General features: G+C 38.3%; 107 protein-coding genes, 4 tRNA genes and 1 riboswitch (1 of these 112 running past the window's edge). Of the genes, 66 read left to right on the plus strand and 45 right to left on the minus strand.

All coding sequences use genetic code 11. The features are described 5' to 3' along the window. Positions 1–263: 263 nt before the first annotated feature. Positions 264–1,181, minus strand: coding sequence for a restriction endonuclease (locus PQG54_RS08725; protein WP_271790813.1), 918 nt, complete (start codon positions 1,179–1,181; stop codon positions 264–266). Between the two features lie 371 nt (positions 1,182–1,552). Between PQG54_RS08725 and ilvD the strand changes: the two genes are divergently transcribed. After that, positions 1,553–3,388: a dihydroxy-acid dehydratase gene (ilvD, locus tag PQG54_RS08730; protein WP_271790814.1), complete on the plus strand. Its 1,836-nt coding sequence runs from the start codon at positions 1,553–1,555 to the stop codon at positions 3,386–3,388. An 86-nt stretch (positions 3,389–3,474) separates the two neighbouring features. Then, positions 3,475–4,641, plus strand: coding sequence for a glycosyltransferase family 61 protein (locus PQG54_RS08735; RefSeq protein ID WP_271790815.1), 1,167 nt, complete (start codon positions 3,475–3,477; stop codon positions 4,639–4,641). Positions 4,642–4,846: 205 nt separating this feature from the next. Here the strand turns inward: PQG54_RS08735 and PQG54_RS08740 are convergent. The 7 genes from PQG54_RS08740 to PQG54_RS08770 all read right to left on the minus strand — a co-directional run bounded on the left by PQG54_RS08740 (position 4,847) and on the right by PQG54_RS08770 (position 11,586). Beyond that, positions 4,847–4,922 (minus strand) — tRNA-Glu (locus PQG54_RS08740). A gap of 74 nt (positions 4,923–4,996) precedes the next feature. Further along, a tRNA-Glu gene (locus PQG54_RS08745) sits at positions 4,997–5,072 on the minus strand. Between the two features lie 52 nt (positions 5,073–5,124). After that, complete coding sequence (recJ, locus tag PQG54_RS08750) at positions 5,125–6,858, minus strand: single-stranded-DNA-specific exonuclease RecJ (protein ID WP_370866916.1); 1,734 nt, start codon at positions 6,856–6,858, stop codon at positions 5,125–5,127. A 106-nt stretch (positions 6,859–6,964) separates the two neighbouring features. Further along, positions 6,965–7,963 (minus strand): class II fructose-bisphosphatase, encoded by a 999-nt coding sequence (glpX, locus tag PQG54_RS08755; RefSeq protein ID WP_271790275.1) that lies wholly within the window; start codon positions 7,961–7,963, stop codon positions 6,965–6,967. 27 nt (positions 7,964–7,990) lie between these two features. After that, positions 7,991–9,313: a homoserine dehydrogenase gene (locus tag PQG54_RS08760; protein WP_271790276.1), complete on the minus strand. Its 1,323-nt coding sequence runs from the start codon at positions 9,311–9,313 to the stop codon at positions 7,991–7,993. A gap of 49 nt (positions 9,314–9,362) precedes the next feature. Further along, positions 9,363–10,547: an LL-diaminopimelate aminotransferase gene (locus PQG54_RS08765; protein WP_271790277.1), complete on the minus strand. Its 1,185-nt coding sequence runs from the start codon at positions 10,545–10,547 to the stop codon at positions 9,363–9,365. Between the two features lie 37 nt (positions 10,548–10,584). After that, entirely contained in the window at positions 10,585–11,586 is a 1,002-nt protein-coding gene (locus tag PQG54_RS08770; protein ID WP_271790278.1) for a hypothetical protein, read from the minus strand. Between the two features lie 273 nt (positions 11,587–11,859). On the opposite strand from PQG54_RS08770, the gene PQG54_RS08775 reads away from it, so the two are divergent. Together PQG54_RS08775 and PQG54_RS08780 are read left to right on the plus strand one after the other, a co-directional pair. Further along, the gene (locus tag PQG54_RS08775) at positions 11,860–12,522 is read left to right on the plus strand and encodes an ATP-dependent Clp protease proteolytic subunit (protein ID WP_271790279.1); all 663 of its coding nucleotides are present in this window, start codon (positions 11,860–11,862) and stop codon (positions 12,520–12,522) included. A 24-nt stretch (positions 12,523–12,546) separates the two neighbouring features. Continuing rightward, positions 12,547–13,536 carry a ferritin-like domain-containing protein gene (locus PQG54_RS08780; RefSeq protein WP_271790280.1) on the plus strand — a complete coding sequence of 330 codons (990 nt, stop codon included), beginning with the start codon at positions 12,547–12,549 and terminating at the stop codon, positions 13,534–13,536. A 54-nt stretch (positions 13,537–13,590) separates the two neighbouring features. Here the strand turns inward: PQG54_RS08780 and PQG54_RS08785 are convergent, their stop codons facing one another. After that, positions 13,591–14,637, minus strand: coding sequence for an ABC transporter substrate-binding protein (locus PQG54_RS08785; protein WP_271790281.1), 1,047 nt, complete (start codon positions 14,635–14,637; stop codon positions 13,591–13,593). A 96-nt stretch (positions 14,638–14,733) separates the two neighbouring features. Between PQG54_RS08785 and PQG54_RS08790 the strand changes: the two genes are divergently transcribed. The 4 genes from PQG54_RS08790 (at position 14,734) to PQG54_RS08805 (ending at position 21,525) form a co-directional block, all read left to right on the plus strand. Beyond that, positions 14,734–14,809, plus strand: a tRNA-Asn gene (locus PQG54_RS08790). A 281-nt stretch (positions 14,810–15,090) separates the two neighbouring features. Beyond that, positions 15,091–16,665, plus strand: a complete 1,575-nt coding sequence (locus PQG54_RS08795; RefSeq protein ID WP_271790282.1) for a carbohydrate porin — start codon at positions 15,091–15,093, stop codon at positions 16,663–16,665. Positions 16,666–16,905: 240 nt separating this feature from the next. Next, positions 16,906–19,113 carry a beta-glucosidase gene (locus PQG54_RS08800; RefSeq protein ID WP_271790283.1) on the plus strand — a complete coding sequence of 736 codons (2,208 nt, stop codon included), beginning with the start codon at positions 16,906–16,908 and terminating at the stop codon, positions 19,111–19,113. 162 nt (positions 19,114–19,275) lie between these two features. Continuing rightward, positions 19,276–21,525: a glycoside hydrolase family 3 C-terminal domain-containing protein gene (locus PQG54_RS08805; protein WP_271790284.1), complete on the plus strand. Its 2,250-nt coding sequence runs from the start codon at positions 19,276–19,278 to the stop codon at positions 21,523–21,525. 106 nt (positions 21,526–21,631) lie between these two features. Here PQG54_RS08805 and PQG54_RS08810 read toward each other — a convergent pair whose 3' ends face one another. From PQG54_RS08810 to PQG54_RS08820, 3 genes are all read right to left on the minus strand, one after another. Beyond that, positions 21,632–22,189: a hypothetical protein gene (locus PQG54_RS08810; protein WP_271790285.1), complete on the minus strand. Its 558-nt coding sequence runs from the start codon at positions 22,187–22,189 to the stop codon at positions 21,632–21,634. 407 nt (positions 22,190–22,596) lie between these two features. Next, positions 22,597–23,745: an L-threonine dehydrogenase gene (gene yiaY / locus PQG54_RS08815; protein ID WP_271790286.1), complete on the minus strand. Its 1,149-nt coding sequence runs from the start codon at positions 23,743–23,745 to the stop codon at positions 22,597–22,599. A 112-nt stretch (positions 23,746–23,857) separates the two neighbouring features. Beyond that, positions 23,858–25,303: a catalase gene (locus PQG54_RS08820; protein WP_271790287.1), complete on the minus strand. Its 1,446-nt coding sequence runs from the start codon at positions 25,301–25,303 to the stop codon at positions 23,858–23,860. Positions 25,304–25,824: 521 nt separating this feature from the next. Between PQG54_RS08820 and PQG54_RS08825 the strand changes: the two genes are divergently transcribed. Further along, positions 25,825–26,187, plus strand: a complete 363-nt coding sequence (locus PQG54_RS08825; RefSeq protein WP_271790288.1) for a hypothetical protein — start codon at positions 25,825–25,827, stop codon at positions 26,185–26,187. A 75-nt stretch (positions 26,188–26,262) separates the two neighbouring features. Here the strand turns inward: PQG54_RS08825 and PQG54_RS08830 are convergent, their stop codons facing one another. Together PQG54_RS08830 and PQG54_RS08835 are read right to left on the minus strand one after the other, a co-directional pair. Then, the gene (locus PQG54_RS08830) at positions 26,263–27,720 is read right to left on the minus strand and encodes a carbohydrate porin (RefSeq protein ID WP_271790289.1); all 1,458 of its coding nucleotides are present in this window, start codon (positions 27,718–27,720) and stop codon (positions 26,263–26,265) included. Between the two features lie 284 nt (positions 27,721–28,004). After that, positions 28,005–28,439: a hypothetical protein gene (locus PQG54_RS08835; RefSeq protein WP_271790290.1), complete on the minus strand. Its 435-nt coding sequence runs from the start codon at positions 28,437–28,439 to the stop codon at positions 28,005–28,007. 255 nt (positions 28,440–28,694) lie between these two features. Between PQG54_RS08835 and cobW the strand changes: the two genes are divergently transcribed. The 7 genes from cobW (at position 28,695) to cobJ (ending at position 37,000) form a co-directional block, all read left to right on the plus strand. Continuing rightward, on the plus strand, positions 28,695–29,726 hold the full coding sequence (cobW, locus tag PQG54_RS08840; protein ID WP_271790291.1) for a cobalamin biosynthesis protein CobW: 1,032 nt from the start codon (positions 28,695–28,697) through the stop codon (positions 29,724–29,726). A 68-nt stretch (positions 29,727–29,794) separates the two neighbouring features. Next, positions 29,795–30,292, plus strand: coding sequence for a hypothetical protein (locus PQG54_RS08845; protein ID WP_271790292.1), 498 nt, complete (start codon positions 29,795–29,797; stop codon positions 30,290–30,292). A gap of 33 nt (positions 30,293–30,325) precedes the next feature. Continuing rightward, positions 30,326–33,667: a cobaltochelatase subunit CobN gene (gene cobN / locus PQG54_RS08850; RefSeq protein WP_271790293.1), complete on the plus strand. Its 3,342-nt coding sequence runs from the start codon at positions 30,326–30,328 to the stop codon at positions 33,665–33,667. Between the two features lie 3 nt (positions 33,668–33,670). Next, the gene (gene cobG, locus PQG54_RS08855; protein WP_271790294.1) at positions 33,671–34,876 is read left to right on the plus strand and encodes a precorrin-3B synthase; all 1,206 of its coding nucleotides are present in this window, start codon (positions 33,671–33,673) and stop codon (positions 34,874–34,876) included. Positions 34,877–34,891: 15 nt separating this feature from the next. Beyond that, positions 34,892–35,527: a precorrin-8X methylmutase gene (locus PQG54_RS08860; RefSeq protein ID WP_271790295.1), complete on the plus strand. Its 636-nt coding sequence runs from the start codon at positions 34,892–34,894 to the stop codon at positions 35,525–35,527. Positions 35,528–35,531: 4 nt separating this feature from the next. Beyond that, entirely contained in the window at positions 35,532–36,245 is a 714-nt protein-coding gene (locus PQG54_RS08865; RefSeq protein WP_271790296.1) for a precorrin-2 C(20)-methyltransferase, read from the plus strand. Between the two features lie 5 nt (positions 36,246–36,250). After that, the gene (gene cobJ / locus PQG54_RS08870; protein ID WP_271790297.1) at positions 36,251–37,000 is read left to right on the plus strand and encodes a precorrin-3B C(17)-methyltransferase; all 750 of its coding nucleotides are present in this window, start codon (positions 36,251–36,253) and stop codon (positions 36,998–37,000) included. 55 nt (positions 37,001–37,055) lie between these two features. Here the strand turns inward: cobJ and PQG54_RS08875 are convergent, their stop codons facing one another. Next, entirely contained in the window at positions 37,056–38,090 is a 1,035-nt protein-coding gene (locus tag PQG54_RS08875; RefSeq protein ID WP_271790298.1) for a HoxN/HupN/NixA family nickel/cobalt transporter, read from the minus strand. 100 nt (positions 38,091–38,190) lie between these two features. Further along, positions 38,191–38,371, minus strand: a riboswitch (cobalamin riboswitch). A gap of 151 nt (positions 38,372–38,522) precedes the next feature. Between PQG54_RS08875 and PQG54_RS08880 the strand changes: the two genes are divergently transcribed. Both PQG54_RS08880 and PQG54_RS08885 read left to right on the plus strand, forming a co-directional pair. Next, the gene (locus PQG54_RS08880; protein ID WP_271790299.1) at positions 38,523–38,795 is read left to right on the plus strand and encodes a hypothetical protein; all 273 of its coding nucleotides are present in this window, start codon (positions 38,523–38,525) and stop codon (positions 38,793–38,795) included. An 8-nt stretch (positions 38,796–38,803) separates the two neighbouring features. Continuing rightward, a complete protein-coding gene (locus PQG54_RS08885; protein ID WP_271790300.1) occupies positions 38,804–39,139 on the plus strand; it encodes a hypothetical protein in 336 nt (111 codons plus the stop codon). A gap of 470 nt (positions 39,140–39,609) precedes the next feature. Here the strand turns inward: PQG54_RS08885 and PQG54_RS08890 are convergent, their stop codons facing one another. Continuing rightward, positions 39,610–40,542, minus strand: coding sequence for a 2-hydroxyacid dehydrogenase (locus PQG54_RS08890; RefSeq protein ID WP_271790301.1), 933 nt, complete (start codon positions 40,540–40,542; stop codon positions 39,610–39,612). A gap of 115 nt (positions 40,543–40,657) precedes the next feature. On the opposite strand from PQG54_RS08890, the gene cobU reads away from it, so the two are divergent. Genes cobU through PQG54_RS08905 form a run of 3 tightly spaced genes read left to right on the plus strand, consistent with a single transcriptional unit; the run spans position 40,658 to position 43,238 of the window. After that, the gene (gene cobU / locus PQG54_RS08895; RefSeq protein WP_271790378.1) at positions 40,658–41,173 is read left to right on the plus strand and encodes a bifunctional adenosylcobinamide kinase/adenosylcobinamide-phosphate guanylyltransferase; all 516 of its coding nucleotides are present in this window, start codon (positions 40,658–40,660) and stop codon (positions 41,171–41,173) included. Next, positions 41,173–41,781 carry a cob(I)yrinic acid a,c-diamide adenosyltransferase gene (gene cobO / locus PQG54_RS08900; protein ID WP_271790302.1) on the plus strand — a complete coding sequence of 203 codons (609 nt, stop codon included), beginning with the start codon at positions 41,173–41,175 and terminating at the stop codon, positions 41,779–41,781. The genes cobU and cobO overlap by 1 nt, the downstream gene beginning before the upstream one ends. Before the next feature lie 14 nt (positions 41,782–41,795). Next, entirely contained in the window at positions 41,796–43,238 is a 1,443-nt protein-coding gene (locus tag PQG54_RS08905) for a cobyric acid synthase (protein ID WP_271790379.1), read from the plus strand. A gap of 321 nt (positions 43,239–43,559) precedes the next feature. Here the strand turns inward: PQG54_RS08905 and cbiB are convergent, their stop codons facing one another. Continuing rightward, positions 43,560–44,579 carry an adenosylcobinamide-phosphate synthase CbiB gene (cbiB, locus tag PQG54_RS08910; protein ID WP_271790303.1) on the minus strand — a complete coding sequence of 340 codons (1,020 nt, stop codon included), beginning with the start codon at positions 44,577–44,579 and terminating at the stop codon, positions 43,560–43,562. 79 nt (positions 44,580–44,658) lie between these two features. Here cbiB and cobD point away from each other — a divergent pair, with 79 nt between their 5' ends. Continuing rightward, entirely contained in the window at positions 44,659–45,663 is a 1,005-nt protein-coding gene (cobD, locus tag PQG54_RS08915) for a threonine-phosphate decarboxylase CobD (protein ID WP_271790304.1), read from the plus strand. Here the strand turns inward: cobD and PQG54_RS08920 are convergent. After that, the gene (locus PQG54_RS08920; protein WP_271790305.1) at positions 45,645–47,180 is read right to left on the minus strand and encodes a S10 family peptidase; all 1,536 of its coding nucleotides are present in this window, start codon (positions 47,178–47,180) and stop codon (positions 45,645–45,647) included. The two genes, cobD and PQG54_RS08920, sit on opposite strands and share 19 nt — an antisense overlap. A 233-nt stretch (positions 47,181–47,413) precedes the next feature. Between PQG54_RS08920 and PQG54_RS08925 the strand changes: the two genes are divergently transcribed. Continuing rightward, positions 47,414–47,908: a BAR domain-containing protein gene (locus tag PQG54_RS08925; protein ID WP_271790306.1), complete on the plus strand. Its 495-nt coding sequence runs from the start codon at positions 47,414–47,416 to the stop codon at positions 47,906–47,908. 123 nt (positions 47,909–48,031) lie between these two features. Then, positions 48,032–48,493 carry a hypothetical protein gene (locus PQG54_RS08930; RefSeq protein WP_271790307.1) on the plus strand — a complete coding sequence of 154 codons (462 nt, stop codon included), beginning with the start codon at positions 48,032–48,034 and terminating at the stop codon, positions 48,491–48,493. A gap of 430 nt (positions 48,494–48,923) precedes the next feature. Here PQG54_RS08930 and PQG54_RS08935 read toward each other — a convergent pair whose 3' ends face one another. Continuing rightward, complete coding sequence (locus PQG54_RS08935) at positions 48,924–50,846, minus strand: DEAD/DEAH box helicase (RefSeq protein ID WP_271790308.1); 1,923 nt, start codon at positions 50,844–50,846, stop codon at positions 48,924–48,926. Between the two features lie 283 nt (positions 50,847–51,129). Here PQG54_RS08935 and PQG54_RS08940 point away from each other — a divergent pair, with 283 nt between their 5' ends. Then, positions 51,130–51,813 carry a D-lyxose/D-mannose family sugar isomerase gene (locus PQG54_RS08940; RefSeq protein ID WP_271790309.1) on the plus strand — a complete coding sequence of 228 codons (684 nt, stop codon included), beginning with the start codon at positions 51,130–51,132 and terminating at the stop codon, positions 51,811–51,813. Positions 51,814–51,883: 70 nt separating this feature from the next. Then, positions 51,884–52,126: a hypothetical protein gene (locus tag PQG54_RS08945; protein ID WP_271790310.1), complete on the plus strand. Its 243-nt coding sequence runs from the start codon at positions 51,884–51,886 to the stop codon at positions 52,124–52,126. A 59-nt stretch (positions 52,127–52,185) separates the two neighbouring features. On the opposite strand, the gene PQG54_RS08950 is transcribed toward PQG54_RS08945, so the two are convergent. The 5 genes from PQG54_RS08950 to PQG54_RS08970 all read right to left on the minus strand — a co-directional run bounded on the left by PQG54_RS08950 (position 52,186) and on the right by PQG54_RS08970 (position 55,362). Then, entirely contained in the window at positions 52,186–52,623 is a 438-nt protein-coding gene (locus PQG54_RS08950) for an SMI1/KNR4 family protein (protein WP_271790380.1), read from the minus strand. A 152-nt stretch (positions 52,624–52,775) separates the two neighbouring features. Next, the gene (locus PQG54_RS08955; protein WP_271790311.1) at positions 52,776–53,216 is read right to left on the minus strand and encodes a hypothetical protein; all 441 of its coding nucleotides are present in this window, start codon (positions 53,214–53,216) and stop codon (positions 52,776–52,778) included. Positions 53,217–53,228: 12 nt separating this feature from the next. After that, positions 53,229–54,023 (minus strand): DODA-type extradiol aromatic ring-opening family dioxygenase, encoded by a 795-nt coding sequence (locus PQG54_RS08960; protein ID WP_271790312.1) that lies wholly within the window; start codon positions 54,021–54,023, stop codon positions 53,229–53,231. After that, positions 54,020–54,718: a DUF4145 domain-containing protein gene (locus PQG54_RS08965; RefSeq protein WP_271790313.1), complete on the minus strand. Its 699-nt coding sequence runs from the start codon at positions 54,716–54,718 to the stop codon at positions 54,020–54,022. The genes PQG54_RS08960 and PQG54_RS08965 overlap by 4 nt, the downstream gene beginning before the upstream one ends. 11 nt (positions 54,719–54,729) lie before the next feature. Beyond that, positions 54,730–55,362: a class I SAM-dependent methyltransferase gene (locus PQG54_RS08970; RefSeq protein ID WP_271790314.1), complete on the minus strand. Its 633-nt coding sequence runs from the start codon at positions 55,360–55,362 to the stop codon at positions 54,730–54,732. A 75-nt stretch (positions 55,363–55,437) separates the two neighbouring features. Here PQG54_RS08970 and dapF point away from each other — a divergent pair, with 75 nt between their 5' ends. The 3 genes from dapF to ftsY are packed head-to-tail and all read left to right on the plus strand — an operon-like array spanning position 55,438 to position 58,484. Beyond that, entirely contained in the window at positions 55,438–56,262 is an 825-nt protein-coding gene (gene dapF / locus PQG54_RS08975) for a diaminopimelate epimerase (protein WP_271790315.1), read from the plus strand. Next, the gene (mtaB, locus tag PQG54_RS08980; RefSeq protein ID WP_271790316.1) at positions 56,259–57,518 is read left to right on the plus strand and encodes a tRNA (N(6)-L-threonylcarbamoyladenosine(37)-C(2))-methylthiotransferase MtaB; all 1,260 of its coding nucleotides are present in this window, start codon (positions 56,259–56,261) and stop codon (positions 57,516–57,518) included. The genes dapF and mtaB overlap by 4 nt, the downstream gene beginning before the upstream one ends. Beyond that, positions 57,519–58,484, plus strand: a complete 966-nt coding sequence (gene ftsY, locus PQG54_RS08985) for a signal recognition particle-docking protein FtsY (RefSeq protein ID WP_271790317.1) — start codon at positions 57,519–57,521, stop codon at positions 58,482–58,484. Positions 58,485–58,575: 91 nt separating this feature from the next. Here the strand turns inward: ftsY and recA are convergent, their stop codons facing one another. Both recA and PQG54_RS08995 read right to left on the minus strand, forming a co-directional pair. Next, positions 58,576–59,616: a recombinase RecA gene (recA, locus tag PQG54_RS08990; RefSeq protein ID WP_271790318.1), complete on the minus strand. Its 1,041-nt coding sequence runs from the start codon at positions 59,614–59,616 to the stop codon at positions 58,576–58,578. 437 nt (positions 59,617–60,053) lie between these two features. Continuing rightward, on the minus strand, positions 60,054–61,580 hold the full coding sequence (locus PQG54_RS08995) for a gamma-glutamyltransferase (protein WP_271790319.1): 1,527 nt from the start codon (positions 61,578–61,580) through the stop codon (positions 60,054–60,056). 173 nt (positions 61,581–61,753) lie between these two features. On the opposite strand from PQG54_RS08995, the gene PQG54_RS09000 reads away from it, so the two are divergent. Continuing rightward, the gene (locus PQG54_RS09000; RefSeq protein ID WP_271790320.1) at positions 61,754–62,545 is read left to right on the plus strand and encodes a DsbA family protein; all 792 of its coding nucleotides are present in this window, start codon (positions 61,754–61,756) and stop codon (positions 62,543–62,545) included. A 64-nt stretch (positions 62,546–62,609) separates the two neighbouring features. Here PQG54_RS09000 and hemA read toward each other — a convergent pair whose 3' ends face one another. Next, positions 62,610–63,827 carry a 5-aminolevulinate synthase gene (gene hemA, locus PQG54_RS09005; protein WP_271790321.1) on the minus strand — a complete coding sequence of 406 codons (1,218 nt, stop codon included), beginning with the start codon at positions 63,825–63,827 and terminating at the stop codon, positions 62,610–62,612. Between the two features lie 82 nt (positions 63,828–63,909). After that, complete coding sequence (locus PQG54_RS09010; protein WP_271790322.1) at positions 63,910–64,359, minus strand: hypothetical protein; 450 nt, start codon at positions 64,357–64,359, stop codon at positions 63,910–63,912. Between the two features lie 489 nt (positions 64,360–64,848). Here PQG54_RS09010 and gap point away from each other — a divergent pair, with 489 nt between their 5' ends. The 8 genes from gap (at position 64,849) to PQG54_RS09050 (ending at position 73,848) form a co-directional block, all read left to right on the plus strand. Continuing rightward, positions 64,849–65,868 (plus strand): type I glyceraldehyde-3-phosphate dehydrogenase, encoded by a 1,020-nt coding sequence (gap, locus tag PQG54_RS09015; protein ID WP_271790323.1) that lies wholly within the window; start codon positions 64,849–64,851, stop codon positions 65,866–65,868. A 2-nt stretch (positions 65,869–65,870) separates the two neighbouring features. Beyond that, a complete protein-coding gene (locus PQG54_RS09020) occupies positions 65,871–67,100 on the plus strand; it encodes a phosphoglycerate kinase (protein WP_271790324.1) in 1,230 nt (409 codons plus the stop codon). A gap of 170 nt (positions 67,101–67,270) precedes the next feature. Next, on the plus strand, positions 67,271–69,583 hold the full coding sequence (locus tag PQG54_RS09025) for a nitric-oxide reductase large subunit (protein WP_271790325.1): 2,313 nt from the start codon (positions 67,271–67,273) through the stop codon (positions 69,581–69,583). Between the two features lie 128 nt (positions 69,584–69,711). Further along, entirely contained in the window at positions 69,712–70,542 is an 831-nt protein-coding gene (locus tag PQG54_RS09030) for a GIY-YIG nuclease family protein (RefSeq protein WP_271790326.1), read from the plus strand. Positions 70,543–70,605: 63 nt separating this feature from the next. Continuing rightward, positions 70,606–71,052, plus strand: a complete 447-nt coding sequence (locus tag PQG54_RS09035) for a MarR family winged helix-turn-helix transcriptional regulator (RefSeq protein WP_271790327.1) — start codon at positions 70,606–70,608, stop codon at positions 71,050–71,052. Then, positions 71,049–71,519 (plus strand): hypothetical protein, encoded by a 471-nt coding sequence (locus PQG54_RS09040; RefSeq protein WP_271790328.1) that lies wholly within the window; start codon positions 71,049–71,051, stop codon positions 71,517–71,519. The genes PQG54_RS09035 and PQG54_RS09040 overlap by 4 nt, the downstream gene beginning before the upstream one ends. A 141-nt stretch (positions 71,520–71,660) precedes the next feature. Next, positions 71,661–72,482 carry a carbon-nitrogen hydrolase family protein gene (locus PQG54_RS09045; protein WP_271790329.1) on the plus strand — a complete coding sequence of 274 codons (822 nt, stop codon included), beginning with the start codon at positions 71,661–71,663 and terminating at the stop codon, positions 72,480–72,482. Positions 72,483–72,531: 49 nt separating this feature from the next. Next, positions 72,532–73,848, plus strand: a complete 1,317-nt coding sequence (locus tag PQG54_RS09050) for an APC family permease (RefSeq protein ID WP_271790330.1) — start codon at positions 72,532–72,534, stop codon at positions 73,846–73,848. A gap of 76 nt (positions 73,849–73,924) precedes the next feature. On the opposite strand, the gene PQG54_RS09055 is transcribed toward PQG54_RS09050, so the two are convergent. After that, positions 73,925–74,386, minus strand: a complete 462-nt coding sequence (locus PQG54_RS09055) for a RidA family protein (RefSeq protein ID WP_271790331.1) — start codon at positions 74,384–74,386, stop codon at positions 73,925–73,927. Positions 74,387–74,397: 11 nt separating this feature from the next. Further along, complete coding sequence (locus tag PQG54_RS09060) at positions 74,398–75,945, minus strand: TSCPD domain-containing protein (RefSeq protein WP_271790332.1); 1,548 nt, start codon at positions 75,943–75,945, stop codon at positions 74,398–74,400. 394 nt (positions 75,946–76,339) lie between these two features. Between PQG54_RS09060 and PQG54_RS09065 the strand changes: the two genes are divergently transcribed. From PQG54_RS09065 to PQG54_RS09090, 6 genes are all read left to right on the plus strand, one after another. Beyond that, positions 76,340–76,708 (plus strand): NADH-ubiquinone oxidoreductase subunit NDUFA12 family protein, encoded by a 369-nt coding sequence (locus PQG54_RS09065; protein ID WP_271790333.1) that lies wholly within the window; start codon positions 76,340–76,342, stop codon positions 76,706–76,708. 16 nt (positions 76,709–76,724) lie between these two features. After that, positions 76,725–77,249, plus strand: a complete 525-nt coding sequence (mlaD, locus tag PQG54_RS09070; protein ID WP_271790334.1) for an outer membrane lipid asymmetry maintenance protein MlaD — start codon at positions 76,725–76,727, stop codon at positions 77,247–77,249. A gap of 11 nt (positions 77,250–77,260) precedes the next feature. After that, positions 77,261–77,467: a hypothetical protein gene (locus tag PQG54_RS09075; protein ID WP_271790335.1), complete on the plus strand. Its 207-nt coding sequence runs from the start codon at positions 77,261–77,263 to the stop codon at positions 77,465–77,467. Then, the gene (locus tag PQG54_RS09080) at positions 77,464–77,997 is read left to right on the plus strand and encodes a DUF2155 domain-containing protein (protein WP_271790336.1); all 534 of its coding nucleotides are present in this window, start codon (positions 77,464–77,466) and stop codon (positions 77,995–77,997) included. The genes PQG54_RS09075 and PQG54_RS09080 overlap by 4 nt, the downstream gene beginning before the upstream one ends. A 162-nt stretch (positions 77,998–78,159) precedes the next feature. Next, complete coding sequence (locus PQG54_RS09085; protein WP_271790337.1) at positions 78,160–78,681, plus strand: disulfide bond formation protein B; 522 nt, start codon at positions 78,160–78,162, stop codon at positions 78,679–78,681. 57 nt (positions 78,682–78,738) lie between these two features. Continuing rightward, complete coding sequence (locus PQG54_RS09090; protein ID WP_271790338.1) at positions 78,739–80,775, plus strand: NAD(+) synthase; 2,037 nt, start codon at positions 78,739–78,741, stop codon at positions 80,773–80,775. Between the two features lie 64 nt (positions 80,776–80,839). On the opposite strand, the gene PQG54_RS09095 is transcribed toward PQG54_RS09090, so the two are convergent. The 4 genes from PQG54_RS09095 to PQG54_RS09110 form a co-directional block, all read right to left on the minus strand. Continuing rightward, positions 80,840–81,442, minus strand: coding sequence for a tetratricopeptide repeat protein (locus PQG54_RS09095; RefSeq protein WP_271790339.1), 603 nt, complete (start codon positions 81,440–81,442; stop codon positions 80,840–80,842). 314 nt (positions 81,443–81,756) lie between these two features. Beyond that, positions 81,757–82,479 carry a tetratricopeptide repeat protein gene (locus tag PQG54_RS09100; protein ID WP_271790340.1) on the minus strand — a complete coding sequence of 241 codons (723 nt, stop codon included), beginning with the start codon at positions 82,477–82,479 and terminating at the stop codon, positions 81,757–81,759. Positions 82,480–82,602: 123 nt separating this feature from the next. Beyond that, positions 82,603–83,484: a hypothetical protein gene (locus tag PQG54_RS09105; protein ID WP_271790341.1), complete on the minus strand. Its 882-nt coding sequence runs from the start codon at positions 83,482–83,484 to the stop codon at positions 82,603–82,605. 61 nt (positions 83,485–83,545) lie between these two features. Next, positions 83,546–86,647, minus strand: a complete 3,102-nt coding sequence (locus PQG54_RS09110; RefSeq protein WP_271790342.1) for a glycosyltransferase — start codon at positions 86,645–86,647, stop codon at positions 83,546–83,548. Positions 86,648–87,069: 422 nt separating this feature from the next. Here PQG54_RS09110 and PQG54_RS09115 point away from each other — a divergent pair, with 422 nt between their 5' ends. The 4 genes from PQG54_RS09115 to PQG54_RS09130 all read left to right on the plus strand — a co-directional run bounded on the left by PQG54_RS09115 (position 87,070) and on the right by PQG54_RS09130 (position 93,756). Further along, entirely contained in the window at positions 87,070–88,503 is a 1,434-nt protein-coding gene (locus PQG54_RS09115) for a beta strand repeat-containing protein (protein WP_271790343.1), read from the plus strand. A gap of 166 nt (positions 88,504–88,669) precedes the next feature. Beyond that, a complete protein-coding gene (locus tag PQG54_RS09120) occupies positions 88,670–90,169 on the plus strand; it encodes an autotransporter outer membrane beta-barrel domain-containing protein (protein ID WP_271790344.1) in 1,500 nt (499 codons plus the stop codon). 75 nt (positions 90,170–90,244) lie between these two features. Next, a complete protein-coding gene (locus PQG54_RS09125; protein ID WP_271790345.1) occupies positions 90,245–93,019 on the plus strand; it encodes a glycosyltransferase in 2,775 nt (924 codons plus the stop codon). A gap of 59 nt (positions 93,020–93,078) precedes the next feature. Beyond that, positions 93,079–93,756, plus strand: coding sequence for a T6SS effector amidase Tae4 family protein (locus tag PQG54_RS09130; RefSeq protein ID WP_271790346.1), 678 nt, complete (start codon positions 93,079–93,081; stop codon positions 93,754–93,756). A 15-nt stretch (positions 93,757–93,771) separates the two neighbouring features. Here PQG54_RS09130 and PQG54_RS09135 read toward each other — a convergent pair whose 3' ends face one another. From PQG54_RS09135 to PQG54_RS09180, 10 genes are all read right to left on the minus strand, one after another. Beyond that, positions 93,772–94,686 carry a rhamnan synthesis F family protein gene (locus PQG54_RS09135; RefSeq protein WP_271790347.1) on the minus strand — a complete coding sequence of 305 codons (915 nt, stop codon included), beginning with the start codon at positions 94,684–94,686 and terminating at the stop codon, positions 93,772–93,774. Continuing rightward, complete coding sequence (locus PQG54_RS09140) at positions 94,679–96,379, minus strand: SulP family inorganic anion transporter (RefSeq protein WP_271790348.1); 1,701 nt, start codon at positions 96,377–96,379, stop codon at positions 94,679–94,681. The genes PQG54_RS09135 and PQG54_RS09140 overlap by 8 nt, the downstream gene beginning before the upstream one ends. A gap of 31 nt (positions 96,380–96,410) precedes the next feature. Further along, positions 96,411–97,196, minus strand: a complete 786-nt coding sequence (locus PQG54_RS09145) for a M48 family metallopeptidase (protein WP_271790349.1) — start codon at positions 97,194–97,196, stop codon at positions 96,411–96,413. A 60-nt stretch (positions 97,197–97,256) separates the two neighbouring features. Continuing rightward, on the minus strand, positions 97,257–97,754 hold the full coding sequence (locus PQG54_RS09150; protein WP_271790350.1) for a metallophosphoesterase family protein: 498 nt from the start codon (positions 97,752–97,754) through the stop codon (positions 97,257–97,259). 135 nt (positions 97,755–97,889) lie between these two features. Continuing rightward, entirely contained in the window at positions 97,890–98,177 is a 288-nt protein-coding gene (locus PQG54_RS09155; protein ID WP_271790351.1) for a hypothetical protein, read from the minus strand. Positions 98,178–98,481: 304 nt separating this feature from the next. After that, positions 98,482–98,556 (minus strand) — tRNA-Gln (locus PQG54_RS09160). 72 nt (positions 98,557–98,628) lie between these two features. Continuing rightward, a complete protein-coding gene (locus tag PQG54_RS09165; protein WP_271790352.1) occupies positions 98,629–99,264 on the minus strand; it encodes a TetR family transcriptional regulator in 636 nt (211 codons plus the stop codon). A 54-nt stretch (positions 99,265–99,318) separates the two neighbouring features. Further along, positions 99,319–100,116 carry a pyrroline-5-carboxylate reductase gene (gene proC / locus PQG54_RS09170; protein ID WP_271790353.1) on the minus strand — a complete coding sequence of 266 codons (798 nt, stop codon included), beginning with the start codon at positions 100,114–100,116 and terminating at the stop codon, positions 99,319–99,321. 27 nt (positions 100,117–100,143) lie between these two features. Beyond that, positions 100,144–100,476 (minus strand): tRNA-binding protein, encoded by a 333-nt coding sequence (locus tag PQG54_RS09175; protein WP_271790354.1) that lies wholly within the window; start codon positions 100,474–100,476, stop codon positions 100,144–100,146. A gap of 76 nt (positions 100,477–100,552) precedes the next feature. Further along, complete coding sequence (locus PQG54_RS09180) at positions 100,553–100,819, minus strand: accessory factor UbiK family protein (protein ID WP_271790355.1); 267 nt, start codon at positions 100,817–100,819, stop codon at positions 100,553–100,555. Between the two features lie 124 nt (positions 100,820–100,943). Here PQG54_RS09180 and rfaD point away from each other — a divergent pair, with 124 nt between their 5' ends. The 16 genes from rfaD (at position 100,944) to PQG54_RS09260 (ending at position 113,288) form a co-directional block, all read left to right on the plus strand. After that, positions 100,944–101,927, plus strand: coding sequence for an ADP-glyceromanno-heptose 6-epimerase (gene rfaD, locus PQG54_RS09185; protein ID WP_271790381.1), 984 nt, complete (start codon positions 100,944–100,946; stop codon positions 101,925–101,927). Positions 101,928–101,967: 40 nt separating this feature from the next. Next, on the plus strand, positions 101,968–102,795 hold the full coding sequence (gene lgt / locus PQG54_RS09190) for a prolipoprotein diacylglyceryl transferase (RefSeq protein WP_271790356.1): 828 nt from the start codon (positions 101,968–101,970) through the stop codon (positions 102,793–102,795). Then, positions 102,788–103,825, plus strand: a complete 1,038-nt coding sequence (locus tag PQG54_RS09195; RefSeq protein WP_271790357.1) for a class I SAM-dependent methyltransferase — start codon at positions 102,788–102,790, stop codon at positions 103,823–103,825. The genes lgt and PQG54_RS09195 overlap by 8 nt, the downstream gene beginning before the upstream one ends. Continuing rightward, positions 103,826–104,602: a peptidoglycan editing factor PgeF gene (gene pgeF, locus PQG54_RS09200; protein ID WP_271790358.1), complete on the plus strand. Its 777-nt coding sequence runs from the start codon at positions 103,826–103,828 to the stop codon at positions 104,600–104,602. A gap of 3 nt (positions 104,603–104,605) precedes the next feature. Beyond that, complete coding sequence (locus PQG54_RS09205; RefSeq protein WP_271790359.1) at positions 104,606–105,574, plus strand: hypothetical protein; 969 nt, start codon at positions 104,606–104,608, stop codon at positions 105,572–105,574. A gap of 37 nt (positions 105,575–105,611) precedes the next feature. Continuing rightward, positions 105,612–106,547: a ribose-phosphate pyrophosphokinase gene (locus tag PQG54_RS09210; RefSeq protein WP_271790360.1), complete on the plus strand. Its 936-nt coding sequence runs from the start codon at positions 105,612–105,614 to the stop codon at positions 106,545–106,547. Between the two features lie 23 nt (positions 106,548–106,570). Next, positions 106,571–107,182 (plus strand): histidine phosphatase family protein, encoded by a 612-nt coding sequence (locus tag PQG54_RS09215; protein WP_271790361.1) that lies wholly within the window; start codon positions 106,571–106,573, stop codon positions 107,180–107,182. Between the two features lie 99 nt (positions 107,183–107,281). Continuing rightward, on the plus strand, positions 107,282–107,635 hold the full coding sequence (locus PQG54_RS09220; protein WP_271790362.1) for a hypothetical protein: 354 nt from the start codon (positions 107,282–107,284) through the stop codon (positions 107,633–107,635). 113 nt (positions 107,636–107,748) lie between these two features. Further along, positions 107,749–107,952 carry a hypothetical protein gene (locus tag PQG54_RS09225; protein WP_271790363.1) on the plus strand — a complete coding sequence of 68 codons (204 nt, stop codon included), beginning with the start codon at positions 107,749–107,751 and terminating at the stop codon, positions 107,950–107,952. A 122-nt stretch (positions 107,953–108,074) separates the two neighbouring features. Then, positions 108,075–108,722, plus strand: coding sequence for a 50S ribosomal protein L25/general stress protein Ctc (locus PQG54_RS09230; protein WP_271790364.1), 648 nt, complete (start codon positions 108,075–108,077; stop codon positions 108,720–108,722). Positions 108,723–108,751: 29 nt separating this feature from the next. After that, positions 108,752–109,324: an aminoacyl-tRNA hydrolase gene (gene pth, locus PQG54_RS09235; protein WP_271790365.1), complete on the plus strand. Its 573-nt coding sequence runs from the start codon at positions 108,752–108,754 to the stop codon at positions 109,322–109,324. Positions 109,325–109,327: 3 nt separating this feature from the next. Further along, positions 109,328–110,422: a redox-regulated ATPase YchF gene (ychF, locus tag PQG54_RS09240; RefSeq protein ID WP_271790366.1), complete on the plus strand. Its 1,095-nt coding sequence runs from the start codon at positions 109,328–109,330 to the stop codon at positions 110,420–110,422. 61 nt (positions 110,423–110,483) lie between these two features. Continuing rightward, on the plus strand, positions 110,484–111,746 hold the full coding sequence (locus PQG54_RS09245; protein ID WP_271790367.1) for a glutamate-5-semialdehyde dehydrogenase: 1,263 nt from the start codon (positions 110,484–110,486) through the stop codon (positions 111,744–111,746). Continuing rightward, complete coding sequence (locus tag PQG54_RS09250; RefSeq protein WP_271790368.1) at positions 111,747–112,361, plus strand: nicotinate-nucleotide adenylyltransferase; 615 nt, start codon at positions 111,747–111,749, stop codon at positions 112,359–112,361. 28 nt (positions 112,362–112,389) lie between these two features. Next, positions 112,390–112,830 carry a ribosome silencing factor gene (gene rsfS / locus PQG54_RS09255; protein WP_271790369.1) on the plus strand — a complete coding sequence of 147 codons (441 nt, stop codon included), beginning with the start codon at positions 112,390–112,392 and terminating at the stop codon, positions 112,828–112,830. Then, positions 112,830–113,288, plus strand: coding sequence for a 23S rRNA (pseudouridine(1915)-N(3))-methyltransferase RlmH (locus tag PQG54_RS09260; RefSeq protein ID WP_271790370.1), 459 nt, complete (start codon positions 112,830–112,832; stop codon positions 113,286–113,288). The genes rsfS and PQG54_RS09260 overlap by 1 nt, the downstream gene beginning before the upstream one ends. A gap of 12 nt (positions 113,289–113,300) precedes the next feature. On the opposite strand, the gene PQG54_RS09265 is transcribed toward PQG54_RS09260, so the two are convergent. Then, complete coding sequence (locus PQG54_RS09265) at positions 113,301–114,053, minus strand: CHAP domain-containing protein (RefSeq protein ID WP_271790382.1); 753 nt, start codon at positions 114,051–114,053, stop codon at positions 113,301–113,303. A gap of 332 nt (positions 114,054–114,385) precedes the next feature. On the opposite strand from PQG54_RS09265, the gene PQG54_RS09270 reads away from it, so the two are divergent. Continuing rightward, positions 114,386–115,060: an MBL fold metallo-hydrolase gene (locus tag PQG54_RS09270; protein ID WP_271790371.1), complete on the plus strand. Its 675-nt coding sequence runs from the start codon at positions 114,386–114,388 to the stop codon at positions 115,058–115,060. Between the two features lie 55 nt (positions 115,061–115,115). Beyond that, on the plus strand, positions 115,116–115,343 hold the start of the coding sequence (locus PQG54_RS09275; RefSeq protein WP_271790383.1) for a DUF192 domain-containing protein. Its footprint extends 288 nt past the window's final position; 228 of the gene's 516 nt are visible here — the first part of the coding sequence; it begins with the start codon at positions 115,116–115,118; its stop codon lies beyond the right edge, outside the window.

A 115,343-nucleotide genomic window follows, 5' to 3' on the forward strand; every position in this document is an offset into this window, starting at 1 on the left:
TAAAAAATTAATTTTTTTATTCCTCTGCGCACAACAGGCAAGTATCTGTATATAAAAATCATATGCCTCAATAAAGTTAACTCAATATAATATCAAAATAAATAGTTATACTACCTAGGTATCTAATTACCATCATTTAATGTTTGGTCTTGGCTAAATTGTGTATTGTAAATTGGATGTTCACTATTATTAATATTTATTGTAGTAATGATATGTGAAGTTGGTAATGATGCTTTCTTAGGTAAATTTAATCGTCTTTTTTATTAATGATTAAACTCGTTTACTGATAAGTATGCTTGACCTGTTTGTGAAGCGTGACGTCTTATCCTTGATATGATTTCTTTAAAACTCATAACACCAGAGAAAAATAAATATAAGTGGTTTACATCCATGATGAGTATTGTTGTTTTACTTCCAGATGCCTCCGAAATAGCTATTTGAGTATAACCGCTTACTGATATCATGATGCCCATTGTATTATCTGCCATTTTGCTGACTTTTGCTTTTAAGGAATCGATCTCTTGAACTCCAGACAGATTTTTCGTAAATTTTAATTCTAAAAGATAGGTTGTCCCTTCATGAGTTAAAGAACCATCTATTTGTCTACCACTAGTAATATATGGCCGTTTACTTTGTATTTCACAAAAATCAAGTAATTGATAAAACCATTTTTCAAAAGCATATCCTCCTTCTTGTGTTCCTATTTGTGATTGTAATGCCTCAAATCCTTGTTGCAGTTTGTGCTTATCAGTTTGTGATCGTTGAATGCGTTCTTTTTCAATTCGTGCTTGCTTTTGTATTTCTAAACGCTCTTTTTCAGATGTAACTTGTTCATTTAGTTGTTTTAAATACGATTTTAGCTCTTGCACTGCTTTGTGAGCAGCTTGTATTTTTAAAATTGAATCTTCCCAAGGCCCCCTTAGATCAGGAAAAGACGATTGTTCTGATAGGCTATGTGCCATGTGAGAAATAACCGCTTTGCCTTTTGCTGTTTGTTGTAATCCATTAAAAAGTCGATCTAAAAAGATACGTTTGGTCTCATCATCTGACCAAGTTGCAATGAATGTAGAAGAAATATTAGATGACTTAAGAAATTTTTTAAGAGCCTCTTTTCTCCAATAAGATTTGAGAAGGGCTTCATAAGTTAAATCAATTAGACGAGGGGTTATATTTATAGCCATAAAAGCCTCTTTCTGATTTATGTCTTTATATTCTTCAATTTGCTAAGAGCTTATATTGTTAGATTCATACAAATGATTGTAAAGGAACATTGTTGTTTAGCATTTTATAATTACGTAATAAAGTAGAAATGAAATATAAATTATATAGTCGCTTTATGGATTAATAAAAAAACATACAATAAAATGGGTCTTTAATTATGCATATATTACAAATTGCTATTAAAAGATGAAGATTGCGGTGATATGTTGGTGTATGATTGATTGGTCTTTAAGATTTAAATAGATAATGTTTCAAAGGTTATTCTTGAAATTTTTCAAAATAAGAGGGATATATTTTAATATATTCTTAAATTTTTAATAGGATTTGTTAAATGCCCAAATATCGTTCACATACTTCTACTCAAGGTCGTAATATGGCTGGGGCTCGTGCATTATGGCGGGCAACGGGAATGAAAGATGGGGATTTTAACAAGCCTATTATTGCTGTGGTGAATTCTTTTACCCAGTTTGTGCCAGGTCATGTTCATTTAAAGGATCTGGGTGATGTTGTTGCACGGGAAATTGAGGCAGCAGGCGGCGTTGCCAAGGAATTCAACACGATTGCTGTCGATGATGGGATCGCGATGGGGCATGATGGTATGTTATATTCATTGCCTAGCCGCGAAATCATTGCTGATTCTGTTGAATATATGGTGAATGCACATTGTGCCGATGCGATGGTTTGTATTTCAAACTGCGATAAGATTACACCTGGTATGTTGATGGCTGCGATGCGTTTAAATATTCCAGTGATCTTTGTTTCTGGTGGTCCTATGGAGGCTGGAAAAAGTAATGTTTCAGATCGTAAGTTAGATTTGGTCGATGCGATGGTTGTCGCTGGGGATAATAGCGTTTCTGATGCACATGTTGCTGAATATGAACGTTCTGCTTGCCCAACTTGTGGATCATGTTCTGGCATGTTTACAGCGAATTCCATGAATTGTTTGACTGAGGCTTTGGGATTATCTTTTCCTGGTAACGGAACCATGCTAGCAACTCATAAAGACCGTGAGTTATTATTTAAACGTGCAGGAAGTCGTATAGTTGAATTATGTAGACAATATTATGAGCAGGGGGACGATAGCATTTTACCCCGTTCAATTGCACAAATTGCTTCTTTTGAAAATGCTATGACATTGGATATTGCGATGGGTGGATCAACAAATACCATTTTGCATTTATTAGCCATTGCACAAGAAGGTGAAGTTCCATTTACTTTGGAAAATATCGATCGTTTATCTCGTCAAGTTCCACAGCTTTGCAAGGTGGCGCCCAACACTCAAAAATACCATATTGAAGACGTACATCGTGCAGGTGGAATTTTTTCTATCTTGGCTGAGTTGGCCAAAGGTGGTCTGATTGATACAACGGTAAAAACCATTCATTTTGAAGTATTAGGTGAGGCGCTACGCCATTGGGATATTACAAGTAGTAAAGAGGAATCTGTTTTACAGTTTTATAAAGCAGCACCTGGTGGTGTTCCGACACAGCAAGCATTTAGTCAAGATAAGCGTTGGGAGAGCTTAGACACTGATCGTAAAGAGGGTTGTATTCGTAGCGTCGAGCATGCTTATTCTCAAGATGGTGGTCTTGCAGTCTTATACGGTAACATTGCCGAGGCTGGGTGTGTGGTGAAAACTGCAGGTGTGGATAAGTCTATCTTGACTTTTACAGGCAACGCCAAAGTGTTCGAAAGTCAAGATGCCTCTGTTGAAGCAATTTTAAGTGACCAAATCGAACCTGGTGATATTGTCATTATTCGTTATGAGGGGCCAAAAGGTGGGCCAGGTATGCAAGAAATGTTGTATCCCACTAGCTATTTGAAATCTAAAAATCTTGGCAAATTGTGTGCGTTATTAACCGATGGTCGTTTTTCAGGCGGAACCTCTGGGCTTTCGATTGGGCATGTATCCCCAGAAGCGGCATCTGGGGGAGCCATTGGGTTGGTTCGGGATGGAGATAAAATCATTATTGATATTCCTAATCGTTCTATTCAACTTGATATCTCTGACGCAGAGTTACAACAACGCCGTGCAGAGCAAGATCAAAAAGGTTGGAAGCCAGCGAAGCCTCGTGCTAGAAAAGTCAGTCTTGCGTTGAAAGCCTATGCCATGATGGCAACTAGTGCTGATAAAGGTGCGGTAAGAAATAAAGAGCTGTTTACGTAATAAAATAAATAGCATAATTATATAAAATATAATTATGCTATAAAGTTTACGGAATAATTTCTTTTACAAAAGGAGGGTGATGGATAGTGTTAAATGAAAATGCTTCTTTTTTGCCAATTTTAGGTAATTTTAATGGTCCGTTTGCTTCAGATGGTCAATGTTATGATATGAGTCATAGCCCAGAACGCGTGTTACCGATGCCTATTACCGCATACGATGCTCAACGATTTCAAGAGTTTGAATTGGGCTTAAGAGCTTATGATGTGAGAAGGATTATAAGAAATACTGCTGCTGTAGATGGAAAGGAGAGTGGAAAAGCCATCATGCAGGCTCGGACTTTAAAGATTTGCACCATTGAGAATGCTTATCTTGTTATAGCTCCTGAATTATATGGTGTTATTGTTCAAAATGACTATCAGATTATTGGTCCTCCTTCCTGTTTTAGAAATCGTATAATTGATAGAGAGGGTTGTATAAAAAATATTCCATTTAGAGATAAATTGGATGATATTTTTGTAGGTTGCGATGCAGCCTCTACCAATTATTATCATTGGTTATTATATGCAATTTCAAAAACACAGTTTGCAAATTCTATATTGCCATCTGAAACGCAGTTAGTTCTTCCATCAAGAAGTAGTCTGTTTGAAAATAGACAGCCTGCATATAGTTTATCAACTTATGAACAAACACTTGCGCTGAGTGGTTTAAAAGATCGCGTTACTTTATTAGATGTGGGTATTTATCCAGTTAAAAAGTTATCTTATTGTTGGCATATTCCAGATTTTAAGCCTGAGTTGTATTTGCTTTTTTCTGAAGTCTATTCTTTATTTGATAAATTTGATGTGCCTAATATGCCTGAATTACCAAAACGCATTTATATTAGCCGCGAAAAGGGGCACGATAGTAGAGTTAATAATGAAGAAAAAGAAATAATAGAGCGTGTTTTACAAACCAAAGATATCCAAAAAATATGTTTAGAAGATATGGATTTTATTACGCAAGTTGCCCTTTTTAGACAGGCAGAATTTGTAATGGCTCCTCATGGTGCAGGTTTAGCAAATATGGTTTTTGCTCGCCCAGGAACGGCTTTGTTAGAATTTAACCGTCAATTTGAACAGCCCTATTTAAGAAATTGTTTTTATCTAATCACGGCTATGAAACAGCAACCCTATTGTTATTTTAATTTATCAAAAGATCAATTAACAGAGGATTATTTGTTACAAGCAATTGATCGATTAAAGCCAAATTGGTGATTGGGATGATCATCGTTTTCTAACTTAAAAATCTCGTATTGGTATTGATGTCTTACAGGGAATTTAATCCGTGTTATCACCTTGAAAAGGTGGCTGTCCTACGATTTTTGTAGGAAACTAATAAAGAGGTAACGGCATAGCCGTGAACTGTATGTTAAGATTTATAGGATATTTATTAATTATACGCAATCATTATGGTAATGATTGGCGTCCCGTACGGGATTCGAACCCGTGTTGCCGCCGTGAAAGGGCGATGTCCTAGGCCTCTAGACGAACGGGACAGAGGCAATATGTTCTTTTTGAATAGCAGAACGAGCTATGTAGTATAAACACCAACAATCATTATGGTAATGATTGGCGTCCCGTACGGGATTCGAACCCGTGTTGCCGCCGTGAAAGGGCGATGTCCTAGGCCTCTAGACGAACGGGACAGAGGCAATGAGGTTCTACTTACATGGCAATTGGGTTTTGGTCAAGGACAATTTATACAAAAGCTGCATCTTTTATGAAAAAATCTGCATTTTCACGACCATTCCAGCTATTTGTGCGCAACCATCCTGCTAAATGCATAGGGCGACGGTTGTTATAATCCTCTAAATATGGCGTAATCGGATGTTGATCGGCCTTAAACATCAAGGCTTTGATGCTGGCACCATTTTCCCCTTGCAGTGTTAACCGTAATGTATTGCTGTCTTTGCCGATTCTATCAGAGCGCAGAATATGAACATGAGATAACACAATCAAAGGCTCATCATTTCCGTTCCCAAAAGGGGTCAGACGCTCTATTTGTTTAGCCAGTTCAACCGTAGCCCCCGCAACAGTGGTGACGCCTTCGACTTCTAAATCAACGACACTGGGTGCGTCAGCAGCTTTGGATAAATATTCATTCAGGAACTGATGCAAAGCCTCTGTTTGATCTTTGTGATAGCTATATCCAGCAGCCATAGCATGACCACCACCATGCAGTAATAATCCTGCTTGCTTGGCTGCAATAATTGCTGCACCTAAATCTAGCCCAATAATAGAACGTCCAGACCCTTTGATCATCCCATCTGAAAGCTCTGCCCCAATCAAGGTAGGTCTGTTGATTTGTTCTTTAATTCGTCCTGCCACAATACCAACAATGCCAGGATGCCAGTCACTATGATGTAATAGAATAACAGGCGAGCCTTTTTCATGCTGTTCTAACGCTAAGTCGGTTGCTTGTTGTAATACACCTTGTTCAATATTTTGGCGCTGTTTGTTAATTGTGTCTAAGCGTTCTGCTAATTGATGGGCTTCCACAGGATTATGACAAGTCAGCAATTTTAATCCCAAATCAGATTCGGAGATACGACCGCCAGCATTAATTCTGGGGCCTAAGGCAAAACCACAACTGAATGCATCAGGTGCTTTTTGCACGCCCGAGACTTCTAGTAGTGCAGCAAGGCCAATCCGTTCTCTCTTCCCTAAAACTTTCAACCCTTGCGTGACAAGCGCACGATTTAAGCCGGTTAATGGCATGACATCACAAATTGTCGAAAGTGCCACTAAGTCTAATAAGTTGAAAAGATCAGGTTTTGGATGATTTTCAAAATATTGCTGCTGCTGCAAAGCTCTGGTAACGGCGATGCAAGCAATAAAACTGACCCCACCAGCACATAAATACCCTAATCCTGAATCGCAATCTAATTGATTCGGATTGACGCTGGCGAAAATATGAGGTGCTGTCTCGCATTTATGGTGGTCAAGTACAATAATGTCAGTTTTATCTTGAGGGGTTGCATCAAATACTTGATGTGAAGCAGCCCCACAATCGACACATATAATTAATGTCACGCCTTGATCAATGAGGCTTTGCAAGGCGGGGATATTGGGTCCATATCCTTCTTTGATTCGGTCAGGAATATAGACGATAGGGGAGAGGTCAAGATCATTAAAATATTGCGTTAAAATAGCTGAAGAACATCCACCATCAACATCATAATCGCCGAAAATAGCAATTTTTTCCTGTTGAATAACGGCTTTGGCAATGCGATCGGCTGCTTTGTCCATATTTTTCAAACAAGAGGGGTTGGGCAATAAGTTTTTTAACCTTGGATCAAGGAAATGCTCAACTGCTTGGGGTGAGACCCCACGCACGGCAATCATCCTGCCAACGATGTCGTAAAGCGAGGCTTTTTGAGCTATATGTTGAGCATGGCGATCTAACGCGGTTGGATCGCAAGAGGATGGCATACGCCATAACCACCGCCGCCCAGAAAGGCTTTGTTGTATATTCAGGGCAAGCGGTGCTTCAGAAGAAGGTTTTTTTAATAATTCAGACACTGGCTAACAGTTAAATTTATTTAATATCCATTGGTTTTGCTAAGATATTATGGCGTGCATTCACAAAGCGAACCGTTTTTGAGCGAGAACGTGTTACCAAAGAATTGGTCCATACGTAATTTCCTCTCCATTGAACGCCTTTTAGAATATCGCCCGTGGTAACGCCTGTTGCAGAGAATAATACATTGCCACTGGCCATATCTTCTAAGAAGAGTTTTCTTTGAGGATCGCCTTCGCTCATTGTTTTGGCACGATCAATCTGAGATTGATCTTCAAACAGTAAACGCCCTTGCATTTGCCCATCAAAGCATCGAAGTGCAGCTGCTGCTAATACTCCTTCGGGAGCACCACCAGAACCTATGAATATATCGACATTACTGTCAGGGATACAAGTAGCAATAATCCCAGCCACATCCCCATCAGAAAGTAGTTTAACCCGCACGCCGACTTCACGAGCCTTGGCAATCATTTCTTGATGGCGGTCTCTGTCTAATGCGCTTAGTGTAATTTCAGAAACATCTACTTTTTTTGCTTTGGCAAGGTTACGCAAATTGGTTTCAATAGAATTATCAATATCAATCACGCCTTCTGGATAATCAGGGCCAATTGCTATTTTGTCCATATAGATATCTGGAGCATGAAGGAATTTGCCCTCTTCAGCCAAGGCAACCACCGTAATCGCATTAGGAAGGTTTTTAGCAGTCAGATTAGTTCCTTCTAATGGATCAACAGCAATATCCATTTTTGGGCCACCGGAACCGACGTTTTCACCAATATAAAGCATTGGTGCTTCGTCCATTTCACCTTCACCAATTACCACTGTTCCAGAAATGGCAACAGTGTCAAATGCATGCCTCATTCCCTCTACTGCGGCATTGTCAGCCTCGTTCTTTTTCCCTCGGCCAATCCAGCTAAATGATTGAATAGCAGCAGCTTCGGTGACTCTGACAAGTTCTAATGCAAGATTGCGATCAGAAACAGTATAGGTTGAGGTCGTAGGAGAAGAGAGAGGCATAGTAAATGATATCCTTAAAATAACTGCTTATGCTTCTTCAATACGAAGCATAATATGTTTTTCTGTAATAACTGGGAGTTTTTGAATGGCTTGTAAGGCTCGCAGTAACGATTCTTCTTTGGTCTTATGCGTTACTAAAATTATAGGTACAATAGGTGTATCATCAGTATCATTGGTTGCACCATGTTGTAGTAAGCTGCGCAAAGACACATTATGTTCTTTTAAAATGGTTGCAATATCCGCAACAACACCAGGTTTGTCTTGAACCATTAATCGAATGTAATAGGCTTTGACAAATTCATTGCGAGAGACAACGGTCGCTGGCGTTAACTCTTTCCAATCGGTTCCCCACATTGGAATGGTTGAACCTCTGGCAATATCAATAATATCAGCACTGACTGCGGTGGAAGTTGGTCCTTCTCCTGCACCAGCACCTTCTAACATTAATCGGCCAGAAAATTCGCCTTCGGTAAAGACCGCATTGGTCACACCATCTACACGCGCAAGTGGCGTATCACACGGTAACAAAGCAGGATGAACGCGTAATTCGATACGGTTATCTTGGTGTTGTTGTGCAATTCCAATCAATTTGATGGTATATCCCAGCTCTTTGGCATAGTGTAAATCGTCTGGATTGATGCCACGAATACCTTCAACAAAAACATCCTTAAAGTGAATCGTATGTCCAAAACCTAGGCTGGCTAGAATAGCCAATTTATGCGCTGCATCGAACCCATCAATATCGGTTGAAGGATCTGCTTCGGCATAGCCCAGTTCTTGAGTTTCTTTAAGAATATCATTAAATGCGCAACCTGTCTTCGCCATGGCAGTCAAAATATAGTTACAAGTCCCATTTAAGATCCCACCAATCCGTTTTAAACGGTCTGGGGTTAATGCTTCTTTGATGGTTTTAATAACAGGAATTCCGCCTGCAACAGCAGCTTCGAATAAAAGTGGAACATTTTTTTCTTCGGCAAGTTTTGCCAATTCATCGCCATGCAAAGCAATTAATGCTTTGTTGGCAGTAACCACGCCTTTGTGGGCTTTTAATGCTGCACAAACCAAATCATAAGCAATTCCGTTGGCGCCACCAATCAACTCGACAACAACGTCAATCTTAGGATTGGAAACAAGATCCATTGGGTCATCAACCCATTGAATATGGGATAAATCGATCCCTCGATCTTTTGCTTTGCTTTTGGCACTGATCGCCACGATTTCAATAGGACGACCAGCTTTGTGGGTGACAGCATTGGCGTTGGCTTGTAAAAGGCGGACAACGCCACCTCCTACGGTTCCAAGACCAGCAATTCCCAGTTTTAATGGTTTGCTTACAGACGGGTTACTCATAAAATGTTCTCCAGGTTACGATAGATATATAGATATTCGTTTAACTTTATTATTTCGAATGAGAATTCATAAAGTTTTTAATAGAGCGACAAGCTTGTCGTAATCTTTGGGTATTTTCAACCAAACCAATACGAACAAAATCATCGCCATATTCGCCAAAGCCCAAGCCAGGTGCGACAGCAACCTGTGCTTCCTTCAGGAGCAATTTGGAAAATTCGACACTGCCCAAATGTTTGAATTGCTCTGGAATAGGTGCCCAAGCAAACATAGAGGCTGGTGGTGAAGGGACATCCCACCCCGCATTATGGAGGCCTTTAATCAAGGTATCACGGCGATCTTTGTAGAGATCACGCATTTCTTGGATATAATCTTGTGGGCCATTTAATGCAGCAACCGCAGCAATCTGAATAGGGGTAAATGCCCCATAGTCAAGATAAGATTTAATGCGAGTCAAAGCAGCGATTAGTTTAGGATTACCGGCGGCAAAACCAATGCGCCAACCAGCCATGGAATAGGTTTTTGACATAGAAGTAAATTCAACTGCGATGTCTTTCGCGCCAGGCACTTCCAAGATAGAAGGTGGAATTTGGTCACCATAATACAGCTCTGCATAAGCAAGGTCTGACAGAATCCAAATGGATTCTTTTTTAGCAAACGCGACCAGTTCACGATAGAAATCTAAGCTGGCAACATAGGATGTGGGATTGGATGGGAAATTCACGATTAATGCGGTGGGTTTGGGAATCGAATGATGAACCGCTCTATGCAAGGCTTCGAGCATATTTTCGTCTGGTGTTGCAGGAATAGAGCGTACCGCTGCCCCTGCAATGATAAATCCAAATTGATGAATGGGATAAGATGGATTGGGAACTAAAATTGTGTCCCCTGGGCTGGTAATAGCGGATGCTAAATTGGCCAAGCCTTCTTTGGAACCCAATGTCACGATTGCTTCGTTTTCTGGATCCAAAGATACATTGAAACGACGTTGATAATAATTGACTAATGCTTTACGCAGCCCAGGAATTCCACGGCTTACGGAATATCCATGCACACGAGAGGATGAAGTTGCTTCAACTAATTTTTGCACCACATGTTCTGGTGGGCGGCTGTCTGGGTTTCCCATGCCGAGATCGATAATGTCTTCACCGCGCGCACGTGCCGCTTTTTTCGCCGCGTTAACTTCTGCAAAGACATAAGGAGGGAGGCGGCGTATGCGATGAAATTCTTCGGTCATAGGAAACTCTATTCTGTGAAAATGTTAAAATAATAAATTATTCGTCCATTCGAATTCGGACACCATGGCCGATAGCATGTGCACGAATGATAATAGACGATTCTGGTACATTATGAGCAATTAACATTTTTGCAACTGTTTTTGCACGTAATAATGCCAAAGATAATGCTTTTGATTGTGAATCCGGTGAAATTGAATAAGCATCCCCATATCCGTGAACAAAAATGGTGCGTCCATGGCGTTGCCAAGCAATCGAATTGATAAGCCCATCTTGTTTAGGATTGGGTGTATCTGAATCAACAGGAAATGTGATTAAATCTCCCTTTGGAGCCTCCAAAGGTAAAGCTGCGGGTTGAAATACAGGGGGGAGATGCGCATCAGAAGGAATATTAAAACCAGGAAATTTCGAGGGCGCAGGTGGGTTCACAGGAATTTCAGGAATGACAACAGTCTGATTATCAATTTGTGCGCGCAGAGCGGGCATTACCACAGGCACAGGTGCCGGAGGGGGTTCTTTTTTCGATTCTTTGGGTTTTTCTTCTGGTTTTTTGGTTTCTTTAGGTGGTGGACTATCTGGCTGCTTCGGATCAGGAGGTGTTGGATCCTGTCCAACAGCGTCAAAGGATGCGGATGATGTTTGTGAATTTTGATTATTTTCTGTTGTTTTTGATTGGTCTGTACGGGGTGCTTGTTTATTGTCTGCTACTTGTTGAGGTGCAGCTGGAATTTTTGGAATTTCAAGAGGTGTAACCGTATTTTGCCAATCAGATAAGGTTCTATCCCTGGTTAATGAGTTCGTAATTTCATTTCTTAACGCAGGGGACGGCAGCGCAGGGGGTTGGGTTGGTGTTAATCCAACATAAGGATAAGATTGATCGTTTCCAGGGACAGGCAGGCGAGGTTGTGAGACGATCCCGCCTTCAATATTGTGGTACCAGCCCACGGGCGTTTTAATAACAGGACTATTTGCACAGCTTGTTAACCCTAAAAAACCGATGAATAAACTATATCGAAAAACTGGTTGACGGATAAAGGACACTCTTTTGAACCTTAAATTTAAAAACAGCATTAAATAATTTTAATAGTATTATAGGTTTTTTTACGAATACGCTATTTTCCTTTTGCAACACTTGGAAAATAATCATGAAAAATCATGGCCAAAAGAAAATATATTAAAAAAATAGTGGTTTTTATATAAAGAACACTAAATTATTTTCTATTCTGATTGTTGAAGTGTATAAGGATTAGCAACAAATGTATTTATATGCAGTTTATATGTTTTATTGACTTTGTAATATTAAGGGGAAGATAAATGAATTTTATGCAAACGACGTCGCATGATGCGATAATTTTAGATGATAATGATCCAGAAGAACCCGTAAATCCCTCAGAAAAAAATGAAAAGGAAGAAAATTCAGCCCCATCAAGTTCAGTATTGGAAAGCAAACTTTTTAAAGAGCGCAAAATTTTAATATTTGGTGAAGTTCATGACAAATTAGCCAAGGAAGTAACCGCGCGTCTGTTGGCTTTGGCATATGATTCTGATCGTCCAATTGATGTTTATGTGAACTCACCTGGTGGTCATGTTGAAAGTGGCGATACCATTCACGATATGATTCGCTTTGTTGATGCGCATGCGCCTGTGAATATGATTGGTACAGGATGGGTTGCATCTGCTGGCGCGTTGATTTTTGCTGCAGGTCACAAAGAACGTCGTTTCTGTTTGCCTAACACGCGTTTTTTACTCCATCAACCTATGGGTGGGGTCAGAGGTCCAGCGACCGATATTGATATTGAAGCAAGAGAAATTATTAAAATGCGTGAGCGTTTAAACTATATTTTTGCCAAGGAAACTGGTCATTCTTATGAAAAAATTGCAAAAGATACAGACCGCAATTACTGGATGTCCGCAAAAGAGGCAATTGAATATGGATTAGTCAGCAAAATTATTCATACATGGTCTGACTTAAAATAATTTCATCGAGGGAGATTTGGTTAAATGTCTAATTTAGAAGCGATTTACACGCAGTTACCTGAAAATTTGCACGATTTACCTCAGCCTAAATCTGATAAAGAGTTAGAGGAAATGAATTATCGAGTACGCCATTGGATGAGTGCTATTCCTGGTTCGATAAAAATCGGTAGTAAAGAGCACAAGCAGGCAATGTGTCAGATGTTTCGTGAGACATTTAACCCCTATAGACCTACTTTTATGGATTGGCCAAAATTAAGCGAAGGAGAAATTAATCGGTTAAAAAGTCTGCCGATCTGGGATATTGCTGTTCACACAGAAGGTAAAGCACGCCTTAGAATGGCAGCTTTTGTAAATGAATTGCTTGATCCCGAAGTGGCAGATGCCATCGCCAGAAATGCTTGGGAAGAAAACCGCCATAAAGAAGTTCTTGAGGATATGGTCAAATTTTATGGTATTCCCCTAGCTCAAGAGCAGGAATACCAAGCACCCAAAGATGCAGAATGGGCCTATATGGTCACAGGATTTAGCGAATGTTGGGATAGTTTTTTTGCTTTTGGTTTATTTGCTATTGCTGAAAAGTCTGGTTTTTTTACAAAAGAGCTTATTGAAACGTTTGAACCCGTAATGCAAGAAGAGTGTCGTCATATCTTGCTTTTTGCGAATTGGCTTGCTTGGCATCGTAAAAATATGCCTTTATTAAAAAGGGCAAAATTCGAAGTTAAACTATGGGCCGTCCATGCATTTTTAATTTATGAACGTATGGGGTTAATTAGAGATGTCGACGTTGATGGACAGGAATATTACGAAGATAATAACTTTACCATTAATGGTGTTGCTGAGTTGGGAAAAGAAAAGACGACACTTAAAGAATTTTTAAAATTATGTCTTGCTGAAAACGATCGTCGTTTTGCCGGCTATGATCGTCGCTTGGTCAGACCCAAGACAGCACCATTTTTAACAAAATTACTATTACGTATTTTGCCAGAAAAGATAAAAAACAAACAAATTGGTTGATAATCTGAATGATTCATTTTCATCCTCTTTCAAAGTAATCTGAAAGAGGATTTTTTATGTCTTGATGGGCAAACAAAATTGTCTGGCTGTACGACTTGAACTCAGATTGTTTGGAACTTTTCCTAACAGTTTAAACTCATCAATATATTGAGCTATTTGTTCCCATAATTGATTATTGATCGGGGCAATGTTTTGATTTTCATTTTTTAACATTTGTAAAATTTGTTTTGAGTTCATACCCTTCCATTCGTCGGCAAGCAATATGCTGGTTTCTTGTAAATGTTGCGTTTGCCATTTCGAAGATTGTCGGATACTCAATGCCAAAGGCACAGCAATATCGGGGTTCTTTTTTAAAAATTGGTTGTTGATGCCAAGAATCCGATTGGCTCTGGAGCTCCAGCTGCCAGTCTGGCTGCCAGCCAACTCAAAGATTTGTTTGTTGGCATTACTTAAGATTTCCCACATAAAAGGGTCATATCCAATAATAGCTTGTACTTGATTAGACAATAATGCTGGTAATAGTTCTTCTTTTTCCATTTCAACCCATTTGATATTTCGTTCAGGGTTTAGGCCTTTACGCCTTAATAAAATGGAAAAGAAAAGACGTTCTTTTTCTGCATGACGGCGTGTTGCAATTTTTAAGTCTGCTAGATCAACTAATCTGTCGATTCGGCTTTTTTTAGAAACTAGAAGACGGAAATTACCACCACTGATGCCAACCAATAGCCGAGCTTGCATTCCAGTTAAAAGATTAGGTAACCAATCTAAAACAGATAAAACAGTTGCATCGCACATATTATTTTTAAAAGCATCCAATGCTTGTAGGTGGTTTTGAATATTGGGCAGAATTGTTACGTTTAAACCATAATTTTGAAAGAAATCTTCTGTGTGGGCAATTGTTAACAGTGAATCGATTTCACTTTTTGGCCATGCAATACGAATAGATTGAGGTTTATATTCACCAATCAAATTTTTTTTATGAGTAATAAGGTGGTAAGATGTATATCCACCTCCGCCTGCAAGGAAAAAAGTTCCAGCAAGACCAAGGAGTGTTTTTCTGCGTGTTATTAAAGACTTCTGAGATTTGTTCTGAATATTCATAAGATATATTTACTAAAATTTAAAAAAAATTACAAAAAATTAAAAAAAACACTTTACCATTAATATCAAATTAGGCTATAGAGTGTGCATGGCTGATCCCGAATAGCTCAGTTGGTAGAGCTAGCGACTGTTAATCGCTCGGTCGTAGGTTCGAGTCCTACTTCGGGAGCCATATATTCTCTAAAAGAATTATCAACTTATCCCCACCTATATTCAAAGTTATTGCCATTAAATTTATGTAAATATATGGTTGTTTCTATTTTAACACTGTATGTTTTTATTTCGTTTTAATGATCTGAAATTACATTAATTTTACTATGACAGTTGAGCAAACTATATTTATATAATGCTTGGCTCGTTCTAGATAATAAAGCAGCTGTATAAAGAGTGATTGTCTTTATTGCTTTGTTAATTTAGTGATTTTTTAACGTCTAAACACGATAATAGGTAAATATGGCATTATTTTGGAATAAACCCAGCCTTTTACGGAAAAAAGAATTTTCTTTTCTGTCTTGTTTGCTAGTTATGGGGGGAATGGTTTTATTTGATTCTGCTGCAAAAGCAGATGGACAAAAGAATAAACCATCAACAGAAGAGTTCACAGATGATAACTCACCCTTGAATGGATTAACAGATTGGCATTTGGTGCCAGCAGGTGGGGGTGGAGACTGGAAAACAGCAATCGGTCGTGTCCAAAGTAACGCCAAAGATATTGAACGTTTAAAAACAGAGGGTAATCCTTTGCTTCCTCAACCAGAGCATTTGTTTGGTACGTGGGGTGGGATTAATCCTTGGCTTTATAAACGTGGTATTAACTTAAATTTAGATAATCAAAACGAATTTGCAGGCAATATTACTGGAGGAAAGAAAAAGGGCGCGACAAATGCAGGCGCTGTAGATGCCAACCTTGATGTTGACTGGAGTACCCTTGTTGGCAAAAACTGGCTAACGGATGGATTAGTTTCTCATATGACTGTATTAGGTCGTTATGGAAATAATTTGGGTAAAACCATAGGAGAAAATATTACTCAGGTTCAGGAAATTTACGGTGCTGGTGGCAACGTTGTTGCAAAGTTGGTGAATCTTTATAGTGATAAATATTTTATGGATGGTAAGATCGTTACCTCTTTTGGCCGTACAAGTGTGGGTGGGTTTTATGCGACCAGTCCAATTCACTGTTACTTTATGAATAACGGTCTGTGCGGTAACCCCAAACCTTTGACCGGACAAGCAGCTGGGTTTAATGCTTGGCCAGATTCAACATGGGGAATGACAACTTTATTTCGTCCTATAGAGCATTTTTATGTTCGTATTGGAATATTTCAAGTCAGTCGTGCGGCCTATGGTAATGCCTCTGGACATCGTGCTGGTTGGGCTTCATTGGTCAGAACGGGCAGTGACGCTGGTGGTGAATTCCCACTTGAAGTTGGATATGAACCACATTGGGGTAAAAATGATCTGGTTGGTCATTACAAAGCTGGTTTTGCTTATGATACGTCCTCTTATCCTGTTTGGGGGAGTGGATTAAATGGAAAAAAAATTACAGCAATGAATGGTTCCGATCAACGTTGGAAACGTGGTCGTGATGTTGAATGGTTGCTATTGGATCAGATGTTTCACCGTAATGGTCCTGGCGATTTAAATGGTGTTATTGGTTATGTTGGCTTTGTTCACAGTAACCCTTTGACATTTCAACGTCAAAATCAAGTCATTGTTGGGATGATTAATACAGGCTTTTGGAAAGCCAGACCGATGGATGCTTTTGGTCTTTTATTTATACACCAAATTATGAGTGGTAAAATGCGTGATGCACAGCGTTATAATTTGGCGCATGGTTTCCCTATTCAAAATATTGGTGACGCAACGGGAATACAAACCTCTGAAACCAGTTTTGAAGCAACCTATATTATACATGTATATAGAGGTGTTCGTTTTCAACCAGATTTCCAGTATGAAATTCATCCGAATGCGCAAAAAAATATCAAAGATGCTGCATTTTTAGGATTTAAAAGTCGTATAGATTTCTAATTCAAACTGTTTAGACATAAGTAATAAAAGGACAGGTTTTAATAATTATGGTTAAAATAGTTATTAAAGCCTTTTTTATTTATAAATTTTGCGAAAAAGGTTTTAAATTGTTTTGTTGATTTGTTTAGTCGATTATTTAATTTTAAGAGTAGAATATATCAATACGTTATTAATTATTTTATAAAGGCTGCCATCATGAAAATATCCCATATTTTTCTTATGTCCTCTATGCTTGTAAGCATGCCTAGTTTAGCATTATCTGTCGAGCCAGTATGGAAAGATTCTTCATTATCTACAGAAGCGCGTGCAAAAGCATTAGTCAAAGCGATGACACAAGAGGAAAAACTACAATTAGTAGTTAGTCGTTATGGGGTTCATGGTGGGCCAGGAAACGAATCTGTTCCGAAAGAAGCTTTAGGTTCTGCGGGATATGTGCCTGGTATTCCTCGTTTAGGTATTCCAGCGCAACAAATTACCGATGCAAGTTTGGGCATTACAAATCCCCAAAATGTAAGACCTGGTGATGCTGCGACTTCGTTGCCCAGTGGACAAATTTTATCAGGAACTTTTGATCCAGACCTTGCCTACGAAGCGGGTCAGATGATGGGTAAAGAGGCTTATCACAGAGGATTTAATGTCCTTCTTGGTGGTGGGGGAGCTGTATTAGTTCGAGACCCCAGAAATGGTCGCAATTTCGAATATTTAGGTGAAGATTCATTGGTTGCAGGCAACATGGCAGCAGCTCAGATTCAAGGGGTGCAAAGTCAGCATGTAATTGCAACAGCAAAACAATTTGCTTTTGGAGCCATTGAAACCAATCGTATGAAGGTTGATATGCGTATTGGTGAGAAAGAAGCAAGAGAATCAGATTTGTTGGCTTTTGAGATTGCAGTAAAACAAGGGAAACCTGGTGCAATTATGTGTGCTTATAACAAAGTCAATGGGGATTATAGTTGTGAAAATAGTTATTTGCTGCAATTACCGAAAAAAAATTGGGCATATCGAGGATATATCCTAACAGACTGGGGCGCAACGCATAGTACTGAAAAATCTGCCAACGCAGGTTTGGATCAGGAATCTGGTGCTTCATTTGATTCAAAAGTGTTTTTTGGTAAAGATTTAAAACGAGCCATTGCCAAAGGTGAAGTATCACAGGGTCGTTTGGATAATATGGTTTATCGGATTGTATATAGTTTGATGGATGTTGGTGCATACGATCATCCATCTTATAAATCAAATCAACCCGAAGACGTTGCAGCAAATGAAGCTGTTTCACAAAAAGTTGCGGAAAATGGGATTGTTTTGTTAAAGAATTCTCATAATGTTTTACCTTTATCTCCTCAAATTAAAAAGATTGCGATTATTGGTGGTAAGGCCGATCAGGGCGTAATGTCAGGAGGAGGGTCTTCTCAGGTGACGGCTAGAGGGGGTAATATTATTGACCAAACAAGAACACAAATTTGGCCAGGGCCTGTTTCCTATTTTCCATCTTCCCCGATGAAAGCGATTCAAGCACTGGCACCAAATACAAAAGTTGATTTTGCGACAGGAAATAATATTCAAGAAGCTGTTGCATTGGCAAGTCATGCTGATGTGGCGATTGTTTTCGCCACTAAATGGAGTGCAGAGGGATTTGATAGTGCCAATCTAGAATTGTTTGGTAATCAAAACCAACTAATTGAAGCCGTTGCGAAAACAGGCAAACCCGTGATTGTTGTTTTGGAAACGGGTAACCCTGTGGAAATGCCTTGGCTAAATAATGTTGATGCTGTTGTTGAAGCTTGGTATCCGGGAACTTCTGGCGGGCCAGCTATTGCTAATATTTTATTTGGCAAAGTAAACCCATCTGGACGTTTGACAACCACATGGCCAAAAGCGTTAAGTCAAGTTCCTTATCCGTATATCGCTGGTGCGGGGCATATGCCTGCGATACAAAAGTTAAATGTGAAACAATATTCTGCACATAACCAACTGGTTTCTTCGGTTAACTTAAATGAAGATGGTGCGAATGTTGGATATCGTTGGTATGAACAAAAACGTTTAACGCCTCTTTATTCCTTTGGGTATGGCTTATCCTATACAACTTTTAAGTATAAAAAAATTAACGTTGTTAAAGATTTCACATCAGATCAACATTTAATTACGGCTAATGTGACGATAGAAAACACAGGAAAGCGCGACGGTGCTGATGTTATTCAGGTTTATGGAAAGATGCCTGATGGAACACCAAGTCGTTTACTTGGGTTTAAAAAGGTTGATTTGAAAGCAGGTGAAACAAAAACTGTTGCAGTGACCTTGTTTCCGGCCAGTTTGTCTCATTACCTTCCTGAAAAACATGACTGGGAAATTAACCCAGGGTCTTATGAAATTTTTGTCAGACCAAATGCGTTGTCTACTGATGGCTTAAAAACAACGATGCACTTGGATAAGATTGATCTGCCTGATTGATCATATTCTTTATTAAGTAGAATTCTTATGCAGCCACGGTTCTTTTAGCCGTGGCTGTATTCTTATAACAACATAACGTGTACAACCCTCAATCAATATTGACTGTTCGAAATAAATATAAGCTAATAGTAGAATATATTTTGATTATAGAAGGACATTCTTGTGAAATTATCTCAGTTATTTTTACTGTCATCTATTCTTGTCGGTGTTCCATCAATTGGACATGCAGGAGAAGCAAGTTGGAAAGACACATCTCTTTCCGCAGAAGCTCGTGCAAAAGCCTTAGTTAAGGCAATGACGCAAGATGAAAAATTGCAACTAGTTGCTAGTCAGTATGCGGTTGATAATGGGTCTAAACATTTACCTATTCCCAAGGGCGCTCTGGGCAGTGCAGCTTATGTTGCGGGTATCCCTAGATTAGGTATCCCAGCACAACAAATCACTGATGCTGGACTAGGGGTCACTAATCCAAATCATATTCGTCTAAACGATGCTGCTACTTCATTACCAAGTGGTCAAATTTTGTCTGGAACATTTGATCGAAACCTTGCTTATGAAGCGGGGAAGATGACAGGTGCAGAGGCATTTCATCGTGGCTTTAATGTTCTATTAGGCGGTGGTATGGTCTTAACCAGAGATCCAAGAATTGGTCGTAATTTTGAATATCTTGGCGAAGATCCGATCTTGGCAGGAAACATCGGTGCAGAGCAAATAAAAGGTGTTCAAAGTCAACATGTTGTTTCAACGGCTAAACATCTTGCGTTTAATAATATTGAAACCAACCGCAAAAAAATTGATATGAAGGTTGGTGAAAAAGAAGGAAGAGAATCAGACCTACTTGCTTTTGAAATTGCGATTAAAAAAGGTAATCCTGGTTCGATTATGTGCGCCTATAATAAAGTGAATGGGGATTATAGTTGTGAAAATAGCTACCTATTACAACTTCCTAAAAAAGAATGGGGATATCAGGGATATATTATGACCGATTGGGGGGCGGGTCATAGTACAGTTAAAGCTGCCAATGCAGGATTAGATCAAGAATCTGCTGCCGACCAGTTTGATAATAAGATCTATTTTGGTAAAGATTTAAAAGAAGCCATTGCTAAAGGTGAGGTTCCACAAAGCCGTCTTGATGACATGGCATATCGTGTATTATATGGGTTAATTCAAGTTGGAGCTTATGACCATCCAGCCGTAAAGTCGACTCAATCCGAAGATGTCGCTGCGCATGAGGCTATTTCACAGAAAGTCGCAGAAAATGGGATTGTACTCCTTCAAAATAAACAGAATATTTTACCTTTAGCTGCAACAGTGAAGAATATTGCGATTATTGGTGGTAAAGCTGATAAAGGTGTTCTGTCTGGTGGTGGTTCTTCTCAAGTCACAGCAAGAGGAGGGAATATTACTGATCCTACCAGTATGCAAACATGGCCTGGCCCTGCATCTTATTTTCCATCCTCACCCATGAAAGCAATTCAAGCATTGGCTCCAAAGGCTAAGATACAATTTGCTGAAGGAAACAATATTGATGAAGCGGTTAAATTAGCCAGCCAATCAGATGTTGTGATTGTATTTGCAACCAAATGGAGTGCTGAAAGTTTCGATAATGCAGATATGAGCTTGCCTGGCAATCAAAATCAGTTAATTGAAGCGGTTGCTAAAGCAGGAAAACCGGTTGTAGTTGTTTTGGAAACAGGAAATCCTGTTGAAATGCCTTGGTTAAATAATGTCGATGCAGTGGTTGAAGCTTGGTTCCCAGGCACATCAGGTGGGCAAGCGATTGCTAATATTTTATTTGGTAAAGTTAACCCATCTGGGCGTTTAACTATTACCTGGCCTAAATCTTTGGCACAAGTTCCATATCCTAAAATTACCAATGCTGGGCAACGATGGAACGAAGATGATCCTGTAAAAGAAGATAAGCCTGATTTATCAGGCATTAAGACTTTTAGTTTGGATGTCGATAAAGCCAATGTTGGCTATCGTTGGTATCAAGATAAAAAGATTACGCCACTTTATCCATTTGGATATGGATTATCTTATACGACATTTAAATATAATAAGATCACCTTGAATAATAATTTATCTGGTAAAAACCCGACCATGACCGCCGAAGTTACGGTTGAAAATACAGGTAACAAAGATGGTGCGGATGCGGTTCAGGTATATGGCACGATACCAGATGGCACAACCAGTCGTTTGCTTGGATTTGATAAAGTTGCGTTAAAGGCAGGGGAAACAAAAACAGTTTCAATACCATTGGCTTTACAAGCGATTGCGAATTATGAACCCAAAGCCCATCATTGGGAATTACCAGCAGGTACTTATACGATTGCTGTGAAACCTGACGCACTTTCTAATGAAGGCGTGAAAACAACGGTTCATCTTGATAAAATGAATTTGGCTGATTAATTTATTTTTTGTTGAGTTATTTTATGTAGCCACGGTTATCTTAGCCGTGGCTACTTTAATATGACAATGTCTATGAAACGTTAATTTATTTGATAAAATTACCTGTTTAACTTTTAATAATATCAAACTTTAAACGGCTCCAAAATTTAGGGGTATAGCGGCTAATAAATTTACAATATTTTCTGAACCTTTTTCTATAATCATTCATTGAAAAATCAGTAGACCATGGAAAAATAAGCTTTTCGAAAACTTCGATACTGTAAGTATTGTAGTCAAATACAAAAGTAATTTTATTCGGGGGAACAAGGTGAAATTTTTCTAAAGATCCATAACATAATGGGTCGTAAACCCAGCAGAAGCCATGTTCACTCTCAAATTCTGCTTTTTCTTGATCTGATGCAGCGTCTATACTCCAACGTTCAAGAATTTTACCCGATGAGGTAATTAAATAGATATAGCAAGCCTCTATAGGCTCTTCTAAACTTTGTCCGTAAGGTCTTAGAGAAACAAAAAGTAAATAGTAAGAATAAATTTGGACAACTTTTTCTAAGCACTTTCCACGGAGTGTATATCGCGTGCGACGTCCATTCATATAAATTCGACTGGTAAATAATTTAACTTCGAATGGGTCTAACGTAATTCGATTATCTTGAATAAATTTCATGTAATCACACCGCTTTAATATACACTCATATCACAAGTTAACATAAGAATCCATTAGATAAATAGCTAGAAAACTGCTCTTCAATACGCACAAAATGGCTCGATATAACTCCTCTCTAGAAAGCCACCAGCATATAATGTTGGTAGATAAATAAATTGATTTAATTGATAGGTGGAGTAAAAATTGCCATCATTTTATAGCTGATTTCAGAAGTGATGATTCTGTATCACTAGAAGCTGAGAATATATATTATTAAGATATATCAAAGTAAGGTAAGTTGTTCGATAAATATAGAAAATAGCTGTTCAATGAACTTGCTAAAGAAGTTAATATTTTAAATTTCGAATGATAAAAAACGCCATACTCTCTCGAATATGACGCTTTTTACTAACTCAAGCAATTAAAAATTACATCGCAGATTTGAAGATTGCTTCAACTTCAGCTTGGTTACCAACACGAGGGTTCGTAACAGCACAAGCATCTTTTAATGCGTTTGTTGCCAATGTTGGAATATCTTCTGCTTTAACCTTAAGTTCGGTCAAGTTTGCGGGAATATTGACATCTTTTGATAATGCACGAATAGCGGCAATACAAGCTTTTGCCCCTTCTTCGTCATTCATATTATCAACATTCACACCCATTGCTGCTGCGATGTCTTTTAGACGACCAGCACATTTTGGTGCGTTATATTCTTCAACATGAGGAAGAAGAACCGCATTGCACACACCATGAGGAAGACCATAAAAGCCACCTAATTGGTGAGCCATCGCATGAACATAGCCCAATGAAGCATTGTTAAATGCCATACCAGCTAATAATTGTGCATAAGCCATGTTTTCACGTGCAACCATATTTTTGCCGTCTTTAACAGCGGTGCGTAGGTTTTCAGAAATCAAAGTGGCTGCTTTTAATGCACAAGCATCAGTAATTGGGGATGCAGCAATAGAAACATAAGCTTCCACAGCATGGGTTAATGCATCCATACCCGTCGCAGCAGTCAGCCCAGCAGGCATACCAGCCATTAGTGCAGGATCATTCACAGATAAAATAGGGGTGACCTGAGAAGTCACAATTGCCATTTTAATATGGCGCACTTCATCAGTAATAATACAGAAACGAGTAATTTCACTGGCAGTGCCAGCAGTTGTGTTGATCGAGACAAGTGGGAGTTGAGGTTTCTTGGGAACGTCTAGACCTTCATAATCTTTGATTTCCCCACCATTTGTTGCAAGAAGAGCGATTCCTTTTGCACAATCGTGAGGTGATCCACCCCCAAGAGAAATAACAAAATCACAGTTATTTGCTTTAAGGATTTTTAGCCCATCATTCACATTTGTTACGGTTGGGTTTGGGTTGGTTCCATCATAGATGGATGTTTTAATGCCTACTTTTCCAAGCAAGTCAGAAACTTGTTGTGCCGCACCAGATTTATTCATGAAAATATCTGTCACGATTAACCCGTGTTTAAAGCCGTAACCTTGGATATGTGGCACAGCATCGCTTAAAGCATTTTCCCCAATAACGTTGACTGAAGGGATAAAAAATGTGGTACTCATAGATATTTGTCCTTTGTAATTTATCTAAGTTACGTAGTAATCATACAACATTTTTTGATAATTTTATAGAATATACGAAAATTTGATTCGTATATTCTAATATAGACGATAATTATTTAAGTGTTATGTTCAGTTTTTTTGCAATGCCATTGCCATATTCTGGATCAATTTTTACAAAATGTGCCAACACACGTTCCACAGTTTCTTTTTTAACTGATTGCAAAGACTCAGCAATATTATTGATCAGCAGTTCTTTTTGATCTGCATTCATTAATTTAAATAATGCTGCGGGATAACTATAGTAATCGCCATCAGTTCTGTTGTCATAGATACCAGCTGCCCCAGAAAGATCAGCAGGAAATAATGGATTTGGATCATTGGTTTGTTTAGGGGCATTGGGGTCGCTGTTTGGCTCGTAATTCAAGCTTGAACCACCATTGCTATCAAAACGCATTGCACCATCACGTTGATAATTTGCATAAGGGCATTTGGGCGCGTTAATTGGTAATTGTTGGTAATTGGTACCAATACGATAACGTTGAGCATCCGCATAAGCAAATACACGACCTTGAAGCATTTTATCAGGGGAAAGGCCTGTGCCCGGAATTACATTGCTTGGTGCAAAGGCAGCTTGCTCGATCTCGGCAAAATAATTTTCTGGGTTACGGTTTAATTCAAAAAAACCAACCTCATGCAAAGGAAATTCTCTTTGAGACCATACTTTGGTCACGTCAAAAGGATTATCTTTGTGATTTTTTGCTTGTTCTTCTGTCATAATTTGAATATAGACACCCCATTTTGGATAATCACCCTTTTCAATGGCGTTAAACAAGTCTTCAGTCGCGTAATCAGGGTTGCTACCATCTAATTCGGCGGCTTTTTTGGGATCAAGGTTTTTGATGCCTTGTTGTGTTCTAAAATGCCATTTCACCCATGTTCTAACACCGTCTTTGTTAATCAAACTATAGGTATGGCTGCCGTAACCATGCATAAATCTGAACCCATCAGGAATCCCACGATCAGAGAATAGGATCGTGACTTGGTGTAATGCTTCGGGGGAGAGAGAGAAGAAATCCCACATCATATTCGGATCTTTGAGATTTGTTTGAGGCACTCTTTTTTGTGTATGGATGAAGTCTGGAAATTTAATCGCGTCACGAATAAAGAATACAGGCGTGTTGTTTCCAACAATATCCCAGTTGCCTTCTTCGGTATAAAATTTAAGCGAAAATCCACGGGGATCACGGGCAGTATCTGCAGATCCTCTTTCCCCACCAACAGTCGAAAAACGTGAGAGAATAGGGGTTTTCTTACCAATTGTATCAAATAATTTTGCAGAAGTATATTTTGAGATATCTTTGGTCACTGTGAATGTACCATGCGCACCTGCGCCTTTGGCGTGGACACGACGTTCTGGAATATTTTCACGGTTAAAATGTGCTAATTTTTCGATCAAATGAAAATCATCGATAAGGACTGGGCCTCTGGGTCCAGCTGAGCGAGAGTTTTGATTATCTGCGATTGGGGTACCACTGGCACCTGTAAGTTTTTTACTCATTGGTATGCTCCTTAGGTTGTTTTTAATAAAGAAAGCAGTCGGTATTATTTCTTGACATCATTGATGATAAAGTTTTGTTCTATTTAATCAAACGAAAAAATTAAATATGGATTATTGACGATCACGATAAAGATCATTGTATATGTATCTGTAATAAATATATTTTATATATTACCATCATGCAATTATTATAAAATATATCTTTTTACGATTAAATAGTATTCTTGTCTTTGAATCAACCTATGATTGATAAAACGATTTAAAATGAATAAATTTTCCAGTTGTTTTAATGTTTAATTCACACTGAGATTCAAATTTTAAAATAGTTTTTTTGTAAAGTATCACGTTGTGTGGGGATGAAAATATTTTATACAAGATAAAGATGCAACGTTATCTTGTCATTATTAGGAACCAATGTGATTCCATAGTACAGAAAATGGCTTGCGTATTTTAAATTAGCAAGATGTCGAGTGGTTAAGACTAAATCGATTATATTAAATTATATTTATAAAGGAATAATCATGGATTATATAGCAATATATCACAATGCTTCTTTCCCTCAATCATCTGTTATTTCCAAAGCCTCACAAAAACAGTTAAGTTGCCAGCAATTCCTTGGTATACTTGCCGATTTGAAAGTAGCAAATGATTTGTTAGCTACTGGACATTATCAAAAGGCAATTCATTTATTCGATAAAAATATTACAATTGTGGGTCAACATTACTTGTCGCCTACGACGAATATATCTGATGATACGGGAACTAAATTAATACTTGGACAAATTGAGCAAAAAAAAGGTCGCTTGAAAAGAGCTGCTTATTTAAAACGGAATGTTCTAGAAAGTAGAGTCAGTGTATTTCAAGAAAACAATCAATGCCAATAACAAAAATAAAAGTTAAGATAAACAAGATACAATGATATTTTGTTTATCTTAATTGTGTTGAGATCAATCTTTTTATTAAAAGACAACGTTTACGTGAACACCCAGCACGACAGCATCATTATACAAATTTTTGTAAGCTCCAACTTTATGAAAATATTCAAAAACGGGCATAACTTTAATTCCTCTATATACCGCCGCGCCATAGTTGACTTCAAATACCATAGCATTCGTTTGTGCGGCTTCGGCATTATTCAATAGGCTGAACGTGCCATTTTCCATAAAGGTGGTTCCTTGGGACATTTGATAACGTTGTGCGCGTCTTAAAGAGCGTGGAATGGTATAATAGGTCATCATAAATCCAATTTGGTCATAAGGGCGTGCATGCCAAAAACCACGATCTAGCAAACCAATATTATAAAAATCTTTGAAACTGCTTGTAGACGGAGACTGATGGTTCCAATTGGCTAAGACATATAAACCATGATTGTCCATTGGGTCGTTTCTGTAGATCATTTGTCCAAACATGATCCAATATTGTGAAGCATTGTCCCTTTTGCCAGTTTCCGAAACTTGAGATGACCAAGTATCATATTTGGTGGTATCATACCCAGCACCAATATGATAATATCCATTTAATTGTTTCTTGCCAAAATTAGAGATATAGCTGAATTCAACGGGAATAAAGGCGCCTGTCGCATGTTTCGTTCCCCATGATAGTCCTGCTGGGCCACCTTGTCCTGTTTCACCAAAGGGGGTGCTTTCATATGCGCCAACTGCAAAGCTAAATTGTTCAGAAAAATTATATATTATCCTGCCTGACCATACATTGTTTGGCCATGCGGAATATCCTTGTTGTGAACCCATACTGGTCATCTGATTACAGGTCGAAGCAGTAACATATTCACAGGCAAAGGGACTGACGGCAAAATCATCACCTGGATTAAAGCGTCCTACTTTTAAGTTAATTTTATTATTCCATAATGCTTGTTCTGCATATAAATTATATAGGCGTAAAAAACGATCGTTACTGCTGCCATAGATTTCTTGGGCTTGCATGAATGGGTCGCCAACATAATCTGTGCTAGCATTTCGTCCCGCAAGATTCATTAAAATTAAATGGGTTGAAAATCCTTTCCAACCAATCAATTTGTCCCAATCCATATCCAATGCAAATTCAACTTCGTGCGCATAATCAGCCCCTTTTTTCTTACCACCACGAACCACACCGACGGTTTCACCGATGTAGCTCAGCCCAAATTGTACACCATATTGCTCTAGATATTTATTTGCCCCCGTAAAAAATAATTCTTCGTCCGGGTCAAAGGCTGTATCAATATGATAAGGTACGGGTTCTGCGGGTGGGGTAACATTATTTTTGATAATGGATTCTTTATCTTTGGAAGTTTGTGCCCCTGTTATGTTGTCTTTATTCGTTGCAAAATCTGTTTTTGCAAATGCACTCGTAGTAAAATGACAGCTTAATAGAAAAGCAGAATATATATATACAGTTCTCAGACAATATTTAGTAACCATACAGATCAACCCATAATGAAATGTTAATTTATGCAGCAAGTAATAAAGGAATACCCTTGTTATAAAAGTAACATTTGCATATTTGACTTCAAATCACTTTTATTGAAATTTTAAAATATATTTATTTATAGTAATATAATTGCTATAATTACATTCTATTTATGCAATAAATATAATCGTTTCTTGAACAAGAAATTAAATACTTACTGGTTAAAGAATTTTTGAAGTTTTACAATATTGATCCAGTAAGATTATAAATATCAAAGCTTTCTCTGAAAATGTAATCATTGTATATTTGATATTCTTTCTTTAAAAAATCTTGCAGTATATTCAGAACACTCTTCGATTGCATCAAGCAAAGAATGCTCTGTATTGCCAATAATTTTTAATGAGTCATTGAATGCGATCAATGAACCTAACTGAATCGTATTATTAATCTTATTCACTATTTCCATATAAGTTGATCGAGTATCTATTCTGCAATAAATTTCACGGATTTGATGATCTTCATACGAAATAGTAATAGAATTTGAATCATAGTTTCCAAAAAAGAGGATGTCTTTGTTCCAATGTTGTTCAGGGGGAAGATACGTAATTGAATTTAAGAAGTTTTCAGAGCAATATTGGGTAAACCAGTCAATATTATTAAATTGATCTTCAGAGATAGACCGAGGGATAATTCCATCATTATGTTGTATAATTGTTTTGTAAGGAAGCAACCAAAATGAAAATTGTTAGATTGTTATGATTTTATTTATGAAAATGATTTTAAAAAGTAAATATAACTGGGAAAAAATTACCTATCTATAAAATAATGTGAAACAACAATATAAAACCGCAGTTAGCAATTTTTTCCATAGAATAATGAATACATGTTTCTTTAAAAATTACATGGTAATCCTCTCTTTTATTCCCGACATAAAAACAGTAAACTTCACTGATCAATATTTTACTGACAAAGACAGGATCAACAGATGCAATCTACTCGTATTCCCGCCACCATTATTTCTGGTTTTCTAGGTGCAGGAAAAACCACATTGTTGCGTTCTTTAATGGAAAAAACAACGCATAAAAGAATAGCGATTATTGTGAATGAATTTGGCTCCTTGGGCATTGATGGGGATATTTTAAAAAATTGTGGTGTTCCTGGCTGCACCGAAGATAACATCGTGGAATTGGCAAATGGGTGTATTTGTTGCACAGTCGCCGATGAGTTTTTGCCAACGATGGAGGCTTTACTTGACCGTAAAGATCCACCAGAACATATTATCATTGAAACCTCTGGCTTGGCATTGCCAAAACCATTAATCAAAGCCTTTAATTGGCCTAGCATTAAAACCAGAATGACTGTTGATGGGGTTGTGACTTTGGTTGATTCACCAGCGGTATTGTCTGGACAATTTGCAGATGATCCTGATGCCGTGGCACAGCAACGGGCGGCTGATCCTTCTTTGGATCACGATAATCCTTTGCATGAAGTGTTTGAAGATCAACTTTGTTCTGCTGATTTGGTTATTTTAAATAAAATAGACTTAATTACGCCAGAACAAGCCCAACAATTAACGCAAGATATTCAAAAAGAAATCCCTAAAGCGGTTAAGATTATCCAAGCATCGAATGGACAAGTTGATCCAGAAATTATTTTGGGCATTTATGCTGGCGCAGAAGATGATTTACAGTCTCGTCCATCACACCATGATGGGGAGGGCGAAGATCATGAGCATGATGATTTCACAAGCTTTGTCGTGACGATCCCAACTGCGGATAATCCAGAAAGTCTTGTGCAAAAATTAATCCAAGTTGCAAATACGCATGATATTTTACGTATCAAAGGCTATGTGAATATTGCGAATAAACCCATGCGTTTAGAAATCCATGGTGTAGGTCAGCGTTTTAATTACCATTTTGATCGCGCATGGCGTGCGGATGAAAGCCGTGAGAGTAAGTTGATTATCATTGGCGAAACGGGGATCGATCAAGAGGCGATTCAGGCTGCGTTGCAATAAATTAATATCCTAAAAATTATATGATAAAATGTATAACTATAGAGTTATCCATATGGATTTTGAAGAAAATGCTTAATCATTCTTTTCCGTTTTTAGCTTTTTTAACGGTATCAATTGGTTTTTGTTCTCTTGTTGTTGCATATACTCAAATGAAAATAGCTTGTGCAAAAACAAGGCTAGATTTGTATGAAAGACGCTTTGGTATTTATGTGTCAGCATTAAATTGTTATCAAGCATGCTCCAAAGAACAATCTGAGGAAATACTCAGGTGTCAATATGAGTTAATAAAATCATGTCGAGAATCACAATTTCTTTTCAAGAGAAATGATAGTATTCATAAAATTTTATCCGAAATGCTAGATTATACTAATCAAATCGGAAGTTATGTAAGTCGTGTAAAAAAATATGAATCCTTAAATTCAGCCTATCTAGAAATTGAACTGAAAAGATATAAAAAATTAACGGATGATGCAAAGGCTGTGTTTCAGAAAAAACTTTTCGAACTTGAAGATAAAATAAAACCATATATTCAATTTGAGAATATTCAAGGTTGGACATTTTTCTAAACGAATTACTCATTATTTTAAAAGAGACCCCTAATGCATTTACTGGTTCGTGAAATTAAAACTTTGGATGAGCAAGCGCCCGCTGAGGATTTGCAACACGAGCCAGCGGATATTTTGTTTTTATCTTTTTCAGACAGTGATCTGACTATTATGGCGCATTGTTTGAAAAAGCCTCAGTTTCAAAATACTTCCATTCGATTGGTGCCTTTAAAGCGGCTTCGTCATCCAATGTCGGTGGATATTTATGTTGAAGAGACCTTAAAAAAAACAAAATTTGTGATCCTTCGGCTGTTAGGTGGCATTGAATATTGGCGCTATGGCACCGAGGAAGTGGTTGCCACTTGTAAAGCTCATCACATCCCTTTACTGGTTCTTTCCGGTGAAGGATATGATGATCCAAAATTAGATAGGCTTTGCACGCTTCCTCCTTTATTATTAGCGCAATATAAAAGCTTTTTTTATGAAGGTGGTGTTGATAATTTTACGCATATCTTGCAGCTGACAACACATTATATTGTACAAAAATCCTATCAAGCTGATCCTGAAAATTTACCAATGGTTGGTGAATATTCCTTTTTGTTGCCCGAAAAAGAAAATCAGCCAACTGTCATTATTGTATTTTATCGCACGCATTTATTGGCCGATAATATTCAGCCCATTGCTGCATTGGCTGCTCAGCTTGCCGAGAAAAATGTAACTATTAAAGGGGTTTATATTTCTTCTTTAAAAGATCCAATGGTTTCTTGCTGGGTTGCAGATTTTTTTCTTAAAACCAACCCAAAAGTCATCGTTAATGCGACTTATTTCTCTATTCAACAAGATGCAGAATTCTCACTTTTCAAACAAACAAACGTGCCTGTTTTGCAAGTTTTACAACCAGGAAATACAAAAGAATTATGGGAAAGTAGCTTTCGTGGTTTGTCTCAAACGGATCTTGCGATGCAGGTCGTATTGCCAGAGTTGGATGGAAAGTTATTAACGACAGCTATTGGGTTCAAAAAAGAGACAAACGATCAAATCCAGTATGAACCTTATTCTGCAGGAATTGAACTGGCTGCTGATCGTGTGATGGGATGGGTGAACCTTGCCACGAAAGCAAACAAAGATAAAAAAATAGCGTTATTCTTATCCAATTATCCTGGTGTTGGTGGACAAGAAGGACATGCGGTGGGATTGGATAGTTTTGCCAGCTTGTACTATATTTTACAATGGTTAAAAGAGGAAGAATATGAGCTTTCCGAGCCTATTCTTTCGATCACCGAGTTAACCGATAGTTTATGCCAAAAAGCAGCTTCTGTTATTTTAACGATTGATAAGTATAAACAACTTTTTTCTGAACTTCCTATAGCGTTTCAAGACGCCGTTTTAAACGCTTGGCCTCTGATCGAAGATGATGAAAACGTTCAAGATGGGTGCTTTACATTACGTTATTTTACCCTTGGGAATGTTGTCATTGCTATTCAACCTGAACGTGCCACATTAACCGATCATAAAATTTTATATCATGATCCAGATACGCCACCATCACATGGATATATAGCCACTTACTTATGGTTGCGACACAAGCAGCAGATTGATGCAATGATTCATCTTGGCACGCATGGAACGATGGAGTGGTTGCCTGGCAAAGCAACTGCTTTATCGGAGAATTGCGCGCCTGCTGCTTTATTGCGTGGGTTGCCAGTGATTTATCCTTTTATTGTCAATAATCCAGGTGAAGCTGCATGTGCAAAAAGACGACTGGGTGCTGTGACGATTGGTCATTTAACGCCTCCAGTGAATAAAGCGATGTTAAGTGGCGAGGCAGCGGAATTAGAACGGCTAATTGACGATTATGCCGAGGCGGATGGATTGGATCGCAGACGCAGTCAGCTTCTTATTGGTGCAATTTTAGATAAGGCGGAAACTTGCGGGTTACTAAGTGAAACTGGCATTAACCGTCAAGAAACTGGCGATGAAATTGCGCTAAGCCATCTTGATGCCTATTTATGCGATGTGAAAGATTTACAGATCAGAGAAGGCTTGCATATTTTTGGCATGCCTCCAGTCAAAAAAGATCAGCTTTTAGAAAACATCAAAGCCTATGCGCCTGATAAAATTCATGAACTTGAACGAAAACTTGACCAATGTGCAGAGCAAGAAAAATCGGCTCTGTTAAACACGTTATCAGGGCAGTTTATAGCACCAGGCCCTGCGGGCGCGCCAACACGTGGACGGTTGGATGTTTTACCAACAGGGCGTAATTTATACACAGTTGATCCACGATCTATTCCCACTCAAACAGCCTATTTGTTGGCGCAAAAAGCAGCCGAACAATTATTGCTGCGTTATATGCAAGAAAATGGCGATCATTTGCGTTATCTTGTGATTGATTTATGGGGAAGCACGAACCTTAGAACTGGTGGTGAAGACCTTGCTTTGGCTTATATTTTGATGGGTGCCAAACCGTTATGGGATTCAACGTCAGGCAGAGTGCATGCTATAGAGATTATTCCTTTGCCAGAGATGGATCGACCGCGTGTAGATGTAACTTTGCGAATTTCAGGTTTTTTTAGAGATGCATTCGAAGCACAAATTAATAATTTTGATCAAACCGTTGAAGCAATTGCAAAACGAGAAGAACCTGCGGAATGGAACCCCTTGGCGGGTCTTTACCAAACGACACCCGATCAAGATAAACATCATGTATTAACGCGTATCTATGGTACGGCTAAGGGTACTTATGGCACAGGAATTGAGCAACCTTTAACGATTGGCAATTGGCAAGAGAAAAAAGAGCTTGGTGAATCATGGTTAAAGAACTCTGCCTATGCTTATGGTCGAGATAAAGCGGGGGAATATAACCAAGAAGGGCTTTCTGATCGATTAAAAACGACGCAAGCCTTTTTCCATAGTCAAGATCATGCTGAAATTGATTTATTAGATAGTCCTGATTATGCCGCTCACGAAGGGGGATTTGCAGCCGCAGCCGAGCTGTTTAATAATCGGCCAGCTTTATATCACGCTGATACTTCCAAAGCAGAAACCCCTAAAATCCGATTGTTGGTGGAAGAGGTCAATCGTATTACACGAGGGCGCGTTGCTAATCCTGTTTGGATTAACTTTATGATGAAGCATCATTATCGAGGGGCTGCGGAAATAGCACGTTCAGTCGATGCTTTATTTGGTTTTGCAGCAACGTTATCCCACCGTTTTGATCAACAGTTTAATTTGGTTTTTGAAGCAACGTTGGGCAATGAAACGGTTAATTATTTTTTAGACCAAGCCAATACAGAAGCTAAAAAATCCATACAAAATCGTTTTAAAGAAGCACGAGATCGTGGGTTATGGCATCCACGTTCAAACAGTGTGGCAATGATCTTGGATGAAGAATAAGACATGAATCATATTCGTCGAGGATGGTGTCCTTCTTTGTATAGGCCAATGGAAACAGGTGATGGTTTCCTATGTAGGATTAAACCTTTTTTTTCCTCAATTACCAGCGAACAAGCAAAGATTATTGCGGAATTATCTGAACAATACGGGAATGGATATATAAACCTTTCCCAAAAAGGGAATTTACAATTACGTGGCTTTACACGTCAGAATATTGATCTTGCTATCCCTCGGATTATCAAAGCACATTTGGGATCAAATGATGCGATGATGGAGGAAAAGCGCAATATTATGATCTCGCCGTTGTGGGATATTGATCCCTCTCGGAATCCAGAAGCCTATGCCATTGCGGTTGAATTACACACAGCATTGCAAGATCATCCAGATATTCACCCTTTAACAGGAAAATTTAGTTTTCTGATTGATGGTCGGGAGCATTACGGACTACAAAACATTTGCGCAGATGTGAATATTCGATTTTATGAGGAGCATTGGATTATTCAACTTGGGCAGAACAAACAAGTTATACAATGTTCACGCAAAGACTTAGTCAAAATCATCTTAGAAATCATACAATTTTGCAGGGATCATCAGTTAAAACGTTTGTTAAACCCAGACAATGCTCAACTTTATTTACAGCAACTATCCTATCCAACCATTAAGTATATAAATATTCACCAACATATTACTTTACCAATTGGTTCGCCTCAGCTTTCTGCAACATCAATCGTCCATTTAGGGGTTCCTTTTGGATTGTTGAAGGCAAGTCAGTTATTACATCTGGCAGCTATAGCCGATCAATATGGAAATAAAACTCTTCGCTTTACACCATGGCGTAGCATTATTTTACCTCATTGTTCTCCAGAGGCTTTGTCTGCTCTTTCTGATTTCATCATTACCCAAGACGATCCCAGATTGTATATGACAACATGTCCAGGAAAACCATTTTGTATACAAGGACAACAAGAAACGATGGACGCTGTTTCTTCTTTGGTTCCAATTTGGAAAAATCAGAAAAGCATGATTCATATATCTGGCTGCGCCAAAGGCTGTGCTTCACCTCAAATTAATCCTGTTACGCTCTGTGCGACGAAAGAAGGATATAATCTGATCTTTAATGGTAAAGCCGATCAAGAAACGTCTTATCAAAATCTCAAATTGACAGAAATTATCAATTTGCTACAAACAGAATTTCTTTCTTCTCATTAAGAAAAGCAGTTATTGATGTCTTTATATGACTATATCCATGATGGCCAAGCAATTTATAAGCAATCTTTTGCAACGATTCGTCGTGAAGCTAATCTATCCAAATTTACAGAAGATCAAGCGAGGATTGCTGTGCGGATTATTCATGCCTGTGGTCGTATTGAAATCACGGAACAACTTATATTTCATCCAGAGGTTATTACCGCGACAGAGAATGCTTTACAGCAAGGCAAACCGATTTTTTGTGATGCAGAGATGGTGTCGCATGGAATTACGAAACGGCGATTATCTAAAAATAATGAAATTATCTGCACATTAAACCACCCTGATACGCCAATGCTGGCACAAACTTTACAAAATACGCGTTCTGCGGCTGCGATTCATTTATGGGGAGATGCTTTGGAAGGCGCGGTGGTCGTGATCGGAAATGCCCCAACGACCTTATTTCATCTTATTAATCTTTTGGAAGCAAAGAAAATCCCATATCCTGCGGCGATTATTGGTGTTCCTGTTGGCTTTGTGGGGGCAATGGAATCAAAAGAAGCTTTGGCAGAATGGGGAAAAATTCCCTATTTAATCGTTAAAGGCCGTCAAGGGGGCAGCGCGATGGCGGTAGCTGCGATTAATGCATTGGCACAGAAACAGGAAATATAAGGGGATGAGTGGGCATTTATATATTCTGGGCATGGGGCCAGGCGATCCTGAGTTGGTAACACGGAAGTCAGAACGAATTTTACGACAGACCACGCTTTATGCCTATTTTGCTAAAAAAGGTGAGGTGGGTCACGCGAGAAAAATTGCGGATGATATGCTTAGTTCACATCATCAAGAATTGCGTTTTGAATACCCAATCACGACCGAAATTCCTCATCAAAGTGATGAATACAAGCAAACTATTTCATTATTCTACGATCAGTCAGCAAAAACGATCGAGCAATATCTACAAAAAAATCAAGATGTTGTGTTGTTATGTGAAGGCGATCCTTTGCTATATGGCTCAGCTATGTATATTTTAGAACGATTACAGCCCAATTATACGACGCATATTGTCCCAGGTATTACAGCGATGAGTGGATGTTGGAGCGCGGCTCAATTACCGATCGTGAAATATGAACAGACGCTCACTGTTTTGCCTGCGACATTACCTTTGGAAGAGCTTATTGCTAAACTTCGTCTTTGTAATGCGGCTGTGATTATGAAAATGGGACGTAATTTATCCAAAGTAAAACAAGCCTTACAAGAAACAGGTTTAATTGATAAAGCCATTTATATTGAGCGCGGCACTCAAGCTGCAGAGAAAATGATGCCTCTAACACACTACACAGAACTTAAAGCGCCGTATTTCTCTTTAATTTTGATTGCTGGATCTTAACGCTGATGAGTGGACATATTTATATTATTGGTCTAGGTCCTGGGGATCAAAATTTACTAACCATTGAGGTTGCTACTCTGTTGCCAAATTTAACCGATTTAGTTGGATATGGTCCTTATGTGCAACGTGTTCAGGTGCCTGATACTATTCGTAAACATAGCTCTGACAATCGTGAAGAATTAGACCGTGCGCGTCATGCATTATTATTGGCACAGCAAGGGCATCGTGTTGGTGTAGTATCCTCTGGCGATGCAGGCGTTTTTGCGATGGCCAGTGCTGTTTTTGAAGCGATTGACCATGGTGATCCATCGTTTAAAGAAACCGAAGTGACGGTTTTACCTGGCATTTCTGCTATGTTTGCAGCAGCTTCTCGACTTGGTGCGCCATTAGGACATGATTTTTGTGCGATTTCGTTGTCGGATAATCTAAAGCCTTGGGAAGTTATTCTCAAACGTCTCAGATTGGCTGCTCAGGCTGATTTTGTCATTGCGCTTTATAATGCAGTGTCTAAAGCACGTCCTTGGCAGTTAGATACGGCTTTTGAGTTGTTAAGAGAAGAATTGCCCTTGGATATTCCTGTAGCATTTTGTCAGGCTATTTCCAGAGAAAATGAGCATATTGAAATTACCAATTTGAAAGATGCCAAAGCCTCGATGGGGAATATGCAAACTCTTGTATTAATTGGCAGTCGATATAGCCAATTACTGACGACCCAACAAAAAACATGGTTTTATACGCCAAGATCAATAAAATGAGTTTCTATTTTATACAGGATAAAGCGTTTTTCTATCCTGTATAAATGTTGTTTTATTATTCTATGTTTTGTCTTTTATACACAACATAAGAAATAAACCAAGCGATGATAAATAATCCAATAATGGCATAGCCTAAATCATTAAAGTTACTTCCCAGCGCACTGATCCAATCCCAGAAAAACCCTGTTAATTCCAGTTGATCGGCCAGTAATCCCAAGGCTTCGACACCGCCAATAAAAATAGCGACAATAATTGAAACCAATGTAATGGACATATTATAGAATAATTTACGCATGGGTTTCACAAAAGCCCAATCATAGGCTTTGAGCATCATGATGCCATCAGATGTATCCACCAGAGACATTCCTGCGGCAAAAAGGACAGGAAAGACCAAAATCGATTCAATAGGAACGCCTTTGCTAGCTTGGGCTGCGGACACACCAAACATGGCTACTTCGGTTGCGGTATCAAAGCTGAGGCCAAATAATACCCCCAAAGGAAACATATGCCATCCTTTGGTTACCAGTTTAAACATTGGACGAAATAGTCGTGATAAGAAGCCACGATTATTTAATAAAAGATCCATATCTTCATCAATATAATTGCCGCCTGCTTTGACGCGTTTATAAGTTTTATAAATAGAGATAAAAATATAAATATTCATAATCGCAATAATCAGCAAAAAGGTCGATGAAACTAACGTTCCGATGATGGCTGAATATTTTTGAAAACTGCCAAAATTATTTAATGTATTGGCAGCAATCGCAACCAAGGCTGCGGCAATAAAAACGACGGTTGAATGTCCCATGGCAAAAAAGAAACCAACAGAGACAGGCCTTTGGTTCATTTGCATTAATTTTCGGGTGACATTATCAATCGCCGCGATATGATCGGCATCCACGGCATGTCGTAACCCGAGGCAGTAAATGGTTAAGGAGATGCCAAGTAAAGTCGGACTGTCATAAAAAGCGATAAATGCCCATACCCAAGCCCCAAGATTAATAATGGCCAAGATAATATAAATGGTGATGATGCGAGCTTTTAAATTCGGTGAGCTCTCATCAAAAAGTTGTTTAATAGCGGTAAACATGAAATATGCCTTACGGTAATGTTCATGTCATTATGAAAAGAAAAAAGAGGCAATAATGGCATCTTTTTATCCCATCGAGGCACCCCGCCCAATGGTTTCACGTTGACGAATGATGATGGCAGGTCTCCTGACTTCATAGTATACACATTATTTCGCCCTTCCCAGAATATATATTCCAGTGGGATTACAGAAATAACCAACTATTAACAGTTGCGGGGGCAGCTATAGATTTGCACTATATTCCCTATTATTCCAACGGAACCATCAAATGGGGTTATAGTCTTTATTATTTTAAAAGACTATAGGGATATTATGATTTTTTAGGGTTGTGATATGAATGAAATAGTTTGTTTTGAAGTAAGGATAGAATGATGACTTGCCAACCAACAATCAGGATAAGTATTGTAACATTGTTAGAGCTATCTAACTGAAATGGTTAGGAGCAGTAATTTTCCTGTGCATGAAGTGACTAAGAGTAAAATCAATTTATTGATTGATGACGATCAACCTAGCATGATTACAGCACAAGTTATTTATGATGTCACTCCACAATCAGATAATTCGAGTTTCACCTTTATTGGTTGGATTAAATATGATGTGGCAAACCATATCCTATGGAATAACTCAGCAAATTTAGATGAACATCCTGTAAAATTATCATTTAATCCGCAATATGCCGATGGTTTTGACCGATGTCGTAAATAGAAGAGTGGATGATGATAGATTATATATATTATTTAACTAAGCAAAGAGTTTACGCAAAAATTAATTATCAAAAGGAAGGGGATATTGACTATTATTATAGTGCAAATCTTTTAGAATATTGTTTTCCTGAGGAGTTAATGACATTAATTACTGAATATAATGGTATCGTTGAAGATATGGTCTTTTCGTCGCTTGATAGCATCGAAAAGAAAATTTATACTCAGTATGATTTGGTTTTATATAATAGTAAAATCAGAATATTTAACTTGTCTATTCCTCAAGATAATAAAATATATTTTTTCACTAAATATCCAACATCTCGAGGTTTTAGAGATCAATATTAAAATTTGTGATTAATAAATATTATTAAAAAATAATCTCGTCTATCTAAAATATTTTGATTTAAAAACTGGCCTTTCGAAAGCAGCTCGAGTAAGTCGTATGACTATTTCATTAGAAAGTTATTTTAAAGCAAACAATATTGTAAAAAAGATGAGCAGAACATTTACAAAGAAAAATTCTTTAATTTCTGTGATGCGATGCTTTGAAAATAGGATTTACCTGGTCACTATTCAAGGTAAATGAGTTTATCACAAGATGAGTTAAATTTCTTGCTGCGACTAACTAAATAAGAATAAGCAGGTTGATGTGATTTTATACATAATAATAACTAACGTTTGTTACTCTTATTTAAAAAATCGCTATTAACTATATTTACAGGAAACAATAGAAAAAGCCATTCCTAAGTTCGGATGGCTTTTTTGATGTATTAAATTGCTACGCTAGATATAATATCAGGTTGTAACATGTGATCTTATAATTTTACTTCATCAGGCAATGGTTTTCCTGCAAAGAATAATTCCAATGAATTTAATACTTTTTCTGCTATTTTTTTAGATGTTTCATAGGTTGCACCTGCGGAATGTGGAGCCATTACGATATTTGGCAGGTCTTTTAATGCTTGGGGAACATGTGGTTCATTAGCAAATACATCTAGTCCAGCACCCGCTATTTTCTTTTGCTGTAAACATTCGATCAACGCCTCTTCGTCAACGGTTACGCCACGACCAATATTAATTAAAAAGCCTCGTTCACCGATGGCTTCGATAATTTCTTTATTGACGGCTTTTCGAGAGTTATCGCCACCGCTGGCTGCTATAATCAAAATATCGGATTGTTTAGCTAACTCTAATAAAGATGGCACAAAATTCCACTGTACATCCGTGTGCTGATGACGGGCCGTATAGGAGACTTCGTTATCGAACGCAGCAATTCGTTGTGCAATAGCTCTGCCGATGGGTCCCATGCCCATAATGCCGATCTTTTTATTGGAAACAGAATTACCTTGATAAGGACACCGTTCATTTTCCCAACGCCCAGCACGGATAAATTGATCCCGTAACGTTAATTGACGTGCCACATCCAGTAATAAACCAATCGCCATGTCTGCAACGTCTTGTGTGGGGGCATTGGTCGCGATACTCAGTTTAATATTTCTTTGTTTAATGAGCTCTATGTTGACATTATCATACCCAACCCCATGAACTGTAATAAGTTTTAGCTTAGGTAATTGATCTAGCATTTCAGTCGGCGCGCCAATAACCCCATTCGTAATCACTGCTTCGACTTTGCTTAAAATATCAGCAGAAGGCAGGTCGTCGATATGAATATGATTGGTAAATTGTTGATTGATTTGTTCTTGGATAGATTTATTCATCGGAACAAGTTGTAAAATATTTGGTTTCATTATTCATTTGTCCTTAATCTATTAAACGGAATAAAATGTTCATGTTGAATGTTGGTTAATTATAGGCATATTATGAGCCTCTTTGTAAATTTAATTAAAAAGTATGTTAAATGTGATGATTCATTTTATTCTTGGTGGTGCTAAATCAGGAAAAAGCCAATATGCAGAAATACAAATGAAACAATATGTTCAACCCTGGATATATTTAGCAACGGGCAGAGCTTGGGATGATGAAATGAAACAAAAGATACAACATCATCAAGAGCGTAGAGGAACGGGATGGATTACTGTTGAAGAGCCTATTCAAATAGCAGATTATTTAAAGCAACCAAATCATGCGCCTATTTTAATAGATTGTTTAACATTATGGCTAACGAATTTAATGATGGATGAAAGAGATATAGAACAAGAAACCATACAGCTCGTTGACGCCTTGCAATCGTACGGTGGGGATATTTTTATCGTCAGTAACGAAGTTGGGCAAGGAATTGTTCCCGTTGAACCCATGGCAAGGGCTTTTCGGAATTATGCAGGGATATTACATCAAAAAATAGCCTCGATTGCGGAGGATTTTACGTTTATCGTGGCGGGCTATCCAATGAAGATAAAATCACAAGAGAGGGATATATAATGACAGATCATGATGCTGAGTTGCATAAAAAGAAAATGCAAAAGAGAAAAGAGTTACAAACAGAGCTTGTATCTTCTAAAATAGAAACCAAAGGGCTGGTAATGGTGCATACAGGTTCTGGAAAAGGGAAGTCGACAGCTGCTTTTGGATTGGTATTCAGAAATCTAGGCTATGGTCGTAAATGTGCCGTTATTCAGTTCATTAAAGCTCCAGAGTGGCAAACGGGTGAACGTAAAATGGGGGACAGGTTCCCCGATTTATTAGAATGGCATACGTTAGGCGAGGGCTTTACATGGGATACGCAAGATAAGCAAAAAGATATTGCCTCTTGTGCCAAAGCCTGGGATGTTGCGTTGAAATATTTGCAAGATGAAGAAATTGCATTGGTCGTCTTAGATGAGCTGAATATTGCATTACGGTATGATTATATTACAGTAGAAACTGTTCTTGAAGGATTGCGCAATCGTCCAGCAATGCAACATGTTGTGATTACGGGTCGCAATGCGAAACAAGCATTGATTGATGCAGCGGATTTAGTCACAGAAATGAATTTAGTCAAACATCATTTCGAAGCTGGTGTAAAAGCTCAAAAAGGAGTTGAATTTTAATGGCACGTGCCTTGATGTTCCAAGGAACAGGTTCCAGTGTTGGGAAATCGGTATTGGTTGCTGGAATTGCCAGAGCATTAAGGCGACGAGGCTTTAAGGTTTTACCTTTTAAGCCTCAAAACATGTCTAATAATGCTGCTGTCACCAAAGAAGGTGGTGAAATTGGACGTGCGCAAGCTTTACAAGCGATGGCTTGTGGTGTTGAACCCAGTGTGCATATGAATCCTGTTCTGTTAAAACCGCAAAGTCAAGTTGGTTCACAGATCATTGTTCAAGGTAAAGTGTGGGGGACAGCCAAAGCCCGAGAGTATCAAGCTATAAAATCTCAGCTAATGCCTTATGTATTAGAGAGCTTTGAAATCTTATCCCAACAAGCAGACATTGTCTTAATCGAAGGGGCAGGGTCTGCATCAGAAATCAATTTAAGAGAACATGATATTGCCAATATGGGGTTTGCTCAAGCCGTCAAAGCGCCTGTCTTTTTAATCGGGGATATTGATCGCGGGGGCGTTATTGCGAGCCTTATTGGTACACATGCAGTTTTATCACCAGATGATCTATCTTTAATTAAAGGATTTATTGTGAATAAAATGCGGGGTGATCCTTCTTTATTTACAGAAGCAATGGAATGGATCAGCCAACAGACGCAATGGAAAAATATTGGATTACTTCCTTATTTTCCTCAACTCAGTCAATTGCCAGCCGAAGATGCTGCAGATTTAAAATCTGTTACTCATCAAAAACAACAAGGCAAGCTCGTTATTTCTGTTTTACTTTTACCAACGATTTCAAATTTTGACGATTTTGATCCGTTAAAATATGAGGAAAACGTTCAATTAAATTTTGTAAAAGTAGGGGATGTTATTCCTAAAAGCTCGGATGTGATTATTATTCCTGGATCTAAAACAACAATTAATGATCTACAAGCTTTATATGAAACCGAATGGGACGTTGATATCAAAGCTCATGTAAGACAGGGCGGTTATGTGATGGGGATTTGTGGGGGATATCAAATGCTGGGCAGAGAGATTGTTGATCCACATGGTATCGAAGGGGAAGTGCCTCAGATTAAAGGATTAGAATTAATAAATATATCCACGAGATTAGAGCGTTCTAAAAAGTTAAATGAAGTGAAAGGCAAGCTTTTTATTGAGGGCATATATTGTTCAGGATATGAAATGCATTTAGGTACAACAGTCCATCATGGTGCCTACACCCCTTTTGCTAGATTAGAACAAGAAAAATTAGATGGGGTTATCTCAAGTAACGGTCGGGTCTTAGGAACTTACCTACATGGAATTTTTCACCATAATCAAGCACGTCAAGCTTTGTTGCATTATTTTGGTGTTTGCACGAGCAGTTGTGATTTTTTATCACAAATTGAAGATCATTTAGATCAGTGGGCCCAGCACATTGAACAGAATATAACTATAGAAACTTTATTACAATATAGTTAATGTAAAAAAAACCTCCCTAAATGATTAGAGAGGTCAAGTTAAGTAGTTAGGTAGTTAATAAAAGAGATTAAGTAAAGGAAATAGATGGTAATCTCTAAGTAGTCTGCAGTTATTGATTACTGGTATAAAAGCCAGTAAATGATAACCATGTTTATGTATATCCTTATTTTATGTAGTTTGGCAATAAGATTTTTTCGATAAAGAAGATAAAAAAGTTCATTATTTACAGTTTGTCAATAACTATTATATGGTATTAATTAATTATTTGTAATAATAAAATGTAATATTTATTAATGAAATCTTAATTACTTGATAAAAATATTAATTTTTAGTACTTATACTTTTGGTTAAGACATACAACGACAATAAAACAAATAAATAATATAAATTACAAGCTAATGAAAATAGTTTTAATGCATTTTTGAGATTCCTTTTACTTACTGTTTTTCTTCCTCTGCCTATCCAAGGGGTATTAATCACGGTATTTTGATATTGACGTGGCCCTGCAAGATAAATGGATAAACAAGTTGCCATAGCAGCTTCTGGCCATCCAGCGTTGGGTGAATTATGTTTTTTAGCTTCTTGAACAACAAATTGAAAATCAACGATTGGGTGTTTGCTGGCTGCTAAGATAATCCATAACGCCGAAAGTCTAGATGCTGGATAATTCACATAATCATCTGTTTTAGCAGCAGCATATCCAAAAAATAAATGTTTCTTGGTTTTATGTCCAATCATACTATCGGCTGTATTAATGGCTTTATAGGCAATAATCCCAGGTAATCCACCAACACCCCCCCAGAATATAGGGGCAGTAACACCATCTGAGAAATTTTCAGCAAGGCTTTCGATAGCAGCCCTGGCAATGCCTGATTGGTTTAATTGTTCAGTATTTCTGCCGACAATTTGGCTGACTGCATGACGGGCAAGGTTAATATCAGATTGGTCAAGTGCGTCTGCTACGTTTTGAACATGTTCGTGTAAAGAGCGTCTGGCAACAAAGATGCTGCCAATCATTCCAGAAATCAGATATGCAATTGGTTTTGGTAAATAGTTAAAGATGATTTTTTGCGAGAAATAACCTAAGATACTTGGAATGGTTACAGCCAACCCGAGAGCAATAAATCCCTTTCTTTTTTGTTGTTGAGGTGCCTCTGTGGGATGATTGAATTTTTTATCTAACAAACCAATCAAATTGCCTATCCACACAATGGGATGCGGAATTTTACTATAAATTTGTTTAGGGTCACCCCATATTGCGTCAATTAAAATAGCAATAGCCATTATTTTTAAATGGCGTAAAAGCAGTGTTTGGATAACATAAATAAATAGTTTTTTCATTAGCTCTGATATGACATGATGCAAAAAGTTCGATAGATGGACTATATCAGATTTTTATAAAAAGGATGCGTAAATCACAATGATTCATGGTGGTCAGTTACAAGAAGCTAAACAACAATTTCCTGACGCTGTGTTGCCTTGGATTGATTTGTCCACAGGGATTAATCCTTATGCTTATCCATTTTTATCAATTTCGACAGAACGTTGGACAGAATTACCGAGTGTTCACGATGAATTACAATTAAGAAAAATTGCAGCACACTGTTACGGGGCAGAGGATGAAAGTTATGTGATTGCAGCCCCTGGCACACAAATCCTGATCTCATTATTGCCTTATATCTTTAAGGCAAAGCAGGTTTGCGTTTTATGCCCGACTTATATGGAACATGTTAACTCTTGGCAGCAAGCAGGTATTCCAGCGCATCAAGTGGCTTCGTTAGGAGAATTGATGAAGTTTGCGTCACAAGATCAAGTGGTAGGAGTTATCTGTAATCCCAATAATCCTGATGGGCGATTATTTTCAAAGTCTCAGCTTCAAGATATTGCGAATTACTGGGCGCAGTTTAAGAATCATCTGATTATTGATGAAGCCTTCATGGATTTTGAAGGGGAGGGTGCAGGCAGTTTGCTACCTCATCCTGCATTGACGATACTACGCTCTTTTGGAAAAACATATGGATTGGCTGGGGTGCGTTTAGGGTTTTTATTATCTGACCTTGATCATATAGAAAGAGTGAGACAAATGTTAGGGCCTTGGGCTATCAGTGGGGCAGCTTTACAGATTGGATTACAAGCCTTGCAAGATCGATCTTGGTTTTTGCAGTCTCAACGTCAATTATCACTGCAAGCAAAACAGCTAGATCAACTTTTTCTAACGCATCAATGTCAAATTGTTGGAGGTACGCACTTATTTAGATTGATTGAATACCCAAAAGCACAAACATTATGGAAATATTTGGCCAGTCAAGGCATTTGGGTACGAAAGTTTGAATATAATGCACATTGGTTGCGCTTTGGTCTGCCTCATAAGCGACAATGGGATAGAGTTCAAAAAACGATTAGAGATTATTTTTCAGCAGGCTGATCCTGCAGGTACAGTTGCTGAACATCATGGGTCAAGGCTGCTCTGCTATTGGGGTTTGCATATAGCATATGACCGCCTTTATAGAGCTTTAAATTGATACGGTTTTGGTTAATAGGCATCTGATTGATAATCCATTGAGAAGAGGCAAAAGGACAAACTAAATCAAAATAACCATGTGCAATAAAGAGCTTCATTGATGGATTTAACGCCATTAATTTACGCAGAATAGGCATCCCACGGACGATAGAAAATCCATTATCTGTATAACTCCATTTACTATTCAAAGGCATGTTTAATAAATTATACGTTAAAGGGGTTGGAAACTTAAGCTCTTGTGCTGCATAGGTTGCAAACATGCCCCCATAAGCCTTGCCAAACCCTGATAAAACAGGCTCTGGGCTGTCTTCATTATTCGTCCCATCAGGATAAGGATCATTAATGGTCAGTGTATAATCATAAAGGCTGTGTAATTTTCCATCGCGGCTGCGAATGTCATGTGCAGATGGATCTAATACAGCTTTATGTTGCGCGATGATTTCTGTAGGCAATCCTGTTTTTTGGCTAAGTTCTTGATAGAAATTTTGTTGATCTGAAGTGGGAATCGGATTGATGATTTTTGCAAGATAGTCGTTCATCGCATAATGATAGGCTTCTTTGATTTTATCGTCTGTAAGTTGCTGTGTCTTTTCGAGGTGGCTGGCAATGTAAGAAGGCAAGATAAAAGCGTTTGCCATAGGATTATCGGATTGATCTAAAAAACCCATTTCTATGGCAGGAGAGATCATAATAATGCCTCTGACAAAAATATTTTGATTTTTTTGCAAATCATTGGCGACTAAAATAGATCGTAATCCACCATAACTTTCACCGACTAGCCAAACAGGTGGATCTTTTCGATCAGATTTGGATAAATAGAGTTGAATCACTTTGGCAAAAGTCTTGGCATCTTGTTTTGACGTGTAAAAATCTTTAGGTGCTTTGTCTGGGTCTGCGGAAAGACTATATCCTGTATCCACAGCGTCGATAAAAACCATATCCGTGAAAGGCAGCCAACTATCTTTATTGGCCTCTCTGATGGCATGGGCGCCATCTGTGGGATTATTTTGCGGAAAATTAATCACTTCTGGCCCTGCTGCCCCCAAATTTAAAAAAGAACTGCCTGCACCAGGTCCACCATTAAAAAAGAAAGAGATTGGGCGATTAGAATCTTTGACATTATTCATTGTGTAAGCGACAAAGAATAGTTTTGCGGTGATTTCTGCTTTGTCATTACGGATGAATAAAGTGCCTGCATGTGCTGTATAAGGAATGGTTTGATCTGCGAGGGTTAATTTATGATGTGTGATTGTGTCTTGGGGTAAGAGAGCAAAGCGATTTTGGGCAGTTTGCGTATCGGTATTTTCTACATAAGGTGTATTTTTCAAAGAAGATTTTGAAATGGTTTGTGCAAATGAGTTGAGGTTCAAAGATAATATCAAGGCACTGGTAAGACATGACGTGAAGAAAAGTTTTTTCATTGGATTAAGCTTACCTATGACAAGAACATTAAAGATTAGTAAAAATAATAATTGGAAATAATATCCTATCAGAATAAATCTAAAAAAATAGACAAATCGAGAATTATTGTTATGATAATAGTTTGTTACGATTTAATATGGTTTTAGAGGATTTGTTACAATAGTGCCTTATTGTCGCCTAAATTATAGACTTTTCTATGCACAAGTTCATTAAAGAATAAGGTATTTAAATTATGACAAAGACATCAAAAAAAGTTTTATTAACAGCAAGTTTATTTAGTGCGTTTATCGCAGTGGGTGCAGCTTCTCAAGCAAACGCTCAAAGTGCGTTGCAAAATTTACAACAAAGAGAAGATAACCTACACAATAAAATTACGGAACATAATAAAAATGTTCAAGATCGTATGCAAAAGCAACAAGAGCAAATAGATCGTTATAAAAATGCAGGTAAAGATCAAAGAGAACGTCTAGAAAATCAAAAAAAAGAATTTAAAGATAAACTCGAAGCTCAAAAGAAACAAAGACAAGAAGAGTTAGATCGCTATAAAGATCCATTAAAAGATCAAAAAAAACAATTTGAAGATAAGAAAAATCAGTTCAAAAAAGATATGCAAGATAGAAAAGAACAATCTTTGCAAAGACAAAAAGAACAACGCCAACAATGGAAAGACCTAAAAAACAACACAAAACGTGATGTAAAAGATCTATCAAGTCCTTTTGGTCGCTAGTTTAGCGGAAATAAAAGTTTAAAAACCTCATTTTTCTATTGAACAAATGAAGTTTTTAAATAAAGGTGATCTAGTATTCATTTCGAATTTTTGTTCTTATTCTATTTTATAAGGTAATTGTTTATGACAAAGTTATCAAAACATGCGATCCTTTTGGCTGGTGTTTTCAGTGCGTTCGTAACCATTAGCACTGTTTCTTCTCAGGCTCAAAGTCAAGCGCCATCTGCTACTCTTTCTGCAACACCACAGAAAATGCCTGCATTATCAGCAGAACAACAACAAGAAGTTGTGGCCGCTCAGGCAAAAGCACAAGCTGAGATGGATCGTTTTAATAAAATGACACCAGCAGAACAAAAAGCATACATGGAAAAAGCTCAAAAACAAGCGGATGAACAGTTTGATCGTATTTCAAAGAATTTAACACCAGAACAAAAAACAGCGCTTGAAGCAGCAAGAGTTAAGGCAAAAGCTGAAATGGAACGTTTTAATAAAATGACTCCAGAACAGAAAAAAGTCTATATGGAAAAAGCTAAACAGCAAATGGGTGTGCAGATCCAAAATATGACCCCAGCACAACAAAAATAAGTTAGTTAATTATTGAAATACAACTTATTATTAAGGCCTATATTAAATAGGCCTTTTTATATAAAGACTTGTGTCGTCTATATGAATAGATTGATGGAACAAATGGGTTCAATAGACGAGTTTTTATAGTAGCGATTGTTACTTTTAGTATGGATAGCTGATAGTATAATTAGCCTAGAGCAAGAAATAAACTCTTGAAACTACCAGAAATCAAAATAAAGCTTATATAAAGCGGTCTATGGTACAGCAGAGAAAAATTTATATAGATACTTTGAAAAGATAATATGTTCCGAAACAATATGATTATTTGCTTTTCAAACATTTACAGGCGTTGATATTGATAATTTATATATAAAAAACCATCTATAATTCTTTATAGATGGTTTTTTTGATAGGCTCTGAAATCTAACCGATTTTAAAGGCTAAATTTTTATTTTCTTCTTTTACGAGAGGAGCTTGCGCTACCTCTTGCAGCAGATGGTGCAGCAGCAGATGGTCTTCTTTTACCAGAACGTTCACCTTCTGATCTTCTGCGATCGCCACCACCACTTCTTTCTCTTCTTTCGCCTGTTTCAGCGCCTCTTTCACCTCTTTCTTTATCACGGCCTCTGCCGCCGCCATATCCTCCACGACCACTTCCGCCGCCATCTCTTCTACGGTCACCACCGCCACGGCCTTTATATCCGCCTTCTCTTCTTCCTTCAGAAGGAGCAGCAGGGGTGGACGGAGAGATTTGGACTTCATCATCTTTGATTCTTGAAATAGATTTGTTAAAGTCAGCGACTTTATCAGCAGCAATTTCAAATTTAGTTGCTCTGTCGGAAATACGAATAGAACCAATGTCTTTTTTCTGGATATTCGCAATTTTACAGAGCATTGGAATTAACCATTTTGGATCGGCATTATCACTGCGTCCTACTGGCATTTCATACCAGCTGCCTGATTCAAAAGAGTGTGAATCAGATCGACCATCGCGATCACGGCCTCTGCCATCTCTTGATCTTTCTCTGTCAGAACCAACAGAGCGTCTATTTTCAAGGGAAATAGGGGTGATTTCTTCTGGGTTAGGTATTGTAGTACGATATAAAGAAATAACAGTATTAGCCAAATCATTAATAGAAAATTTGGAAGTAAGTTGATCAATTAAGATTTGATCTTCACCAAGAACCTCTTTGCTGTTTAATAAAGAAGGATGATTTAACAAACGTTCGTTATCTTTTTCATGAATAGCAGTAATGCTTGGTGCTGTTTCCCAAGTAGCAGCCACTTTAGCCTTGCGTAATAATTGTTCAGCACGATTGCGTTGGCTGTTTGGAACGATTAATGCACAAACCCCCTTACGTCCAGCACGTCCAGTACGTCCAGAACGGTGAAGTAATGTTGCGTGGTTAGTTGGAAGACTTGCGTGGATAACCAAATCCAGTGTTGGCAAATCCAAACCACGAGCAGCAACGTCGGTTGCTACACAGACGCGAACTTGTCCTGTGCGTAGGCTTTTAATAGCTTGGGTACGTTCTTCTTGTCCTAAATCGCCAGACAATGCAGCGCAAGAAAATCCGCGTTCGATCAATGCAGATTGCATATGGCGGACTAATTCACGAGTTGCACAGAATACCATTGCTGTTGGACTATCGATGTAACGCAATAGGTTGACAACAGCATTATCGACTTCTTTAGGATGGGTAACAACAGCATGATATTCAATATCAATATGTTGAGCTGTTGAAACGGTATTAATACGAATTGCATTATTTTGATAGCGTTTTGCTAATGATTCAATTGCTTTATCAATGGTTGCAGAAAACAACAACGTTCTGTGTTCATTCGCACAAGCAGACAATAATTCTTCAAGCTCGTCACGGAAACCAAGATCAAGCATTTCATCTGCTTCATCCAAAACCATGACTTTTAAGTCAGACAAATCTAAATGGCGGCGACGAACATGGTCACATAAACGACCAGGCGTTCCAACAACGATATGGCAGCCACGCTCTAATGCAAAAGATTCTTTGCGAACATTCATTCCACCAATACAGGTAATAATTTTTGCATTTGTATCTGCATAGAGCCAAGTAAGCTCTTGATGAACTTGCAGCGCAAGTTCACGAGTAGGCGCAATAATAAGCGCCTGTGGTGCACTGGCTGCACTGAAATGTGTTTTGTTTCCCAAAAGAGTTGGGGCCATAGCAATACCATAAGCTACGGTTTTTCCTGATCCTGTTTGTGCAGAAACCAACAGATCTTGATGAGGATCTTGTTGTTCTAAAACAGCTTGCTGAACTGGGGTTAACGTTTTGTAACCTTTATTTTCAAGAGCTTGAGCAAGTGAGGAATTGATTTGTGTAAACGGCATCTAAAAATCCGATAAAGTTTATTTATTCTTAAAATTTAAGAAAAGAGAGACATAAGTGGATAAGTCACTATTGTAAAAGTGATGATCCAAGGAGAGGTGATCGTCAAATGCAAAGGCAGGATGATTGTGGGAGCAGTCAAATACATTAAAACCTGAAATGTCATATGAAATATTTTGGTTTTTTATCTATAATCGATTTTACCAAAATGTGATAGATTAAATTAATCTGCAAAGATTACTACATAATATATTTTTTTTAAAGAAATATCAAGGAGTAACCCTCATGAAACGTTCAGAAATTAATCAAGCGATCAAAGCAATGGAACGAATGATTGAAAAGGTTGGCTTTTCTTTACCTCCATTTTGTTATTTTACCCCCGAAGATTGGGAGGATAAAAATCAAGAGTATGATGAGATTCGTGATAATTTATTGGGTTGGGATGTCACCGACTATGGAAAAGGGGATTTTAACAAGATTGGCTTTTCGTTAATTACATTGCGTAATGGTAATTTAAAAAATAAAAAATATACGAAAACTTACGCAGAGAAATTACTTTATTTAGAGGAAAGTCAATATTCCCCTATGCATTTCCATTGGAATAAAATGGAAGATATTATTAATCGCGGCGGTGGGAACGTGCTGATTCGTGTGTATAATTCTACTAAGGATGGAGCGTTAGACAAAGTCAATCCAGTCAAAGTTCACTGTGACGGTCGGGAAAGAGAAGTTCCAGCAGGTTCTCAGGTTAAATTAACACCAGGGGAAAGTATTACCGTTTATCCTTATATGTATCATGATTTTGAGATTGAAAAGGGAACAGGCTCAGTATTACTGGGTGAGGTTTCAATGTGTAATGATGACGAACATGATAATCGTTTTTATGAAAAGATGGGACGTTTTCCTAAAATTGAAGAGGATGAAGCACCTTATCGTTTGTTATGCACAGAATATCCAAAAGTTAGTTAATTATTAAAGCAAAGAAAAGCCTGTAAAAAATGAGGCTTTTCTTATTTAAGATGATTGGGATGTGTTTCATATGATCTTTGTTATCGCAGTGATTCTTTTCGGGCTACTTGCTCTTCCTTTTGCTAAAAAACAAGCAGCGAAAAAAGGAAACGAATTTAGGTTAATAAAATATCTTGCTAAAATAGCAGTGCTTGCTGTTGCAGTGCTGATCGGTGGATTGATTAATGAGCTTTATCTAAATCCTTCAGAAAAACCAGTTGCTCCAAAACCTATTCATTTACCAGCCAATATACAAAATAATCTTTATCAATAAGCTATGTGTCTATCGATCTTATAGTAAAGAGAGTTAGCTGTAGGATGATACGAATGTTGTTATGATAGACCAGCAGCTAAATATTCTATTAGATAATCCTTAAACGAATTGTTCAATTTATTTGTAGATTTACGGTCAGGATCAAAAAAGTAAATAGGAGCTTTTTGTGTTTCTTGATTAAATTGAGAACAATCAATACAAAGTACTAAATCCCCCTCTTCAAATTCCAAAGCGATAAAGTGATGAGGCAGGTTGATATCGTCTCTTAAATATTTTGTAAAACAAACAACATCACCAGGAGTATTAACTTGGTCTGGAAACATTCCACATATACCAGCTCCACCACCCATACCAAGCCATCCAAAATGTTGTAAAAATATTTTGTAAGAGTTTAGAAAAGAAATCGCCAAAATCGTTTCAGCTTGCTGAATCGTAGTAAGATCAACGGGATGACCAGTTTCTACTTCATCATCATGTTCTTTATTTTCTGTATCAATGTTTTAATCTGATTAATCATGATGTCTTTAAATCAATATTCTATGATAAGTTCATGTAAAATAGTATTGATGAAAATATCATTGTTTCATACTCTTTTTGTTGTCAGTATCTGAAGCATTCATGGAGGATATGACCCTTATGGTCAGAATTTTCATTTTGTTATGATATAGTCTTCGCCATTCCATTGTAAAATAAATGATGGGCCACAAAAGATATCTTTCATCCCATTATGTATTGAGTTCATGATTCCTATGGCTGTACACATATAACTGACAGGAATCGTTGCATTAGGTTCTTTAAGAATAATATGAAAGGTTAATGTGGGGTGTGAGTTCAGAGCCTGATTTTGATCAATACAATTAACATCATTACCGCATGCCATGGGTGGTGCTGATGCATTATAAGAATACTCAATCACATCGTTTATCGTGTCATTATCAATGTCTGCATAGGCTTTGCCATCTGATGTTATTGTCTCAGGATGTGCTTTTTTGAGTGATGCGGCATCGACGATAATGGTCATATTTGTCGGTTTTGCACAAGCAAAAGAAATAGGTGATAACAATAAAAGAAATAAAATAATTTTCTTCATAGAGTGATCTATTTATCCAAATTGATATCCCGTGATGGGTTTATGGAAAATAGTATCTTTAAAAATACATTGCCCTACATCTTGGTCGCCAGCCCCAGCAGCGACCATTAATGGAAGTAAATGTTCTTCTCGAGGATGGCTTGACCTTGCACCAGAGGCTTGTAGCCAGCTCGATAGTAATTGATTGCGTTCAGAAATAATTGGATTAGTAACGGTTTTATTCAGCCAATCATGAAATAAATCCGCATTTCTAGATTCTTTGCCAGAAAATAGATAAGGAAGATTGTGGTAACTCATTCCGCTGCCTAAAATTAGGATGTTCTCATCACGTAAAGGCGCTAGGGTATTACCCATTTCAATATGGGTTTGTGCGTCAAGGGAATGATGCAAAGAGACTTGAACAATCGGAATATTGGCTTTAGGGAACATCACTTTCAAAGGGATAAATAGCCCATGATCCCACCCACGTTTATATTCAAATTCTGTTTCGATATTATGATTTTGAAAGAGCGCTTGAATTTTCCCTGCCAGTTGCGGATTGCCAGAAGCCGAATAGGTCAGCTCATAAGTATGTGGAGGAAAATCATAATAATCATAATATAGAGAAGGGGTTTCAGCCGCATGGATTTTAATTGGTGTATTTTCCCAATGTCCTGAAATAACCACGATACTATCAGGCGTTTGCGGCAGCAGCTGAGGCAGTTTATTCAGAAAATTCCCCATATTCGTCCACACATCATGCGGATCATCCATAAAAAAACAAGGTCCCCCACCATGAGGGATATAGAAAGTGGGTTGGCGTTTCATGAGGTTTTTCCTTGGTTTTTACGTTGGGCGCGTCTTTCTCGAATTAGTGACATTTCTTTTTCGTCAGAATATACTTCTCTTAAAAAAGAGGTGACGAAATAAAAAACTGCTTTTAAGTTTTCTGGACTAGTATCACCATCATGTACAGCATTATTTCCCTCCACACGAATTTCTTCAGCAAATTCTTTAAGACGCAAGCGAATAAAGCCTTTATTAAACAATATTTCAATGCGTTGATACAATGATTTTTTTTGATCACTTTCTTCGTTTAATAAATCTTTTGTTGTCATATCCAAGCAAGTTCGAAGCATAGTTAAGCTTGCTGTAAAACAATGGGCTGCATAGCATTGCGCGGCTTCATCAAAGATTTTCTCTATGTTTTTTGGTGTATGTTTAGGACATAAATAAGGGGAGTTCATAGGTGGTCTAAGAATATCAATAATGTTGATTTCACTTGCTTGACATTCTAAAACGAATGGGACTGTTTGCTGACATTCACTTTTTCTACATTGACCTAGCGCATAATAACGAACGGTCATACTATAAAATAATGCTTCTGGATCTGGTTCAATAACAGAGCTGTCATATTTGCGCCCATATGCTTGTTGATACTCTTGATCATAACTATTAACGATAATATCAAAAGTCATATTTTTACTTTTACAATATGGGCAATCATGAACTACTTGACTCATTATTGATCTCCTTACTTCCTCGCCACCACACTATAAATCGGATCTTTCCAAACTGTCTGATCCTCAGGAGGATGGACTTCACCTTGATCGCAGTCTGTAAATCCTGTGCGGGTCAACAATAGTTTAATCAGCCCTTGACGATCTTGATTCTCTAATGCTTGCCATAAAGCCGTGGCACGCAATGGTAAAAATCGCGAGGTAAAGGAAATAATAATTCGACCACCAGGTTTTAATACCCGTAAGCACTCTTCCAGTGTGGTAAACGGATGACGCAGATATTCAAAAACGCAGCACATGCAAATATAGTCTACACTACTATCTTTCAAAGGAAGCTCTGGTTTATCGTTGATGTCTTGTGTGATTTTGCGAGTTAAAGCAGTATTTTCTTTTAAAGCTTGAGGGTTCAAATCAATGCCGATTAAGTTTTCACAAGGAACCTCATTGGGCATATGACTGTCTGAACCACACATAAGATCAAGAATAGTATCGCTTTCTTGTATCAGAGTGTGATATAAGGCTTCGATTGCCTTATAACCACCTTGATCCAACATAGGAGGAACAGAGTGCTTTGTAAAATATTGAAGGTCACTTTCGTTACTTGCGATATCGAAAGATCGAGGATGAAAATCTTTTAAGTGGTTCATGATGTAAAAAGTTAGCGCTTTTTATAATTTGTTGGTAAATTGAATTTATAGTCTATAACTGTATTTAGAAGAATAATGAACATTCCTTTTTATAAAATGCACGGTATTGGCAATGATTTTGTCATTATCGATAATTCTGTTAATAATATCGAATTGAATGAACGTCGAATCAAAACTTTATGCGATCGTCGTTATGGGATTGGTTGTGATCAATTAATCATTCTTTCTAAACCAAAGGACAGCAACGCTGATATTTATGTCCGGTTTTTTAACGAGGGCGGTGATGAAGCTGGCGCATGTGGTAATGGATCACGTTGCGTTGCTGGTTGGCTGCATCATAAATATCAACGTAAAGAATTTACCTTGCAAACCAATGCAGGATTACTGCCAGTAGAGGTAATTGATAACCATACGATGAAAGTCAATATGGGACAACCCAGAATGAAATGGCAAGATATTCCATTGTCTCGTGACGTGGATACATTGAATCTGCCTTTGTCAGGGGATCCAGCAGCCGTGTCTATGGGGAATCCTCATGCGACATTCTTTGTAGAAGATTTATCGACAGTTGATCCTGTTTTTTCTGGCAAAATGTTGGAAAAAGATCCTTTATTTGCAGAAGGTGCCAATATTGGGTTCGTGCAAATGCTGGATCGTCAAAGCATGCGTGTGCGTGTTTGGGAACGTGGGGCTGGATTGACCTTGGCTTGTGGCTCTGGTGCGTGCGCGTCTGTGGTGAATGCGGTTCGTCGTGGATTTGCGGATCGTTATTGTGAAGTCAAAATGGATGGCGGTAATTTAATCATTGAGTGGGACGAAGAAACCAACAATGTGTTAATGACTGGCGCAGTTCATTTCTCCTTCACAGGTCAATTTGATTTGGATAATTATCCTTTATGAGCGATAAGACACCGCAAAAACCTCAAATTCTGACCTTTGGCTGTCGTTTAAACCGTTACGAGAGTGAAGTAATGGGGCAATACGCAGACGGGCTGGGGGATGTTGTTGTTGTGAATACTTGTGCGGTGACTGCCGAGGCAGAACGACAAGCACGACAAGCCATTCGACGTTTGAATCGCAAAGACGATCAAAAGCGAATTGTCGTCACGGGATGTGCCGCACAATTAAATCCTCAAAAATGGTCGGAACTTCCTGGTGTGGTTCAGGTCTTGGGGAATGAAGATAAATTACAGGCAGAAAATTGGACGAACGAAGCAATTGCTTCTGGAAATCAAGTTTCTGATATTATGTCTGTCAAGCAAACGGCGGCTCAAGTTGTAACAGAATTCACGGGTCGCACCAGAGCGTTCGTGCAAGTCCAACAAGGATGTGATCATCGTTGTACATTCTGTGTGATCCCTTTTGGTCGTGGGCCGTCTCGCTCTGTAACGATTGAGGGCGTAATCGATCAAGCCAGAGCATTGGTGGAACGGGATTACAAAGAAGTAGTGTTAACAGGGGTTGATATTGCCTCTTGGAAAAGTAACAAAGACGATCGGCTGGCTTTGGGGGATTTATGTAAGGCTGTTTTAAAAGCCGTGCCAGAGTTACAACGTTTACGTCTATCGTCAATAGATCCGATTGGTTTTGACGAGACATTATGGGAACTCTTGGCGACAGAGCCTCGCTTAATGCCTCATTTGCATCTTTCTGTGCAAGCAGGCTCCGATATGATTTTAAAACGTATGAAGCGTCGTCATTTAACGGCGGATGTGGATCAATTGGTGCAAAAATTACGCTCTATTCGCCCCGATATTGGCTTAAGTGTCGATATTATTGCAGGTTTCCCAACCGAAGATGATGTGTATTTTCAAGAAACCTATGACTTCTTGAAAGAACAAGCCTTTCCTTATTTACACGTGTTCCCCTACAGCGAGCGCAAAGACACACCCGCAGCACAAATGCCTGCGGTCGCAGTGGCGGTACGTAAAGAAAGAGCTGCAAAATTAAGAGAATTAGGGGTTCATTCATCAAAACAATTTCATGAATCTTTGATGGGTCGAGACGTTCATATTTTAATGGAAACCCCAGATCATGGGCATTCCGAACAATTTGCATTTGCGACTTTGCAAGGGGAACTCGCAACCCCCGGTGAAATAATTTCTGCCCGTGTAATTGCGGGTAATTCTGATGGTATAGTGGTGGAAAGAAGATAAATGGCACTCGGGTTTTTTTCACGGTTAAAAGAAGGTCTATCTCGTTCAACACAAAAGTTAGGCACGAACCTGACTTCGGTGTTTACAAAGCGTCGATTGGACGAAGAATCCTTAGTACAATTAGAAGAAGTTCTGATCGCCGCTGATTTCGGTCCAGAAGTTGCGGAAAATGTGATTGAGACATTTCGTAAAACCCGTTTTGGATCAGAGGTTACGGATAAAGAAATCAAAGACGCGCTGGCCAAAGAAATTGCCAAGGTTCTCCAACCAGTCACCGTTCCTTTTGAACCTAATCCAGAGTTAAAACCTCATGTCGTTTTAATGGTTGGGGTAAATGGTACGGGCAAAACAACAACAATCGGCAAAATGGCTAAATATTTTGGCGATCAAGGGCTAAAGACAATGATGGTTGCGGGAGATACGTTCCGCGCTGCTGCAGTTGAGCAATTACAGATTTGGGGTGATCGTGTCGGTGCCCCTGTGATTTCTGGCAAGCCTGGTGCAGATGCAGCGGGATTGGCGTTTGAAGCATTAAAGCGTGCCAAGAATGAAGGTGCAGATATATTATTTATTGATACTGCGGGTCGTTTGCACAATAAAAGTGCGTTGATGGAAGAGTTGGCAAAAATCATTCGTGTGATGCGCAAGTTTGATGAAACGGCTCCTCATTCCGTTTTGTTGGTGCTTGATGCTACCACAGGTCAAAATGCGATTGAACAAGTTCGTATTTTCAAAGAAATGGTCGATGTGTCTGGATTAGTGATTACAAAATTGGATGGCACTGCACGAGGTGGGATTGTGATTGCCTTGGCTCAACAATTTCAGTTGCCTATCCATGCTGTGGGTGTTGGTGAAAAAGCGGAAGATTTGCGTGATTTCTCGGCTGAAGAATTTGCAGCAGGGTTAGTTGGCAATACGAATGTAGAAGTTTCAACGACTGAAGTTGTTGAAGAAAAAGAAGAGTAATATAAACAATCAATGCTGATATCAAAAAAGCCGATCCAATGATCGGCTTTTTTTATGATAATAAATGATGCTGTTTTAGATCCAAGCAGAATTATTCATCTAATAGGTCACCTGATGGTTCTTCACTATCATCGGTCATCAATGCATCGTTGACAATCCCAGACTTTTCACGAATGCGCTGCTCGATACTTTGTGCCATCTCTGGGTTATCACGCAGGAATTGTTTGACATTTTCACGTCCTTGCCCGATCCGTTGTCCATCACAAGAGAACCAAGAGCCAGCTTTCTCAACAATTCCAGCTTTCACCCCAAGGTCAATCAGCTCGCCTGTTTTACTGATGCCTTCGCCATACATAATATCGAATTCAACTTGACGGAAAGGAGGAGCCATTTTGTTCTTAACCACTTTAACGCGGGTTTGGTTGCCAGAGATTTCTTCTTTATCTTTGACCTGACCAATACGTCTAATATCCATACGCACAGAGGCATAGAATTTAAGGGCATTACCACCTGTTGTTGTTTCAGGAGACCCAAACATAACGCCAATTTTTTGACGAATTTGGTTCAAAAACACCAAACAAGTATTAGAACGAGAAACAGATCCTGTCAGTTTTCTAAGCGCTTGGCTCATTAAACGGGCATGTAGTCCAACGTGACTGTCGCCCATATCGCCTTCTAATTCTGCACGAGGAACCAAGGCCGCAACGCTATCAACGACCAGAACGTCAACAGCACCAGAGCGCACCAATGTATCGACGATTTCTAGGGCTTGTTCACCAGCATCAGGTTGAGAGATTAATAAATTATCAATATCGACACCTAATTTGCGAGCGTAAACAGGGTCTAGAGCATGTTCCGCATCGATAAACGCGCATGTTCCACCCATTTTTTGAGCTTCGGCAATGATGTGTAAGGCCATGGTTGTTTTACCAGAGCTTTCTGGGCCATAAATTTCGACAACTCGCCCTCTGGGAACCCCACCAATTCCTAATCCGATATCTAGTCCAATAGATCCAGTTGAAATGGTTTCCACTTGAATAGATGGTTTCTCACCCATTTTCATAATGGAACCTTTACCAAAAGCACGTTCAATTTGTGCCAAAGCGCCATCTAATGCTTTATTTTTATCCATTTAATTCAATGCTCTTTTGTTATTAACGTTGACGATTATATCTTACTCAAAGAAAAGAGATTTTAAGACCGTGAGCGTTGGATATTTCACGATATATTTTGAATAGAGTATAGTCTTAATTCACTATTTAAGAAATAGAGAAGATTTCTTTTTGATATTTTGCAAAAATATAAAACAAAGGGATTTACATGTCTCATTAATAATACACCAAAGTGTAATAATAATAGTCGTTTAATATCTGATTATATATAGGTATCAATATGCTGAATGCAATAATTTAACGATGCAGAATTTGCTAAAGTTTTAAAAAATATAACTCTTAAATAAGTTTAGAAAATCAGGTTAAACTAGAATATTTCAACATTATAACTATAAAAAATGCCACTTTCATTTTTGCAGAAAGTGACATTCTCAAAGAGCATAAAATTATAAACTATTTATCGTTTACTCAACGCCAATCCTGCACCTTGAGGATCCGTATAAGCACGGCATTTGTTGGTATTTCCTGGTAATCCATCTTGACAATACACAGCATTCACGCGTCCTTGTGGTGTATTTGGATGTGCGATCGCAGAGTTTTCTGTATTTTTGCCTGAACTGAGTAAGTTATTTAAGGCTTCTGCTCCAGCGGCAGCGGCATCATTTTGCCCAGATGCACTCATTGCAGCAAGGAAGCGATTTTTATAAGTGGCAATGGCTGCAGTTAATAATGGTTGAGGAGCAGCATTCGGAGAAGCAGCCATGACAATGCCTGTTGTCCCTGCAATACGACCTGTTCCAAACAAGTTATTCATGGTCAAGGCACAAGAAACTGCTTCGCCATTTCTGTCCACCACGGTAAAGGAGGTAGATGCAGGAAGTGATGGCAATGTTCCATTCCCAGCTTGACCTTCATTCAGCAACGCTTGTGCTTTTTCTTCTTGTGCTAAGATATCTTTCTTACTGAAAGAGACTGGATTATTGGCACGCCAAGAGGCAACCGTTCCTTGAGAAGTGGTCAAAGCGTTGCTTTGCACTTTCCATGCCATGCCCATACCCAGACCACCGTCAGCAGGTGGGGCGACGAGGTAAAGTGTTTCTTTGTTTGGAAGCGCAAGGGATAAAGCAGGAGCTGTGGCAGGTAAGGCATTTCGGAAATCAGTGCCACTTAATCCACCACCAGCATTTTGTGCACCGAGAATATAACTATGTGCCAAAGAACCAATATATAAATCAGAAATTCCAGCCGTAGTTAAGCGATCGTAAATAATTTTCAAACGAGGTTGATATAGCATGTCACCCGCTTGTAAAGTTGCACCATCTCTGCGACTAAATAATTTTTGCATGGCTGGGTCTTGGAATAAAGGCCCTTGAACAGAGGCTAAATCACTTGCAAAAATATCGGACACAGTAACGCCATTGGCAGCTAAATTACTGGTTACTTGTAAAATATCGTTAATATCAGCTTTACCATTGCTGGCTTGCAGTAAATATAATCCACGTGCCATCATTGGGATTGCAGCGGGTCGGTCGGCATTTCCTTTGATCGCCCCTGGTTGAGGAAGGAAAAGGAAAGATTGAGCAGGTTGTTCTGGACGATATGCAACACATGCACCACCACCGCCTAAAGACGCACGAGAAGGAAGGGTTACAGTCAGTGCAAACCCTAGTGCAGCGGCTGCATCAGCAGCATTTCCACCTCTGATCAAAACATCTCGAGCAACCATTGCTGCTTGGGGTTCATCCGCAGCGATGCTGCCGACATATCCAGTGACTCGATCTTGCATGGCTTTGTTTTTTAAAGGCTTATGCCCCGTGCCACCACCACAGGCAGTGACAGACAAAGCCATGATCGAGCATAAGGCAATCGTTCCTGTTTTTTTTAACCAATTATTGCTGGTTTGAAAGGAATGAACAGGCTGTTTTAAAAAGGTGCAAGCTTTAAAAAAAGAATGACTATACAAGGTATGATGACGCTTAGACACGCGGTTGCTCTCCGATGAATAACCAGATAAAAATCAGGTTTAAAATTTACCATAAATAGTAAATAGAATACCAATTCTATTGATAAGTTTTTTTTTATAACATAACAATGATAATCCTGTATAATGTTATATAACTTAAAATAAATTTACTGACCCATTCTAGGAGATTTTTAATGATATTGTCGCCGTTAAAGCGCTATTTTTACTTGCCACTATCCCTTACTTTATTATCGGGTGTAGCTTTTACGTCGCTTTCTGCTCATGCGCAAAATGCGAATAGCTTTAGTCCAGAGCAACGCAAAGAAATCGTTTCTATTGTTCGTGATGCGTTAAAAAAAGATCCTACTATATTAGAAGATGCCGTCGTTTCTGCTCAGAAAGCCAGAATACAACAAAAAGCAGAATCTGCAACGAAAACACTTGCTGATAAGAAGAATGTTCTGAACAATGTGTTACCAACCGACGGAATTATCGGCAATCCAAATGCTAAAAATACGATCGTAGAATTTTTTGATCCACGTTGTCCTTACTGTAAAAAAGTGCTTCCTGAGCTGATTCAATTGGCAAAAGATGACAAAAATGTAAAAATTATCTTTAAAGTGGTTCCTATTCTTGGAAAAGATAGTGAGCTTCAATCAAGAGCCATTGCTGCTGCTGCGCGTCAAAATGGGTATGTTTTGATGATGAAAGCAATCATGGATTCAAAAGAAGAAATTACTGAAGACACTATTAAAACGATTGCTAAACAACAAAAGCTTGATGGTGATCGCTTAGTCCAAGACATGAAAGCAGCCTCTGTAACGCAAGCATTGGAAGACAATGTTAAATTATTGCGTGACTTGGGCATTGATGGAACGCCAGCATTGGTGATTAATGCGTCTAAGATCATTCCTGGTGCGGTCAGCTATGATACGTTAAAGACGATTTTGAAAGATAAATCTGCTGCACCTGCTGAAAGTAATTAATTACTTGATAGGGTTGAGTTAAAAAAAGCGACTAACTCGAAAGAGTATAGGCGCTTTTTTTATTTTATAACAGTGCTTTTAATGCGTTAACCATATCATTCATCATGGTATCAGTATGAAATGGATTAGGCGTTAACCGTAACCTTTCTGTTCCTTTTGGAACGGTCGGATAGTTAATCGGGGTTGCATACAAAGCATATTCGTCCAACAAGCGTCTGCTGATTTCTTTACAGCGTTCAGCATCCCCAATCATGACGGGCACAATATGGCTTTCTGTTTGTATAAAGGGAATACCAGCAGCTTTTAGTTTCTTTTGAAACGTATGAACGCGTTCAAATAATTTCTCGCGCCGCCAATGCTGTTGGCGAACCAGCTTGATGCTGGCCAGGGCTGGGGCAACAATCGATGGGGGCAGTGCAGTGGTAAAAATAAAGCCAGAAGCAGCCAACCTTAAATATTCAATAATTTCTTTTTTCGCAGTCACATATCCACCATGAACGCCAAATCCTTTGGCTAAGGTGCCTTCGATTATATCGACTTGATCTGCGACTTGATCTCGTTCAGAAATACCACCACCTTGGTTGCCGTATAATCCAACCGCATGAACTTCATCAAGGTAGGTCAGTGCATTATATTTGCGTGCTAATGCACAAATTGCGCCAATATCAGCAATATCCCCATCCATTGAGTAAACGCTTTCAAATGCGATCAATTTAGGTGCAGATGCGGGTGCTGAGGCAAGTTTTTCTTCTAAATCGGTTAAATCATTATGTTTAAAAATAATACATTGCGAATTTTTAGCGCCTTTGATTCCAGCAATCATAGAGGCATGGTTTTGCTGATCAGAAAACGTTATCCAGTCGCCAGACATGCTGGTCAAGATCGTTTGCAGGCTGGCATGGTTCGAAACATAGCCAGACACGAATAATAAGCCAGCTTCTTTTCCATGTAAATCAGCTAATTCAGCTTCTAAAGCTACATGCAAAGGATGTGTCCCTGCAATATTACGGGTTCCGCCAGAACCCGCACCATATTCTTGGATCGCAGAGATGGCTGCATTCATGACTTCGGGTTCGACACCCATTCCTAAATAGTCATTGGACGACCATACCGTTACTGGTTTTTCAGATTGTTTGATGTTTCCTTGATCGTATACAGGATATTGCGAGGATCGTCTGCTTAACGAGGTAAATCGGCGATAACGTCCTTGCTCTTCGATTTCTTGTAATGCGGTCTGACAATATGCGTAAAAAGGATGCGCTGGTCTCGCATGCTCTGTCACTGAAGCTTACTCCTATAAAGATAATAAAGTCTTTTTTCCAACGTGCATAACAATGTAAAGCTCTTTACTATTCAATAGTATATTATTGAATGGTTACTTGAACCACATTTTTTTGAACGGAACCCTCTGCTTTTGCAACCATATGGATTTGCTCTGGTTTTGCCCCTGCTTTAACGATGGCCTTGGCAATATCTGCAGCATTCTCTTGGATTGTTTGTTGCATTTGTTCTTGTTGTGTATCTGGGCTCTGAGAAATTGGGGTTAAAATCGTGACAATAAACATTGCATCTGATTTTCTTTGGAGAGCATCTTTGACCAAGCTGGTTAAAGGTTTGGCCCATTGTTCAGAAGGTGTGCCTTGCACAATTTCAATCGGCGGTGCTGGCGGCGGTGGCGCAGGGGGTGCGGGTGGAACATATGGAATAGGTTTGCGTCCCGCACTTGGGTTAAAGGTTCTTTGGTCAATAAGTTGACAAGCACCCAGCATCAAAAGACAACTGGTGCTGAGAATGAATTGAGAATATCTGGTCATGTTTTATACTATTTACAAACGATCTTGACTGAAGAGTGCTTTATAAAAAGAGGAGCTTAGTTAAGTTATGCACTTAGAGTTTTGCTTTTATCATATTAAACAGAAGATTGCCTGCAAAATAAACATGAAATTAAAAATAATTTATCAATGCCAGCATAAATTACACACAGATTTACCATCATAAGAAATTATAAAATTTAATACAATCTTCTATTTGTAAAAAAAACGTGTAACTATGGCTCTGCTTTATAATTTTCGATTTCAATCAAAAAATTATTGACAAGTTTACAATAAGGCTCTCAGATTAATTTATTTCTAGAAAATCAAGAATTTTCAAATGATAAAAAAATATCAATTTTTAACCTTTAGTTCATTAAAAAATTGTGACGGATTTTCAAAATTTGAGTATGATATTGAAAGCTTGATAAATTTACGGAACATGTTTTTAAGTTCTAAGTAACTTATATATCTTAAGGAGATTTTATAATCATGGCTATTAAAGTTGCAATTAACGGTTTTGGTCGTATTGGTCGTTTAGTACTACGCAGTATTATTGAAAAAGGCCGTACGGACGTAGAGGTTGTATTAATTAATGATCTCGGCAGTGCAGAAGCAAACGCACATCTATTAAAATATGATACCGTTCATGGTCGTCTTCCTGCAGATATTACGGTTGAAAATAACACAATGACCATCAAGCATGCAGGTAAAACTTTTGGTCCGATTAAAATCACTGCAGAAAGAGATCCAAGCAAACTTCCCCTACAAGGTGTGGACGTTGCGATGGAATGTACAGGTTTATTTACAAGCAAAGCTGCAGCGGGTGAGCTTTTAAAGGCAGGTGCGCGTAAAGTATTGATTTCTGCACCAGGTAAAGAAGTTGATGCAACAATTGTGTATGGTGTGAACCAACATGTGATTACAGGCGATATGACTGTGATTTCTAATGCTTCTTGTACGACCAACTGCCTTGCTCCGATTGCTAAAGTATTACAAGACACCGTTGGTATCGAATTTGGTAGCATGATTACCATTCACTCTTATACAGGTGATCAACGTACAGTCGATACATTGCACAAAGATTTACATCGTGCACGTGCTGCTGCTCAAAATATTATCCCAACAACAACAGGTGCAGCAAAAGCTGTAGCTTTGGTTATTCCTGAATTAAAAGGAAAACTAGACGGGATTGCTATTCGCGTTCCAACCCCTAATGTTTCCTATGTTGCATTAGAATTCGTCCCAAGCAAAATTCCTGGATCAATCGAAGAATTAAATGCATATTTCAAAAAAGCTGCTGAAGGTGAATTAAAAGGTATTCTTGCGTATAATGACGAACCATTGGTAAGCTCTGATTTCAACCATACATTCGTTTCTTCAACCTTTGATGCAACTCAAACAGGGTTTATCGAAGGTGGTAAAATGATCCGTGTTGCTGGTTGGTACGATAATGAATGGGGTTTCTCAACCCGTATGTCAGATACAGCAGTATTGTTAGGAAGCAAATAATCATGGTTGATCAAAAAGCATTTAAAACGCTTGATGATCTTGCCGATTGTAAAGGTAAAAAAGTCTTATTGCGCGGGGATTTGAACGTCCCCGTCCATGATGGCAAAATTTCTGATACGACAAGATTAGAGCGTCTAGCACCAACGATCCAAGAACTTGTGAAAAAAGGTGCTAAAATTATTGTATGTAGTCACTTTGCCCGTCCTAAAGGGAAAGTGGTTCCAGAAATGTCTTTGCGTCCAGTTGGTGAAGCATTGGCATCTATTCTAAAATTACCAGTTGCTTTTGCGGATAATTGCATTGGCCCAGATGCCGAAAAAGCTGTGGGTGCAATGAAAGATGGCGATGTTCTCTTACTTGAAAATACTCGTTTTCACGCGGGCGAAGAAAAGAATGACCCAACTTTATCGCAAGATTTGGCCTCATTAGCAGATTATTATGTTGATGATGCGTTCTCTGCGGCTCATCGTGCACATGCTTCAACAGAAGGCGTTACAAGATATCTTCCTTCTTTTGCGGGTCGTTTGATGGAAAATGAACTCAATGCGCTTAGCCGTGCATTGGAAAATCCAAAACGTCCAGTCGGTGCGATCGTTGGTGGTTCTAAGATTTCTACAAAACTTGACCTTTTATCCAATATGATTGCTAAAGTTGACGTGTTGGTCATCGGTGGGGCAATGGCAAATACTTTCCTTGCGGCTCAGGGCGTTAAGGTTGGTAAATCATTGCAAGAAGCTGAAATGCACGATACAGCACGTGATATTATGGCAAAAGCGGAAGAAAAAGGATGTAAAATCCTTCTTCCTGTGGATGTTGTTGTTGCAGCTGAATTGAAAAATGACCCAGCGACTCGTACCGTCGATGTGAACGCAGTGCCTGATGACCAAATGATTTTGGATGTTGGTCCTAAAACGGTTGAGTTATTGAATAAAGCACTTGCTGAACTAAAAACATTGGTTTGGAATGGTCCGTTGGGTGCATTTGAATTTACACCATTTGACAAAGCAACCAACGCTGTGGCTCAAGAAGCTGCGAAATTAACCAAAGCTGGCAAGTTGGAAAGTGTTGCTGGTGGTGGAGATACAGTTTCTGCTTTAAAACATGCAGGTGTGATCGACGATATGTCTTATGTTTCCACCGCTGGTGGAGCATTCTTAGAGTGGCTTGAGGGCAAGGCTCTTCCTGGCATTGTTGCTTTGACAACATTAGCAAGAGAAAGCTTTCCTTTATAGAATATTTAAAAAGGGTTGAAATTATTCAATCCTTTTTTATTGATTAAATTACAATACTACATAAATAATTGATTTCTCTTTAAAGAAAGAGCTTTGTTTTTATAAAAATTATGATAATTTAAAAGTGTATTTATAATACATGTTTAATTTATTTTAATTCAAGAAAACAAATGAAGCACTATGCAAAAAATGGTGTCATTAGCCATCTGACATCAGAAGATCTCGAACGGTTAAACAATAATCCCGTTAACCGAGTCTTGAAATGGATATTATTATTTACAGCTTTATGCTGTTTTATTTTAATGGGATGGGCTACGGGTTATACTTACGATCATGCTCCGCCTATTCCTCAAAAGATCAGCTCTCTAGACAATCATACTATAATCACCCAAGATGATATATATCTTGGAAAACAAGGATTTCAAAGAGCAGATTTGATTGATTATGGTAGCTTATATGGTATGGGGTCAATGTTTGGTCCTGATTATACCGCATTAGCTTTGGTTGAGCTTGCTAATGCTACTCAGAATTATCTAGCGCAGGAACAATTTAATAATTCTTATGAAAAGCTGCCAGAGGATCAACAGTTTCGTATTCAAAAACAAATGCAATTTATGTTGCATGGCGTTGATTTAACTCAGCAAGATGTAAAAGTTGCACCTCCTTTTGCCAAAGCAATCGCCGCTGTAAGAGAGCAATTGTCTCAACAATTACTCAAAGATGATCCAAAGGCAGGATATTCCCGCGCCAGATCTTTGGATGCAGTTGGTGCAAAGAATACGTCTGATTTTATTATTTACACAGCATTAACCTCTGTTGGGCATCGTCCAAACAGCACGATTTCGTGGACACAAAATTGGCCTTATGAGCCAATTGTTGGAAATACACCGACTTCTGCTACTTTCATATGGACATGGATTGGAATTTGCTTTGCTTTTGCAGGATTTGGGTTTGTTATTTTAATTAATAAACTTTGGTTATCTGGTGAAGACAAAGGAGCCATGGATCAAGTTATTTCAGGATTTAACAGCTTAACCCCTAGTCAAAGAAAAATTGGAAAATATTTTATATTTGTAGGTTGTATTTTCTTAATACAAATTTTAATGGGCGGATTAATGGCCCATTATTATTCAGAGCGTGCTGACTTTTATGGCTTTCCGATCGGGGAATATTTACCTTTTAATTTTCTACGCAGTATTCATTTGCAAACACCCATTGTTTGGATTGCTTTTTCGTGGATAGGAGCGGGATTATTTCTTGGTCCAATTGTCAGTGGTAAAGAAGCAAAATTTCAAGGGGTGCTGGTCGATATTCTATTTTATGCTTCCGTCGTCGTAATTGCTGGTATCGTTGTTGGTAATTATTTCAGCCTTATGGGATATATGCCTAAATTATGGTTCTGGTTAGGAAACCAAGGGAATTCTTATTTAGAACTTGGTCGGGGTTGGCAATATGCTTTCTTTGGCGCGCTTTTATTATGGAGCTATCTTGTTTTTCGTGCATTTTGGCCAAATAAACATATTTGGCAGGAGGCACGGAGGTCATTTTTTGTCGGTAAAATTCGCCTTGAACATTTATTTTGGATTTCTACTGTAAATATTGCCTTATTATACGTATGTGGCATGATTCCGATGTTTGAAGTTGGAAAATCCTATACGATGGATGATTTTTGGCGTTGGTGGGTTGTGCATTTATGGGTTGAAGAATCTTTTGAATTCTTTGCTGCTTGCGTGACTGCTTACTTGCTGATGGGTATTGGTTTGGTTTCCCGTCAATTAGCTGAAAGAACGGTTTATTTTGAGTTAATTTTAATCTTTCTTGGTGGTGTTATTGGAACGGGGCATCATATGTATTGGGCGGGTGAACCTTCTATTTGGATCCCAATGGGAAGTATGTTTTCTTTTATCGAAGTGTTGCCTTTAGTATTGCTAGTTATCGAATCTGTCGATCAATATCGTATTATTAATCAACATAATGAATTTCAATATAAGCTTGCTTATATGTTTATTATTGCCGCAGCAGTATGGAATTTTGTTGGCGCTGGTATTTTTGGGGGCGGGGTTCTTAATGCTCCTCTTGCTAATTATTATGAACACGGAACGTCTTTGACGCTTAATCACGCACATACTGCAATGTTTGGTGCTTTTGGATTATTAGGCTTGGGCATGATTTATTTCTGTCTACGTTATGCCGCTGGAAATAAATATCCGTTTATAGAGAGATGGGGATATATTGCATTATTTTTATTTAATATTGCCCTTGTTTTATGGACTTGGTTAACATTTTTCCCAGTGGGCTGGCCACAATTAAATGCTGTTTACGAACATGGTTTGAATTTCGCAAGAAGCCTTTCATTCTATGACACTAAAACTCTTTGGCAATGGATGAGAATGTTTGGTGATATTCTCTTTGCGTGTGGGGCATTGATGATGGTATTTGATTTTCTGGTAAAGTTAAAACCCTTCTTTGTGAGAAATCATTAATTTATTTTTTAAATTATGTATGAAAAACCCTAGATGATTAATTCTAGGGTTTTTTTATGGTATGTATAATGTTGATTATTGATATGTATATATATAAAGTTCAAAGTAATTCAATGGAGTAATTTATAATGCTTGATATTTGTTATTTAATATCAGCTTATGATCCAGATTTTTTTAAACATAATTATAAAATTAAATATGTTAGACATAAAGATTCACGGGAGCAGTATAGAAAGGTAACTCAGAATTATATTGATGAGAAATCACTTTTTGCCTATCAAGAGGATCAACCAAATGCGGTTTTTAAGAATATAGATTATATTATTTCTTTTGTAGGTTTAGATGGGACTAAAGCTTTATTTTGGAGCGTTTTCAAAGTCGGGCAAGTCACGCTAACGCCGAGCAATAGTTTTTTCTATGAACTTGAAGAAGTTAAAATCTTTCAAGATTTAAAATTCAGAGTTGTTGTTGAATGGGGAAAAGCTACATTAAGGTGGCATCAATATCTTAATGAACATAATAAAAAACAACTGATAGAGGTTTATCCTCCTGGCTATATTGGTAATTTTCCAGGTTACGATAATATTATCTTATCTTTTGCTCAGTTAGAACGGTTGGTTCAAAACCAAGACGCAAATAAAGATTGGTTTTATGCTTTATCGAGTATTAGTGCTGTGTATTTAATTTGTGATAATTCTAATGGCAAACAATATATTGGCTCTGCTTATGGTAATAAAGGTGGTTTGTGGAAACGATGGACGGATTATGTTTATACAAAACATGGTGGTAACAAGCAGTTAAAGACTATTTGTGAACAAAATGAAAATCAGCATTTAAATTTTACTTTTTCTATTTTACTCATATTACCAAAAGGGATGAGTAGTAAAGAAGTATGTAGATATGAAAATTTGTATAAAGAAAAATTAGGAAGTCGAGTTTATGGTTTAAACTCAAATTAATTGAATTTAACAATATGACAATATATTGACAATATATTGTCATATTGTTAAATTGTTGTCATTATGACAATGCAAACTATATCTCAACAAAATAAAATTATTATTGGACTTTTCAGAGCCTATCACGATATCAGCTTGATCGGCGATCAGTTGGCAGCTGAGCATGGATTGACGACCTCTAAATGGAAAGTGTTGGGCGCAATACGGTTGGAAAATACAGCATTAACGGTGCCACATATTGCTCGATTGATGGGGTTAACCCGTCAAGCAGTGCAACGAACCATTGATGAGCTGTTGAAGCTGGAATATATCCAACAGCTCCATAATCCAGCTCATAAAAAATCATCTCTGTTTCAGCTGACAAACTTAGGCGAGGAAGCCTTTGATGCCATTAATATAGAATGGGATAAAATGGCTACGACTATTTTTCAAGATCTAAACCCTCATGATATTGATAGTACTGTCAATGTGTTAACACAGATGATAACCAAAAGTGAGGCGATGAAATGACCAAAAAATCTCTGTTATCCTTCTCACATCGGATTGCTGGAGCCATTGCTTTATTGATGTTGCTGATCTTTTGGTTTTCAACAGTGATAACAGAGTTGATGGGTAATGTTGACTATATAAAAAATGTTAAATCTTGCATTCCTTATGGCTTCATTTTGCTTATTCCTGCACTGATGATCGTGGGGGGAACAGGATTTAAATTGGCGGGGAAGTCGCAAACACCTATTCTGCAAAAGAAGAAAACACGAATGCCTTTTATTGTATTTAATGGCTTGGTGATTTTAATTCCTTGTGCTTTTTATTTGCGGTATCTTGCAATTCATGAACAATTTGATCTTGTTTTTGTATTTATACAAATAATTGAATTGATAGTAGGTGGCATTAATATTGCCTTGTTGATATTGAACGTAAAGGCAGGGCTACAATTAGTTAAAAATAAACAAGTCAAAACCTCAAAATATATCTGATTTTTTCCATCATATAGTATGTTGCATACGCTACACATTAATATTACTTTTGAAATATTATATTTTATTCTTATTATAGAAAGATAGTTTGTTATTATAAAATTATATATTTTGTAATTATAGTAAAATAGTAAGATTAAGATGATAGAAATTGAATTAGTCCAATTAGAATGTAAGGACGGAGATCCTGAGTATAATTTAGGCAAAGCATGTCATGCCATAATGAATTGTGCAGCTTCAACCGATTTATTGGTGTTTCCTGAAACTTATTTAAGTGGTTTTCCAACCAACGAGAATTTAAAAGCAATATCACAATCTTTGAGCGGTTCTCATGTTCAAACATTACAAACACTTTGCAAAGAAAAGAATGTCGCCACTGCGATTGGCATGGCAGAGGAACACGAGGGTAAATTTTATAATACTACCGTGTTTATTACCCCAGAGGATGGTCTGCTTGCTTATTATCGTAAAACGCATTTATGGCTAACGGATCATGGTATTTTTGATGCCGGGGATCGGTATAGTTGCATTGAATGGCGAGGCATTAAAATTGGGTTCTTGATTTGCTTTGATATTGAATACCCTGAATCTGCCCGTGCATTAGGAGAGCTAGGAACAGAATTATTGATCGTTACCAATGGGAATATGGACCCCTATGGGTTAACCCACCGCACAGCGATTATGGCCAGAGCGCAAGAGAATCATATGTTTGCGGTGATGACTAATCGTGTAGGTCATGGAAATGATGATTTAGTTTTTCACGGTGGTAGTTGCATGGTCAATCCCATGGGGCATTTGCTGTGCGAGGCTGGTCGTGAGGAATGTCACATCAGAATGACGATAGACCCTAAACATATGACTCAATTTGAAACTGAATTTAATTATTTAAAAGAACGCAGAATGCAAATAACGGGTCACAAAAAACAACATCATGCCAAGCATTCAGACTGGATTATTTCCTAATTATTCTTGGACTTCTTTTTAAACGATATATTTTTTAGGAAAAGAACTTGTGCCTCATTTAACACGAACTCTTTCATTAGCAGCGGTGGTCTTATTTGGTGTGGCTTACATGGCCCCCATTATTGTTTTGGGAACATTTGGAGAGCTGGCCAATGAAACCAAAGGCAATGTTCCAATGGCTTATTTGGCCGCTGCTGTTGCGATGTTTTTCACCGCATTAAGTTACAGCCATATGGCCAAAGCCTATCCCGTTGCAGGGTCTTCATATACCTATGTTCGTAAATCAATCAGTAATAAACTAGGGTTTTTAGCGGGTTGGGTTATTTTACTAGATTATTTCTTTATCCCGATGGTGATCTGGCTGATTGGGGCTTCTTTTTTGCATGACGCGTTTCCAAGTATTTCTTTGAGCATTTGGTTGATTGCTTTTATCGTTGTGACAACGGTGATTAATGTTATTGGATTAGAATTTGCGAAAAGTGTGAATAGTCTCTTAATGATTATTCAAATTTTAATAATTGCGGCATTTGTTGCTTTGAGCATTCACTATGTAACAACGGATGGCACAACGCCCTTATTTTCGTTAAAACCATTTTGGAATGAGCATGCACATTTATCCTATATCTTGGCCGGTGGGGCAGTTGCTTGTTATTCATTCCTTGGGTTTGATGCGGTTACGACACTTGCTGATGAAACAAAAGACCCACAAAAAACAATCCCCAGAGCGATTATTTTGGTGACGTTGGCAGGCAGTGCTCTTTTCATTGTTACCTCTTATTTTGTGCAATTGGCGCATCCTTCGTTTGCGTTTCAACATATTGATTCCGCAGCGATGGAAATTGCAAAAAAAATTGGTGGGGATGTGTTTGTTTCATTCTTTCTGATCGGTTTAGTGGTTGGGCAATTTGCTTCTGGTGTTTCTGCACAAACAAGTGCGTCACGTTTATTATATGCGATGGGGAAAGATAACGTCATTCCAAAGAATTTCTTTGGGAAATTAAATAATCGTTTTTCAACACCTGCCAATAATATTCTTTTATGTGGTGTGATTGCGTTGATTGGTACTCAAATAGATGTGTTAACCGCTGCGTCTTTTATTAATTTTGGGGCGTTTTTAGCGTTTATATTTGTTAATTTATCGGTCATTAATCATTTTTGGGTCAGAGAAAAACAACGTTCTGGATTACAATTTCTCTCTTATCTTATTTTTCCGATAATAGGGTTAGGAACGACTTTTTGGTTATTTATTAGTCTGGATAAACTCGCATTTACGTTGGGTATAATCTGGTTATGTCTTGGTATTATTTATCTAGCATTTTTAACGGATATGTTTAAAAAAGATCCACCAGAAATGCAATTTGATTAATATGATTGTTATCAATAAAAAAGCCCTTTATCGTGATGATAAAAGGGCTTTTTAAATTGTCAAAATAGAGTTTAAACTATTTTAATTCAAACCATGCTTCGACTTCGACACACGCATTCATGGGTAAACAAGCCACTCCAAAAGCAGAGCGTGCATGACGCCCAGCATCGCCAAGGACTTCAACAGCAAGGTCAGAGGCACCATTCATAACAACGGCTTGTTGAGTAAATTCTGGAACACTGGCAACAAAGCCACCAAGGCGAACCAATCTTTTGATTTTTTCCAGATCCACTAATGCCGCTTGAGCCTGTGCAAGAATATTGATCATACAAAAATGGGCTGCTTTGGCACCAGCATCGACATCAACATCTTTGCCTAATAATCCTGTTGCGAACAATTTTCCATCGACTAAAGGAAGTTGACCAGAAATGATTAAACTATTTCCAGTTTGCACGGTTGGTACGTAATTTGCTACGGGTGCAGCAGGGGTTGGCAGAATAATTTTTAATGCTTTTAGGCGTTCTTGTATGGTTGGCATAATGCTTTCCTTTAACTAACCAATTTGAATTTGCGATTACGAGGATGCGGTGAAGAAGGAGGAGTTTCATCATCCTCTGGTAATTCCAAAGGTAGCATAGGAACCATATCCTCACCAACATGTAAATTATTGGGCGCATCGGCAAGGGGTTCATTTAAATAAACGTCTGACAGCACTCTGAAACTATAATCAAGAAAGGAGGTTGCATATAAAGCATTGGGATCGCCTTCTACGGTGCCAGCAATTCCAAATCGACTATAGGCAAATTGCGTCACATATTCTTTCAAAGGGGCGCCATATTGCAAACCAATACTGACAGCTTGGCTGACGCTCTCTAATAACCCTTTGACCATTGCGCTTTCTTTTGTTGCAGCAATAGAGACTTCGCCAAGGGTTCCATCTTCATATTCCCCTGTGCGTAGGAATAGTCCACGCCCAGCAATACTTGCCTTTTGAGTAATTCCCTTACGACGTGGAGGAAGAGGCACTTTCGTTCCACGGGTCAGCATTGCTTTTGCTGACAAAGGATAGGTAATTTGATGCGGTCTTGCAGGCATATGGGTTACAAAGCCTGCCAATGCTTGGTGCATAGCATAATGGGCTTGCATAGAAGGTGGGGCTAGAATTTGCTCCCCAGCAAGAGAGGCTGCCAAAGCTGATTCTAATGTTAATCCTTTATGGGCCAATCTGGCTAATGTACTGAAATTTAAGAAACCATCTTCTCTTAAAGGGGAAAAAATTGGTGCCAATCCACATGCTTCTGATCCCAGCAACAGGTCACTTGAGTTGCCAGGTAAAGAAAAGCTGGTATCAATTCGTTCCAAGCGAGATTGTGGCTCATCAGAAGCCAATGCCCAGATATCTTTGGCGGTTGAAGCAAGCTCTGGTAACGCATTCCAATCAGGGGATAAAGGTAAGAAGTCAGCACCACATCCAGCATTGGCTAATAAAGTAGCAAAACAGGTTAAGCAACAGGCGATATCTCTGCCGTCATTACTGTCATAGTCAAAGCCAAGTTGAGCCAAACACGCATCTAAATTAGAAAGGTAAAGAATACCAGCGCTCGGTTGAGGGGGCAGCTCTAATTGTTGATCGTCATTTTTAGGATGCACAGACTCTGTTAATTCTAAGAAGGGTAGTTCGCCATTAATGAAATTGGCTTGCTGTCTATATAAAACGCGCAGCGTTTCAACCGCTATTTGCAATACATGCCGATAGGATTGGGCGTCAAACCCAGTCTCAGCGGAAGCAAAAGCCGCCAGATTAATTGTAATTCCTAATTTTTGGCTTGTGTCATGTTTCCAAATGCTGGCATTCGGACAAGCCTGTCTTTGTAATAGGATCTTTTCCCAATCTTGCACGGTGAATTGATCGGTTTGCTCACAAAGAGGCAATAACCAATTTGCCGTTAAAATCTGAGCTTTGATAGGGGATACATCTAACAGATGCTCGGGGCATAGTTGAAGGATCGCCGTTGCTGCGTTGCTTTCCCAATCTTCTGGGATTGTTATAGAATATAAAGGTGCATCGGGGTCAATCGCAGTTTGCAGATTGCGCATCCTAACGCCATTCCAAAGATGTTGTGCTTTCATAATAGATAAAGTCTAACCACTTTTTATATGAAATATAAGCAGGATAATGGAGTAAATATTTATACAGCCCTATGGATATAGTGGATATTGTGGATAAAATTTATTATACTAAAATAATATTAGGACAAGGATGTTATTGATGCACTTTAGGTCTTAACAACGAAGGTTTAACGCTTAATTATAAGGCTAAAATCAATTATCCTTATAATAAGTAAGTTTTATTGTTAATGATTGACTAAAAATTTAATTAAAAAAGTTTTTTGCTCTTTTTTGATGAAAAGGGTATATTTTTACCTAAGAGAATTCTATACAAGAATTTGAAATAATCGTTATTAATAGATGTATATACTGAACTAGGATCATGACAACATTTGGAACACGCCTTCACACGATGTTTAAAGGACGCTTGGTTGGCAAGGACGCGGACGGGCGTTCGTATTACGAATCTCGTAAACAAAACCGCCTTGGCGGTGGGGAGCTCCGTCATGAGCGTTGGGTTATTTATAAAAAAGGCGAGGATCCCTCTGCGGTTCCTCCTGAATGGTGGGTGTGGTTGCACCATGGTGCGGATGCAGCAGTTCCTGTTTCAAAACGCCATCCATGGCAAGCATCATATCATGCTAATGCCACAGGTACTGCCAAAGCATATCATCCACAAGGCAGCGATTATGATGGCGGGAAACGGGCAAAAGCAACTGGCGATTACGAAAGCTGGTCTCCAGAAGAATAGGTAAAGTTTAGTCATAATGGTTGTTACTTCTTCAAAAAACACACGACAAGTTTTTGAACTCATTACAGGGTTTGTTGTTATTGCAGCATTCCTGACCAGTGTTGTTTTTGCCATTATTGGACATGGGCAGAGTAAAGACAGTGGATACCCTTTAAAAGCTTCGTTTGAACATATCGACGGACTAAGTGTTGGATCAGATGTTAAGCTGGCGGGGGTTACGATTGGTCAAGTGACCCATGAAAAAGTAAATCCTAAAGACTTTAAAGCGACGGTTACCTTTACAGTGCGTCCTGATGTTCGGTTACCTGTCGATACCGCGGCAGTGATTACCAGTGACAGTTTGTTGGGTGGGAAATATATTGATCTCTCACCTGGTGGGGATGATGCGGTTTTGAAACCTGAACAATTTTTAAGCCATACTCAAGGCTCTATTAGTCTGCAAGAATTGCTGAGTAAATTTATTTTCTCTGTCACCGATAATAAAACCAAATCAGATAATAAATCGACAGGAGAGGCAGCTCCTTCTTCAAAATTAGAATAAGGAGTTATCAAATGGTCGAGTATCCTATATGGGTTCAATCGAATCAAGAGCCTGTTGCCTGTAAAGAAAAAATTAAAATTTTAAATGAAAATTATGCAGAACTACGGCAAATGATGCAGGACTCTTTTGAGGATGCGATGATTATGGGGGTCGATGAACAGGCGATGCGGAATATATTAAAACAAATAGTGGATCAGTTACGGAGTCCAATGGTGTGAAAAAGCGTTCTGTTGTTTTATTGATGTGTTTATTTTCAATCAGTGGGATAAGTGCCAATGCGGCTCCTACGGATAATTCATCTGATAATGCTAAACAATCTGTGTCAGAAAATGTTTGGTATAGCCAACCCAAAGCAAAAATTCGTGTGTTGAATAAATTGGAATCTAGCGTTACGACATTGACTATTCCTGTCGGTGGAACTGCAGAATATAAAACATTAACCATTTCCGTTAGCAAGTGTGTTGTCAGACCTGAGAATCTATCACCAGATAGTGCGGCTTTTGTAACTATCAAAGATAGCAAATTGCCTATGAATCCGTTTAATGCGTGGATTTTTGTGGCAGAACCCGGGGTATCTGTATTTGAGCATCCTCTTTATAATGTCAGTATTGCTGGATGTGCTGGTGAGATAGATAGTAAACCACTCGTCGTAAAACCATCATCAACTTCGACAACAGGGCAAACGGGGCAAAATGCGCCAAATGATATAGAGCAATCTTTGGAACGTTCTATTCAATCTCAGCATTAAGATTATACAGAATATATAATAAATAAAGCATTAAGCTTTTATGTATAACGGTTTATTTATTATAAATAATATGATTCATATCAATTTACTAATTGTTGGATTGCTTAGTTTTATAGTAAAATGTAACGGTTTGCGATTAATTATATTCTGAAAGTTTTTTTTGTGTCTTATCAACAGCGACAACATATTAATAATCTTGTAGGAATCTCGATGATTCTTGCAGGTCTGTTTGCCTTGGGATTTGCTTGGTTGGCACAAAATATATGGAATATGGCTCCTTGTGGTTTATGCTTGCTGGAGCGTTGGCCCTATCGTATTTTAATTGCTGCAGGAATATTGTTGTTAATGGCTCGTGGAGCATTGGTTCCGTGGGCAAAAGCGATCATTGTCTTGGTTCTAGTAGCTAGTCTTGGACTATCCTTTGTTCATATTGGTGTAGAAGAAGGATGGTGGGCCAGCCCGTTACCAGAATGTTATGCGGTTGCAAGCAATACTCAAGATTTAGCAACACGCTTTATGGAAATGCCCGATCGTCCTCATAAACCTTGTGATCTACCATCTTATTTATTTGACTGGTTGCCTATTTCTTTGACAATGATGAATGGGCTATATTCACTTGTTCTATTGATATGGGTGCTGATTAGTAATCAAATTGAAAAAAATTGTTCTGGAAAATTTCGTTAATTATTTGGTTTAAGTTATATAAAGTTTAATTTATAACGCCTTCAAGGAGCGCTTCTTTTGAAAAATTTTTATTCTCTTTATGAACATAATTTCTTAAGAGGGGCGACATGTAATTTTCCTGTGAAACTCGCTGATCCTTTTGCGAACGCTCAATATATTATCGAGCTCGCGGTAAAGGCGAGCCAAGAAGGGGCTGGGTTATGTGTTTTCCCTGAGCTTTCTTTGACAGGTTATTCTATAGAAGACCTCAGATTACAACAGATTTTGCTCGAAACAACCGTCAAAGCTATTGGAAAAATTTGTGATGAGACAAAAGAGTTAACTTCGGTTTTAGTCATTGGTGCTCCGATTATATTCAAAGCTGCATTATATAATTGTGCCATAGTAATGCATAAAGGGCATCTTTTAGGGATCGTTCCTAAATCCTTTTTACCCAATTATCGTGAATTTTACGAAGCTCGTCAGTTCATTAGCGGACAGCATATTTCACAAGAAGAAATATTATTATTGGGGCAGAGAGTGCCTTTTGGAGTGGATTTACTTTTTACCGCCATTGATTATCCTGATTTTGTAATGGGTGTTGAAATCTGTGAAGATTTATGGGTGCCGATTCCTCCCAGCAGCCATGCTTGCATTGCAGGGGCTACGGTAATTGCGAATTTGTCTGCCAGTAATATTACCATTGGCAAAGCGGAAAAACGCACATTATTATGCCAAGCTCAATCATCCCGAGGGATTTGTGCCTATTTATATGCAGCAGCAGGGCAAGGGGAATCATCAACGGATGTTGCATGGGATGGACAATTATCAATCATAGAAAATGGTCAGATTCTGGCGCAAAGTGATCGTTTCCCAGAAGGGCAAAATTGTTTAATTGCAGATATAGATTTGGATATTTTGCGTCAAGAACGGTTGCAAATGGGCAGTTTCCATCAAAATGAATCTGCGCGTTATCGATATCGCACGATTGAGTTTACACTGAAACCTTCATTTGACACGTTTGGGTTAAAGCGACCTTTGGAACGCTTTCCTTTTGTGCCTTCAGATGCGCACCGATTAGAACAAGATTGCTTTGAAGCCTATATGATCCAAGTTGCTGCGTTAAAGCAACGGATCCAAGCCATTGGAGCAAAGAAGCTGGTCATTGGGATTTCAGGTGGGCTTGATTCCACACAGGCTTTATTAGTGGCAGTTCAAGTTGCTGACGAGCTTCAAATGGGTAGGGATGCTATTTTAGGCTATACCATGCCAGGATTTGGGACAAGCTCTGAAACTAAGCAGAATGCTGAGGCTTTGATGGAGACCTTGGGCATTCAATGGGAATGTTTGGATATTCGCCCAGCTGCTGAACAAATGTTAAAAGATATGAAGCATCCTTATGCAGAGGGGCAAGCTGTTTATGATGTGACTTTTGAAAATGTGCAGGCAGGGTTAAGGACAGATTATTTATTTAGATTAGCCAATCATCATAATGGCATTGTGATTGGTACAGGGGATTTATCAGAACTGGCCTTGGGATGGTGTACTTATGGTGTTGGCGATCAAATGTCGCATTATAATGTGAATGGTGGGTTACCTAAGACATTGATACAACATTTAATTCGTTGGGTCATTCAATCTAAGCGTTTTTCTGATGAGGCAGGGGATATTCTACAACGGATTCTAGATACCGAAATTTCACCAGAATTAATTCCATCCCAGGATAGTAAAACTCTGCAAAGTACTGAGCAAAAAATTGGCCCTTATGCGCTGCAAGATTTTAACTTATATTATATATTACGTTATGGATTAAAACCTTCAAAAGTAGCTTTTTTGTCTTATTCTATTTGGTCAGATATCCAACAAGGTACATGGTTAGAAGGTTTTCCAGAAGAGAAAAAGAAGGCTTATTCCTTATCTGAAATTCGGCATTGGTTAGAATTATTTCTAAAACGATTTTTTGCATTCAGTCAGTTTAAACGCTCTGCGATGCCAAATTCTCCCAAAGTCTCTGCTGGTGGAGGATTATCTCCTCGTGGGGACTGGCGTGCACCTTCTGACGGCAATGCCACGATTTGGGTGAATGAGTTGTTGGAGAATGTGCCAGAGGGGTGAGGAATTAAGGGGTTATACTGTAAAGATTACATTGCATTACAGTATAAAGATTTAAAATAAGTAATTATTGATTGTTTAATTTTTTATAATTTTCACATCCTTTTGGATTTTTGTGTAAGCAGGCTTGCTTAAAATATTCTTTGGCTGTGTTTATGTTTTTGGTAACATCTAGTCCATCATGATAGTTGACACCTAAATTATTCATTGCTAGACTATTGCCATTATTGGCTGCTTTTTTATACCAATCCATAGCTGTTGAAATATTTTTAGGAACACCTTCGCCATCTTCGTACATTACAGCTATATTAAAGGCAGCTTTTTTGTTACCAAGGCTATCAGCTTTTTTCAATAGTTCTATTGCTTTTGCATAGTCTTGTGGAACACCATCACCATGTCTATACATATTAGCTAGGTTATTCATGGCATTAACATCGCCTAATTGAACAGCTTTTTCATACCAATCTTTTGCTGCGAAAGGGTCTTTTTCAGGGCCGTAATCTCCAGTTTGGTATATTTCTCCTAGAACCTCTTGTGACGCAGCATCGCCTTTATTAGCTTTTTGTGTTACAAAGTCTATTTCTTCTTGTGAATATTGACGAGCGGCAAAAGCATTATTTGAAAAACAAGCTAATCCAACAGCAATAAGTAACGCATATTTAAAATTCATAAACTCTCTCCTTCTTATACTGCTGGTTATTATATATGAGATTATTACATTATTGTCTTTTTTTTAATTATATCACGTAATATTTTCTTAATACGAGAGCAAAAAATTTTAGGACGTGATGTGTAGAGAAATGAGTGTAACCAACAATTTTTTTATTTTTTGTATTTCAATTCAGTTTAAAATTATACCTGAATAAGACAGGAAAACGTTATATAACACTGATTAAAAATATATGAAAGAATGTTTAAGGCAAAAAAATACTGCAAAGCCAAGGCGACTTTGCAGTGTAGAATATTAATCTATATATAGATCACTTATTTTTTATCGTGTAATCTTTTATAGTTTATGCAACCTTGCTTGCTTTTAAATTCACAAGCTTTTTTGTAGTTTTCTTCAGCTTTTTCTTTGCTTTTAGAAACGTCAATTCCATGCTCACAAATAACGCCTGTATTGTTAAATGCGTCACCATATCCTTGCATAGATGCTTTTTGATACCATTCAATGGCTTTTTGGCCGTCTTTTTTAACGCCTCTACCGTTTTGGTACATAACACCAAGGTTATATTGGGCAACTGCATCGCCTTTAGCAGCAGCTTGTTCAAAGAGTTCTCTGGCTTTTGTATAGCTTTTTGGAACGCCCATTCCTTTTTGATACATATCACCAAGGTTAATCATTGATGGGACATTGCCTTGTTTGATAGCTTTTTCATACCAATCTCTGGCTGTGAATAGATTCTTTTTTACCCCATATTTTCCATGTTGATAGACTTGCCCTAAAATGCTTTGAGCTTGAACGTCACCTTGGCTAGCTTTCAATTTCATAGTTTCTAATAATGCTGGGGTCATATTAGGTTGATTGGCTAAATCTTTTCCAGCGATTGCATTTTGTTTCACCACTTCAAGTTGTTGAGGTGAAAGGGGCTGAGTTTGAGGTGTAATCGCTTGAGGTTGTGGTTGAGGTGCAGGGGTAATAGCAAAAGCACCACTAGTTAAACAACTAAAACCAACAGCAGCAAGTAAAGCATATTTTAGATTCATCGAAAATCTCCCTATAATGTTTATTACCTGCTAATATATATAAAAATTACATTTTAGTCTCGTATTTTTATTAACTGGTTGATGATTATCTGTTTTAATTTTTTCGTTACGATAAATTTAACATCATTTATAGAAATTTATTTTGTTATGCTTCTGCTCTGTATGGATTTGAACGGTTATTATATCGTTGTTTTGAGTAATATTATAAATTGTTTTGCCAACACTCAATTGATTAATAATAATTTTTAAATTGTTGTGAAAAAACCATTCGTAAGATATTCCTAGGTCATCCCCATCATTTTTAAATACATATGATCGTGTTTTCCCGATTTTTGGGAGAGGATATTTCAGAAAATGTCTAATTGATGAATGTTTTTTCAGTTTTTCATGTATATCTTTGATGGTTTTGTTGGGATAAATGCATAAAAAATCCGAAGTCCCTCTAAAGGGTTTATCTTTATTTAACTCTTTGCAGTATTGATCAAAATCGGCTTTGTTTTGTTCTATTTGGTGAAAGTCATAATAATTCAGTCTTAACAATTTGCCTTGATTTATCATCCAATAAGCTAATGTAACGCTCTGGATTTTCTCTTTATTTTTAGAGTAAGGTGGCGGTGGAGCAGGATAGGGATTAGGGTTGGAGATAATTAAAAGATTACTGTCAGACTTGTGTTCAATTGAGAATTGAGGATATTGTTTATCTCTTTTATAAGCGTTGCCTAGACTGGCGATATCTTGCCCTGTTTTGACATCAGTAATATAAGTTGTAATACAATCTTTTCCACATTGTTTTGTATAAATAATATAATGTCCTGCATAATTTACTTTTTCGTTTTCCAAAGCAGCTTGGCGTTCAGAAAAGCTATTATCGTAATATTGATTTGGTATAGCGGAATGATTTATCCCAGAATAAATTTCTGTAACAGGATAATTAGCAAATTGCGGTGCATGTGCTAAAACGGAAAAAGGGAACAATATGAGTGCAATGAAAAGAATTTTTTTCAACAGAGATAATCTTTCTTTAGTTGATAAAAAAGCCTATATTACAAGAATATAGGCTGATCATTTATTCGTTGTTCTTTTTCTTGATCCATGGGGATTCTTCGGGCAAGACAAGTTTAATCCAAGGGTGTCGTTCGGCAAGGTACGACGTCACTTTGGGTTTATGGTATGTTTGTTCAGTGACAGTGCTGGTCATAGAAGAAAAATGGGCTCGATATTCAGCTATAGCGTCTTTTGCTTGAGTGCCTTGAATACCTAATTCAGCCAGACGACACCAAATATCATAATCTTCCCAACCCATTGCATCGCGTTGCACATAATAGCCGCCTACTGCTGTCCATGCCCATTTGGCTAACATCACCATGGCATCAATATAATTGCCAACGGTCAATCGTAACGGATGAAAAGGCACGTGCCCACCTATTGCTTCACCGGCACCAAAATGACGCAAGTGAGGATAAGCATATCCAATTGCAGTATTTTTAATTTTTTCTAAAAGCTTTTCACATGTGTTAGGTAATAAACGATTATCTGCATCAAGTTGCATGGAATAGAGGGTTTCACTTGCTGCAATGCCAATATTCCTTGCACCGCCAAGCCCTGTGTTTTTGAGGGAACGGTGAAGTTGCAAGCGATTGAAACGGTTCTTGTGCTCTTCTGCCCAAGCGATAATCAGATCAACCGAATCATCAGCAGAGCCATCATCGACAATAATCATGTCGATATGTTTTAATGTCTGTGCTCTAACCGATTCCATTGCTTCGATTATAAATTGGCTGTAATTATAAGACGTAATGACAACCGTTACTTCGGCTTCTTGTAAAGCATCATGATCGAATAAGAGTTCGCTTTCTGGAATGATGGGCATACTAAGATTTTTATACTCTTTGCGTGCGATTATTGTTTCCATTGCTTGCGCAGCCCCTTTTTCTCCTGTGAGGCTTAAAAGCATTGTATCGCATAGATGCGACTGACGCTGTATGCTGAAATTCCATAAAACGTCATGATAAGCATCTCGCGCCATTTGTTGGCGTAAAGAAGGATCATCAATGAGTTTTAGTAAATATTCTTCCCATTCTTCTGTGTTCTTGGCTAAAAAGCCAGTGACTTCATGTTGAATACATCGCGTTAACGGCCCTGTGGGAGATACGACAGAGCAAACATTCGCTAATGCAGCCTCAAAGAATTTAAGCTCGCTTTTGGCATTACAGAACACATTATCCGCTTCCAAGGGTGCGATGGAAATATCCAAACGTGCTAACTCTTGGGGTAGTTGTTTTAAAGGAACCGTGTCACGCCATTCAATACGATCTTGGAAATCATTCAATTCTGGAAATTCATTCATATGAAGAATAGGGCGATGGTTATCAGGTTCTCTGAATAAAACTAAACGGACTTGAGGGCGTTTTTTGAAAATTGATAATAAGGCAGGGATGACCAAAGCAAAGTCGCGCTGATGGGTGCGTGTGCCAGAAGCATAACCAATTCTAATATAGTTATCATCTTTGTGAGCTTTATTAATACGACTGAAAAAACGTGAAATGCGCACACAGTCGTCATCAAAAATATTAGGTAGAGTAAATACCAATGGGCCAGCATGTTTTGGAATGAGCTCTTGCGCCATATGCACGCGCATTTCTTGGGTTGTGGCAACTGCAAAGTCAGTGCGCATCAGGGTTTGTTTCATATTTCCAAAGGTACGAGATGTTTCTGCTTCTGTCGTACCAATAGTGCGAATACCATCAATAATTTCAATATAGGCAAAGTGAGGCTTAAAGACGATATCATCTGCATCAAATGCGGTTAATGTATTATATTCTTTTGCCAACTCAATAATTCCAAGAATGTGACCGCTAAATTCAACTCGCCATAGGATCAGAATATCTGCCCACTCAATATCTTGGGGGGAAATATCAGCAGCATGAATAACTTTGGCTTTGTGTCCAGCCATGATGCATGCTGCTGCATTACGATGGCAACGATAAACAACACCAGGGGTATTAGGTTCACCAGCAATAAAGATAATGTGACAAGGACGATGGACAGATTCTTCTCGAGTTAAAGGGGACTCAATGGCGCTATCTAGAATTAAAGGATCTATGTTACGATGCTCTTTGTCGGGTAAAGGAAGTTCTGGCGCAGGCAAAAAGGTCAGAAGTTGTCGTAGTTTCTTTGGAAAAAAAAACGTAATAAAGCGGTATTTTTCTAATAAATATTCGATGCTTTTTAATTTCTCTTGTGTATTCTCTTTCCACAATGTGAATTGACGAAGAGCATCGTCAAATTTCTGTAGCTCTTGGGTTGATGCGTTAAGTTGATTATGTTGCGCCGCTAGCTTTTCTTGTAAAGCTGAGATTCTTTCTTGTGCTGTCTCTTCGCTCTTTTCGACGGTCTTTTGAAGTGCTTTCTCACGATAGTAAACATCTTGTTGTAAGAGATATGTTTCTGTTTTTGCTTCTACGATCTGCTTTTTTGTATTTATGTTGTTTATTATATTGGAATTAAGCTTTAATCGCCAATATTCATCTATGACAGCACAATGCCTTTTAAAAGCATATTCTAGTTTGGGGGTATTTTTTAAGGCAAATAATTCATTCAATATTTTACATGTTGGCACACCAGTATGTAAGATTACTAATCCTTGATGGTGCGAGAATTCTAGAAACGGATATTGTATTTTCCATTGATTAATCAAGTAACGATTTTGTTTAGCAATCGAATTTTGACAATATAAATTATTAAAAACGAAAGTTGTATCTGCTGGAATGCTTTGTTCTGCAAATGATAAAAGGGGGTTGCTCTTGATAATGTCATTGCTGATATCTATATATATTACAGAAAACGCGGTGAAATCTATCTCTGGCGTTAGAGGGATAAGCGTATTAATTTGTAGGGGATTGTTGAACTGGCTTATATTGCTATAACATTCGCTGTTTATGGTAAGTGATTGTACTAAATTGCAAAAAAATGCCTGTGTACCCTGTTCTGTATTATCGAAAATTGCTATTTTCTGAGGATGTGTTTTTGTTAAAAGCCAAGTCAAAAATGTTTGATGAGGATGTAAACTATTAAGTGACGTGGGAAAAGACGAAAAGAAATACTCACTCTGATAATGTAACATTTCTTTTAAAGAAGTGGCATCCAAAGAGGAAGGAACCTGAGTCATAATAATGTTTCCCACACGGTGTTAATTTTGTTCTATTAATTGCGGTTTGATCTGTTATAATGGTGTGACTTTAAATACATATAATGTAAAAATAAATAAAAAAAATTTTATTTGAAAAGGTTGCTTTAACAAAAAGATTGCTTTTTATGTGCGTTTTTTCATATGATGTGTAGGAGTTATGAGAGAAAATAACCATATCGAACTGAATATTATTTTTAGACTGATTTTGAAACGAAGATTAGAAAGTAACAATAAGATTATTTTAAGTTTTAATCTCAATCTATAAATATATATGTTGAGATTAGTAGGGTTATTCTTGATTTGTAAACCTTATCATTGAATAATGCACTTAAAGGTTCATTATGAAGTCTAAGGCATAAAGCAAGAGATAGTTAACAAGTTTTACGTTGAGGTATAAAAAAATGGCCATTACAGTTACAATTTCTGGTGCAAATGGAAATGTTATAAACTTAGATAGTGATGTTACTAAGCGTGATGAAAGCGCAGTGACACAGTTACAAAATGACATTAATAATGGTATTGCAACAGGAAAAGCTCAAGCTTTTGATATTGGAACCGCTTCTGGTAACCCCGATGTTCCAACGGGGGTTACTCCTGTTGGGATTATCACAGAAGCTGGTATGTATCAATTGCCAAGTGCATATGATTATATAGTTGTGGCGGATGGTACAGATGCTCAGTCTGGTTCAGTAGTATTAAATAATAATGGTTTTAATAACAACTTTGTTGATGTGTTAGCGGGCAGAAAGTCTGGCATTGTTTATAATGCAGGAAACGAATCTGGACAAATTGTAAATACAAGTGGCAATTTAAGTTTCAACGGTGCGGATCAAACGGGTGCTTGGACTATTTATACAGGTAACGGTGATGCTACTATTGCAACAACAAATGGCAATAACAGAATTAATACAGGTACAGGCAAAAATACAATTCAATTAGGGACTGGTGTTAATAGCCTGTATTTGCAAGGTGAAGATACCATTACTGGTGCATCAAACTATCAATCAGTAACCGTAAATGGTTCGAATTCTGACATTACTCTTGGTGACGGTGCGCTAGTGTTGGATGGCGGTAATGGTAGTAAAAATAAATTATCAATCGGTAAAGATAGTACCATTACCGGTGGGGTCGATGGGCAAGTTACTTTCAATAATGGTGGTCAAAATACGTATCAAGGCGGAACCGATAGTACAATCAATGCGAGCGGTGCTGATGCCTACGTAAGAGTTGTTCACGGTGATGGCAATACTTATGCAATTGATGGCAAAGCGACATTTTTGAATTCTTTTAACAAAACCTCAATCACCATTAGTGGAGAAATGGCTGCATTTGGTGCGCAAGGTTCTGATTATACAGTCAATGCCAGTGGTAATAGCACAGGATTATTTGTAGCCGATATTGGTAATGAAACATTGAATGCTTCTGGTTCAACGGTTGGATTATCCATTTATGCGAATACCGTTTCTGGTGCTACTTCAAACTTTGTAGCGACCGGAGGTTCTGGCAATGATGTGATGGTTGGTGGAACAGGGAACTCTACTTTCACTGGCGGTGCTGGTGATAATTACTTCATGTTTGATAAAAATAATTCTGAAAACGGTAATACTGTTATTAAAGATTTTGCACATGCCGGAAGTAGCAATAAAATTGCTATCTACAATTTTGGTCTTGATACAAATAGCCTTGCAGAATTGTTGCATAATTCACAGAATGATGCACAAGGTAGCGCAGTATTAAATCTGAATGGTCATTCGATTACGGTTGAAGGCGTTTCTGTGGCTGATCTAACGGTAAATCAATTTGACGTTGGAAACCCTAGCGTTAAAACTGCGTAATTTTATTGGATTGCTAACAATGACTTAGTTACCAAAATGACTAAGTTATTGTTTGATTTGATATTGATATTTATGCATGTATATAGTATAGATTAAAAATAAGCATGCCAATGTTTATAAAAAAATACAAAAATTGTAATAATGAAAAATAAAGAGTGAAGTAGAAATGGGTGAGAGAATAACTGTTGTTGGCGGAAGCGATAGCGCCATATCTGTGACATTAGATGGTTCACAAGCCATTAGATTGGCGCAACAATTTAGTGAAGATATTAAAAACTATTATCAGAATAACAAATTACTTGCGAATCCAGAAGATTCGGAAACGCCTACGGATAAAATTGGATACGGTGTTATTACTGCGGGCGGTGCCTATAATCTTGGTAACGGTTACGATTACATAGTGGTTGGTGGTTACAATTATACTCAGGATCCTTTGAATGCAATGTTTGCTATTGATCCTGAAAACGCAAACTACTTGACTGATGCTGTTACTATTAACTCAGCAAGAATGAATGCTAACCAAAATGTAAGTGTCGTGGCTGGTAACTATAGCGGTTTTACTTATGAAGCAGGTCAAGAAAGCGGAAAACTTGCGGCCGGTCACGCCAGCAATAATGTTAACTTTAAAGGAAATACTGTTAACGGTGGTAATTGGGATATCAGAACAGGCAGTGGGGATGATACAATTATTACCGGTAGTGGTAGCAACACAGTTTATGCATCTACTGGTAAAAATCTGATCGATATTACATCAGGAATTCGTAACCAAGTTAACTCAGAAGGACAAGATACTATTATCGCGTCCCAAAGCAGCACAGCACAAAATCGTGTTACTTTGAGTGGGGGTAACAAGGACTACCATGCAACGGTTAATATCAATAAAGGTGCATCAGTTAGTGATACCAGTTTTTACAACGTAGTCACTGTTGGTGGTGGTAGTACGATCGAAGGTGGTACATATGGTAACTATACGTTTGATGGGTCTAACGATTCTAACATGAACCATATGGCGGGTGGTTTATCTAGCACTATTCAAGCAACAGGTGACTTACAAATTGTCCAAGGTGACTCAAATACAATTAATGCAAGTCAGTCCCTTACTTTCTTAAATGGTAAAGGAAATACTTTGGCGAACACACAAGGCCAGGCTCTTGGCTTTGGTGCTAATGAATTGAATTATACGTTGAATGCTACTGGCAATGATGCAGGTTTGTTTGTTGCTGACGCTGGTAATGAGACATTGAATGCTTCTGGTTCAACAGTTGGATTATCCATTTATGCAAATACAATTGTTGGGGGCGGTGGCACCAATTTTGTAGCTACTGGTGGTTCTGGCAACGATGTGATGGTTGGTGGAACAGGGAACTCTACTTTCACTGGTGGTGCTGGTGATAACTTCTTTATGTTTGATAAAAATAATTCTGAAGACGGAAAAACGCTTATCAAAGATTTTTCACACACTGGAAGTAATAACAAAATTGCGCTTTACAATTTTGGTCTTGATAGCGATAGCCTTGCAGAATTATTGCGTAATTCTCAAAACAATGATAAAGGTGATGCAGTATTGAATTTGAATGGTCATACCATTACGGTCGAAGGTGTTTCTGTATCTGATTTGACGGTGAATCAGTTTGATGTTGGTAACCCTTCTATTAAATCATCATAATTATATTTGATTTTATTCAAAAGCCAGTTACTTACGTAGCTGGCTTTTTTTGTTTTAATTAGGTTGAAAATTTGAATGAATAATAAAAATCAAAATAAGATTTTGGATAGCTATAAAAATAGTTTGAAATTATCTGCTTTACAATTATCAGCCCTACAAAGTGAAATAAATGATAAAGATATTTTGATTGCTCGAATTAAAAAATCGCTTTCTTGGAAAATTACGTTACCTGTCAGAATATTAGGATACATTGTTAAAGGGAAATTTTTTAAAGAATACCCATTAAAAGTTGTAAGAAAACGGTTATTAGAAATATATAGAGAAGACGGTATAGAAGGGATTTATAATAAATTTATATTTCGTTTTCCTATAACAAAAAATATAGTAAGTAAGCTTTCTTTTAAGAAAAACGAATTAAAGACTAAATTAGAAAGTAATGCTCTAATTACAAATAAAAATCATTCTGATGGTAAGTTAAATAGAATTTATCAAGATCAATTTACTAATGATTTTTCGATAAATAAATATTCATTAATACTAATTATAGCAGAAGTGACATTGCCACAATGTTACAAGTATCGCGTTCAACAAAAAGCGGAACATTTAGAGCGGTTGGGTTGGGATGTTAAGATAGTTGATTGGCGTGAACAAAAAACGACGTTATCATTTTTACAAATTTGTAAAGAAGTTATATTTTATCGTGTTCCTGCGTTTCCAAATGTCACAGAGCAAATTAATGAAGCAAAACGATTAGGATTAAGTCCCTGGTGGGAGGTTGATGATCTGATTGTAGATCAAGATCGTTATGCAGAATGCGGTTTTATGCACCATCTTACAACCGAAGAGAAAGATCTATTATTTTTTGGTGCAGATTTATTTCGTAAAACAATGTTATCTTGTGATCGTGCAATTGCATCAACCAAAACTTTGGCAGATGTTATGTCCCAAGCTGGATTAAGAACAGTCTGTGTGATTGAAAATGCGCTAGACAAAGACACTTTGCGTATTGCTCAGAAATTATATCCTAATAGTGTTCAAAAGAAAAAAACATCCGAGTATTCTGATGAAGTTGTAATTGTATATGGGTCTGGTACAAATACGCATAATGCAGATTTTCTGATTGCTTCTAGCGGTATTCTATCTGCTTTGAAACATAATTCTAATCTACGTTTATGGATCATAGGTGAGCTTGAACTCCCCGTTACATTCCAAGAGTGTATTCATCAAATAAAGTATATTCCTCCTCAATCTTATGAGCAATATTTAGAATTGTTAGCCCAGGCGGACATTGCCATTGCACCATTGGAACCTATTCTTTTCAACGATGCAAAAAGTAATATAAAATATTTGGAGGCATCAATTTTAGGCCTTCCGTCCATTTGTTCGCCAAGACAAGCTTTTAAAGATATAATTCGCGATCAAGAGAATGGGCTGCTCGCGAATACGGCAGAAGAGTGGAAAGAAAAAATATTATATCTTGCTGAGAATGCTAAAATAAGACAAACGATAGGTTTACAAGCATATCATGATGTTGTTGCCTACTATTCTCCTGATGAGATTACTATTCGACAAGTTGAACCAGTGTTTGGTTATGCTCAGCCCGTTGTGAATAAAAATCTTAAAATATTAGTTGTTAACGTATATTATGCCCCATATTCGTTTGGGGGTGCTACCTTTGTCGCAGAGGAGATGGCGCGGCGTATTCATGAAACGAATAATGTCGAAGTAACAGTCTTTACGACTAGACCTCTTCAAGGGGATAAACGAGGTTTATGTAGATATCAATCAGAGAATATCATAGTTTATTCTATAGATTTATCACCAGCAGTACACGCATCTCAGCAATTTAATAATATAGAAACTATTGAATCGTTTGAAATGGTTTTAACCGCTGAGAGACCTGATATCGTTCATTTTCACTCGATACAGAATATGGGTTTACAAATGTTGTTGGCCTGTCAAAGTAAGCATATCCCTTACATCATTACTTTACATGATTCATGGTGGTTATGTAATCGTCAGTTCATGGTTAAATCAAATGGGCAATATTGTTTCCAAAAGAGAATTGACTTGCAGGTTTGTCAAAGATGTGAACCAGAATCTCGATATCTGACCGAACGCATGATGATGATGCAACAGGGAATCCAAGCAGCTACTTTGTTACTGAGTCCCAGTGAAACACATCGTCAACTTTATATCGCAAATGATGTTAATGAATCTTTGATTAAAGTAAATCGTAACGGCATCGTAAGGCCTGAAAAAATCAGACCAAAGCGCCCTAAAAATACACCTTTAAGATTTGGTTTTGTAGCTGGGGATGAAGTCATTAAAGGTGCTGTTATTATCAAAAAGGCTTTCAAATCTTTATCTCGATCAGATTGGGAACTAAAGATTATCGATAGTAAAGTTGATATGGGATTTCCTCCTATTGATGTCAGCAATTGGAACGTAAAAGGGAAAGTGATGACTGTCCCGCCTTACGATGATGCAGGTAAAGATGACTTCTTTTATGGTATTGATGTATTATTATTTCCTTCGCAATGGAAAGAAAGTTACGGTTTAACTGTTCGCGAGGCATTGTTGAGAGACGTATGGGTTATTTGTAGTCATCCGGGTGGTCAATCTGAAGATGTAATTGATGGAACAAATGGAAATTATGTTTCTTTAAAAGGAGATGTTTCAGAGCTTGTGAACGTAATTGAAGAGGTGTTGGATAAAGCCTCTATATTCGATTATTATGAAAATCCTTATAAGGATCAAATAGCAACTTTGGAAGGTCAAGCTGAGGAATTATTGGAATATTATCGACAAATAAAAGAAGAAATGTCGCAATCAACTTCTGTCTCATAAATATTTCAAGTATATGATTTTATGGAAATGAGCCGTTGATTTTTATGAAGATATTCAGAATGCAACAGATAAATCGAATTTCCTTAGGAATAATTGTGGGCTGCGTTTGCTTCTTATATGCGATCAACGATAGTCTTGGGGTTAATAATTATTTTTCTTCTCAACCTAGAAGCCAATGTGTGCATTTTTCTGATTTATGGCAAAATGCAGAAACAGGAAATCCTGCCCCTGAATATTATTATCAGTGTGCGATTAGATTAAGTTTGACTTTACATCGCGTGGGGGTGGATATGAGATCTTTTTCCCAAAAGACAATTAACCCAGCGCCTGGACGTCAAACGCTTGGCAGAATCGTCATTGATGGTTTGTCTGTTGCAACGCGCGCTGATGAAATGGCATTATGGATGCAGAAATATCCATTTTGTGGATTGGGAAAAGCTGAAAATATAACAGGCGAAGATTGGAAAAATAAAGTTTATGGTAGGACAGGAATCATTGCTTTTTCCAATTATTGGGGCAAAAACCAAATGGGAGGTCACATTGATCTTTGGAATGAAACTCGTTTTCCATATCTATCCCCAAGCATTAGTATTGATGGCACGTTTGGTATCCTAGCTAATTTTTCTCGTTTTGCATTTGGTGGGTGGGGAATCTATAATGGCGGATATTATTATGGATATGGCATTTTACCTAATTTGGCAGATTCAAAGAAAATACTCTTTTTTGAAGTGAAGTAATATTCACAACGCTATTTATCTGCCAGGTGGACTTATGATAGGGCAGGCAACCCCTTGTTTTAGGAAATATTTCCAAGCCAGTTTGGTATCATAAGTGCTGATTAAATATAAAAACCGTTTCCATTTTGGTACCACAGGTAAAGGTCTATTTGGAAACTGTCTCAAATAATCATCAACATATCCCAAAGGAAAATAAGTATTATCTTTTAACAGCGTTCGATAATAATTCAGCCAGAAAAGCCCAAAATAATTATCGCGAATAACTTCTTTTTTAATAAAAGGTACCTGACCTGAAGCAATCACACTATACCAATCCATATGCATTGGGTTGGTTTGTCGAGGATCTCGCAGCGGATATTTCTTCAGTTTTGACCATTGCCCGACATAATTAAAATTAGGAATTTGTTGTAATATTCTTCCCAGCCCAAGCTCACCTTTTTGAATGATTTGTGGTTTTGGCATGTCTTTAAAAGGTAGGTTGAATAGTTCTTGTATTTTTTCGTGATGAAATGCTTGATTGGTAAAACATAAAAACCACGATTGAAAATGCCAATTAATTTCTAAAGTTTCAACCATTCCCCAAACATCGATTGGCTGATTTAATCTTTGGGAAAAGATTGTCTCCATAGGATATAAAGGGCCAAAGATGCTGTCATTGGTCAATAAAATATGGTCTGCGTCTCGTGTGACGTTCTTCTGCATTAACGCTTGCCATGCGCCGAAATCAAGACCCTCATTGGGACGTAGATGAGGGGTAATGCGATGTTGTTTGCAAAAATGTTCCGTATCTTCGGATAAAATGGTTTGTCCAGACAAAGCCAAGTGTGTTTCCCATCCGCAATCATATAATGCTTTTAAGTAATGTTTTACATCGTTAGGCAGAATAGTCGATCGCGTATAACTAGCAAACAGACATGTTTTTTTAGACATGAGTTAGTGGTTCCACAGGTGGTTTATATAGATTATTGATTTCATCTAAGGCAATTTCAACTGATTGATAGATTTTCCTACCAGTTATTTTTTCAATTAGGTCGCTTTTATAGATAATATTACGAAATTCATAATGACCTCCAGCAATGACAAGTTGTATATTCTTGCTTTGTAATAGAATATAAAGTTGATTGAAAGCATATAAAGTGCTTGCATCCCCTTGGGTCATTACAGAGGCATCAATAATAAACCAACGGATTTTTTGCTCGTCATATTGCGTGATAATACTTGCACATCGATTAGAAAAATATTCTTCGTTATAGAAAATAACAGAGGCTTCAAACAAATAGATAATACAATGAGGAACAGGAACAGCTGTTGGTTCTAAATGTAAATTGACAAGTTCTTTGGTATTGGGCAGCATCCCTAGTTGGGTGTCTCTTGGTTTGGCAGAGAGAGATAGGCCGTGTAGCAGAGTGATAAAGACTGCAAGAATAATACCTTGTAAAATTCCTACCCACAATACACCTAACACAGTTAATAATACAAAAAATGCTTCTCGGTGACTGACTTTTAATAGGAAGCGAAAGGTATTAACATCAATAAGATTGATGGCGGTTGAGATCAGAATGACACTCAGAATTGCGGAAGGTAAAAAGCTGAGCGGATGAGCAAAAAAAGTAATAATCAGAGCAATTGTAATCGCTGAACTGATTCCTACCAGTGCGGTTTTCCCTCCAGAGTTTATACCAACAGCCGTTCTGGAATCTGCCCCTGTGACTGTAAAGCTTTGAAATAGCCCAGAGCAAATATTTGCAACCCCGAAACTAATTAGTTCTTTATTTCCGTCGACTTGTTGGCCTATTTTTGCTGCGAAACTTCGTGCGGTAATGATGCCACTGGAAAAACTGATAAGTGTAATTGCAATAATCGTTTCAATAAAATCAGTCAAAGGGAAATTAAAAGAGGGGATGTGAAAGCTGGATAAGCCAGAAGGTAAAGTGCCAAGCATCATAATCCCATGTTGATTTAAACTAAATCCCCATGAAAGCAGTATAGAAATGATTACAGTAATAATAGGTGCAGAAATTGAAGATTTGTAATAGATACAAGCCCTAATAAAAATGAAAAAGATGATAGACAATCCAAACGTCATCCAATGGATGGATGATAAATGGTTGATGAAGAATAAAGTTTGCTCAAAAAAATTGCCAGGGGGGCTATAGATACGCGTGATAACTGATAATTGCGAAATGACTAGTTGTATACCAATACCTGCTAAATACCCCGTTAAAATTGGGCGAGATAAAAAATTGGCAATAAATCCAAATCGCAATTTGCCAGCAATGATACTGACGATACCCACCCCAATAGCAATCGCTGCCGCACCTTGGATCCTTGCATCAGGTGTTGTCAAAGCAAATGCCGTTAAGCTGACCCCAACGATGTTGCTGACGGCTGTATCAGGACCAACAATTAAGAACGGTGAAGACCCAAAGATCGCATAAATTAGAACTGGTATAATACAGGCATATAATCCAATGATAACAGGAACACCCATTAAATTTGCATATGCCAGCCCAACAGGAATAGCCACACTTGAAACTAAGACCCCTGCGATAATATCATTAAAAGCAATAGGTAAGGTTAAACCACGTAAAGAGCGTATTCCAGCAGGTAATTGAATTTTCATGCTACAAAATAAAATAAATGAACGTTTTAATTTATTTATCTTCTGCTTTTGATTGAGCATTGTAAAGCAATAAAGATGCTCGTTCTTTCAGTTGTGCTTGGTAGATTTTCCAATTTGGCATGATTTTGGCAACTAAGGCATGAAATTTCTTGCTGTGATTAAGCTCTTTTGCGTGGCATAGCTCATGTATGATGACATAATCGATACAAGACAAGGGTGCTTTAATTAAATGTTGGTTTAATGTTATGATGCTGGGGGAACGATTAATATAACTGCCCCATCGACTGGTCATTTTTTTGATACGCAAAATTGGTGGCTGGTTCTCCCAATCGATCCATGGAATGGAGGGTTTTATAACAAGAATCCGTTCGAAAAATAGATCAAGTGCTTGAAAGCGATACCAGCTATCCAAAAGACGCTCAATTTTTTGTGGGGTGTCTTGGCGTATATTGATGTTTAGTATACCATCAATAAGTTGGATATTGGGTTTGTAATGAATATTTTCTTTAATATTTAAAGGATAATACTCTCCGAGAAAAAGATGTTTTTCAGATTGTATAAATTGAAGCTTTTCTCGTTTCTTCAGATGGTTTTGCTGTGTTTCTATATGCTGAACGATCTTACTTGCATGTTTTTCGATAACGGCAATCAGATATGTACGGGGCGTTTTTTGTGGAGCTCGGATTTTGAGAATCTGTTCAGGGGTTATAGATAAAGAGATTTTCGGTTTTTTGGTTAAAGGATGAGGGAGATATAATTCACAAGGAATTAAATAGCCATGATAATTGAAATTGAATTTTTTTGGATGTAAAGCCACTATTTTACTTAGAAATTAGATAAAATTATATATGAAATATTAAGTTGATGAGAATATAGTCTACGACGGAGTTATTTTCTCTTTAAGAAGTGAATGTAAATCAACAGGTGCAAAATTACAGACATCAACCCCAACATCATAGGCATTTTCATAAGGCTCAATGGAACCATGCACGTGACCATATAGATGAATAGAGCCCCGATAAAATCCAGCCCATTCTCTTATAGGGTAATGAAATAAAACGACATGAGTTCCTTCTATTTTTAGTTCCTTATATTGATGAACGGATGTCCATTCCGATGCTCCTTGAATAGTTTTGGAGTCATGATTTCCAATAATTAAATGTTTTTTTCCATTTAACTGGGATAATAGCGGGGAAGCATCTTTTGACCAGCAAACATCGCCAAGATGATAAATTTCGTCCTCTGGTTTTACGGACTTGTTCCAATTCAATATTAATGTTTGGTTCATTTCTTCAACATTGTTGAAGGGACGGTTACACAAAGTGATAATAGATTTATGATCGAAATGTGTGTCTGATGTAAACCAAGTTGTCATGATAATTTCAATAAATAAAAAGAGTAGAGTAAGTGGGTATATTAACGGTATTAACAATTATATTAAAGATATTATCATGAACAGTATTAGCTAAAAATGTATGTAAAATTTAATTTTACATACATTTTTAAGAAATTATCCTAGTATTTTACCAATTACACCACCAACTAATGGAAGGCTGGTAAGTGTGGATTCAATTTGTCCACCGACTTGGGAACCGATAGCAGTCCCAACATCTTTTCCTAGGGTAGGAAGTAAGTTTGAGAGGTTTACATTACCTAGAACAGGAAGTTGAACATTTAGATATGAGCTGATTAAGTTATAGCCGAAATTTCCGACATTTCCGCCGATGCTTGACAAACCATCTTTGATAAATCCAGCACCAGCTACGGTTTGAATTTCTACGATACTAAGTTCTCTCATTTTAATCACCATAATGTTATATAACGATATTATCTCAATGCATATATGAGACAATATCGATTTTATAATAAATAAAAAAACATAACAAGTTGAATTTCATTGGGAATTTTTAAATATTTAGTTGTGTGCAAATAATCACGCATTTTATAAAGAAATAAACGCATAATATATTATAATAATATTAAATACGGTTTTTATCAGTATAGAGTCTACGGATTATATAGGATAAAAATAGTGTTAAAATTTAGGGAGTAAATATGACTATAAAGCATATAAATTGTTAAAGCTATATATGCTGATTAAGTGGCTGGGGTGGGAGGGATCGAACCTCCGAATGGCGGAATCAAAATCCGCTGCCTTACCGCTTGGCTACACCCCAACGTTGGTCACGAAGCAACTTTTAGACGATTTCTTTATGGACGTAAAGAGGAAAAATGCATTTTTTTAATTTTTATTCATTTTTTTCAGAAATAAAGGGCTCATCTTGATGTTCAGGCTGGTTCTCTGGTGCTAAATGGTCATTTTTTACGACAAAATAAGGTGAAAATTTCCCTGCTTTTTTAATGGTTTGATCGAGGGATGCCATCGTTTGTGATAAATCAGCGGTATCGTCTTTGATCCAAACACGCATATTGAGTGCCCAGATGCCTGTTAATCCTTTGATACAAGCAAGTCCTCTGATTCCATTTGTTTTAATTTGTGCTGATTCTGCAATCCACTTCATACTGTTCTGGGTTGCAACGCCCATGATAACGGCAAGGGCAGGGTTAAAAGGTAAATTATGCAATGCAGAGATAAACCCTTTTCGATAATCCTGGAAAAAATCAAAGCGGCTCATGAATAAATCGAATAAATAATCTGCCACAACTTGTCCGTGATAGGCTTGTTCCAATGCAGATTCATCCGCTAAACGATTTAAATATAGCAGTAAAGATGATTTACATGGGAATCGTTGACGTGCTGTATGAGTGGGAATGTCTGCTTGTCGTGCAGCTTCGACAATAGACATTTGGTTCCATCCTTGCTCTGCAGCAATGTTCATTGCACTATTAAGAAGTTTCAGGTTTAGTTCTTCGTTATTCATCATATACGTCCAAGATTATGAAAGACTTATTGAGCACAATAAGTCTATTGATTGCAATTAAGAAGCCATTTCTTTTGATCGATCAGCAGCGGCTTGAATGGCTTTGGATAAAGAATCAGGCCATGCTTTTGAATCAATTAAGACATTAACGGCGCGCTCTGTAATGCCCCCTGGTGTTGCGACGGCTTTGCGTAATGCTTCGGATTCTTGACTGGAATTGCCCAACAAAGCTGCTGACCCAACAACTGTTTGTCTTGCCAATAAGCGAGCCAACTCTGTTGAAAGTCCTTTTTCTTCACCAACTTTTTGTAATAATTCAGCCAACAAGAAAATATAAGCGGGACCACAGCCTGCAATTGCAGTTGCTACGTCCATTTCTTTTTCTGAATCGAGCCAAGCAACTTCACCAACAGCATGCAATAAATCATCCGCAAGTTGTTTTTGTTGGTCGGTTACTGTGGGGCCAGCAACAACAGAAGTCATTCCTAGTCCAAGTTCTGATGGAGTATTTGGCATAACACGCACAACGGGTTGTTGATCTCCGAATTGGTTTTTCAGCCAAGTAAGATCACGCCCCCCTAAGACAGATAAAATAACAGCTTCTTTTGTCCAAGGTGCCAAAGAAGGGATAATTTCCGCAGCTTGGGCAGGTTTCATGGCTAAAATAATGGCTTTGGGTTTGAACGCTTTGGGAATTTCGGCAGTGGATTGTACATGTTGATGCGGTGACGGTAACTCAAGTGTGTGCCGATGAACAATAACCGAGGTCTCTAGCCCTTTTTTCAACCATCCTTTTAACATTGCATGTCCCATGTGACCGCAACCAATTAACAGAATAGAGGGTAAATTTGCCATGAGTAAATTCCTTTAATGAATTATAAATTAAGAGATTCTTGTTCCGTTGGGAACTTGGCGTTCAATGGTTGAAATGACGATTCCTTGATCTGTTTCAAATCCCGTCAGTAAAAATTGTGATCGAAAAGGACCGATTTGTTTTTCTGGAAAATTAATGACACCGATAATTTGTTTGCCAATTAATTCTTCTTTTGTATAAAGGCTGACAATTTGTGCGCTGGTTTTGCGTTCGCCATAGGCTCCGAAATCTACCCATACTTTGTAAGCAGGTTTCCGAGCCTCTGGGAATTCTTCGACTTTAATAATGGTGCCAGCAACCATCACGACTTTTTCAAAATCTGTCCATTCAATGAGATCCATTTGAGGTTTCCTTTTAAAAAGAGGATGACGGGCTTGATTTTATTTTTCAATAAAATAGCGATGGTTAACGTCAATTTTATTGATTTTTATTTTCCAGTTTTGCAAGGCGTTCTTCGAGCACTTGCACTTGTTCTTCTAATTTTTCTTGCGCAGAACGGGTGCGGCTGGCAATTTCGGTCATAATTTCGAATTCTTCACGGCGGACAAGGTGCAATGTTGATAAAATTTCATCCACGCGTCCTTTGACAATGCCAGAGATTTCCTCTTTGATTCCGCCAAAGACAGAAAAAGCACTGCCAGCGGCTTTTGACGCGTCGCCAAATATTTTTTTAGGATCAGACATAATTTATATTCCCAGTTAAAAAAGTGGATATAGAGACTAGTATAATTCATTATAGCTAGGTATCATGCAATTTGTAAATTTGTCTTTGGTTTTTAACTTACAATCTTTGTATTCGAAACATATTATGATTATTATTACTGGTGCGACTGGATTTATTGGTTCTTGCTTACAAGCAAAGCTGTATGCGTTAAAAGAAGAAACAATTATCGTGGATTGGCTCGGGGATCAAGGGAAATGGCGTAATATTGCCAAGCATGCTCCAGACGCTTTGATTGCGCCAGAAGCTTTAGACGAATTTCTAAAGACCGCTAAAAATGTGAACGCTGTTGTTCATCTGGGCGCAATTAGTGAAACCACTGCTCGTGATGGGGATTTGGTTTGGCAGACCAATGTCGATTTATCGATGAAGTTATGGAAATGGTGTGCTGAACATCAGGTCAGATTTATCTATGCGTCCTCTGCTGCGACCTATGGTGGGGCGAATAAAGCCTCGGAATTCACAGATAACCACAGCATTATTCATCAGTTAAAACCTTTGAATTTATATGGTTGGTCTAAACAAGTTTTTGATATGCAAATATTGAAAATGGTAAGAAATCAACAACCTACTCCCCCACAGTGGGTAGGGTTAAAGTTCTTTAATGTGTATGGACCAAATGAATATCATAAAGGAAAAATGATTTCAGTGGTCAAAGTAAAGTTTGACGATATTGCCCAAGGAAATGCCCCCAAACTCTTTAAATCTGATCAAGCCCATTTGGCTGATGGGGGACAAGCCCGTGATTTTATCTGGGTTGGGGATGTGGTTGATATGATTTTATGGTTCCTAGAGAATCCTACTGCGATCAGCGGTATTTATAATTGTGGAACGGGACAAGCCAGAACCTATCTAGATTTGGCATATGCGGTTTGTAGTGCAATGAATGTAGATAAGACAGTTGATTTTATTGAAATGCCAGAGGCGTTAAAAGGGCAATATCAATATTTTACGCAAGCCAACATGGATAAAATAAGAAAAGCTGGATATACGAAATCATTCACATCATTAGAGGATGGAATAGGACAATATATTCACGACTACTTGCGTAAATCAGATTCTTACCTGTAAATAATTTTTTTGATTATTTCATTGAAAGATAAAGCTGCTTATGTTTGGTCCATTGTATTATCCTAATTTTAATCCTGTGATGTTACAGATTGGTCCATTATCCATTCGTTGGTATGCAATGGCATATATCACGGCATTGATTTGCGGATGGTTATTGGTGCGTCGTTTGGTGCGTAAAGACCCGATTGTCGCAACCAAAGAGCAAGTCGATGATTTTCTAACATGGGCGACACTTGGGGTAATTTTAGGGGGGCGATTGGGATATTGTCTCTTCTACCAACCTGGATATTATTTACCTCATCCTTTGGAAATTTTCAAAGTTTGGCATGGCGGAATGTCCTTTCACGGTGGCGCGTTGGGTGTGATTATTGCCCTGATCTTATTTAGCCGTAAATATAAGTTGAGCTTCCTTGGGTTTTCTGATCGTGTAACGACAGTTGTTCCTTTAGGTTTAGGTCTTGGGCGTTTTGCCAATTTTATTAATCATGAATTGGTCGGACGAGTTGCCCCTGATTGGCTGCCATGGCGAATGTTTTATCCGAATGTAGTGGGTGCCAGACATCCTTCTGAACTGTATGAATGTCTGTTGGAAGGGGTTGTATTATTCAGCATTATGATGATTTTAGCCTATCGTAAATCCATTCGTGAACATGCAGGGTTACTGTCTGGGATTTTCTTGCTAGGTTATGCGATTGCACGCAGTTTTTGTGAGTTGTTCCGTGAACCTGATGATTTCCTAGGATTTATTGTTGGGGGTATTACAATGGGTCAGATTTTATGTATACCGATGGTTATTGCGGGATCTTTCTTTATTTGGCAATCTTTCCGTCTTCCTAAACTTAAAGGGTTAACCGTCGAGAATGACTAACAGTCAACCCATCAGACTGGATCACTTTATGGCGGCTGCGAATGCTGCCTATTATGGACAAAAAAATCCTTTTGCTGATTTTATAACAGCACCAGAAATTTCCCAAATGTTTGGCGAATTAATTGCGGCGTGGGTTATTGCTGTTATTCATACTATGCCTGATGATTCAGCCATCACGTTAGTAGAGGCTGGACCAGGTCAAGGCACATTAATGGCAGATATGTTGCGCGTCATTCGCCAAGCTGCACCTGATATTTATCAAAATTGTTCGGTTATTTTTGTCGAAACCTCTGAACGGTTGCGGCAAATACAAAAACAAGCCATTGCACATCATACAGATATATCCGTGCGTTGGTATGATTCCATTGACTCAATTCCTTCTCAGCCGATGATTTTGGTGGCTAATGAGTTTTTAGATGCCCTGCCTATTCGTCAATTTGTAAAAGTAAGTTCTGGTGAATGGGCAGAGCATTATGTATATCAAGGACAATTATTCCAAAAACAAGTAGCCGATTTGCCGAAAGCTCCCATCTTTCAGCGTCCCGTGAGAGAAGGGGATATTGTCGAGGTCTGTGAAGCTGGACAAGATATTATCAAGACTATAGCGCAAAGAATATATAAAGATGGTGGGGCAGCGTTGTTTATTGATTATGGATATGCCAGCCCTGTATGGGGTGATACGTTGCAAGCCATTGCGGGTGGGGAAAAAGTTTCCCCTTTTATTGATCCTGGTGAAGCAGATTTAACGGCTCATATTGATTTTTTAGCATTAAAAGAAATTGTGATAGCAACAGGTGCGCGGGCTTATGGTATTCAAACTCAGGGTGAGTTTTTAAAACAACTAGGGTTACTTGTCAGAGCAAAAATGTTGGCAGCACGTGCTACGGAAATAGAACAAAAACAAATCGCAGAGGCTGTGTATCGCTTAATAGACCCCAGTGAAATGGGTGATCTATTCAAAGTCATGGCGATTATGCATGCTGATTTACCGATACCTCCTGCATTTGAATTAAATAAGGAAATAAAATAAATGAGTTCTGAGCTTTTGGTGATTCGTCACTCTTTGCTAAAAGATAAAGTTCGACATGGTTTTTTTACACGAGTAGGGGGCGTGTCCCAAGGTGGATATGCTTCGTTGAATTGTGGGATTAAAACCGAAGATAAGCCAGAACATATTCAGGAAAATCGTCATCGTGTTGCTCAAGACATTGGGGTGTCTGATGAATATTTATGGGGCGGGATGCAGGTACATAGTGCCAAAGTCATGCATGTTACCAAAGAAAATTGCGATCGTTGTGAAGTCGATGGCGGCGTTACTGATGATCCAGATGTTGCAGTCAGCGTTTTGACGGCTGATTGTGGTCCTGTGCTATTTACGACATTTGATGGTCGCATCGTTGGTGCTGCACATGCAGGATGGCGAGGGGCTGCGGGTGGTATTTTAGAGGAAACCATCACACAGATGGAAGCTTTGGGGGCGAAAAACAGCGAAATTATTGCGGTGGTCGGCCCCTGTATTGATGGATCACGCTACGAAGTCAAAGAAGATATGAAGCAGCAAGTGTTGGAGCAAGATCCACATGCAGGTGTCTTTTTTAAGCATGTCACTGACGATCAATATCTTTTTGATCTAGGACATTATTGCGTTGATCGTTTAAGAAGACGACGTGTTGCCATTGCTGCTTTGATAGGCAGAGATACATTAGGGGACGAAACCCATTTCTTTAGCCACCGTCGTCGGACACTCGCTGGTGGAGGGGTTTTGGGGCACCAGATTTCAGTGATTGCTTGTCATAAAAAGGGATAATAAATGTTAAATATTCAGAGAACCTCTTTATTCAAAGTAGGATTAAGTTTATTGGTGATGATCCCTTTGGTAGGATGCGTAACGGTTCCTCATCCTTTTGAGAAAAAAGAAGGATCAGCGGGGGGGAAATTAACGGCACCTCCGCCAGCACGATTAATCGTTCCAGTGCCAACAGAAGCGTTATTAACCGAAAAAGATTCTGCAATCTTGGCTCAAGATATGGTCAAAGCCATGACCGATCAGACGATGCCTCCTGTTGTTGGGACTGCACAAAAAGGCGAATGGCTTTTAATGATGAAAGCCCAATCCAAGGATGGTGTCGTTACTCCACAATTTAGTGTCATTTCCCCTGATGGGAAAGTCGCTGCCACCCGTGATATGATGCCTGTTTCAGTACAGGATTGGGCCAGTGGTAATGAAACAATCTTGGCACAAGTAGCAAGTCAAACAGCCCCAATGGTGACTGATGTATTAAAAGGGTTAGAGGCTGGGGTTATGGCAAAAGACCCTCATAGTCTAAAGAATCGCCCTGCTCAGATTTATTTCAAAGGGGTCTCAGGGGCACCAGGAGATGGAAATATTGTGATTGCCAGACAATTTGTGACTTCTCTAAAAGATAAATCAAATGAAATACAATCAAAGCAAGATAAAGCCGATTATATTGTTGATTGTAAAGTGAGTGTGACCGATGGTGCTGCTGGAACCAGAGGGAATCCAGTGCAACATGTTGAAATTGCATGGCATATTCTTGATAAAGCTGGTAAAGAAGCAGGGAAAGTGATGCAAATTAATGATGTGCCTGCACATAGTTTAGATGTATATTGGGGCGATACGGGTTCTGCTGTTGGGGAAGAAGCCGCAGGGGGCGTAAAGCGTGTAATCAGCAATTTTTCTGGGCGTGATGAGAAACCATTAACTAATGGAGCGAATAAAGGTCTTATTGCTCCACCAGAATTAACAAGTAAAAAGTAAATTAGATGAATACCTTATTGATATCGGAGTTGCGTTGATGAAAATTATTTCTGGGAATGGTAATCGTTTATTGGCAGAAGCTGTTGCCGCAGAGTTAAAAATGCCTTTATGCGATGCTTCTGTACAGCGTTTTGCAGATAAAGAAGTATTTGTAGAGATTTACGAAAACGTGCGTGGCGAAGATATCTTTGCTGTGCAAAGCACCAGCTATCCAACTAATGATAATTTGATGGAATTATTGATTATGTTGGATGCGTTACGCCGGGGGTCTGCTCGACGTATTACAGCGGTAATGCCGTATTTTGGCTATGCTCGTCAAGATCGTAAATCTGGCCCCAGAACGCCGATTAGTGCGAAATTGGTTGCGAATTTATTGGTTGAAGCAGGGGCAAGTCGTATCTTGACCCTTGATCTACATGCAGGACAAATCCAAGGCTTTTTCGATATTCCTGTGGATAATCTGTATGCAGCTCCGCTATTTACTCAAGATATCAAGAAAAAATATGCAGGGAAAAGCAACCTCATGGTCGTTTCACCCGATGTTGGTGGGGTGGTCAGAGCACGTCAATTGGCAAAACGTTTGGATGTTGATTTAGCTATTATTGATAAAAGACGTGAACGGGCTGGTGTGTCCGAAGTGATGAACGTCATTGGGAATGTTGAAGGTCGTCATTGTATTTTAGTCGATGACATTATCGATAGTGGTGGATCACTTTGTAATGCGGCGCAGGCATTGATTAATGCAGGGGCAGAGGGAACAGATGCCTATGTAACGCATGGCGTATTATCAGGCAGTGCAGCTGAAAGAGTGCAAAATTCTGTGTTGGGAGAGTTGGTGATAACCGATAGTATTCTCGAGACAGATGCGGTTCGCGCAGCGACGAAGATACGTCAAATCTCGTTAAATCAATTATTAGCCAGAGCCATTCGTGCCGTTGCGGATGAAAGTTCTGTTTCCTCTTTATTCGATTAATTTAGTTAAAAAAGGTTTTTATAATGTCTGCTTTACTGACTCGTCCATATTGGTATCTGCGTCACGGTCAAACAGATTGGAACGCACGTAATTTATCACAGGGCAGAACCGATATTCCGTTAAATACAGTGGGATTATCCCAAGCGGTGGCTGCGGGGAATGCAATTGCGAATCATTGGGATCATTTGGAATTACCGATTACCCAGATTGTCAGCTCTCCGCTGGGACGTGCACGTAAAACGGCTGAAATGACAGCTGATATTATAAAACAAAAAGTCGGCGTGACCTTGCCGATTGAGTTGGATGATGGATTAAAAGAAGTCTGTTTTGGAGTTGAAGAAGCACAGCCAATGGGACCCTGGTATGATGATTGGATTGCGGGAACGTTTACACCTGAAAATGCCGAGCCTTTTGCGGTCTTATGTAATCGTATTGCAGAGGCAGTGAATCGGTCTATTTGTAAAGCACAAAATGGGACGGTTTTGATTGTTGCTCATGGTGGAGTTTTCCGAGCATTACGTTGCCTAATGGGGTTAAAAGTCAATGTCCGTTTGCCCAATGCTCAACCAATGTGCGCGCGCCCTCCTGAAAATGGGGGAAGCGTATGGGATTTGAATGCGTTACCTTTAGAATAAGAGATTGATAAAAAGCTGTTTATAGAAATATAAGCAGTTTTTTTTATAGGTTATTGTTTGTTTTAGCGTTTTATATTGCTGAATCAGGTAGAGTTGTAAATGCAAGAAAAAATACCACAAGATGCGTTAGATAAAATGACTGGTATAATTGAGAAGATGCAGGAATTTATTTGCAAGTATAAAGATAATACATCTGTAGATGATGCTGTTTTGTTAAGAAAAACTATTGTGAGTTGTCGATCACTATCAAAAGAAATAAAAAGGATGGTATATCAGTATGGCTATACTGAAATCAGTGAATTAGGTACAAATGTAACTGATATAGAAAGTTGTTCGGTGTCAATAGATGATATACAAACGCGATTTGAAGTTTTGAAGTATATTAATGGTTTAAGAGAGAAATTTCTCTTACATTTGATTTTAAATGGAAGGATAGAATACGCATTTATGTAGTTACGATTAAATCTATATTAGATAATGCAAATATAGAGAATGAAAGACTTCGAAATTCTATATTTCCTAAATTAAATGCTTTTTCAGCAGAGTTAGATAAAACAAAAACTTCTGTGCAATCTTTCCAAGATGAGTTCTTAGAAGTGACATTGGTTGCAGGACAGAGTGCTGAAAACATAAAGCCTGCTGTAAGCCTTGGTTTAAAAGTAATGAGAGCTTTTGGTCATTTAATAGATATTGCGGAACATCCACAACTATCACCTCCTGACGATCATAAACTGCTTCCTCCACCCAATGAAACCGAAGAAGATCAATAAAACTTAACTTTTCTATAAAGATATTTGCTTTTTCAGTGTTTTTTCGTTAAAGAGTAACTTTGCACCAGCACCCCTGGAGGTTGGTGTTTATTTTTGCCTTTTATATTAAGGAGTTTTTTAAAGTGGCAGCGAAAAAATTTGTAGAGTTAAATGTTGAAGTGCGTGCGAAGGCTGGTAAGGGGGCAGCGCGCGCAACACGTCGTGAAGGTCTTGTACCTGGCGTGGTATATGGTGGTAAATCTGAACCTGTAATGATTGCGATTGACCCACGTTTAATTATGCGTGAACTTCATGGTTCATGGCGTTCTCAATTATACCAAATTGTTGTTGATGGTAAAAAAACATCTGTTGCATTAATGCGTGCAGTACAATTACACCCTGTAACAGACCGTCCATTACATGTTGATTTCCAACGCATGGTTGCTGGTCAACAAATCCGTGTTGAAATTCCTGTTCACTTTGTTGGTGAAGATGAATGCCCAGGTATTAAACGTGATGGTGTATTAAATACCGTTTATCACTCTGTTGAAATTAATTGTGATGTGGATCATATTCCAGAAGCATTCACAGCTGATATTTCTGGCTTGGATCTTCATGATACTATTAGCTGGTCACAGCTACAAGGAACAGAAAACGTTACCCACACCAACCAACATGAAGAAGATTTCGTGATTGCTACAATCGCTGCGCCAACAGTAGCTGTTGAAGTAGAAGATGAAGCAGCTGAAGCTGAAGAAGCAGCATCTGAAGAAAAAGCATCTGAAGAATAATTTTCTTTTAAATATAGAAAGAATAGATCATGTTACTGTGGGCTGGGCTTGGTAATCCTGAGTCTGGAATGCAGGCAAACCGCCATAATATTGGTTTTATGGCGGTCGATCGAATCGCGCAATGCCATGGTTTTTCACCATGGCGTAAGCGTTTTCGGGGTGAAGTTGCCGAAGGAAATATTGGTGGTGAAAAGATCCTCCTGTTAAAACCAATGACATATATGAATCTTTCTGGGGAAAGTATCCAACAAGCAATTGCTTTTTATAAAATTCCCTTGGAACATTTAGTTGTTTTTCATGATGAGCTTGATTTATCACCTGGCCGCGTAAAAATTAAAAAAGGTGGGGGTGCCGCAGGACATAATGGTCTGCGTTCAACGGATAAAATGTTAAGTGATCAAAATTATTGGCGTGTGCGTCTGGGGATAGGTCATCCTGGTGACAAAGCACAAGTCGCCAGTTATGTATTAAGCAATTTTTCAAAAAAAGATCAGGAATGGTTGGATCCATTTATTGATGCGGTTGCCAAAGCAGCACCGTTATTAGTAGAACAAAAAATGGATGGATTTATGACCAAAGTCTCTTTGTTAATGAAGGAATAAAAAATGGGGTTTAATTGTGGTATTGTTGGGTTGCCGAATGTGGGTAAATCAACTTTGTTTAACGCATTAACAGCAACGGCTGCTGCACAATCAGCAAATTATCCATTTTGTACAATTGAACCGAATGTGGGTCGTGTGGCTGTTCCAGATACACGGTTGAATGTTCTATCAGAAATTACGAACTCTAAACAAATTATTCCAACCAGTTTAGAATTCGTTGATATTGCTGGATTGGTCAAAGGGGCTTCTAAAGGCGAAGGGCTGGGTAATCAGTTCCTTGCGAATATTCGTGAAGTGGATGCAATTATTCATGTGCTTCGTTGTTTTGATAATGATGATATTACCCATGTAGAGGGATCTGTAGACCCTATTCGTGATGCGGAAATCATTGAAACTGAATTAATGATTGCTGATCTTGAAAGTCTTGAAAAACGCACTGTTGCGCTGCAAAAAAGAGCACGTGGGAATGATAAAGAAGCACAAGCAACCTTAGAATTAGTTGAACCTTTAATCAAAGCTTTACAAGACGGCAAACCTGTTCGTGATGTGATTCCAGCAGGTGAAGAAAAAGCGGTTGCACGTCTTCAGCTGTTAACCAGCAAGCCTGTTCTATATGTATGTAACGTTGAAGAAGAATCCGCAGCAACTGGCAATGCATATTCAGCCAAAGTTTTAGAAATGGCTAAAACACAAGGGGCAGAAGCCGTGATTGTTTCTGCAGATATTGAAGCAGAAGTCAGCCAATTAGGCAAAGAAGACCAAATGGAGTTCCTTTCTGGTCTAGGGTTGGAAAATAGTGGTCTGGATCGGGTGATTGCAGCGGGCTATCATTTGTTAAACCTGATTACTTATTTTACCTGTGGTCCTAAAGAAACCAGAGCTTGGACAATTTTCAAAGGAACCAAAGCCCCTCAAGCAGCTGCAGTTATTCATAATGATTTTGAACGTGGCTTTATTGCTTGTGAAACGGTTGCTTATGCTGACTATGTGCAGTTTAAAGGTGAAGCAGGTGCCAAAGAAGCAGGTAAAGCACGGATCGAAGGAAAAGAATATATTGTCAAAGATGGTGATGTTTTACTCTTCCGTTTCAACGTATAATTTGCTTTACTGAAAATATCAATTTTTCAGATATTGAAGCAGGTTAATGAAAGGTAAAGCAATGGTCTCTGTCAGTTCAAATACGATTTTAACAATTAAAGAACTAGCACAAAATGTCAGAGACGCTGCTTTTCAATTGGCACGTACCGATATTCAACAACGTAATCAAGCACTACGTTGTGCAGCCCAAGCATTACGTACTGCTGAAGCCGAGATTTTAGCAGTCAATGGTGATGAAGTGGCGAAAGCGGATGTTTCTGCTGCTTTTAAAGATCGCATGACATTAACGCATGATCGTATAGAAGCCATGGCCAAAGGATTAGAAGATATTGCCGAATTGCCTGATCCTTTGGGAAAAGAATTGGCCAGTTGGGATAGGCCCAATGGCTTGCATTTTAAACGTGTGTCAGTGCCTTTGGGCGTTGTTGGGATGATTTACGAAAGTCGCCCTAATGTTGGTGCTGATGCCGTTGGGATTTGTATTAAATCAGGAAATGGAATCGTTTTACGGGGTGGATCAGAGACTCACTTGACCTCTATGGCGATTCATAAAGCCATGCAACAAGGGATGATGGATGCAGGACTAAATCCTGATTCGATTGCAATGCCCCCCGACAGTAATCGTCAACATGTCATGGATATGTTGCATGCAGTGGGGATTATTGATGTGATTATTCCAAGAGGAGGATATTCTTTAATCAAGTTCGTTCAACAAGAAGCAAGAGTTCCTGTATTGGCGCATGCTGCGGGTCTATGTCATACTTATATTCATGAAAAAGCAGATTTCGAAAAGGCTCGAAAAGTGCTGGCGAATGCAAAAATGCGTCGGACTGGAATTTGTGGGGCGACAGAAACGCTTTTGATTGACCAGGCGATTGCAAGTGAATTATTACCCATTTTAGTTGATGATTTACAAAAACTTGGCTGTCGTTTTGTCGGCAATCAACTGGCATGTCAGATAGCTCAAGCAATTGAATCGGCATCTGATGAAGATTTTGCTACGGAATGGTTGGATTCAGTTTTGTCGGTTGCAGTTGTGAAAGATATCGATGAGGCGATTCATCATATAGTGAAATATGGCAGCGGTCATACCGAAGCAATTCTTTCCGAAGACGATCAAGTCGTTCGATATTTTATGGATTCGGTTCCAAGTGCTGTGGTGATGCGGAATGCGTCAACCCAGTTCTGTGATGGCGGAGAGTTCGGTTTTGGTGCAGAAATTGGTATTGCTACTGGACGCTTACACGCCAGAGGGCCCGTTGGAATCGAGCAATTAACCAGCTATCGTTATGAAGTCTATGGTGATGGTCAGGTGCGTTTCTAAATGACATCAATACCGACTTGGGGAGATCGCAGAAATATACGAGTCGGATTATTCGGAGGCTCTTTTAATCCTATACATGAAGGACACTTGCAGCTTGCCAATCGTGCATTAAAGTTCCTTCAACTTGACCAAGTATGGTTAATGGTATCGCCAGGAAACCCGTTAAAAGTTGGCACTGAAATGGCTCCATTTGAAGAAAGATATCAAATGGTCAAAGAGCGTATAACAGGGAGACGGTTGCTTCCTACGGATATCGAATGTCGATTAAATACACGATATAGTTGCGATAGTATTCGTTTGTTAAAACAACGTTTTCCATGCTGTAAATTTGCATGGTTAATGGGGGCCGATGGCTTGACACAAATGGCTTTGTGGTCGCACTGGCAAGAAATATTAAAAATTGTGCCTATGGCGGTTTTCCCCAGACCGTCCTATATATATAGTGCATTAAACGGGCAGGCAGCTCAATGGGCCAGAAAAGCACGACTGCCTTCTCGTTATGCGACAATATTAGCCGATTTCCAACCTCCAGCATGGGTATTTGTTCCAGCACCAGAGAATAGTATTTCAGCAACTGCGTTAAGACAGCAACGCAAACAGTTATTAGAACAATAAAAGTTAGATCAAAAAAAGGATAAATAATATGAATGAACAAATTTCACGCAAAGAAGTTGTACAAACAGGCCCTGAAAAAGCTGCAAAAAGAGTTTCGATATTGGATGATACAAGATTAAATCAAGTTGTGGCATTAATGGTCGAGTCTTTGGAAGAAGATAAAGCGGAAAATGTTATCGTTATTGATTTGGTTGGAAAAGCGTCTTTTGCAGATCGTATGATTATTGCGAGTGGCCAAGTGGATCGTCAGATTTTAGCAATGGCAACCCATTTGGATAAATTACTATTCGAACAAGGCATCAAAAAAACAACTATGGAGCAAAGTCCGGATTGGGTTTTGCTGGATGCAGGAGATATTATTGTTCATTTATTCCGTGGAGAAGCACGCGAATATTACAATATTGAAAAAATCTGGAATGTAGAGATTCTGGATGCTGCTCAAGCATCAACTGAAGAACCTCAAGAATAATGTTTTCAATTATTGCCGTAGGAAAAATGCGGCATAAAGCTGAATTAGAGCTTGTGGATCGATATGCTAAACGGATTCGCCCTAAACTTTCAATTATTGAAGTGAATGAGGCAAAAGGTAGTCCAGAGGAAGCGAAATTAAAAGAAACGCAAGCTTTATTAAATGCGTTGCCTGATCGCTCTGTTGTAATTAGCCTTGATGAGGGTGGAAAAAATTACAGCAGTTTGGTTTTTGCAAATAAGATGCAAGCGTGGATCGAAGAATCCAGATCAATTTCTTTTTTAATCGGAGGGGCAGAGGGGTTGCATCATGCTGCAATCGAGCGCTCTGATTTAATTTTATCGTTGGGAAGTTTAACGTGGCCCCATATGCTGGTTCGTATTTTACTGGCTGAACAGATTTATAGGGCACAATCTATTTTACAAGGACACCCTTATCATAGACAAGGGCGCCCCTGATTATATTTTAAACTATCGAATTGAGCGATCTGGCGCGTCAGCAAAGAAATCATCAGATACGTTGGGGCTTAAAGCAACCTGTGTATTTGTTTTTGAATATCCTTTGGTGGTTGCTGCATCTGCAGACCATGTTTTGATATTGCGTTTTGGCGCTTTACGTTGTGTAGAAACATTCTGCGTTTCTACGTTTCGGCCACCGTTTGGATAAATAAATCCATGGGTTGGGTAAATGCTACCAAAAGTGCTTTTATCACCATTGGTTGCAACACGAACCGCAGTCCAGTCATTATTTGGGGAAACGTCAATCACTGGGGTATTGCGGCTGATGCCTCTTTGTGCCCAATGAGATTGGTCAATAATAACCGTTCTAGAATCGACAACTTGTGTAACAACAGCAACGTGTCCATAAGGCATCTTACGAGTTGAGCGGAAGCTTAGAACACTGTTTGGTTCTGGTGTGTTTCCACGCTCATAAATACCTGCAGCGTTAGCCCACCAATTTCCCGCATTTCCTGATAATTGAACATCAGAGGCAGAGCGTGCAAATGTTACACATTGGATGACGTGTCCACCACCGTGGCGATAACCTTTGTGTCTATAGCTTACTTTGCGTGTTTTAAAATGGCTATTTTTTTTAGAATGATGGTTGCTTTTGCTTGTTGCAGAAGCTTTTTGAACATGCACACCTGCATTTTTATGGTGTGTTGTTTTTTTTGCATTATGATGTGTTGAACGTGCATGTGCATATGATGTTGAAAACACCATACATGAAAACATTAAAAGAAATGAGGTAAATTTCGTTTTAGCATAATTATGCACGTAGACGTTTTTCATCGGCAACCCTAAATTATTTATCTAAATTGTGGAAATGTAGTTATTTTTTACGGGTCATGATTGTCTGGGTCAAGATAAAATGTTGATCTAATGATTTTTTTCTAGTTTTTGAAGATGTTGTGTGTTTTTTTGATGTAATGAAGCAACAAACATAGTTGAACATATATTTCAAATAGATCATTCATATTATTATTTTATTAAGCCAAGGACGTTATCTATGGTAAGAGCTATAGAAAGATTTCTATATTAGTGGAGTATATCTATTGTTCCTTTCAATTGCATCTCTGAGAATAGAGATTATGCCAGTTACCATGTTGCGCCAGAACTGTATGATGGTGTGGGATCAGAATATTAAAAAAGGTATTATTAGTGACCCTGGTGGCGATTTATCCTTTGTTATCGAGACTATTGAAGCAGACGATGTGGACATACAAGCCATTTTATTAACCCATGGTCATTTTGATCACGTTGGTGTCACCACAGCTTTACAACAATATTTACAAGAAAAATATAAAAGAGAAATTCCTATTTTGGGGCCGGGCATCGAAGATCAATTTTTATTAGAAAAAGTCGCAAAAGATGCAGCAAGTTTCGGCACCAGTGCAGAACATGTTCAGAATGTAAACCCAACTCGGTTTTTAAAAGATCAAGAAATTTTATCGTTTGAGGGTATGGAATTTGAAGTTTTGCATGTCCCAGGTCATACTCCAGGTCATGTGGTTTTTTATGAAGCCAAAGCGCGTTTTATGATTACAGGGGATGTTTTATTCAAAGGGACGATTGGACGTGCTGATTTCCCTTATGGAAATGGGAAATTGTTGATACAAACAATTAAAGACAAATTGTTACCTTTGGGTGATGATGTTTATGTGCTGCCTGGTCATGGTATCGGCAGTACGATTGGTTATGAAAAATTGAATAATCCATTTTTGATTTAAAGAAAGAAATAGAACAGTGAAAAAGCATTTTATACCTTTGGCCTTGGCCTCTGTAATGGTAATGAATTTTGGTAATGTTTCTGTTACGATGGCAGAGTCTATCGAACATGATATTACAAAAGCTCAACCTGAATTAGCAAAGCAGCCTCTGACTATTGTGACAAAAAACGGTCAAAAACACGAATTTTCAGTTGAAATTGCCAAGACCCCAATGCAACAAGAAGTTGGTGAAATGTTTAGAACAAGCATTCCAGAAAATGGCGGAATGTTATTTGTTTGGCCA

Source organism: Commensalibacter communis, assembly GCF_947179015.1.
GTDB classification, from domain to species: domain Bacteria; phylum Pseudomonadota; class Alphaproteobacteria; order Acetobacterales; family Acetobacteraceae; genus Commensalibacter; species Commensalibacter communis.

Coding starts and splice junctions, on each gene's coding strand:
- PQG54_RS08725 (WP_271790813.1), bottom strand. CDS start 1,181: ATGGCTATAAATATAACCCCTCGTCTAATTGATTTAACTTATGAAGCC.
- ilvD (WP_271790814.1), top strand. CDS start 1,553: ATGCCCAAATATCGTTCACATACTTCTACTCAAGGTCGTAATATGGCT.
- recJ (WP_370866916.1), bottom strand. CDS start 6,858: ATGCCATCCTCTTGCGATCCAACCGCGTTAGATCGCCATGCTCAACAT.
- glpX (WP_271790275.1), bottom strand. CDS start 7,963: ATGCCTCTCTCTTCTCCTACGACCTCAACCTATACTGTTTCTGATCGC.
- PQG54_RS08760 (WP_271790276.1), bottom strand. CDS start 9,313: ATGAGTAACCCGTCTGTAAGCAAACCATTAAAACTGGGAATTGCTGGT.
- PQG54_RS08765 (WP_271790277.1), bottom strand. CDS start 10,547: ATGACCGAAGAATTTCATCGCATACGCCGCCTCCCTCCTTATGTCTTT.
- PQG54_RS08775 (WP_271790279.1), top strand. CDS start 11,860: ATGAATTTTATGCAAACGACGTCGCATGATGCGATAATTTTAGATGAT.
- PQG54_RS08780 (WP_271790280.1), top strand. CDS start 12,547: ATGTCTAATTTAGAAGCGATTTACACGCAGTTACCTGAAAATTTGCAC.
- PQG54_RS08785 (WP_271790281.1), bottom strand. CDS start 14,637: ATGAATATTCAGAACAAATCTCAGAAGTCTTTAATAACACGCAGAAAA.
- PQG54_RS08795 (WP_271790282.1), top strand. CDS start 15,091: ATGGCATTATTTTGGAATAAACCCAGCCTTTTACGGAAAAAAGAATTT.
- PQG54_RS08800 (WP_271790283.1), top strand. CDS start 16,906: ATGCCTAGTTTAGCATTATCTGTCGAGCCAGTATGGAAAGATTCTTCA.
- PQG54_RS08810 (WP_271790285.1), bottom strand. CDS start 22,189: ATGAAATTTATTCAAGATAATCGAATTACGTTAGACCCATTCGAAGTT.
- yiaY (WP_271790286.1), bottom strand. CDS start 23,745: ATGAGTACCACATTTTTTATCCCTTCAGTCAACGTTATTGGGGAAAAT.
- PQG54_RS08820 (WP_271790287.1), bottom strand. CDS start 25,303: ATGAGTAAAAAACTTACAGGTGCCAGTGGTACCCCAATCGCAGATAAT.
- PQG54_RS08825 (WP_271790288.1), top strand. CDS start 25,825: ATGGATTATATAGCAATATATCACAATGCTTCTTTCCCTCAATCATCT.
- PQG54_RS08830 (WP_271790289.1), bottom strand. CDS start 27,720: ATGGTTACTAAATATTGTCTGAGAACTGTATATATATATTCTGCTTTT.
- cobW (WP_271790291.1), top strand. CDS start 28,695: ATGCAATCTACTCGTATTCCCGCCACCATTATTTCTGGTTTTCTAGGT.
- PQG54_RS08845 (WP_271790292.1), top strand. CDS start 29,795: ATGCTTAATCATTCTTTTCCGTTTTTAGCTTTTTTAACGGTATCAATT.
- cobN (WP_271790293.1), top strand. CDS start 30,326: ATGCATTTACTGGTTCGTGAAATTAAAACTTTGGATGAGCAAGCGCCC.
- cobG (WP_271790294.1), top strand. CDS start 33,671: ATGAATCATATTCGTCGAGGATGGTGTCCTTCTTTGTATAGGCCAATG.
- PQG54_RS08860 (WP_271790295.1), top strand. CDS start 34,892: ATGTCTTTATATGACTATATCCATGATGGCCAAGCAATTTATAAGCAA.
- PQG54_RS08865 (WP_271790296.1), top strand. CDS start 35,532: ATGAGTGGGCATTTATATATTCTGGGCATGGGGCCAGGCGATCCTGAG.
- cobJ (WP_271790297.1), top strand. CDS start 36,251: ATGAGTGGACATATTTATATTATTGGTCTAGGTCCTGGGGATCAAAAT.
- PQG54_RS08875 (WP_271790298.1), bottom strand. CDS start 38,090: ATGTTTACCGCTATTAAACAACTTTTTGATGAGAGCTCACCGAATTTA.
- PQG54_RS08880 (WP_271790299.1), top strand. CDS start 38,523: ATGGTTAGGAGCAGTAATTTTCCTGTGCATGAAGTGACTAAGAGTAAA.
- PQG54_RS08885 (WP_271790300.1), top strand. CDS start 38,804: ATGATGATAGATTATATATATTATTTAACTAAGCAAAGAGTTTACGCA.
- PQG54_RS08890 (WP_271790301.1), bottom strand. CDS start 40,542: ATGAAACCAAATATTTTACAACTTGTTCCGATGAATAAATCTATCCAA.
- cobU (WP_271790378.1), top strand. CDS start 40,658: ATGATTCATTTTATTCTTGGTGGTGCTAAATCAGGAAAAAGCCAATAT.
- cobO (WP_271790302.1), top strand. CDS start 41,173: ATGACAGATCATGATGCTGAGTTGCATAAAAAGAAAATGCAAAAGAGA.
- PQG54_RS08905 (WP_271790379.1), top strand. CDS start 41,796: ATGTTCCAAGGAACAGGTTCCAGTGTTGGGAAATCGGTATTGGTTGCT.
- cbiB (WP_271790303.1), bottom strand. CDS start 44,579: ATGAAAAAACTATTTATTTATGTTATCCAAACACTGCTTTTACGCCAT.
- cobD (WP_271790304.1), top strand. CDS start 44,659: ATGATTCATGGTGGTCAGTTACAAGAAGCTAAACAACAATTTCCTGAC.
- PQG54_RS08920 (WP_271790305.1), bottom strand. CDS start 47,180: ATGAAAAAACTTTTCTTCACGTCATGTCTTACCAGTGCCTTGATATTA.
- PQG54_RS08925 (WP_271790306.1), top strand. CDS start 47,414: ATGACAAAGACATCAAAAAAAGTTTTATTAACAGCAAGTTTATTTAGT.
- PQG54_RS08930 (WP_271790307.1), top strand. CDS start 48,032: ATGACAAAGTTATCAAAACATGCGATCCTTTTGGCTGGTGTTTTCAGT.
- PQG54_RS08935 (WP_271790308.1), bottom strand. CDS start 50,846: ATGCCGTTTACACAAATCAATTCCTCACTTGCTCAAGCTCTTGAAAAT.
- PQG54_RS08940 (WP_271790309.1), top strand. CDS start 51,130: ATGAAACGTTCAGAAATTAATCAAGCGATCAAAGCAATGGAACGAATG.
- PQG54_RS08945 (WP_271790310.1), top strand. CDS start 51,884: ATGATCTTTGTTATCGCAGTGATTCTTTTCGGGCTACTTGCTCTTCCT.
- PQG54_RS08955 (WP_271790311.1), bottom strand. CDS start 53,216: ATGAAGAAAATTATTTTATTTCTTTTATTGTTATCACCTATTTCTTTT.
- PQG54_RS08960 (WP_271790312.1), bottom strand. CDS start 54,023: ATGAAACGCCAACCCACTTTCTATATCCCTCATGGTGGGGGACCTTGT.
- PQG54_RS08965 (WP_271790313.1), bottom strand. CDS start 54,718: ATGAGTCAAGTAGTTCATGATTGCCCATATTGTAAAAGTAAAAATATG.
- PQG54_RS08970 (WP_271790314.1), bottom strand. CDS start 55,362: ATGAACCACTTAAAAGATTTTCATCCTCGATCTTTCGATATCGCAAGT.
- dapF (WP_271790315.1), top strand. CDS start 55,438: ATGAACATTCCTTTTTATAAAATGCACGGTATTGGCAATGATTTTGTC.
- mtaB (WP_271790316.1), top strand. CDS start 56,259: ATGAGCGATAAGACACCGCAAAAACCTCAAATTCTGACCTTTGGCTGT.
- ftsY (WP_271790317.1), top strand. CDS start 57,519: ATGGCACTCGGGTTTTTTTCACGGTTAAAAGAAGGTCTATCTCGTTCA.
- recA (WP_271790318.1), bottom strand. CDS start 59,616: ATGGATAAAAATAAAGCATTAGATGGCGCTTTGGCACAAATTGAACGT.
- PQG54_RS09000 (WP_271790320.1), top strand. CDS start 61,754: ATGATATTGTCGCCGTTAAAGCGCTATTTTTACTTGCCACTATCCCTT.
- PQG54_RS09010 (WP_271790322.1), bottom strand. CDS start 64,359: ATGACCAGATATTCTCAATTCATTCTCAGCACCAGTTGTCTTTTGATG.
- gap (WP_271790323.1), top strand. CDS start 64,849: ATGGCTATTAAAGTTGCAATTAACGGTTTTGGTCGTATTGGTCGTTTA.
- PQG54_RS09020 (WP_271790324.1), top strand. CDS start 65,871: ATGGTTGATCAAAAAGCATTTAAAACGCTTGATGATCTTGCCGATTGT.
- PQG54_RS09025 (WP_271790325.1), top strand. CDS start 67,271: ATGAAGCACTATGCAAAAAATGGTGTCATTAGCCATCTGACATCAGAA.
- PQG54_RS09030 (WP_271790326.1), top strand. CDS start 69,712: ATGCTTGATATTTGTTATTTAATATCAGCTTATGATCCAGATTTTTTT.
- PQG54_RS09035 (WP_271790327.1), top strand. CDS start 70,606: ATGACAATGCAAACTATATCTCAACAAAATAAAATTATTATTGGACTT.
- PQG54_RS09040 (WP_271790328.1), top strand. CDS start 71,049: ATGACCAAAAAATCTCTGTTATCCTTCTCACATCGGATTGCTGGAGCC.
- PQG54_RS09045 (WP_271790329.1), top strand. CDS start 71,661: ATGATAGAAATTGAATTAGTCCAATTAGAATGTAAGGACGGAGATCCT.
- PQG54_RS09055 (WP_271790331.1), bottom strand. CDS start 74,386: ATGCCAACCATACAAGAACGCCTAAAAGCATTAAAAATTATTCTGCCA.
- PQG54_RS09060 (WP_271790332.1), bottom strand. CDS start 75,945: ATGCGCAATCTGCAAACTGCGATTGACCCCGATGCACCTTTATATTCT.
- PQG54_RS09065 (WP_271790333.1), top strand. CDS start 76,340: ATGACAACATTTGGAACACGCCTTCACACGATGTTTAAAGGACGCTTG.
- mlaD (WP_271790334.1), top strand. CDS start 76,725: ATGGTTGTTACTTCTTCAAAAAACACACGACAAGTTTTTGAACTCATT.
- PQG54_RS09075 (WP_271790335.1), top strand. CDS start 77,261: ATGGTCGAGTATCCTATATGGGTTCAATCGAATCAAGAGCCTGTTGCC.
- PQG54_RS09095 (WP_271790339.1), bottom strand. CDS start 81,442: ATGAATTTTAAATATGCGTTACTTATTGCTGTTGGATTAGCTTGTTTT.
- PQG54_RS09100 (WP_271790340.1), bottom strand. CDS start 82,479: ATGAATCTAAAATATGCTTTACTTGCTGCTGTTGGTTTTAGTTGTTTA.
- PQG54_RS09110 (WP_271790342.1), bottom strand. CDS start 86,647: ATGACTCAGGTTCCTTCCTCTTTGGATGCCACTTCTTTAAAAGAAATG.
- PQG54_RS09115 (WP_271790343.1), top strand. CDS start 87,070: ATGGCCATTACAGTTACAATTTCTGGTGCAAATGGAAATGTTATAAAC.
- PQG54_RS09120 (WP_271790344.1), top strand. CDS start 88,670: ATGGGTGAGAGAATAACTGTTGTTGGCGGAAGCGATAGCGCCATATCT.
- PQG54_RS09125 (WP_271790345.1), top strand. CDS start 90,245: ATGAATAATAAAAATCAAAATAAGATTTTGGATAGCTATAAAAATAGT.
- PQG54_RS09130 (WP_271790346.1), top strand. CDS start 93,079: ATGCAACAGATAAATCGAATTTCCTTAGGAATAATTGTGGGCTGCGTT.
- PQG54_RS09135 (WP_271790347.1), bottom strand. CDS start 94,686: ATGTCTAAAAAAACATGTCTGTTTGCTAGTTATACGCGATCGACTATT.
- PQG54_RS09140 (WP_271790348.1), bottom strand. CDS start 96,379: ATGAAAATTCAATTACCTGCTGGAATACGCTCTTTACGTGGTTTAACC.
- PQG54_RS09150 (WP_271790350.1), bottom strand. CDS start 97,754: ATGACAACTTGGTTTACATCAGACACACATTTCGATCATAAATCTATT.
- PQG54_RS09155 (WP_271790351.1), bottom strand. CDS start 98,177: ATGAGAGAACTTAGTATCGTAGAAATTCAAACCGTAGCTGGTGCTGGA.
- PQG54_RS09165 (WP_271790352.1), bottom strand. CDS start 99,264: ATGATGAATAACGAAGAACTAAACCTGAAACTTCTTAATAGTGCAATG.
- proC (WP_271790353.1), bottom strand. CDS start 100,116: ATGGCAAATTTACCCTCTATTCTGTTAATTGGTTGCGGTCACATGGGA.
- PQG54_RS09175 (WP_271790354.1), bottom strand. CDS start 100,476: ATGGATCTCATTGAATGGACAGATTTTGAAAAAGTCGTGATGGTTGCT.
- PQG54_RS09180 (WP_271790355.1), bottom strand. CDS start 100,819: ATGTCTGATCCTAAAAAAATATTTGGCGACGCGTCAAAAGCCGCTGGC.
- rfaD (WP_271790381.1), top strand. CDS start 100,944: ATGATTATTATTACTGGTGCGACTGGATTTATTGGTTCTTGCTTACAA.
- lgt (WP_271790356.1), top strand. CDS start 101,968: ATGTTTGGTCCATTGTATTATCCTAATTTTAATCCTGTGATGTTACAG.
- PQG54_RS09195 (WP_271790357.1), top strand. CDS start 102,788: ATGACTAACAGTCAACCCATCAGACTGGATCACTTTATGGCGGCTGCG.
- pgeF (WP_271790358.1), top strand. CDS start 103,826: ATGAGTTCTGAGCTTTTGGTGATTCGTCACTCTTTGCTAAAAGATAAA.
- PQG54_RS09205 (WP_271790359.1), top strand. CDS start 104,606: ATGTTAAATATTCAGAGAACCTCTTTATTCAAAGTAGGATTAAGTTTA.
- PQG54_RS09210 (WP_271790360.1), top strand. CDS start 105,612: ATGAAAATTATTTCTGGGAATGGTAATCGTTTATTGGCAGAAGCTGTT.
- PQG54_RS09215 (WP_271790361.1), top strand. CDS start 106,571: ATGTCTGCTTTACTGACTCGTCCATATTGGTATCTGCGTCACGGTCAA.
- PQG54_RS09220 (WP_271790362.1), top strand. CDS start 107,282: ATGCAAGAAAAAATACCACAAGATGCGTTAGATAAAATGACTGGTATA.
- pth (WP_271790365.1), top strand. CDS start 108,752: ATGTTACTGTGGGCTGGGCTTGGTAATCCTGAGTCTGGAATGCAGGCA.
- ychF (WP_271790366.1), top strand. CDS start 109,328: ATGGGGTTTAATTGTGGTATTGTTGGGTTGCCGAATGTGGGTAAATCA.
- PQG54_RS09245 (WP_271790367.1), top strand. CDS start 110,484: ATGGTCTCTGTCAGTTCAAATACGATTTTAACAATTAAAGAACTAGCA.
- PQG54_RS09250 (WP_271790368.1), top strand. CDS start 111,747: ATGACATCAATACCGACTTGGGGAGATCGCAGAAATATACGAGTCGGA.
- rsfS (WP_271790369.1), top strand. CDS start 112,390: ATGAATGAACAAATTTCACGCAAAGAAGTTGTACAAACAGGCCCTGAA.
- PQG54_RS09260 (WP_271790370.1), top strand. CDS start 112,830: ATGTTTTCAATTATTGCCGTAGGAAAAATGCGGCATAAAGCTGAATTA.
- PQG54_RS09265 (WP_271790382.1), bottom strand. CDS start 114,053: ATGGTGTTTTCAACATCATATGCACATGCACGTTCAACACATCATAAT.